Source organism: Colwellia sp. MB02u-6, assembly GCF_014077095.1.
Classification (GTDB): domain Bacteria; phylum Pseudomonadota; class Gammaproteobacteria; order Enterobacterales; family Alteromonadaceae; genus Cognaticolwellia.
In genome coordinates, this window is record NZ_JACGVG010000027.1 from 403,700 (window position 1) to 519,042 (window position 115,343).

The 115,343-nt window shown below is 38.6% G+C and carries 93 protein-coding genes, 4 tRNA genes, 1 other RNA gene and 3 pseudogenes (2 of these 101 running past the window's edge); 75 read left to right on the top strand and 26 right to left on the bottom strand.

What is annotated here, in order from left to right; all coding sequences use genetic code 11:
- A protein-coding gene (locus H4J46_RS04195; protein WP_220462920.1) for an efflux RND transporter permease subunit crosses the window boundary here: on the top strand, positions 1-2,727 show its 3' portion. It extends 348 nt beyond the left edge of the window; only the last 2,727 of its 3,075 coding nucleotides appear in the window; its start codon lies off the left edge, out of view; the stop codon is at positions 2,725-2,727.
- Positions 2,728-3,031: 304 nt separating this feature from the next.
- Complete coding sequence (locus H4J46_RS04200; RefSeq protein ID WP_182232284.1) at positions 3,032-3,412, top strand: VOC family protein; 381 nt, start codon at positions 3,032-3,034, stop codon at positions 3,410-3,412.
- 496 nt (positions 3,413-3,908) lie between these two features.
- Here the strand turns inward: H4J46_RS04200 and H4J46_RS04205 are convergent, their stop codons facing one another.
- Together H4J46_RS04205 and H4J46_RS04215 are read right to left on the bottom strand one after the other, a co-directional pair.
- Positions 3,909-4,607 carry a metal-dependent hydrolase gene (locus H4J46_RS04205; protein WP_182232285.1) on the bottom strand — a complete coding sequence of 233 codons (699 nt, stop codon included), beginning with the start codon at positions 4,605-4,607 and terminating at the stop codon, positions 3,909-3,911.
- 1,291 nt (positions 4,608-5,898) lie between these two features.
- Positions 5,899-6,192, bottom strand: a complete 294-nt coding sequence (locus H4J46_RS04215) for a helix-turn-helix transcriptional regulator (protein WP_182232286.1) — start codon at positions 6,190-6,192, stop codon at positions 5,899-5,901.
- A 685-nt stretch (positions 6,193-6,877) separates the two neighbouring features.
- Between H4J46_RS04215 and H4J46_RS04220 the strand changes: the two genes are divergently transcribed.
- The 3 genes from H4J46_RS04220 to H4J46_RS04230 all read left to right on the top strand — a co-directional run bounded on the left by H4J46_RS04220 (position 6,878) and on the right by H4J46_RS04230 (position 9,007).
- Complete coding sequence (locus H4J46_RS04220; RefSeq protein ID WP_182232287.1) at positions 6,878-7,426, top strand: elongation factor P hydroxylase; 549 nt, start codon at positions 6,878-6,880, stop codon at positions 7,424-7,426.
- An 81-nt stretch (positions 7,427-7,507) separates the two neighbouring features.
- A complete protein-coding gene (locus H4J46_RS04225) occupies positions 7,508-8,653 on the top strand; it encodes an ATP-NAD kinase family protein (RefSeq protein WP_182232288.1) in 1,146 nt (381 codons plus the stop codon).
- Positions 8,654-8,734: 81 nt separating this feature from the next.
- The gene (locus tag H4J46_RS04230) at positions 8,735-9,007 is read left to right on the top strand and encodes a YfcL family protein (RefSeq protein WP_182232289.1); all 273 of its coding nucleotides are present in this window, start codon (positions 8,735-8,737) and stop codon (positions 9,005-9,007) included.
- Positions 9,008-9,084: 77 nt separating this feature from the next.
- Here H4J46_RS04230 and mnmC read toward each other — a convergent pair whose 3' ends face one another.
- The gene (gene mnmC / locus H4J46_RS04235) at positions 9,085-11,100 is read right to left on the bottom strand and encodes a bifunctional tRNA (5-methylaminomethyl-2-thiouridine)(34)-methyltransferase MnmD/FAD-dependent 5-carboxymethylaminomethyl-2-thiouridine(34) oxidoreductase MnmC (RefSeq protein ID WP_310650204.1); all 2,016 of its coding nucleotides are present in this window, start codon (positions 11,098-11,100) and stop codon (positions 9,085-9,087) included.
- 170 nt (positions 11,101-11,270) lie between these two features.
- Between mnmC and fabB the strand changes: the two genes are divergently transcribed.
- From fabB to purF, 11 genes are all read left to right on the top strand, one after another.
- Positions 11,271-12,482 (top strand): beta-ketoacyl-ACP synthase I, encoded by a 1,212-nt coding sequence (gene fabB, locus H4J46_RS04240; RefSeq protein ID WP_182232290.1) that lies wholly within the window; start codon positions 11,271-11,273, stop codon positions 12,480-12,482.
- Between the two features lie 403 nt (positions 12,483-12,885).
- Positions 12,886-13,236 carry a 5-carboxymethyl-2-hydroxymuconate Delta-isomerase gene (locus tag H4J46_RS04245; protein WP_182232291.1) on the top strand — a complete coding sequence of 117 codons (351 nt, stop codon included), beginning with the start codon at positions 12,886-12,888 and terminating at the stop codon, positions 13,234-13,236.
- A 49-nt stretch (positions 13,237-13,285) separates the two neighbouring features.
- Positions 13,286-14,443, top strand: coding sequence for a 4-phosphoerythronate dehydrogenase (locus tag H4J46_RS04250; protein ID WP_182232292.1), 1,158 nt, complete (start codon positions 13,286-13,288; stop codon positions 14,441-14,443).
- Positions 14,427-15,452 carry an aspartate-semialdehyde dehydrogenase gene (locus tag H4J46_RS04255; RefSeq protein WP_182232293.1) on the top strand — a complete coding sequence of 342 codons (1,026 nt, stop codon included), beginning with the start codon at positions 14,427-14,429 and terminating at the stop codon, positions 15,450-15,452. The genes H4J46_RS04250 and H4J46_RS04255 overlap by 17 nt, the downstream gene beginning before the upstream one ends.
- A gap of 434 nt (positions 15,453-15,886) precedes the next feature.
- On the top strand, positions 15,887-19,612 hold the full coding sequence (locus H4J46_RS04260) for a FimV/HubP family polar landmark protein (protein ID WP_182232294.1): 3,726 nt from the start codon (positions 15,887-15,889) through the stop codon (positions 19,610-19,612).
- A 681-nt stretch (positions 19,613-20,293) separates the two neighbouring features.
- Positions 20,294-21,076: a tRNA pseudouridine(38-40) synthase TruA gene (gene truA, locus H4J46_RS04265; protein WP_182232295.1), complete on the top strand. Its 783-nt coding sequence runs from the start codon at positions 20,294-20,296 to the stop codon at positions 21,074-21,076.
- A 146-nt stretch (positions 21,077-21,222) separates the two neighbouring features.
- Positions 21,223-22,080, top strand: coding sequence for an acetyl-CoA carboxylase, carboxyltransferase subunit beta (accD, locus tag H4J46_RS04270; protein WP_182232296.1), 858 nt, complete (start codon positions 21,223-21,225; stop codon positions 22,078-22,080).
- A gap of 10 nt (positions 22,081-22,090) precedes the next feature.
- Positions 22,091-23,365, top strand: a complete 1,275-nt coding sequence (folC, locus tag H4J46_RS04275; protein WP_182232297.1) for a bifunctional tetrahydrofolate synthase/dihydrofolate synthase — start codon at positions 22,091-22,093, stop codon at positions 23,363-23,365.
- 18 nt (positions 23,366-23,383) lie between these two features.
- Entirely contained in the window at positions 23,384-24,016 is a 633-nt protein-coding gene (locus H4J46_RS04280; RefSeq protein WP_182232298.1) for an SPOR domain-containing protein, read from the top strand.
- A 71-nt stretch (positions 24,017-24,087) separates the two neighbouring features.
- A complete protein-coding gene (locus H4J46_RS04285; RefSeq protein WP_182137008.1) occupies positions 24,088-24,570 on the top strand; it encodes a CvpA family protein in 483 nt (160 codons plus the stop codon).
- 32 nt (positions 24,571-24,602) lie between these two features.
- Positions 24,603-26,120, top strand: a complete 1,518-nt coding sequence (gene purF, locus H4J46_RS04290; protein ID WP_182232299.1) for an amidophosphoribosyltransferase — start codon at positions 24,603-24,605, stop codon at positions 26,118-26,120.
- A gap of 130 nt (positions 26,121-26,250) precedes the next feature.
- Here the strand turns inward: purF and H4J46_RS04295 are convergent, their stop codons facing one another.
- Positions 26,251-26,850, bottom strand: a complete 600-nt coding sequence (locus tag H4J46_RS04295) for a Yip1 family protein (protein WP_182232300.1) — start codon at positions 26,848-26,850, stop codon at positions 26,251-26,253.
- A 209-nt stretch (positions 26,851-27,059) separates the two neighbouring features.
- Positions 27,060-27,338 carry a hypothetical protein gene (locus H4J46_RS04300; RefSeq protein ID WP_182184995.1) on the bottom strand — a complete coding sequence of 93 codons (279 nt, stop codon included), beginning with the start codon at positions 27,336-27,338 and terminating at the stop codon, positions 27,060-27,062.
- Positions 27,339-27,805: 467 nt separating this feature from the next.
- Here H4J46_RS04300 and H4J46_RS04305 point away from each other — a divergent pair, with 467 nt between their 5' ends.
- The 7 genes from H4J46_RS04305 to H4J46_RS04335 all read left to right on the top strand — a co-directional run bounded on the left by H4J46_RS04305 (position 27,806) and on the right by H4J46_RS04335 (position 34,615).
- Positions 27,806-28,066, top strand: a complete 261-nt coding sequence (locus H4J46_RS04305; RefSeq protein ID WP_182232301.1) for a DnaJ domain-containing protein — start codon at positions 27,806-27,808, stop codon at positions 28,064-28,066.
- A gap of 45 nt (positions 28,067-28,111) precedes the next feature.
- Entirely contained in the window at positions 28,112-28,573 is a 462-nt protein-coding gene (locus H4J46_RS04310; RefSeq protein ID WP_182232302.1) for a hypothetical protein, read from the top strand.
- A gap of 84 nt (positions 28,574-28,657) precedes the next feature.
- Complete coding sequence (locus H4J46_RS04315) at positions 28,658-29,311, top strand: hypothetical protein (RefSeq protein WP_259365674.1); 654 nt, start codon at positions 28,658-28,660, stop codon at positions 29,309-29,311.
- 302 nt (positions 29,312-29,613) lie between these two features.
- Positions 29,614-30,534: a DUF6178 family protein gene (locus H4J46_RS04320; protein ID WP_182232304.1), complete on the top strand. Its 921-nt coding sequence runs from the start codon at positions 29,614-29,616 to the stop codon at positions 30,532-30,534.
- A gap of 86 nt (positions 30,535-30,620) precedes the next feature.
- The gene (locus H4J46_RS04325) at positions 30,621-31,418 is read left to right on the top strand and encodes an alpha/beta fold hydrolase (RefSeq protein ID WP_182232305.1); all 798 of its coding nucleotides are present in this window, start codon (positions 30,621-30,623) and stop codon (positions 31,416-31,418) included.
- 272 nt (positions 31,419-31,690) lie between these two features.
- On the top strand, positions 31,691-32,464 hold the full coding sequence (locus H4J46_RS04330; RefSeq protein WP_182232306.1) for a tRNA isopentenyl-2-thiomethyl-A-37 hydroxylase MiaE: 774 nt from the start codon (positions 31,691-31,693) through the stop codon (positions 32,462-32,464).
- A 270-nt stretch (positions 32,465-32,734) separates the two neighbouring features.
- Positions 32,735-34,615 (top strand): DUF885 family protein, encoded by a 1,881-nt coding sequence (locus H4J46_RS04335; RefSeq protein ID WP_182232307.1) that lies wholly within the window; start codon positions 32,735-32,737, stop codon positions 34,613-34,615.
- A gap of 314 nt (positions 34,616-34,929) precedes the next feature.
- Here the strand turns inward: H4J46_RS04335 and H4J46_RS04340 are convergent, their stop codons facing one another.
- Both H4J46_RS04340 and H4J46_RS04345 read right to left on the bottom strand, forming a co-directional pair.
- Positions 34,930-35,700, bottom strand: coding sequence for a UDP-2,3-diacylglucosamine diphosphatase (locus tag H4J46_RS04340; RefSeq protein WP_182232308.1), 771 nt, complete (start codon positions 35,698-35,700; stop codon positions 34,930-34,932).
- Positions 35,701-35,902: 202 nt separating this feature from the next.
- Positions 35,903-36,394, bottom strand: a complete 492-nt coding sequence (locus tag H4J46_RS04345; RefSeq protein WP_182232309.1) for a peptidylprolyl isomerase — start codon at positions 36,392-36,394, stop codon at positions 35,903-35,905.
- Positions 36,395-36,617: 223 nt separating this feature from the next.
- Here H4J46_RS04345 and cysS point away from each other — a divergent pair, with 223 nt between their 5' ends.
- Positions 36,618-38,000 carry a cysteine--tRNA ligase gene (gene cysS, locus H4J46_RS04350; protein ID WP_182232310.1) on the top strand — a complete coding sequence of 461 codons (1,383 nt, stop codon included), beginning with the start codon at positions 36,618-36,620 and terminating at the stop codon, positions 37,998-38,000.
- 169 nt (positions 38,001-38,169) lie between these two features.
- On the opposite strand, the gene folD is transcribed toward cysS, so the two are convergent.
- Positions 38,170-39,027, bottom strand: coding sequence for a bifunctional methylenetetrahydrofolate dehydrogenase/methenyltetrahydrofolate cyclohydrolase FolD (gene folD / locus H4J46_RS04355; protein ID WP_182232311.1), 858 nt, complete (start codon positions 39,025-39,027; stop codon positions 38,170-38,172).
- A gap of 267 nt (positions 39,028-39,294) precedes the next feature.
- Here folD and H4J46_RS04360 point away from each other — a divergent pair.
- From H4J46_RS04360 to H4J46_RS04425, 14 genes are all read left to right on the top strand, one after another.
- Positions 39,295-39,371, top strand: a tRNA-Pro gene (locus H4J46_RS04360).
- 87 nt (positions 39,372-39,458) lie between these two features.
- Positions 39,459-39,535 (top strand) — tRNA-Arg (locus H4J46_RS04365).
- Between the two features lie 7 nt (positions 39,536-39,542).
- Positions 39,543-39,618, top strand: a tRNA-His gene (locus tag H4J46_RS04370).
- A gap of 30 nt (positions 39,619-39,648) precedes the next feature.
- A tRNA-Pro gene (locus H4J46_RS04375) sits at positions 39,649-39,725 on the top strand.
- A gap of 387 nt (positions 39,726-40,112) precedes the next feature.
- Entirely contained in the window at positions 40,113-41,420 is a 1,308-nt protein-coding gene (gene tig / locus H4J46_RS04380) for a trigger factor (RefSeq protein WP_182232312.1), read from the top strand.
- Between the two features lie 126 nt (positions 41,421-41,546).
- On the top strand, positions 41,547-42,146 hold the full coding sequence (gene clpP, locus H4J46_RS04385; RefSeq protein ID WP_182232511.1) for an ATP-dependent Clp endopeptidase proteolytic subunit ClpP: 600 nt from the start codon (positions 41,547-41,549) through the stop codon (positions 42,144-42,146).
- Between the two features lie 93 nt (positions 42,147-42,239).
- Complete coding sequence (gene clpX, locus H4J46_RS04390; RefSeq protein ID WP_182232313.1) at positions 42,240-43,517, top strand: ATP-dependent protease ATP-binding subunit ClpX; 1,278 nt, start codon at positions 42,240-42,242, stop codon at positions 43,515-43,517.
- Positions 43,518-43,669: 152 nt separating this feature from the next.
- Positions 43,670-46,033 carry an endopeptidase La gene (gene lon / locus H4J46_RS04395; protein WP_182232314.1) on the top strand — a complete coding sequence of 788 codons (2,364 nt, stop codon included), beginning with the start codon at positions 43,670-43,672 and terminating at the stop codon, positions 46,031-46,033.
- A 271-nt stretch (positions 46,034-46,304) separates the two neighbouring features.
- Entirely contained in the window at positions 46,305-46,580 is a 276-nt protein-coding gene (hupB, locus tag H4J46_RS04400; protein WP_146880417.1) for a nucleoid-associated protein HU-beta, read from the top strand.
- 646 nt (positions 46,581-47,226) lie between these two features.
- Complete coding sequence (gene ccmI, locus H4J46_RS04405; protein WP_182232315.1) at positions 47,227-48,489, top strand: c-type cytochrome biogenesis protein CcmI; 1,263 nt, start codon at positions 47,227-47,229, stop codon at positions 48,487-48,489.
- A gap of 165 nt (positions 48,490-48,654) precedes the next feature.
- Positions 48,655-50,640, top strand: a complete 1,986-nt coding sequence (locus H4J46_RS04410; protein WP_182232316.1) for a heme lyase CcmF/NrfE family subunit — start codon at positions 48,655-48,657, stop codon at positions 50,638-50,640.
- A 3-nt stretch (positions 50,641-50,643) separates the two neighbouring features.
- On the top strand, positions 50,644-51,195 hold the full coding sequence (locus tag H4J46_RS04415) for a DsbE family thiol:disulfide interchange protein (protein WP_182232317.1): 552 nt from the start codon (positions 50,644-50,646) through the stop codon (positions 51,193-51,195).
- Positions 51,195-51,704: a cytochrome c-type biogenesis protein gene (locus H4J46_RS04420; RefSeq protein WP_259365675.1), complete on the top strand. Its 510-nt coding sequence runs from the start codon at positions 51,195-51,197 to the stop codon at positions 51,702-51,704. Before H4J46_RS04415 ends, H4J46_RS04420 begins: the two co-directional genes overlap by 1 nt.
- A gap of 314 nt (positions 51,705-52,018) precedes the next feature.
- Positions 52,019-53,926, top strand: a complete 1,908-nt coding sequence (locus H4J46_RS04425; RefSeq protein ID WP_182232318.1) for a SurA N-terminal domain-containing protein — start codon at positions 52,019-52,021, stop codon at positions 53,924-53,926.
- A gap of 305 nt (positions 53,927-54,231) precedes the next feature.
- Here H4J46_RS04425 and H4J46_RS04430 read toward each other — a convergent pair whose 3' ends face one another.
- The 6 genes from H4J46_RS04430 to pspF are packed head-to-tail and all read right to left on the bottom strand — an operon-like array spanning position 54,232 to position 60,639.
- Entirely contained in the window at positions 54,232-55,017 is a 786-nt protein-coding gene (locus H4J46_RS04430; protein WP_182232319.1) for an ATP-binding cassette domain-containing protein, read from the bottom strand.
- Positions 55,014-56,006 carry an oligopeptide/dipeptide ABC transporter ATP-binding protein gene (locus H4J46_RS04435; RefSeq protein ID WP_182232320.1) on the bottom strand — a complete coding sequence of 331 codons (993 nt, stop codon included), beginning with the start codon at positions 56,004-56,006 and terminating at the stop codon, positions 55,014-55,016. The genes H4J46_RS04430 and H4J46_RS04435 overlap by 4 nt, the downstream gene beginning before the upstream one ends.
- A complete protein-coding gene (locus H4J46_RS04440; RefSeq protein ID WP_182232321.1) occupies positions 56,006-56,899 on the bottom strand; it encodes an ABC transporter permease subunit in 894 nt (297 codons plus the stop codon). The genes H4J46_RS04435 and H4J46_RS04440 overlap by 1 nt, the downstream gene beginning before the upstream one ends.
- Positions 56,889-57,917: an ABC transporter permease subunit gene (locus tag H4J46_RS04445; RefSeq protein WP_182232322.1), complete on the bottom strand. Its 1,029-nt coding sequence runs from the start codon at positions 57,915-57,917 to the stop codon at positions 56,889-56,891. The genes H4J46_RS04440 and H4J46_RS04445 overlap by 11 nt, the downstream gene beginning before the upstream one ends.
- 1 nt (position 57,918) lies before the next feature.
- Entirely contained in the window at positions 57,919-59,535 is a 1,617-nt protein-coding gene (locus H4J46_RS04450) for an ABC transporter substrate-binding protein (RefSeq protein ID WP_182232323.1), read from the bottom strand.
- A gap of 9 nt (positions 59,536-59,544) precedes the next feature.
- Complete coding sequence (gene pspF, locus H4J46_RS04455) at positions 59,545-60,639, bottom strand: phage shock protein operon transcriptional activator (protein ID WP_182232324.1); 1,095 nt, start codon at positions 60,637-60,639, stop codon at positions 59,545-59,547.
- A 191-nt stretch (positions 60,640-60,830) separates the two neighbouring features.
- On the opposite strand from pspF, the gene pspA reads away from it, so the two are divergent.
- The 12 genes from pspA (at position 60,831) to H4J46_RS04515 (ending at position 71,846) form a co-directional block, all read left to right on the top strand.
- Positions 60,831-61,508 (top strand): phage shock protein PspA, encoded by a 678-nt coding sequence (gene pspA, locus H4J46_RS04460; RefSeq protein ID WP_182232325.1) that lies wholly within the window; start codon positions 60,831-60,833, stop codon positions 61,506-61,508.
- A gap of 46 nt (positions 61,509-61,554) precedes the next feature.
- Positions 61,555-61,782 carry an envelope stress response membrane protein PspB gene (pspB, locus tag H4J46_RS04465; RefSeq protein ID WP_404851668.1) on the top strand — a complete coding sequence of 76 codons (228 nt, stop codon included), beginning with the start codon at positions 61,555-61,557 and terminating at the stop codon, positions 61,780-61,782.
- Positions 61,779-62,267 (top strand): envelope stress response membrane protein PspC, encoded by a 489-nt coding sequence (gene pspC / locus H4J46_RS04470; protein ID WP_182232326.1) that lies wholly within the window; start codon positions 61,779-61,781, stop codon positions 62,265-62,267. Before pspB ends, pspC begins: the two co-directional genes overlap by 4 nt.
- Positions 62,268-62,431: 164 nt before the next feature.
- Positions 62,432-63,862 (top strand): YcjX family protein, encoded by a 1,431-nt coding sequence (locus H4J46_RS04475; protein ID WP_182232327.1) that lies wholly within the window; start codon positions 62,432-62,434, stop codon positions 63,860-63,862.
- Positions 63,859-64,869: a YcjF family protein gene (locus H4J46_RS04480; RefSeq protein ID WP_182232328.1), complete on the top strand. Its 1,011-nt coding sequence runs from the start codon at positions 63,859-63,861 to the stop codon at positions 64,867-64,869. The genes H4J46_RS04475 and H4J46_RS04480 overlap by 4 nt, the downstream gene beginning before the upstream one ends.
- 218 nt (positions 64,870-65,087) lie before the next feature.
- Complete coding sequence (gene phhA, locus H4J46_RS04485; RefSeq protein ID WP_182232329.1) at positions 65,088-65,900, top strand: phenylalanine 4-monooxygenase; 813 nt, start codon at positions 65,088-65,090, stop codon at positions 65,898-65,900.
- A 13-nt stretch (positions 65,901-65,913) separates the two neighbouring features.
- Complete coding sequence (locus H4J46_RS04490; RefSeq protein WP_146878694.1) at positions 65,914-66,249, top strand: 4a-hydroxytetrahydrobiopterin dehydratase; 336 nt, start codon at positions 65,914-65,916, stop codon at positions 66,247-66,249.
- Between the two features lie 111 nt (positions 66,250-66,360).
- Positions 66,361-67,911, top strand: a complete 1,551-nt coding sequence (tyrR, locus tag H4J46_RS04495) for a transcriptional regulator TyrR (RefSeq protein ID WP_182232330.1) — start codon at positions 66,361-66,363, stop codon at positions 67,909-67,911.
- A 50-nt stretch (positions 67,912-67,961) separates the two neighbouring features.
- Positions 67,962-68,600, top strand: coding sequence for a maleylacetoacetate isomerase (maiA, locus tag H4J46_RS04500; RefSeq protein WP_182232331.1), 639 nt, complete (start codon positions 67,962-67,964; stop codon positions 68,598-68,600).
- Positions 68,601-68,705: 105 nt separating this feature from the next.
- Complete coding sequence (locus H4J46_RS04505; RefSeq protein WP_182232332.1) at positions 68,706-69,566, top strand: DUF3014 domain-containing protein; 861 nt, start codon at positions 68,706-68,708, stop codon at positions 69,564-69,566.
- A gap of 626 nt (positions 69,567-70,192) precedes the next feature.
- Positions 70,193-70,289: signal recognition particle sRNA small type (gene ffs / locus H4J46_RS04510), an RNA gene on the top strand.
- Positions 70,290-71,288: 999 nt separating this feature from the next.
- Entirely contained in the window at positions 71,289-71,846 is a 558-nt protein-coding gene (locus H4J46_RS04515) for an NAD/FAD-utilizing enzyme (RefSeq protein ID WP_182232333.1), read from the top strand.
- 587 nt (positions 71,847-72,433) lie between these two features.
- On the opposite strand, the gene H4J46_RS04520 is transcribed toward H4J46_RS04515, so the two are convergent.
- From H4J46_RS04520 to H4J46_RS04535, 4 genes are all read right to left on the bottom strand, one after another.
- Positions 72,434-74,263 (bottom strand): SLC13 family permease, encoded by a 1,830-nt coding sequence (locus H4J46_RS04520; RefSeq protein WP_182232334.1) that lies wholly within the window; start codon positions 74,261-74,263, stop codon positions 72,434-72,436.
- 83 nt (positions 74,264-74,346) lie between these two features.
- Positions 74,347-74,607, bottom strand: a complete 261-nt coding sequence (locus H4J46_RS04525) for a late competence development ComFB family protein (RefSeq protein WP_182232335.1) — start codon at positions 74,605-74,607, stop codon at positions 74,347-74,349.
- Positions 74,608-74,729: 122 nt separating this feature from the next.
- Positions 74,730-75,332, bottom strand: coding sequence for a primosomal replication protein PriC (gene priC / locus H4J46_RS04530; protein WP_182232336.1), 603 nt, complete (start codon positions 75,330-75,332; stop codon positions 74,730-74,732).
- A gap of 12 nt (positions 75,333-75,344) precedes the next feature.
- Entirely contained in the window at positions 75,345-76,124 is a 780-nt protein-coding gene (locus tag H4J46_RS04535) for a TSUP family transporter (RefSeq protein WP_182232513.1), read from the bottom strand.
- Positions 76,125-76,896: 772 nt separating this feature from the next.
- Here H4J46_RS04535 and H4J46_RS04540 point away from each other — a divergent pair.
- Positions 76,897-79,698, top strand: a complete 2,802-nt coding sequence (locus H4J46_RS04540) for a TonB-dependent receptor domain-containing protein (RefSeq protein WP_182232337.1) — start codon at positions 76,897-76,899, stop codon at positions 79,696-79,698.
- Between the two features lie 203 nt (positions 79,699-79,901).
- Here the strand turns inward: H4J46_RS04540 and H4J46_RS04545 are convergent.
- A pseudogene (locus tag H4J46_RS04545) lies at positions 79,902-80,178 on the bottom strand (hypothetical protein); the annotation flags it as partial.
- A 590-nt stretch (positions 80,179-80,768) separates the two neighbouring features.
- On the opposite strand from H4J46_RS04545, the gene H4J46_RS04550 reads away from it, so the two are divergent.
- Positions 80,769-83,666, top strand: a complete 2,898-nt coding sequence (locus H4J46_RS04550) for a TonB-dependent receptor domain-containing protein (protein ID WP_182232338.1) — start codon at positions 80,769-80,771, stop codon at positions 83,664-83,666.
- Between the two features lie 71 nt (positions 83,667-83,737).
- Positions 83,738-84,101, top strand: a pseudogene (locus H4J46_RS04555) (integrase core domain-containing protein); the annotation flags it as partial.
- A gap of 164 nt (positions 84,102-84,265) precedes the next feature.
- On the opposite strand, the gene H4J46_RS04560 reads toward H4J46_RS04555, so the two are convergent.
- Positions 84,266-84,547 carry a hypothetical protein gene (locus tag H4J46_RS04560; RefSeq protein ID WP_182232339.1) on the bottom strand — a complete coding sequence of 94 codons (282 nt, stop codon included), beginning with the start codon at positions 84,545-84,547 and terminating at the stop codon, positions 84,266-84,268.
- Positions 84,548-85,237: 690 nt separating this feature from the next.
- Here H4J46_RS04560 and H4J46_RS04565 point away from each other — a divergent pair.
- Positions 85,238-85,588 carry a hypothetical protein gene (locus H4J46_RS04565; RefSeq protein WP_182232340.1) on the top strand — a complete coding sequence of 117 codons (351 nt, stop codon included), beginning with the start codon at positions 85,238-85,240 and terminating at the stop codon, positions 85,586-85,588.
- Between the two features lie 505 nt (positions 85,589-86,093).
- Here the strand turns inward: H4J46_RS04565 and H4J46_RS17640 are convergent.
- Together H4J46_RS17640 and H4J46_RS17645 are read right to left on the bottom strand one after the other, a co-directional pair.
- Positions 86,094-86,210: pseudogene (locus tag H4J46_RS17640) on the bottom strand (hypothetical protein); the annotation flags it as partial.
- 464 nt (positions 86,211-86,674) lie between these two features.
- The gene (locus tag H4J46_RS17645; protein WP_404851679.1) at positions 86,675-86,782 is read right to left on the bottom strand and encodes a hypothetical protein; all 108 of its coding nucleotides are present in this window, start codon (positions 86,780-86,782) and stop codon (positions 86,675-86,677) included.
- 1,188 nt (positions 86,783-87,970) lie between these two features.
- On the opposite strand from H4J46_RS17645, the gene H4J46_RS04575 reads away from it, so the two are divergent.
- From H4J46_RS04575 to ppsA, 17 genes are all read left to right on the top strand, one after another.
- Positions 87,971-88,750: a DUF3450 domain-containing protein gene (locus H4J46_RS04575; RefSeq protein WP_182232341.1), complete on the top strand. Its 780-nt coding sequence runs from the start codon at positions 87,971-87,973 to the stop codon at positions 88,748-88,750.
- A complete protein-coding gene (locus H4J46_RS04580; RefSeq protein WP_182232342.1) occupies positions 88,750-90,093 on the top strand; it encodes a MotA/TolQ/ExbB proton channel family protein in 1,344 nt (447 codons plus the stop codon). Before H4J46_RS04575 ends, H4J46_RS04580 begins: the two co-directional genes overlap by 1 nt.
- The gene (locus tag H4J46_RS04585) at positions 90,093-90,617 is read left to right on the top strand and encodes a MotA/TolQ/ExbB proton channel family protein (RefSeq protein ID WP_182136962.1); all 525 of its coding nucleotides are present in this window, start codon (positions 90,093-90,095) and stop codon (positions 90,615-90,617) included. Before H4J46_RS04580 ends, H4J46_RS04585 begins: the two co-directional genes overlap by 1 nt.
- 12 nt (positions 90,618-90,629) lie before the next feature.
- Positions 90,630-91,031 carry a biopolymer transporter ExbD gene (locus tag H4J46_RS04590; protein WP_081149207.1) on the top strand — a complete coding sequence of 134 codons (402 nt, stop codon included), beginning with the start codon at positions 90,630-90,632 and terminating at the stop codon, positions 91,029-91,031.
- Between the two features lie 3 nt (positions 91,032-91,034).
- Positions 91,035-91,652 (top strand): energy transducer TonB, encoded by a 618-nt coding sequence (locus H4J46_RS04595; protein ID WP_182232343.1) that lies wholly within the window; start codon positions 91,035-91,037, stop codon positions 91,650-91,652.
- 2 nt (positions 91,653-91,654) lie between these two features.
- Positions 91,655-92,914: a lipopolysaccharide assembly protein LapB gene (locus H4J46_RS04600; RefSeq protein WP_182232344.1), complete on the top strand. Its 1,260-nt coding sequence runs from the start codon at positions 91,655-91,657 to the stop codon at positions 92,912-92,914.
- Between the two features lie 235 nt (positions 92,915-93,149).
- Positions 93,150-93,272 (top strand): hypothetical protein, encoded by a 123-nt coding sequence (locus tag H4J46_RS17090; protein ID WP_259363252.1) that lies wholly within the window; start codon positions 93,150-93,152, stop codon positions 93,270-93,272.
- A 21-nt stretch (positions 93,273-93,293) separates the two neighbouring features.
- Positions 93,294-93,677: a response regulator gene (locus H4J46_RS04605; protein WP_182232345.1), complete on the top strand. Its 384-nt coding sequence runs from the start codon at positions 93,294-93,296 to the stop codon at positions 93,675-93,677.
- Between the two features lie 54 nt (positions 93,678-93,731).
- Positions 93,732-94,277 carry an adenine phosphoribosyltransferase gene (gene apt, locus H4J46_RS04610; protein ID WP_182232346.1) on the top strand — a complete coding sequence of 182 codons (546 nt, stop codon included), beginning with the start codon at positions 93,732-93,734 and terminating at the stop codon, positions 94,275-94,277.
- 9 nt (positions 94,278-94,286) lie between these two features.
- A complete protein-coding gene (gene dnaX, locus H4J46_RS04615; protein WP_182232347.1) occupies positions 94,287-96,503 on the top strand; it encodes a DNA polymerase III subunit gamma/tau in 2,217 nt (738 codons plus the stop codon).
- 67 nt (positions 96,504-96,570) lie between these two features.
- A complete protein-coding gene (locus H4J46_RS04620) occupies positions 96,571-96,897 on the top strand; it encodes a YbaB/EbfC family nucleoid-associated protein (RefSeq protein ID WP_220462923.1) in 327 nt (108 codons plus the stop codon).
- A gap of 301 nt (positions 96,898-97,198) precedes the next feature.
- On the top strand, positions 97,199-98,977 hold the full coding sequence (gene acsA, locus H4J46_RS04625) for an acetate--CoA ligase (RefSeq protein ID WP_182232348.1): 1,779 nt from the start codon (positions 97,199-97,201) through the stop codon (positions 98,975-98,977).
- A gap of 37 nt (positions 98,978-99,014) precedes the next feature.
- Positions 99,015-100,028 (top strand): pyruvate dehydrogenase (acetyl-transferring) E1 component subunit alpha, encoded by a 1,014-nt coding sequence (gene pdhA, locus H4J46_RS04630; RefSeq protein WP_182232349.1) that lies wholly within the window; start codon positions 99,015-99,017, stop codon positions 100,026-100,028.
- On the top strand, positions 100,025-101,026 hold the full coding sequence (locus tag H4J46_RS04635) for an alpha-ketoacid dehydrogenase subunit beta (RefSeq protein WP_182232350.1): 1,002 nt from the start codon (positions 100,025-100,027) through the stop codon (positions 101,024-101,026). Before pdhA ends, H4J46_RS04635 begins: the two co-directional genes overlap by 4 nt.
- Before the next feature lie 50 nt (positions 101,027-101,076).
- Complete coding sequence (locus H4J46_RS04640) at positions 101,077-102,393, top strand: dihydrolipoamide acetyltransferase family protein (RefSeq protein ID WP_220462924.1); 1,317 nt, start codon at positions 101,077-101,079, stop codon at positions 102,391-102,393.
- On the top strand, positions 102,390-102,635 hold the full coding sequence (locus H4J46_RS04645; RefSeq protein WP_182232351.1) for an acyl carrier protein: 246 nt from the start codon (positions 102,390-102,392) through the stop codon (positions 102,633-102,635). Before H4J46_RS04640 ends, H4J46_RS04645 begins: the two co-directional genes overlap by 4 nt.
- A gap of 54 nt (positions 102,636-102,689) precedes the next feature.
- Positions 102,690-105,203 (top strand): phosphoenolpyruvate synthase, encoded by a 2,514-nt coding sequence (gene ppsA / locus H4J46_RS04650; RefSeq protein WP_182232352.1) that lies wholly within the window; start codon positions 102,690-102,692, stop codon positions 105,201-105,203.
- A 3-nt stretch (positions 105,204-105,206) separates the two neighbouring features.
- Here ppsA and H4J46_RS04655 read toward each other — a convergent pair whose 3' ends face one another.
- The 3 genes from H4J46_RS04655 to fdhF are packed head-to-tail and all read right to left on the bottom strand — an operon-like array spanning position 105,207 to position 109,390.
- Positions 105,207-106,163, bottom strand: coding sequence for an FAD-binding oxidoreductase (locus tag H4J46_RS04655; RefSeq protein WP_182232353.1), 957 nt, complete (start codon positions 106,161-106,163; stop codon positions 105,207-105,209).
- Positions 106,156-107,196, bottom strand: coding sequence for a 4Fe-4S dicluster domain-containing protein (locus H4J46_RS04660; protein WP_182232354.1), 1,041 nt, complete (start codon positions 107,194-107,196; stop codon positions 106,156-106,158). The genes H4J46_RS04655 and H4J46_RS04660 overlap by 8 nt, the downstream gene beginning before the upstream one ends.
- Positions 107,177-109,390 carry a formate dehydrogenase subunit alpha gene (gene fdhF / locus H4J46_RS04665; RefSeq protein WP_220462925.1) on the bottom strand — a complete coding sequence of 738 codons (2,214 nt, stop codon included), beginning with the start codon at positions 109,388-109,390 and terminating at the stop codon, positions 107,177-107,179. The genes H4J46_RS04660 and fdhF overlap by 20 nt, the downstream gene beginning before the upstream one ends.
- 117 nt (positions 109,391-109,507) lie before the next feature.
- Between fdhF and H4J46_RS04670 the strand changes: the two genes are divergently transcribed.
- From H4J46_RS04670 to H4J46_RS04680, 3 genes are all read left to right on the top strand, one after another.
- A complete protein-coding gene (locus tag H4J46_RS04670; protein ID WP_182232355.1) occupies positions 109,508-110,326 on the top strand; it encodes a formate/nitrite transporter family protein in 819 nt (272 codons plus the stop codon).
- Between the two features lie 122 nt (positions 110,327-110,448).
- The gene (locus tag H4J46_RS04675; protein ID WP_182232356.1) at positions 110,449-110,766 is read left to right on the top strand and encodes an inorganic pyrophosphatase Ppa; all 318 of its coding nucleotides are present in this window, start codon (positions 110,449-110,451) and stop codon (positions 110,764-110,766) included.
- A gap of 66 nt (positions 110,767-110,832) precedes the next feature.
- Entirely contained in the window at positions 110,833-111,261 is a 429-nt protein-coding gene (locus tag H4J46_RS04680) for a TerB family tellurite resistance protein (protein WP_182232357.1), read from the top strand.
- Positions 111,262-111,481: 220 nt separating this feature from the next.
- Here the strand turns inward: H4J46_RS04680 and H4J46_RS04685 are convergent, their stop codons facing one another.
- A complete protein-coding gene (locus H4J46_RS04685; protein WP_259365677.1) occupies positions 111,482-114,274 on the bottom strand; it encodes a cation-transporting P-type ATPase in 2,793 nt (930 codons plus the stop codon).
- Positions 114,275-114,366: 92 nt separating this feature from the next.
- Here H4J46_RS04685 and H4J46_RS04690 point away from each other — a divergent pair, with 92 nt between their 5' ends.
- Positions 114,367-115,343, top strand: the 5' portion of a protein-coding gene (locus tag H4J46_RS04690) for an NAD(P)-dependent alcohol dehydrogenase (protein ID WP_182232518.1). Its footprint extends 94 nt past the window's final position; the window shows 977 of its 1,071 coding nt (coding positions 1-977); its start codon is at positions 114,367-114,369; the stop codon falls past the right edge of the window.

The following is a 115,343-nucleotide window of genomic DNA, read 5'->3' on the forward strand; positions in this document are numbered from 1 at the left end:
AACACTCGCCTTAATCAAATAAAATTTGAATTGCCAGCGGGGGCAGAAGACCCTTTTGTTACCGTAACCAGAACCGATAGACCTTTCGCCGTGTTTTACCTTAATGTGGCATCAGAAGGTTCAACACTTGCGCAGATTACCGACTACCTTACCCGTGAAATCAACCCGATTATTAACAATATTGACGGTGTACAAAAGGTGGGTATTGAAGGCGCCCGAACTCCAGCTATGCGGGTTTGGCTTGATGCTGACAAATTAAATGTTTTCAATCTTAGCGCTGATGAAGTGTATCAAGCCTTGGCTGATAACAACCGTATTTCAACGTTAGGTTATAGTGAAAACGAGCGGCAAAAAATCGATATTGTGGCCAATACACAAATGTCGTCGGTGAGTGAATTTGAACAGTTAATTGTTAAGCAAAGCGATAACGCGGTAGTGTATTTAAAAGACGTTGCGCGAGTTGAGTATAGTGCGGAACAAGCCACGGCTACCGCGCGTTTTAATGGTAAAGATACTGTTTATATTTCGGTTTGGCCTTTACCGGGTGCCAATGAAATTTCTATCGGCGATGAACTTTATAAAGTGCTTGATGAAATCAATGCCGCCGCACCGCATATTAAAATAGATATTGCCTACGACGGCACACTTTATATGCGAGACGCGTTACAAGAAATTATCACCACACTCATGGAAACCATAGTGTTAGTCGGTATTGTTGTTGTGGTTTTAATGGGGTCATTTAGAGCGGCATTAGTGCCTTTAGTGACGATTCCTATTTCTATTTTAGGCGCCATTGCTGCTATTTGGTTGATGGGCTTTAGTTTGAACTTACTCACCGTATTAGCGATTGTTTTATCGGTTGGCTTGGTGGTAGACGACGCTATTGTGGTGGTTGAAAACGTTGCCCGACATATGCGAGCTGGTGTGCCACGTATACAAGCGGCTCTGATGAGCTCTCGACAACTGCTGGTGCCAATTATTGCTATGACCTTAACCTTGGCCGTAGTTTATATACCGATTGGTTTTTTATCAGGCTTAACCGGGGTTTTATTTAAAGAGTTTGCTTTTACCTTGGCTATCGCCGTACTGATTTCTGGCGTGGTTGCCGTTACCTTATCACCGATAATGAGTGCTTATGTATCAAGTGAAGGTGGTAAAGAAAGTAAATTAACCGTTAAGGTTAACCATGCATTTGAGCATTTACAAAATTTTTATGGTCGACTATTAGCAAAGACTTTTCACTGGCAAGGACAGTTGTTCTTTTTTGCCCTGATTGTTTCGTTATTAATTGTGCCTTTTTACCTAATGTCAGCCAAAGAGCTAGCGCCGACTGAAGATCAAAGCAGTGTTTTCATTATTGTACAATCTCCACCCGATGCCTCATTAAAATACAGTGAAGATAATGTCGCCAGTGTCGCTAAAACCTTACTAGAAACTGAGGGCAGCAAAGAGATATGGCAGATAATATTTAGTAGCGGTGGTTTTAGCGGTCTTGAATTTGTCAGTAATGATAAACGAGATAAAAGCATTCAAGAAATGCTGCCTGAAGTTTATGGGCGTCTACAAAGCTCTGAAGGTTTAAACTTGCTACCTATTTTACCTTCGCCATTGCCTACCGCCGGGCAGTTTGATGTTGAGCTGGTGGTTAAGTCTTCATCGCCCTACAGTGAAATGAAATTGTACGCTGACAAACTGGTGGGTGCGGCATTTCAAAGTGGCGAATTTCTTTATGCCGATACAGATTTAAAAATCGATTTACCGCAAGTTGAACTAAAAATAGACCGAGATAAAATTGCTGACCTAGGTATGACGGTGGCTAACGTGAGTAGCCAGTTATCAACCTATCTTTCCAGCAATTATGTCAATCGCTTTGATGCTAATGGCAAGGCATATCGGGTTATTCCAATGGTCGCTGATAATATCAGCTCACAACCTGAAAAAATATTAAACCTAACCGTGAAAACACCCGCGGGTGTATTAATACCGGTATCGGCATTTACTGAAATAAAATATCGCACAGTCCCTAGAACCTTAGGCTCGTTTGGTCAACAAAATTCGTTTAGGGTCTATGGCGGAATATTACCTGGGGTAACAAAAGAGCAGGCATTACAAACGTTGGAGTCAGCAGCGGCTGATATGTTACCCAATAACTACAACTTAGATTATGCGGGAGAGTCGCGTCAAATTCGTGCTGAAGGTAATAGTTTAATCACCGTCATGGCAATATCTTTAGTCATTGTTTTCTTAGTATTAGCGATTCAATTTAATAGTTATCGTGACCCGTTAGTGATATTACTCGGCTGTGTGCCATTAGCCTTGTCGGGGGCATTATTACTACCATTTTTGGAGTTAACCACGATAAATATTTACTCGCAAATTGGCTTAGTTACTTTAGTGGGACTCATCGCGAAAAATGGTATTTTAATTGTCGAATTCGCCAATCATTTACAAGAATCAGGCAAAAGTAAATTTGACGCCGTTATTGAGTCAGCAACAACACGTTTACGACCCATATTAATGACCACAGCGGCAACCATATTGGGCCATTTCCCGTTAGTATTAGTTACTGGTGCTGGTGCAGAGGCAAGAAATAGCATAGGTATTATTTTAGTTGCCGGTATGGCTATTGGCACATTTTTTACTTTGTTCGTGTTACCAGTATTTTATTTGTGGATAGCAGAAAATCGCAGTGCTAACAGTGAAGATTTATTAACAAATGATGTATAGATAACTGAAAGTAAAGACCAGTTAAACCTTTTGCTTGGTTGTTGTATATCGGCGTTTATGTCGTCAATCGCCAAGCTAAGTATTGGCAAATTGTGGCTCATTAGGTCATTTAAAACTCAGAAGTTAAGGTTGTTGGCTAAAAAATAACTTATAAACTTTATAAGTTATGCAAAAATTTTTATTGTCTTATTAACTGCTTATCGTGCATGCTAACGGCAGTTTTAGGTACCAAAGCGCTAGCTTAATCATTCAAAATTTTAGCTAACGTTCTCAGTGTTTTTGTTCAATTAAAAAGGAAAATTAAATGTTTAGTCATATCATGATAGGTGCGAACGATGTAAAAGCATCAAAAGTATTTTACGATGCCATTTTAGGTGAACTAGGCCATAAACCGGGTGTAATGGATGAAAAAGGTCGGTGCTTTTATTTTACTGATAAAGGAATTTTAGCCCTAACTAAGCCAATAAATGGCGAAGAAGCCAGTCATGGTAATGGCACTACTATTGGTTTTGCTGCTACGTCTCCTGAGCAAGCCGATGCATGGCAAGCAGCGGGTGTTGCTAATGGTGGTGTTGCTTGTGAAGACGCACCAGGTGTTAGAAGTGCGCCGGTTGGTAATATTTACCTTGCTTATTTACGTGATCCATCAGGTAATAAAATTTGCGCCCTGCATCGTATGGCTTAAAAAATTAGCCTGGTAAAATAGGCTAGTTGAAAACTTTAGAGAGCAATAACAGATAAAGAAAGACGCTTTGTAGAGTCTTTTTTTTGTCTCAGGTGTGGTGATATTCGTGTACTGATGAGAAGCAAATATTGAGTAAAGCTTTAAGATGTTTGCTTCTCATTATGCTTTGCTGACATATTATTGATAACAGTTTTAAATTAGCTAGTTAGCGGTACTTATTTATCGGGAGCCTAAAGTGTGACTCAATCGGCTATGGGTACAAATAAAATTAGCGTTTAATTAACATTAACCGCTAATAGTTTATGGACCACTATAGTGGCTAGTTATTGATTTTTTGTGTAAACATGATCTTTAACAGATAGTACATACCCCTTCAAGATTGATGGACTAGTGTCATTAATCATCTATCAACAACTCTGGCCCCATTGATACATAAGCGTTTTTGTAGTGTAAAAAATTAACAGTGAATATCAGTATTAATATACTGGTGCTCTTTTTAGTAGAAATTAAAAGTTGACCAATCGGCTAATAAATGAATTGTTGTATCAGTTTCTGGGAGCATATAGCCTAATGCGATACTGGTAACTAACATCATAAATGTTGCCCTTTTACTTTTAAAATAGGCTATTTTCAGGGCTGTGCCGAAAGAGCGTTTAATGCGGATATTACTTAAATCAACACTGTATATTTCATCTAAAATTAAATGAATAAGCCCGCCAAAGAAAATAAATCCACCTGAAAGTAAGGCAACAACAGCCGATTTAGTTGCATATTCGTTATTGAATATCCAAGTTAGCTGCGTTGTTAGTAGACCACACAAAATGAGGAATAACAGAGAATGACAGCTGCCTCGGTGAACCGTCACTTTTTCAAATAATGGTCTTATTAGCCATTTTATTATGCTATAAACGGTGAAAGGTATCACCAGCAGCTCAATAAAACCGATTTCTCTAAAGTGCTCTCCGGTAATATAGTGCAAAACCATCAGCAGAATGACGGCGGTAAATATATTGAAAATAATATCAAGTGATGTCGAGTTGTCGGAATCAATATCAGGTAGCAATCCCCCGATAGTGCCTAAAAACCACAACCATAATGCTGTATTGATGTCAGTATGACCTGCTGATAGTAGCACTGCAGAGCTAATCCCCGTACAACCAGCCGCTATATTGAAGTGAGTCTTAAAATTTGCCATTATTTCTTTTAAGTAGAATGTTTTACCACTATTTTACCTTATATTTCATAGTATAAGCGACATAACTAAGTTTATTACTCTCTTTTAGCTTGTTCTTTAATTTATGTAATGAATGGGGTCTAATCAAAGGGGGTCAGAGTCATTGATATTTTGAGTGCATATTTTTTTGTATATTTTAGACATAAAAAATTGCAATTAAGTGTTTTTATCATGAACATTGACCTGTCTATGGCCAAATATAAAAGTTAGTCGTTATAACGACTGTAAAATAAATGTGGTCTGTTCACTATTTTTCTGATTAAAAGATTTGACACTTTTACCAGAACGGGTAACTCTCAACTTTTCAAGTCGAAGTATCAGATTAAGTGAGAACGAATATAATTTAAGATGTTAACACCAAGCGACTTTGACGAACCTTAATTACCAAGCGATTCTGATCTGGTTTAATGGCATTTAATGACGAAGCTGTGGCTTTAGTTATCGATTAAGGTTACACCGTTCCTAATGCCACAGAATCTTCAGGGATCTGAGGAAATTTACTTTATGGCTGGAAAGGTATGTGTTTAGGTGGTGATGAACGCAGTCTCAGTCGCTATTATGCTTGGCTCAACTGACCCGCTAAAATTATTAGCGAGTCGGAGTTGATGCTCTCCCGACGCACTAAGCCTTTATTTAAAGAAAACAGGTAAAGTTCAGGCTCAAAGCAGCTAATGAAAAGACTGCGTATTGCCTATAAAGTGACAACAATGAGCAAGTATAGTCATAGCGTTGCTGATAATATTGTTGACCAGCAATTTAACCGAAAGCAAGCGAATCAAATTTGGGCTGGTGATGTGACTTATTGAGGACAGGTCAAAGCGGGTATATTTATCTATTGTGATGAACTTATATTCACGTCATATCATGGCTTGGGCCATCCATAAAGGTATGACGGTTGATGTAGTTGAACGAAAAATGTAAATGGCATTGAACCTTAGGCAGCCTACTAAAGAATAAATATTCCATAGCGACTTAGGCCCTCAATATACTAGCCATGGTTTTCAACAACAATTGAAAAGTACTAATATCATCACTTCAATGAGTGGTCGTGATGATTGTTTGGATAATACCGTTGTTGAGCGCTTCTTTGGTAGTATGAAAAAAGAATGGCTGTTAAATATCTATCATTTACCACGCGGTAGTATGAAGGAAGATGTTGGAGGTTATATCCGATATCGCAAACAGATCAAGCTTCATACATACTGTAAACATATTGGATCACGGACAGTCTGTATTTTAAAAACTTAGGTTATTAATTAAGTGTAGCTATATAACTTTGTGTTCGACTAATAAGCTCAATACGATTTTGTGAGCTAGTTTTGCGAAAAATACTGTAGAGGTTTTTTTCCTTATTTGGACTAATGTGGAGCTGAACTGCTATTGCTTTATTTTTAGCGCCTCTAAAAACTAAGCTGGTGATTGCTCTTTCTCGCTTGGTTAACTTAGGGAAAATCATATCCGTGTTATTATCAAGAAGTTTAGTCTGCTGAATCTTGTTGTTTCTTAATAAGTTGTTTCTTAATAAGTTGTTAATGGCTTTGCTCATGGTTATGCGTTTAAACTAAGGCCCTGATTTCATAATAGAATCAAAATATTTTAATATGATGTCAGGTCGATTCTTGGTATGAAATACGCTTTTTACGTTTGACAGTAAGGCAGTTTTCTCACAAGTTATTCCGTTGGTAGCATTGAATAGTATGGTGGTATTATTGACGGCAAGCGCTGTAATGTTAGTAGCAAACACTTTTCTGCTTAATAATAAAATAAGTCGATCAGCAAAAATTGATATGAAAGTAATTGTGATTTATCAGGAATTTTATTCCCGATATCAATATTGATATCACAGGCTTTAATTAAGCCAGTAAAGCGGTTGAGCAGCGTTAAGTGTTATTCTCCTGTTATATCAACTGTGAAGTTAGTATAACCGTAGGTAGTTTTGTCATATTCGTTAATATAATTAACCCTTTGAATTACTACCTACCATTGTAAAATTTACTCGCTAAAATGTATACTAACATAGTGATGATATATACTGGCTGCTTAAAGGCCAGCTTTCATTTTAATTATATAATTACATTAATTTTACAATTAATAATGTATGCCGTTAGCTTATAGCTTTTTTTTAGTTTTTTTGGGTGATATGCAGGCATCACTTACCTGATTTATTAGGTTAAGTTATGCGATACTTGGCGTAATAGTAATTAATAACTAACTTAATATATTTGGCTTTCATGAAACATTGTTTTAATGATTTGATCTGCATTTTTGAAGACACTTTTAAAGAAAAATATAATACTCGATTAATAAAAGGCGATGGTGAACCGCTCTATTTACCCATTCATGATAAATGTTCATACCATCAGATTATTTTTGCTCATGGCTATTATGCTAGTGCGTTACATGAAGTTTCTCATTGGTGCTTAGCAGGGGCTTCGCGGCGATTATTAGAAGACTTTGGCTATTGGTATATTCCTGATGGTCGTGATCAAAGCCAACAACAAGCCTTTGAGCAAGTAGAGATTAAACCACAGGCCATTGAATGGGCGTTATGTGTTGCTGCAGGAAAAGCCTTTGATGTTTCTAGTGATAATCTGCTGGGTAAGGGCGAAACTGACCGAGTGGTGTTTAAAGCTAGGGTATACCAACAAGTGCTTGGCTATCTTGAATACGGTTTCCCTAACGATGCAGCAACATTTATTATTGCTTTAACAACGTATTATCAAACGCCTTGGCCTTTACTTTCTGAGTATTTTAAATCTTTGGATAATGAATGTTTTTGAAGCTAATGTCATTACAATTAAAATCCTCAGCAGAACAGGTGTCTTTGACATAAATCTATGGAAAATTTATGAGATTAATTAATGAAACAATTTAAATTAGGCTTAGTCATTAATCCTATTGCGGGTATTGGTGGTAGTGTGGCATTAAAAGGTAGCGACGGTATTGGTATTGCGGAGCAAGCGATTGCGCTTGGTGCTACGGCAAAGTCAAACACTAGAGCATTACTGGCGTTAGAAATATTGCTACCTTACAAAGAAAATATCATTATTTATACCGCTTCAGGCGATATGGGCGAGCATACCGCTAAAGCGTTAGGTTTTAACACCCAAGTGGTATATAAGCTTGAGCATAGGCTTGAACACAGGCCTACCACAGAGCTTGATACTGAGCAGGCAGTTAGCGCATGTATCACTAAAGATATTGATTTACTGTTATTTGCTGGCGGTGATGGCACTGCACGTAATGTTTGCCATATTGTTGAAGACAAGTTTCCGGTATTGGGCATTCCAGCGGGTTGCAAAATTCATTCAGGTGTTTATGCTATTACGCCTAAAGCCGCTGGGCGAGTGGTCGAATTGATGATAACCAATCAATTAGTGAGCTTAACCGACGCTGACGTTATGGATATTGATGAAAGTTTATTTCGCCAAGGTATAGTCAAAGCAAAGCGCTTTGGTGAAATGCAAGTACCATCAGAGTTACGTTATATTCAAGCGGTTAAATCGGGTGGTGTAGAGTCAGATGAGTTGGTGCTACAAGATATTGCCGCGGATGTTATTGCTAAAATGGATGATGAGCTATTTATTATTGGCTCAGGCTCTACCACGGCTTTTGTTATGGAAGAGCTAGCGCTTGAAAATACTTTACTGGGTGTCGATGCGATAAGCGAGCAGGCCTTAACTGCCAGTGATTTGACTGAGCCTCAACTTTGGCAGTTAATTCAGCCTTATGAACAAGGCAAAGTTAAACTGCTTATTACCTTAATTGGTGGTCAAGGTCATATATTTGGCCGCGGTAATCAACAGTTGAGCCCACGTGTTATTCGTGCGATAGGTAAAGAAAATATTATGATTATCGCAACAAAAGCAAAATTGAATGCGCTGCAAGCTAGGCCTTTAATTGCTGATACTGGCGACAGCGAACTCGATATGGTTTTGTCAGGCTATTTGGCGGTTATAACAGGTTATAATGATCAAGTATTATACCCGGTTGCTAGCCCGCAATAATAAATAGATCTCCTGAAAAACGTTAAATATATTAAAATAGGCGCAGTTAAAAAACGAGTCTACATGAATTTGGAATTAAGTATGCAATTTGAAAACCTTACCGCGCTATATCATTTTTTAGATGAACAAGTTACACAAGATGTTAGCGGCGATGAACTATTTGCCGGAAGTTATTTAAGAGGGTTTATTAGTTTAGCGAGCAGTGAATATGGCGATGAGTCACAAGTGTTAACGCAAACGTTAGCGATAAACATTAGCGAGAAGTTACAGGTTGCGCGTACTGAGCTTACGCCGCAAGATCATCAAATTGTACAAGATTATTGGCTAGGATTAAAAACGGCTTTTACAGCGTAAGTTTTATTGCTGTCAGTTTGAAAAAAAGCAGCTTTCATGTTGAATTAGCTGCTTTTTTTAGATTTTATCCGGTAAAGTCAATCGAACTTACGGCGAATAATGTCTCGAATAACAAAGCGATTTGGCGCAAGGTTAAATAACTTTTCATTATCTAGTGGATAGGGTGTACCACAAATATCAGCGGTTAAAATATCAGCCAATAAGGGCGCAGTACAAAGTCCTCGCGCACCTAATCCAGTCAACATATATAGATTGTCAATCACGGGTGCTTGTTGATTATAGCGCCAACGTTTATCTTTACTCAAGTGCGGGAATTGCTGCTTATGGCCAGCAATGTCAGGCATAGCACCTACCATCGGCAAGTGATCCGGTGTCATACAACGTAAACGCGCTTTGCTACTGAAAATATCTGTACTTTGCCATTGTGTTAAACCCGGTAAGCATTTATCTAGCATAGAAAGATTAAATTGGTCTTCTTCGGCTTTGTTGTCGATATCAAAACTGTGCTTTTGAAACGTTGCCCCGATGCAGTGCAGGTTTTTATTTGCTGGGGTTAAATAACCTTTATGGCAAATAACGGTGGCTAGTTTGGCAATTTTTTCATTACTGGTCATATTACTGACTTGACCACGTACAGACGTTAAGGGTAATTGTTCAATCAGATTCAAGGGTATGCCTTGGGCGCCGCCACAATAGACAATAACATTGGCTGGATAATTATCAGTATCGCTGTGTAGTAACCATTTCCCTTGAGCTTGTTGGCTAATTTTATTAATCTTACAGCCGGTTTCAATGCGCAGGCGATGACTTAATTCAGCCGCCTTAAATATTTGCCTTACCAGTTGAGCAGGGGCTATCCAGCCCGCTTTAGGGAAGAATAGCCCGCCATGATTAAGGGCTATGTCTGCTAATGCGCTAGCTTGATTTTTATCAACACTATGAATTAAGCTTTTTGGCCAAACACTAGAGTCTGCTATATGTTGCTGACGCAATTCTAACGCGGGTTTATAGGATATTTCTAACAGGCCGCACCAGTCGTGATCAAAACGAAATCCTTGCTCGCTGATACTTTTATAATAAGTGACCGCTTGCTCAAAAGCTTGTTGATAAAATAGGCTAATATCATCGGCTTTTTGATGAATAAGTGGGTATAGTGCGGCAATGTTATTACTCGATGCGCCTTGAGCAACACTGAAGTCTTGGCAATATACCGTTACCTTAACCCCGGCTTTTGTTAAGGCATAAGCAGCACATGCTGAGGCTATACCACCGCCGATGATACTGACATGTTGCGGTTTATTCACTATAGGGCGTTGTTGATAACCTTTGCCTGATAGAGGGTTTTGCTGAAACACCGCGCTAAGCATTTCATTTTTTTTACCTATAGCTGGGCGTTTTTCAACCCGAAAACCGGCAGAAACAAGTTGGCGTTTAACTTTTCCTGATACGGTAAAGGTGGCTAACGTTGCTTGCTCGTTTGATAAGCGTGTGATTTGCTTAAAAAGTGCTTCGTGCCACATTTCAGGGTTTTTGGCGGGTGAAAAACCATCAAGGAACCAAGCGTCAACCTGTGTGCAAGGATGAACTCTTTTCTCGTTTCCCAACTGAGTTAAACCTTGCGTGGCATCGTTAAATATTAACTGGAGTGTGACTGAACCCTCAAGAAAACTTAGTGTAATATCTTTATCAAAATTTTCAGGATATTGTGCAATAAGTTGTTGACTATATTCTTTAAGTTGCGGGAAAAAAGCTAACGCTTGTGCCAGTTGCTGTTTTGATAAGGGATATTTTTCGACACTAATAAAGTGCAAAGCACTCACTTTAGCTGGCGCTGAATTTTGCCGGTGAGCTGTTGATTTTATTTTGTCAAATACCGATAGAGTCAATAAAAAATTTAATCCCGTACCAAAACCTGTTTCAACAATCACAAATTTTTCTGGGTACTGGGCTAGTCTTACTTTAAGATTATTGCCATCAATAAAAATACATTCACTTTGGCTAGCGGCATGGTTTATATCAAAATAGATATCTTCAAACTGGCTTGAATAAGGTGAACCGTCACCCTCAAAGGTAATTTTTGTTTGAGCAATCACAATATTAACGTCTTCCGTTGGAGGTGAAAAAAGGTTATTTTATCTATTATTACAAAATATTGGTATAAAATGAAAACATTCAGTGTACAAGTGTACGCTGGACAGACCAGTATAGGGGGCAAAAGTATGTATGATACGCCCAGATTTTTTAATTGAATATGGTTATTAATATGAAACGTGTAGTTATCACCGGATTAGGTATTGTATCAAGTATTGGTAATGATACAGAAGAAGTATTAGCGTCTTTAAAAGCAGGGCGTTCAGGTATTACCCGTTCTGAAAGTTTTGCTGAAATGGGTTTGCGTAGTCAAGTTTGGGGCAAACCTGACATTGAAGTAAAAGACCACATTGACCGTAAAGCCTTACGCTTCATGGGTGAAGCTTCAGCTTTTGCTTACATAGCCATGGATCAAGCGATTAAAGATTCAAAATTAACACCAGATCAAGTTTCAAATTTCCGCACAGGCATTGTGGCGGGCTCTGGTGGTGCTTCTTCAGAAAATGTCGTCAAGTCAGCAGACACACTGCGTGAAAAAGGCGTTAAACGCGTTGGGCCTTACGCAGTACCAAAAACCATGTCGAGCACCATTTCTGCATGTTTGGCCACACCGTTTAAAATTTTAGGCGTTAACTATTCAATCAGTTCGGCTTGTGCTACCAGTGCGCATTGTATTGGTCACGCAGCTGAGCTTATTCAATTAGGTAAGCAAGATGTAGTATTTGCCGGTGGCGGTGAAGAAGTTCATTGGTCATTAGCGATGATGTTTGATGGCATGGGCGCGTTATCTTCTAAATACAATGACACACCAGAGCTAGCTTCACGCACCTATGATGCAGACCGTGACGGTTTCGTTATTTCAGGTGGCGGCGGTATGGTTGTTGTTGAAGAGCTTGAGCACGCTTTAGCGCGTGGCGCGCATATTTACGCTGAGATTGTTGGTTACGGTGCAACATCAGACGGCTTTGATATGGTTGCGCCAAGTGGTGAAGGCGCTATTCGTTGTATGCAACAAGCCATGCAGGGTGTTGACGCGAAAGTTGATTATTTAAATACCCATGGCACTTCTACACCAGTAGGTGATGTTAAAGAGCTTGGTGCGATTCAAACGGTATTTGGTGATAATTCTCCAGCCATTAGTGCAACTAAAGCCATGACAGGTCATGCACTGGGTGCTGCTGGTGTTCATGAAGCGATCTTTTCATTATTGATGATGGAACATAGCTTTGTTGCGCCATCTATTAATATCAATACGTTAGATGAAAAAGCTGAGGGCTTAGATATTGTTACCGAAAAGCGTGACATGGAGTTGAACTTAGTGATGTCAAACAGCTTTGGTTTTGGTGGCACTAACGCTACACTGGTTATGCAAAAGTATAAATAAAACCGCGTTAATTGGCTTTTAGCCCAAACTGTTTATCAAGCCGCTAATTTAGCGGCTTTTTTATATTCAGTACCATGATATGCCGCGATCACCTGATCGCTCTTAGATATCCTGTCTTTTTAGGTAGTAGTACATCTTTGTATGTCGAAGCATTGTCAGCTTTTATGATTGCTAAAAAAGCTAAGTAATGACATCTATGGCTCCACAGCATTAATAGTTCTTGGTCATTACTCCGACATTAGGCTAAAGAGCTAGACTTATGTCAGTATATATAGCGTGCTAAAATATACTTAAGCCTAAAGTATTATAAAATCCGCTAAATAACCCCGCTATCGATATTCTTTTTAGCCTAGATTTTCGTTACAATAGCTATCTTGTCTGTTATTAATTGTGTCTGCCTATTATGCCTCATTGTATTGTTGAGTATTCTGCAAAAATTATCGAAATTTTACCCGTAGAACAGTTAATGCATGCTGTTTATAAAGGTGTAAACCAAAGTGAATTATTTACAGCAGCTAATATTAAAGTTCGAGCATGTGCTTATAATGACTTTTATCTGCCGGGTGCTGAGCAAGTCTTTGTCCATGTTAATTTAAAAATATTATCAGGTCGTGATTTATCGCAGCGTAAAAAACTGACTGAAAGTGTTAGCAATCAACTTGAACGTTTGGGTATTGAAGAGGCAGTAATTACGGTTGAAGTAACCAAAATTGAAAAAGAAAGTTATATTAAGAAAGCCACATTAATGGCGTAATACCCTGTTGTCATGCTTTTATGACTTTCTGATGAATTGGAAACCCTAAATGAATATTTTTTATGATGAAAATATGCCGTTTGCGGCGGAATTTTTTGCTGATTTAGGCATACTAACACCATTTTCTGGCCGCGATTTGTCGGCAACGGATATCAGTGATGCTGACGTGTTATTAGTGCGTTCAATCACTAAAGTCAATGAAGCCTTGTTGCAAAATAATAAAACCTTAAGTTTTGTCGGTACAGCAACGATTGGCGTTGATCATATAGATCAAGACTATTTAGCCGATCGAGCGGTTAACTTTTATTCAGCTCCGGGTTGTAATGCCGTGTCTGTCGCTGAATATGTTCTCAGTGCCTTAGTCGTATTAGCGGAGCGATATTTAATAACCTTATCAGGGTTAACTGTTGGGATTGTTGGCGCAGGTAATACCGGCTCAAGGTTAAGTGAGAAGTTAACGGCTTTAAATATTAAGCATGTTTTATGTGACCCTTTACTCGCTGAAAATTCAGCGGATAAACGAAATTTTGTTACCTTTGAGCAAGCGTTAAATTGCGACGTGGTTTCGCTGCACGTGCCGTTAACTCAAACCGGCCCGCATGCCACATACCATTTATTGGATACCGCTCGACTCGCCCAATTCAAAGATAATCAAATACTGATTAATGCTTGTCGGGGTGAAGTTATCGACAATGTCGCATTATTGAAAATCAAGCAGCAAGGACATCCGTTAAAGCTTGTATTAGATGTGTGGGAAAATGAACCCAATATATTATCCGCTTTAATTGCGTATTGTGACATTACCACCGCGCATATTGCTGGTTATAGCTTAGAAGGAAAAGCTCGTGGCACAGAAATGCTCTATCGGGCATTATGCCGACAGCTAGATATTTTGCCAAATAAGCAGCTGGTTGACTTTTTACCGATATCGGCAATTGGCACTATTGAAATTAAACAAGAATTTGATGACATACTGTTAAACCAGCTAGTAAAAATGGTATACGATGTTAGACGTGACGATGCAATCTTTCGTCAACAAATTAATATTCAAGGATTTGACCATATTCGTAAAACTTACCCGACTCGCCGGGAGTTTTCGTCAATAACCGTTAACTTGAATGACGCGTTGAGCCTAGATGTTCCACATCAGCTTGGCTTTAATAAAAAACTGGATAAAAAGAGAGAGGATCATGGCACAGAAATTTGATGTTTGCGTACTAGGGGCAACAGGTTTAGTTGGTAAAACAATTATTGAAATACTAGAACAGCGCGACTTTCCCATTAATAAGCTCTACCCATTAGCAAGCGCTCGTTCGGCGGGTGAATTTATTGATTTTAAGGGTGAAAGTATTGAAGTTTTAGATGCTGACAATTTTGATTGGAGCCAAGCACAAATCGGTTTCTTTTCGGCAGGTGGCGAAATATCGGCAAAGTATGCGCCAATTGCTGCTGACGAAGGCTGTATTGTTATCGATAATACCTCTGAGTTTCGCTATGACGCTGATATTCCATTAGTTGTACCGGAAGTTAATCCACAAGCATTAGCTGAATACCGTAACCGCAATATTATTGCTAACCCGAATTGTTCAACCATTCAAATGATGGTGGCACTAAAGCCTATCTACGATGCCGTAGGTATTTCACGGGTTAATGTTTGTACTTACCAATCAGTTTCTGGTGGTGGTAAAGCGGCTATGGACGAGTTAGCGAAGCAAACCGCAGACTTATTGTGTGGCAAACCGGTCGAGCCGAAAAATTTCTCTCGTCAAATTGCTTTTAATGTTATCCCACAAATTGACGTATTTCTTGAAAATGGTTATACCAAAGAAGAAATGAAAATGGTTTGGGAAACCCAGAAAATATTGGGTGACGACAGTGTAATGGTTAACCCAACAGCTGTGCGCGTACCAGTATTTTTTGGTCATGGTGAATCATTACATATTGAAACTAACTCACCTATTTCTGCTGAAGAAGTGAAAGAGTTATTGAGCAAAGCACCAGGTATAGTGGTTTGTCACAATGATGAAGACTTTCCAACACAAATTACCGATGCTAGCGGTAAAGATGAAACTTTTGTTGGTCGCATTCGCGAAGATATTAGTCACAATAGTGGTATTAATATGTGGATTGTGGCGGATAACGTCCGCAAAGGTGCAGCAACGAACAGCGTTCAAATTGCTGAGTTATTAATTAAAGAGCACCTTAGCGAGTATTAAACGCTAAGTAATAGCTTTACCAAAGAAAATTGAAAACCCGTCGTTATCATAAACGTCGGGTTTTTTGTTTTTATAGTAACTATCCCCATTTAATTAAATAACTGATGACCTTTTCATTAGGAAAAATAGCTAAATACCAGGCATAAAATTTAGTCAGTAATTATTCACCTTATAAACTTTATAACGCCATAGTTTTTCATTTTAACCCTTAAAAATTAACCGGTAATTAATAAACTTAGTATTATTTAATTTTTATTAATTTAACGATAAGATAAGTATTGTCGCTTTAATTTGATGATATAGTGAAAATTAGCGAGCATTTATCCAATTACGTAGCAGCAATGATTAAGAACTGGAATAATTTTTGCTTTAAAACCTCATAGCTGGGTCCCGTCATTGAATTGGCGCATAATTATTATAAATAGGAAATTTTAATGCAAACATTGTTACGCCTGTGCCTATGGCAGGTACTTATTATTAGCATTAGCTGTTTTAGTCTACCTATTTCTGCTGACGACGGTATACGTATTCGTGGCCCACAATCGACAGATGCTTTTCCTTATGACCGTTATGGACCGATTGTAGGCAAAGATACTTTATGGAATATTGCGCTGCAAGTGCGACCAGACTCTCGTTTGTCTGTTTATCAAGTGATGCAAGCACTGTATGAAAATAATCCTGACTCTTTTAAAGATAAAAATTTAAACCACATGATCAGTGGTCAGTATTTAAAAATCCCCTCAATTGCAGCAATGAGAGCCATTAATCCTGAAGGCGCACAACAAAAATCACTTAGTGATGATAAAGCTTGGCAAAAGAAAGTGCTCAAAGTAGCCCCTAACAAAGTACGGCCGCCAGAAGAAAACTCGGTGAATAAAAAAGACTTAGATGATGCTAAATCAGAAATCAATGTGCAGTTACAAGCTATAGACAGTTCTCAACAGCAAAGATTCGCCATCATTCAGAATGATGTTTTAGATTCAATCGATGGCTTACAAAGTTTATTAAAAGAAAATGAAGCATTAGGTCAACGCCTTACCAGCTTTACTGACCAACTGGTTGTTATGCAGAACGAAGTAGCTAAAAGCAAAGAAATAAAAGTGCAGATGGACGATATGATCTCACTGCAACAAGCCTTACTAGCAAAAGCTGAAGCTAGAGAACAAGCTTTATTATTAGAAAAACAAAAAGCTGATCTTGAAGAAGGTAGCTTGATGTCAAGTACATGGTTTGTTGTGTTAATGGCAACTTTACCTGCCATATTAGTGTTATCATTTTTAGCTTTTTTATACCGACGTAAAGCCAAAGCCAGTGGCGAAAATGTTGTGCCTATAAAGAAAGACAAAATCGTTGAGTCGACAACTAAGCCGATAAATGAGCAAGAGTCTAAAAGTGTAGACGATGAATTAGCACTTGATGAACTTTCACTCGACGATGAATTATCAAGAGATTTATCAGAGAATGATGAAGGTAATGATGATTTGTTTTCTGACGATTTAGATGATTTAGACGATCTTGAAGATATTTCTTTAGACAATGACTTGGAAACTATTTCTTTAGATGATGTTGTTGAAAGTGAAGCCTTAGAAGGTGGTCAGTTAGACCAAGGCGACTTAGACTCCTTGTTTGCAGGATTAGAAGACGAACCAAGTACGGACGATGATACAAAGCTTGACTCAGACCAAATTGATCAAAGTGAATTAGATAGTCTATTGGCTGAAAGTACGAAAAATGAGTCAACAGCAAGTGACAACAATGAGACGCTGAAAGAGTCAGAAAATGGTGACGCTTTGTTGGATAGCGTCAGTGAAAATATAAGTGAAGTATCAGATCCTGAAAATACAGCAGCAGAAGTGACTAATGAAGTATCAGACCCCGATGACATTGATGCACTGCTAGACTCAATAAATGATCAGAGTGATACATTAGCAGCCAATAATCCAAAAGTGGAAGATACAGCAGCAGCAGAGACTAATAAAGTATCAGCCCCCGATGATATTGATGCACTGCTAGACTCGATAAATGATCCAAGTGATATATTAGCAGTCAATAACCCAAAAGTTGAAGATACTGCACCAGAAGAGAATAATGAAGTATCAAATCCTGATGATATTGATGCACTACTAGACTCGATAAATAATCAAAGTGATACGTTAGCAGCCAATAACCAAAAAGTTGAAGATACTGCATCAGAAGAGACTAATGAAGTATCAGACCCCAATGATATTGATGCCTTGTTAGATGCAATAAATGACACGGGCGAAGAAGCTAGCAGTGAAGTATCAGACCCTGATGCCCTGTTAGATGTAATAAATGACAAGGATGAAGACGTTAGTAGTGAAGTATCAGACCCTGATGATATAGATGCCTTGTTAGATGCAATAAATGACAAGGATGAAGATGGTAGCATTGAAATATCAGACCCTGATGATATAGATGCCTTGTTAGATGCAATAAATGATAAGGATGAAGATGGTAGCATTGAAATATCAGCCCCTGATGATATAGATGCCTTGTTAGATACAATAAATGATAAGGATGAAGATGGTAGCATTGAAATATCAGACCCTGATGATATAGATGCCTTGTTAGATGCAGTAAATGACAAGGATGAAGATGGTAGCATTGAAATATCAGACCCTGATGATATAGATGCCTTGTTAGATGCAGTAAATGACAAGGATGAAGATGGTAGCATTGAAATATCAGACCCTGACGATATAGATGCCTTGTTAGATGCAATAAATGACAAGGATGAAGATGGTAGCGTTGAAATATCAGACCCTGATGATATAGATGCCTTGTTAGATGCAATAAATGACAAGGATGAAGATGGTAGCATTGAAATATCAGACCCTGACGATATAGATGCCTTGTTAGATGCAATAAATGACAAGGATGAAGATGGTAGCATTGAAATATCAGACCCTGATGATATAGATTCCTTGTTAAACGCAATAAATGATACGGGCGAAGATGGTAGTAGTGAAGTGTCATACCCTGATGCAACAGCAAGTAATCCAGCTACGGCATTGGCAAATGAGGATATCAGTAATGAAGATATTGATACTCTAGCTCCATCAGATAATGAAAATATAGCATTGATTAATAATTTTACTGATGAATATGTACAATCATTTTTAGGTACTAACTTTAGTGTACAATCGAATGAGAGTGCTGATGAAGCAGAGGTTGTTGAGCCGAAAAAAAACACAACCACAGAGAGTCAAACTGAAAAATTAACGGCCAACAACGAAGAAATTTCAGATGATTTTGATTTCGATACTCTGATTGATGAAGTCAACCAAACTCCTGAAGTGAGTGACGCACCATTAGATATTGGTGATGATATTCTTGATACTACATTATTTGATAAAGAATTTGATAAAGAATTGGCTAGTGATTTACTCAGTGAAAAGACTGAAAATAAAGTGGCAGACCAAGCTAGCAGCGCTACTGATGAAGAAAATTCACCCGCATTATCTAGCGACTTTGACGAATCAACTTTAGCAAAACTGCTCAAGGATGAAAAAGATAGTAATGATATGGTGGAATTATCACCAGATTTTACTGATAGCAATGTCTTAGCTGATTTACTCTCTAGTAATGATGATACCGCACCGAGCGCGACTAAAAAAACTACAAAGAGCAACGCTGAAGAAGTTAATGGTATGAAAGAGCTTGATAACTTAGATTTTGATGATTTATTGGCAAATATTGAAGAAGAAAGTAGTCAACCTGCTCTTGATAATATTGAAGTCAATGATGATTTTGACATCGGTGATGACTTTGACCTAGAGACAGTTAAAGAAGATATAGCGCTAGCAAAAGATAAATCGGATAACAAAACTGCAGATAAAGATTTCATTTCTGTAGATTCTTTGTTATTTAACAGCCTATCAGATGGTGAGCCAAGTGAACCTTATGAAAAAATGAATATTGATGTCGGTTTGAGTGAATTCCCTGAGTTTTCAGGTGACGTCAGCGAAGACGATATTGATGACGACAATAGTATTACGGCAAAATTAGATCTAGCTAAGGTGTACCTTGAGATTGGTGATGATGATAACGCCGAAGTGATTTTACTCGATGTTATTAAACAGGGTGATGCACAACAACAATTTGATGCACAGCAATTATTAGACAAGCTAAAAGACTAACTAAGATACAGTATTCTAGGTTGGGCAAAAAGGCTGCAATTTGCAGCCTTTTTTGATCCTTTTATTGACAGAGCCATTGCATTAATTACTTTGCGAGAATCAAGCATTTGGTAAATGTAGTTTTATCTTTTCATACTAAGCTTAAATACCTGTAGGCAAGACTTTGTGTTGGTAATGGTTATTCTTAATAACAGTTGAACTTTTTCCTAATATCCTAACGCTATATCAATACCTTATTAGATCAATAACAGGCATGTAACCGTTTAAAATATTATCTTAAAGCTGATGAGAAAACTGATCATGGCGCCAATAGATAAACTATATGAATGTGCACAGTAGAGCAACTGCGAAGATAAAGCCCAGTAAAAATATACTTGAGCTATTTCGCACACTCAAAAGTCCTTAATATAGCGCTAAGTTGATTAATACCAAGTGGATTAATTTAATGTTCATACTTAACAGTTAAAATAAACAACTATGGCGTTATAAAATTTATAAGCAGAATCACTACCGATTAAATTTTATGGCCTTGTATTTCTCCGTTTATCTGCATGAAAAAGATGATCACTTAATTAATCAAATGGGTATAATTCATTATTTTATTGGTCATTACCCAATAGTCACTTGGTAATAATCAGTAAAATAATAGATAATGTCGTGATCTTAGCAGTGGAGGATAAAATGCGTTACGCTTTAGGCATAGAATACGATGGTAGTAACTACTACGGTTGGCAAAGACAAAAGAATGTTATTAGTGTGCAGGAGTCATTAGAAAAGGCTTTATCAAAAATAGCAAATGAACCCATTGAGGTAGTATGCGCAGGCCGAACCGATACTGGGGTCAGTGCAACTAATCAGGTCATTCACTTTGAAACCGATAAAGTCCGTAAAGATGTTGCTTGGACACTAGGCGTTAATACTAACCTACCAAAAGATATTGCGGTATCTTGGGTGAAAGAGGTTAATGATGACTTTCATGCGCGCTTTAGTGCAACGGCTAGACGGTATCGTTATATTATTAATAACAATCGGTTACGGTCTGCGATTTTAAGTTCTGGTATTAGCTTTTGTCATTTTCCACTTAATGAAAATTTAATGCATCAAGCCGCACAATATTTGGTGGGTCGACACGATTTTACCTCGTTTAGAACGGTGCATTGTCAATCACACTCTCCAACACGTACCTTGCACCATTGTAATGTTTCTCGCCAAGGTGAGTTTATTATTATTGATGTTAAAGGTAATGCGTTTTTACACCATATGGTGAGAAATATTGCGGGTAGTTTGATGAAAGTGGGTCAGGAACTAAAACCAGTTAGTTGGCTCAAAGAGGTATTAGAAGCAAAAAATCGTTGTGTTGCTGGTATTACAGCACCGTCGGCTGGATTATACTTTGTTGATGTTGATTACCCTGAGGAGTTTGGCATTCCAAAGCGCAACCCAGGACCATTGTTTTTACTATAATCAAGCATTAGAAGTAAACAGACCAGTTTTTCCTATAATTATATAGGTGTTCTATGGTTTAATTCATAGTATTAGCAAAAATTTTATATTTAGTGGTTGTATTTTAAACAATTATTAGATCTTTCGTGTATAGGCAAAAATATATTATGAGCTGGATTGAAAAGATTCTCCCAAAAGCAAAGTCGACACAAAAAAGAAATATTCCAGAAGGTGTTTGGAGTAAGTGTACTAGCTGTAACGCGGTTCTATATAAAGTTGAGTTAGACCGACAGATGTCGGTTTGTCCAAAGTGTGATCATCACATGCGAATCTCTGCGCGTAAACGCATTGACGGTTTTCTTGACCAAGGCGAGCGAGTCGAGCTAGGTGAAGAATTTGAAGCACAAGATATTCTCAAGTTTAAAGACTCAAAACGCTATAAAGATCGTCTTTCTGCTGCGAAAAAAAGTACCGGTGAAAAAGATGCCTTGGTGGTAATGAGCGGTGAATTACATGGGCAACCTATTGTTGTTGCTGCATTTGAATTCGGCTTCTTAGGTGGCTCAATGGCGTCTGTTGTTGGCGCTCGTTTTGTTAAAGGTGTTGAGTACTGTTTAGCAAATAATGTACCTTTTGTTTGTTTTTCTGCTAGTGGCGGTGCGCGTATGCAAGAAGCATTGTTTTCATTAATGCAGATGGCAAAAACCAGTGCAGCTTTAGCAAAAATGAGTGAGAAAGGTCTACCTTATATATCAGTATTAACCGATCCAACTATGGGTGGTGTTTCAGCAAGTTTGGCGATGCTAGGTGATATTAACGTGGCTGAACCCAAAGCATTGATTGGTTTTGCCGGCCCGCGCGTTATTGAACAAACGGTACGTGAAAAACTACCTGAAGGTTTTCAGCGCAGTGAGTTCTTAAAAGAGAAAGGCGCGATTGACATCATTGTCGACCGACGTGAAATGCGTAGTACTTTAGCAAGAATGCTTGCTAAGTTTATGGGACAAGATAGCCCAGCAGTCTAACGGTAAACTCATGTCAAAAATGACTCAAAGCCATTCAAAAAGAAAAAATCTTACTGAATGGCTTTCCTATTTAGAAAGTATTCACTCAGTCGAAATAGAGCTTGGCTTAAAGCGTATTACCGCTGTGGCGAAAAATCTTAACATTGCTTTTCCTAGGTCAACAGTGATTACTGTTGCTGGCACTAATGGCAAGGGCACTACCTGTGCTTTTTTAGAAAATGCGTTTTTAGCACAAAACTTAACTTGTGCGGTTTACTCCTCACCTCATATTGAGCGCTTTAATGAGCGTTTGCGCCTTAATCGCTGTGAAGTTAGTGACAATGCACTCGTTAGTGCTTTTGAAACTATAGAAAGCGCCCGTGGCGATATTAGCTTAACCTACTACGAATACACTACGTTAGCCGCTTTGTTGATTTTAATGGCAGAACAGCCCAAGGTTATTATTCTTGAAGTTGGCTTAGGTGGACGTTTAGATGCCACTAACATGATCGACGCTGATATTGCCGTCATCACTACTATTGACTTAGATCACCAAGCATTTTTGGGTAACACGCGAGAAGCTATTGGTTTTGAAAAAGCGGGCATAATGCGGGCAAATAAAGTGGTGGTAGTGGGTGATAATAATCCACCTAGCTCATTAATTACTCACGCTAACGATATTGGTGCTATAGCGTATTCTCGCGAGCAAAAATTTACTGTTGAACAAGGTGATGATAACACTTGGCATTGGCGCAGTAGTCACCATGTTTTTTCAGCACTTACTTCTTGCCAAATCCCCCAAGACAACGTTGCAACAGCTATTATGGTGTTAAGTGTTTTAGCGGAGAAACTCAGCTTATCGTTAGATAGTGCTTTTATCAATCAGGTTATTACTCAAACAAAAGTCGCTGGGAGAATGGAAAAATTTATTCTCGATTGCGATGTTATTTTAGATGTTGGGCATAATCCACAAGCGGCGCGATATTTAGCAGCACAATTGCAGCAGTTAAACTATCCTAAGGTTCATGCCGTATTAGGCATGTTGGCAGATAAAGATATCACCAACACCTTAGCCCCCCTATTACCAGAAGTTGCGCATTGGTATATGGGTACGCTTGATATTAACCGAGGCTGTAAAGCAAAAAAAATCCTTGAATCTATAGAAATAGACCAGGCTAAGGTGAATTGTTTTGACAATGTCTCTCAGGCATTTAAAATGGCTAAAAAGAATGCAAAAGCAACTGATCTCATTCTGGTTTTCGGATCTTTCTATACGGTTGCTGAAATAAGACGTTTGTTAGTTTAGCCATGCCTGGAGTCTAATTTGTCTACACCATTTCAAAATCGTTTAGTGGGTACCATTATTGTTGCAGCTATCGCCATCATATTTTTACCTGATGTACTTGATGGAGAGAAAAAAACTTACCAAGATAACTTTGAGGCAATTCCAAGCACGCCTCAGGTAGACTTTTTGCAAGCCAATAAAAGCTTTCCAAAAGAAAAACTGGCTAATTTGCCCGTAGAGTTTATTTCTGATGAGCTTGCACTGGACGAACAAAGTGTTATCGACTCAGCAAAAGCCCTTAAGGAAAAAGGTGTTACTGTCTCAACTTTATCCAAAGAGCCTGATTTTTCAGCTGTGCCGGCAGTCGCGTCAGCAAAAAAATTGGTGACTGAACCCATAAAAAAAGCACCTAGCAAAGCAATAGCTCAACAGGCGTGGGTCATTCAATTGGGCAGTTTTCGTCATCAAAATAATGTTGATGACTTACTCAGTAAATTACAAAAAGCAGGCTACACCACCTTTACTAAGCCTATTAAAACCAAAAATGGTAACTTGACCAAGGTGTGTATTGGACCTGAATTGATCAAGTCATCCTTAGAAGCACAGTTACCTGCATTGAAAAAGTTGACTAGTGTGCAAGGTAAAGTGGCTCGCTTTTATCCCGCTAAATAATAAAACTAATAGTAAATCCTAGTCGCCTTCTGATAGAATGCGCGCCTCTAATCAATGAGAATATTCGATTTATGGTTTGGATAGATTATACCATTTTGGCTGTCATTGGCATTTCAGCTTTAATTAGCTTAGTGCGTGGCTTTGTCAAAGAAGCGGTTTCATTAATTGTCTGGATCAGCGCCTTTTTTGTCGCTAGCAGCTTCTATGTTAACTTGTCGACCCAACTCACCAATATTTCTGATCAACTGCTGCGTAACGCCGCCTCGATTACTATTTTATTTATCTCCACCTTAATTTTAGGTGCGCTTATTAATTACATCATTGGTCAACTTGTTAGCAAAACCGGTTTGTCTGGTACTGATAGGGTACTGGGTATCGTATTCGGTGCGTTAAGAGGTGTATTAATTATAGCTGCAGTATTATTTTTTATGGATGCGTTTACGCCCGCCTCATCTAGAGCATGGTGGCAAAACTCACAATTAGTTCCAGAATTTACATTAATAGTTGAATGGTTTTTTGAGTACCTCAAACAATCATCAAGTTTTTTAGCTTAGTATTTAAACTTAGTCCGTCGGAGAAAAGATTCATGTGTGGTATTGTTGGTATTGTTGGTAAAACACCGGTTGTTACAGCTTTATATGATGGCTTAACGGTATTACAGCATCGTGGCCAAGACGCAGCAGGTATCGTGACTATTCACGATGATACCTTTAGATTGCGAAAAGGTAACGGTTTGGTGAAAGATGTTTTTCATACCCGTCATATGTTACGTCTACAAGGTAATATGGGTATTGGTCATATTCGTTACCCAACGGCAGGAACATCAAGTTCATCAGAAGCGCAGCCATTTTATGCCAACTCACCTTTTGGTATTTCTCTAGCGCATAACGGCAATTTAACTAATGCCGAAGAGTTAAAGTTATGGCTTAACAGAGAAGCCCGTCGTCATGTGAATACGACATCTGACTCAGAATTATTATTGAATATTTTAGGTCACGAACTACAAAATTCAGAGCAACATACGTTAGACCCAAGTGATATTTTTAAAGCGGTAAGCAACGTTCACAAACGTGTACGAGGTGCCTATGCTACGGTTGCTTTGATTATTGGCTACGGTATGGTGGCATTTCGTGATCCTAATGGTATTCGTCCCTTGGTATTTGGTAAGCGCGAAACACCATCAGGAGTTGAATACATGGTGGCGTCTGAATCGGTAGCACTTGATGCTAACGAATTTGAGTTTGTGCGTGATGTTGCTCCTGGAGAAGCGATATTCTTCACTGAATCGGGTCAAATTCATAGCCAACAATGTGCTGAAAAACCATCCTTTCATCCCTGTATTTTTGAATACGTCTATTTTGCTCGTCCTGATTCATCTATCGACAAAATTTCAGTTTACGGTTCTCGCGTTGAAATGGGTAAAAAGCTGGGAGATAAAATTGCCAAAGAATGGGACGATATCGATATTGACGTTGTTATTCCCATTCCAGAAACCTCTTGTGATACCGCATTAGAAATTGCCCGTCACCTTAATATTCCGTATCGCCAAGGTTTTGTTAAAAATCGTTATATTGGCCGTACTTTTATTATGCCGGGACAAGAGCTGCGTAAAAAATCAGTACGTCGAAAGCTTAATGCCATTGGTACAGAATTTTTGGGCAAAAATGTTTTGTTAGTTGATGACTCTATCGTACGTGGCACAACGTCAGGACAAATTATTGAGATGGCTCGTGCCGCTGGAGCTAAGAAAGTTTATTTTGCTTCAGCTGCACCAGAGATTCGTTTCCCTAACGTTTACGGCATTGATATGCCAAGTGCTAATGAGTTGATTGCTCATGGTCGCGAACTGGACGACATCTGCGAGCTTATCGGTGCAGATAAATTGATTTTTCAAACACTAGAAGATTTGGTTGCGGCTGTTTCAACACAAAATCCAGATATTACTGAATTTGAAACCTCAGTTTTTAATGGCGAATATGTCACTAAGGACATAGATCAAAGCTATTTAGACCGACTAGACGCTTTGCGTAATAACGACACTAAAGAAACCTCTGATAAAAATGCTGACTCAATAATTGATATGCATAATGAAGGTTCAGAATAATTACCTAAATTTTAAAATTTAAATTTTTGATATAAAAAAACCGCTAATTAAGCGGTTTTTTTATATTCAGGAAGAAAGGTATGTCGTGATCACATAGATGTGAAAGCACAACGATGTTTATTTTATGCTGTTAGCTAATGTATTCAACACCTAAGCCAGAGCTAAAAACGATAGCACTTGCCGCCATGAGTGCCACAATGAGTACTAGGCCACAAGTTACAACAGAGCTCGAATAAATAAAGCCTTTTTCTTCAGGTATATTCATCATAATAGGTACACCTGAGTAAAGCAGATATACCGAGTAACACAGCGCGGCTAACCCGGCTAGAGTTACAAACCAAAGCACTGGAAATAGCGCAGCTAAACCAACCATCAATAAAGGTGTTGCTGCATATGCTGCTAGCTCTAATGACTGGGTGAAGTTTGGTGTTGAATCAAAGGTTTTTGCCATCCATTGAATTAAAACTGCTAGGGAAAGTACACCTACAATTAAACCAATATACATAGCGATCGACATAAAAATTGCGTCTGATTCAGTTAATCGAATCGGGTCGCCCGCGCCTATTGCCCAGCCAATATGCGCAGTAGCATAATAGCCACAAATAGCCGGAATTAAGGCTATGGTGAGAATATGCACCATAGAATAGGTTAAGCTTTCGTGACGTTTCTCAATAGTTTGCCATTCTTTTTTAGGTGCAGTATAAAGCCCCCAGATATGATTTAAGATCATGTTATGTACCTCTCTCTGTACCCCAAAATATTGCAGATATAAATAAAAATCTGCGACCTGACTTTAAATCAACGTTATTTTTTTTATTGTTGATATGCTATTTATGTAAGATGAAGAGGGATTCGTCAAGGCTTGTTTGATATTTAGACGTAAATATATTTTTTTAGCCATCTATCAGTCTGCTAATTTGGCTTTTAGACAGAAAATGATTAGCAGACTTTAATGCGCACAATCTTCATGACTTCAAGTTCAAAACCTGCAACCGTTTCTTTAGTTGCATAATAGGTAATATTGACTTGTTGGTTATGTAACGACTTATAAAGTTTTTTTCTACGATACTTAAAAGGTACATCAATACCCTTTAACATGATGGTATTTAGGTACCAATGGTCAACTTCACGCTGCACATGTGAGAGCACAGTTTTTTGCTCACTATGAGTAAGTGCTTGGTGTTTCTTTGTTAGTGACTCAGCGTCAGTTTTTTTCATTAGGGTATTCACTATATTTTTATTAAAAATAAGTTCGTCAAGTTAACTTGTTAAGGAAATATTATAACAAATAGTGCTGCTTTATTTTAGTTAATTGCTGACTTTTAACGCTATCTTTGCATACTTGTTAGTATAAATTAATTATTATTTAGTTATTGAAACGTCCATAATTTATTAATGACAAAGCAAAGTTACTCCTTATTGCCATAGCAGATAGGTAAGTTATTGCGAAAATCGCTTATCAAGATAGCTGGGTGTTGAAATATAATCTGTGCTGAGTAGCAGGTTAATAAAAACGATTAAACTGCAAAGAAATAATCAGTTAAAATAAATAGTGATTAATATCTGACTATCAAACAATAAATAAGCAAACATAATGGTGTTAATAATATAACTGTCAAGGTAAAATTAGCGCTATTGTGGTAACCGTTATTTTATGTGGTCTAGTAAAAGGTAATTGAAGGTTTATGGATTATTTTGAACAGTTAGGTGTTAGTAGAGTATCGACCACCTTAGAGATTAAAAAAGCTTATCGAAAACTCGCTAATAAATATCATCCAGACAGAAATGATAGTGTTGAAGCTAAAGATAAATTTCAATTAATTCAGCAGGCTTATGATGTTATTGCGGATCCAAAAAAACGCTCTTTATATTTAAAAAATAACTATACCGTTATCACTGACCCTAGAGAAATTGCTGACTCCTTTTGGCAAAGCGCTTTAAGTTAGGTAGTTATTAAGCTTTACATGAGTTTCTCCATTAGGAAATAAAGAATGCCATTAGAAACCAATATTCCTGATTATTTAACCGATGATTTTTCTCTGTATTTAGAGAATGTCACCTCGTTAGCTGATCCTGAAAATCCTGACTTATTATCAAACTATGTTGCGACGCTATTTGAACAATTAAAGCAAATGCCATTATTATTTACTGGCATGGTTGATCAATTAGCGATGGCGATATCCACTAAAATTAAAATTGACAGTAAAAGCCTAGAAAAAATATGTTTTACCCCTGAGCCTTCATGGGATGAAGTAAAACCATTTGTTGGGGTTCATACAGATGCTCGAACTTGTATTACTGAGATAATGACGCATGCCGAACAAGAGCTAAAAATTGCTGTTTTATTGATTCATTTTTATAACCGCTATGATGCGACACCTTTAAGAACGCAAGTAGATGAAGACGATCAAGTCACAGATGATGAATATAATGACTATGATGAGAACTACTAAGGCGATAAAAAATAGATTTTATAAAATTTGCATTGAAAAAAATAAAAGTTTTATTCAATACTCAATAAATATAAGTTTTAAGGAATGACCTTGACAAAAAATGCATTAATTCTTGCTAGCGACATTATTGAACAGGCACAACTGAGTGGTCGACGTGCCGGCACCTCATTAGAAGCGATTGCCTCCGAACAAGGAGATGAAAAAATGCTTGCGGTACTAACAGAGATGGATATTTTAACCGTAGCTAAAATTGTGCGAGAGCATGATGCCACCATACCTTCCATCGCCACCTGGTTAATGGATGCAGATTCAATTAAACAACTATTAAACGTGGAACCATCATACTGGCAAAATATCGATGAAGACCATGTGTTTTGTGCGCAAACAGAAGCACACAGCTTATTAACACAAATATTTCTCTCCTCTGATGATGAAGAAAAACAATTAGAAGTATTAAAAGCTATTGTGGAAGACGATTTTGGTCTTTTATATTTATCGTTACCTTTTATCGGTCACGATTTTTCTGAGTTAGAAGAAGATGAAGAACAAACATCAGGCAGCCTTGAAGAACTGTTAATGAAAATAAAAACATTAAGCGCAGAAGCTTATTGTGAAGTGATGACAGTTAGCAGCAATGGTACACTTGAGAATATTGAAAATTCACTAAAACAAAATGCCAATAAACATCGTGTTACAGCTATTGAAATGGACACCGACGATATGTTCGCGCCACTGTAATGTATAAATATTGTATTTAGAGCCTGTTGAATATCGCACTTTAGCTTTGGACAACAAAAACCCATCAATTAAAAATATTGTTGTGTTGCTCTAATAAACAATGAAAAATTTGAGCTTAAGCTTTTGAAGCTATCTGCAAACGGTCAAGGTTATTTACTTAGCTTACGCTGTTTGTCGTTTATTTAGCATAATGAAGAGATATTCTTTATTGCTTGGCATAAAACAAGCGCCAGCAGAGATAAAGATAAAAGCTTAAGCCAAGCTCACCAATATCAAACGCTTTAATTGATTGGGATCCATCAATGACCATTGCAAAGTTAAGAAATCATCCTTTTTTACTTTTAGTATTAAAAGATGGTGAAAATGACGGCTATTTCACCGCTGAATTTATGCGTAAAACCAAACAACAATTAATTGATATGTCGTTGAGGATAGCCTCTGATAATCTTTCAATAATTTATGCCGATCAAATAAAAAAAGGCTGTGAAATTGTATTAGGCATGAGTAACTTAGGTTTATTAGAACTTTGTGATAACGATACTGAGCAAGCAAAGGCGATACTAAAAACCCATGGTGTAGTTTACTGCTTTAGGGCCGGCTGGGCAAAGTATGCTCAGTTAAAAACCATATCAGCATCATACTTCGACAGTATTGCTATTTTTTCCTATGCCTTGGCGATTAATGATACCTCAGATATTCGCCTTATGCATGCCGCGTTAGTGAATGAAGGCTACCAAAGCGCTAAGCTTTTACAAGTCTATAAAACCATTGCTGCGAGCTATTGCGCTAGTACTATACTCATTGATAGTGATGAAGAGGTATTGAAATTTGAATTACAACGATTTCTTAACAGCGCTATTGCATTGTTACTGATTGATTCTGAGAAAAAGACCTTTACCCATAGCTTATATCAACAATTAACGACTTACCTTTTGAGTACAGAAAAAGAGCTAGTGTTGATTAAAATAGAGCGTTGTATTATTAGCTTTACTGAAAAATTATCACGATTAACCAAAGCTGATCTTCAAGCGATAGCCTTATTGGATTTTAATGAACTCAAAGGTATTATTCACCAGCAAGAAAATATCGCTATTTATATTCAAGAAATATTAGAGCTACCTATCACAGTTGCTAATGAGTTAAATGATGACTTTGATGGCGGTTACGACTTTCATGCTGATGATGAGGACGATATTGCTTACTTAAGACCAGATGCCTCATAACATCAGCAGGTATTTGAGCGATTTATCTTTAAATTAGTTATACTCGTCGATATTGAATTTGTATATATAACAGGTCACTTATAGTAATGATAAAACCAATTCTGTTTCATACTATTTACCCACATAAAACAAGTAAAGAATGGGTGGTTTTTGTCCATGGAGCTGGTGGTAGCTCTGCGGTATGGTTTCGTCAGATCAGAGCGTTCCAACAACAGCATAATGTGCTCTTGTTGGATCTTAGAGGCCATGGAAAATCAAATCAGTTAGTAAAAAGCTTTGTCGGCAGTCATTATTCTTTTAATAAAGTCTCCGAAGATATTATTGATGTCTTAGACCATAATAAGATTGCTTGTGCACATTTTGTTGGCATTTCGTTAGGCACTATTATCATTCGTAACATAGCTGAAATTGCACCTACGTATGTATCAAGTATGGTTTTAGGTGGTGCTATTACACGTTTTAATGTGCGCAGTAATATTTTAGTTTATTTAGGCAATACCTTTAAACATTGTTTACCCTATATGTGGTTGTACCGTTTATTTGCTTTTATTATGATGCCGAAAAAACGCCATAAAGAATCTCGTCATTTATTTGTTCGCGAAGCTAAACGTTTGTGCCAGAAAGAATTTATTCGTTGGTTTAAATTAGCTATGGATGTTAACCCTTTAATGCGCTACTTCAAAGAGAAGGAAATCGACATACCTATTCTTTATATTATGGGTAAGGAAGACCATATGTTTCTAGAGCCGGTCAAAGAAATGGTTAAGCGACACAAAAATAGTTTATTACATACCATTCATCAATGTGGTCATGTCTGTAATGTTGAGAGCCCAGATGTTTTTAATAAACACTCTTTAGCCTTTATAGCGCAGCAAAATAGCTAAACGGATTTATTGGTATGAAACTACTCTATCAAAGGTAACACTAATAACGCGTAAGCAGAGTTGTTGAAACAAGTTTAATCAGCATGTTTTAGTTACTTTAGACATCTATCTACGCTAGAAGTATGCACATAACATATCTTAATAGCGGCGAATTAGTCCTTGTTTGGTTTGTTACATAGAGAAAAATTGCCCCATGATTTACCAATATTCCCACTCATAAATTCATGATAAAATAGCCATGATTTCTAAGCCTATAGCGAGATACCTTACCTGTGACCACAGAAAACCTCTTAGCCCCAATCAAGTCATTCTTAACATGTGAAACACCACAAGCATGGCTTGATGAAGCAGCAAAAAAAGAAAACTTGTCGATTCTTTTAATTGATCACTTAATTTGCGAGCTTAAAGCCGCACAATCTGCGATGTTTTTCATTCGAAAATATGTGGTTGATAAAGCCAGTGGTGATGCACTATTAGCTTGGTTACAACCTTTTGAAACCCTGATATACAAGCGAGAAGGTGATTGGCGTTCATTAGCAACTAAAAATAAACTGACAAAGTCAGTGATCCCAAAAGCAAATTCTCCTTATGGGCAAAGTTTGATTGATAAAATGGTCTTGTTAATAAAAGAAGAGCTGCATCACTTTTATCAGGTCTTAGAAATTATGGATGAATATGGTGTTGAATATCGTAGTATTACCCCATGTCGCTATGCTAAAGGCATGTTAAAGCACGTTAAAACCTTCGAACCTGATGCACTTATCGACAAATTAATTGTTGGTGCTTATATTGAAGCAAGATCTTGTGAACGTTTTGCTATGTTGGCGCCATTGGTTGATAAACGCTTGGGTGACTTTTATATCTCTTTACTTCGTTCTGAAGCGCGACATTATCAAGACTACCTAACACTGGCAAAAGAAATTTCAGGTCCAGAACAAAGTGACAAAGTTGATAGTCGTATTGCTTACTTTGCTGAGGTAGAAAGCCAATTAATCATCAGCCCAGATAATGATTTTAAATTTCATAGCGGTGCACCATCATTTTAGCGGCGAAAACCACCTTAGCTGTTAACTTGCTCACTAATGACTAAAGGCAACCGTTACTACCCCCTCCCTCTCTATATTACATTGAATAATTAAAACCCTATTACCGACTTATATATTTTCGGTTCTAGGGTTTATACCTAGCCAATGGTGAATAATGTCGGATAAAATTTTTAATTTTTATCATAACTCGCTAGACTGCTAACAGGCGTTTTAATGCGCTGCCTATGAATATGATATTTATATAAAATACAATAATAAGGAAAATAATTGATGCGCACTATAATTGCATTAGTTGCAGCTGTGGCCTGTTTATCTGCCTGCCAACCTAATAGTTCAACACAAAATTCCATTCAAGCACTGACCGAAGTGTCGGTAATTCAACAGGTTGAAAAAAATAAACTTAGCGAGTCGCAACGATTAAATGAATGGTTTGCGGTTAAGTATGAAGAGCAGCTGCAAAGCAACCCCATAATGTTGACGTTTTTAGGGCGGAAAGAGCAGTACGATCAAATCAATGATATGACGGAAGCTTTTGAGCAAAAGCAATTGGCATGGCAAGCGGCAACGGTTGCTGAGTTAAGCGCGAATTTTGATTACAACAAACTAACCGCCGAGGCTAAAATCTCATACGATATTTGGCTTTATCAATATGAACAAGCTAAAGCCAGCCAAAAGTTTAACAATAATAATTATATCTTTACTCAATTCAATGGCATTCAAGCCTTTGCCGCGCAGTTTTTAATTAACTTTCATCGTGTTGATGAGTTAAGCGATATGCAGGCATATATCAAACGTATTGGCGGTATTAGTATAGCAATTAGTCAATTATTGCTGCGAGCAAAAGAAAATGCTGCGTTAGGTACACGGCCACCAAAATTTGCTTACGAAGGCGTTATTGAACAGGCCGGTAATTTGATTACGGGTCGTCCATTTTCAAATGAAAAAAGCGCAAGTGATTCGCCACTTTGGCTAGATGCTCAGCAAAAAATTAAAACGCTAGTTGACGCTAAAAAAATTACGGCAGTACAAGCAAAAACTTTAGAGTCAGACGCTAAAAAACAACTGCTTGAAGCTTTTTTACCAAGTTACCAAGCGTTAATTGCTTGGTTTGAAAGTGATATAGTCAACACAGTGAGTAACGCAACAGGCGTTTCATCACAAAAAAATGGTCAAGCATTTTATAATTATATGATCGGCGCTTCAACAACCACTGAATTATCTGCAGATGAAATTTATGATATTGGTGTTAAAGAAGTCGCGCGTATCACCGATGAGATGATCGCGATTAAAGACCGTGTTGGTTTTGAAGGCGACTTACCCGCGTTTTTTAATTTTATCAAAACGGATGAACAATTTTTTTATCCGAATACTGACGAAGGGCGGCAGGGTTATATTAGTGATACTGAAGCTTACTTAGGCTTTATTAATGAGCAACTACCACAATACTTTGGCTTGTTGCCAAAGGCTGATTTAGTGGTTAAGCGTGTAGAAGCCTTTAGAGAACAAGATGGTGCAGCTCAACATTACAACCCAGGTACGCCAGACGGTAGTCGTTCAGGGGTTTATTATGCACATTTATCTGATATGTCAGCCATGCCAAAAAATGAAATGGAAGGCGTGGCTTACCATGAAGGTAATCCGGGCCATCATATGCAAATTTCCATCGCACAAGAGCTAACATCAGTGCCACAGTTTCGTCGGCAAGCTAACTTTACTGCCTATAGCGAAGGTTGGGGTTTATATGCTGAATTGCTAGCGAAAGAGATGGGCGCTTATCAAGATGACTTTTCTGATTTTGGTCGACTAGTGAATGAAATGTGGCGCGCAGTCCGTTTGGTGGTTGATACGGGTTTACATGCAAAAGGCTGGACTGAAGCGCAAGCTATTGCTTACTTTAAAGAAAAAACACCTATTGCTGAAGAAGCTATTGTTTCTGAAGTGCGTCGATATTTAGTACTGCCAGGTCAAGCAACCGCCTATAAAATTGGCATGCTGGAGATATTAGCATTACGTGAAAATGCTCAGCTAACACTCGGCGATCGTTTTGACATGCGAAGTTTCCACGATACCGTGCTTGGTGGCGGTGCTATGCCATTAGCGATACTAGAGCGAAGAGTGAATGACTGGGTAAGTAGCCAACTGCCTAAGTAGTGAGCAATCCTAGGCAGTTATTAGCTCTATCAATGAAAGTGCTGAATGAAAGTTCAGGCACTTTTTTATATTCAAGATGAATGCTATGCCAGGATCACATGGCCGCGCTTAGCCATTTAAGTTATTGTGGCTGCATTACGCTAATAACTTACAACTATGTAAGATCATGATGCCACTACATTAATACGTCCATGAGCATCGATGATGAACAGTAGCGACATTTAGGGTAATTAATAGAGTTAGCCGGGAGGGTTTTACTTAAATCACATTTTATCACCACTAGTATGCTGATAAAATGTGCTCAGAAAAAACTGTTATGACTTGTTGACTTCAAATGGGCTGTCCATTAATTCCATGGTATCAGGCGTGACTTTCAGCCAAGCACCTTGCTCGTACCAATCGCCCAGTACAATTCGCTTTGCTGCTTTTTTGTTGGCTTTTACTTCATGTATCGCAGGTCTGTGCGTATGGCCATGGATCAAAATCTGACTTTGGTATTGCTCTAAACACTGAACAACTTCGCTGGGCGTAACATCCATAATTTCTTGTGATTTCATCGCTGTGGCTGTCGCACTTTGGTCACGATAATTATTAGCAATTTTTCGTCGAACAAATAAAGGTAAGCTTTTTATCATCGCTTGCCACCACCAACTACGTGACTTTTTACGAAAAGCCTGGTAGCTAACATCGCGAGTACAAAGGGTATCACCATGCATAATAATCACCGGCTTACCATATAAGTCTATTAAGGTGACCTCGGGTAATAGTTGCATACCTGATTGCTTAGCAAAGCGTTTACCTAATAAAAAATCACGATTACCATGAATAAAATAAATCTTACAACCAAGTGCTGACAGTGCTTTTATCGCTTGAGATATGTCTAGAATAAAGTGGCTATCGTCATCGTCGCCAATCCAGTATTCGAATAAATCACCTAAAATATATAATACTTGTGCATTAGGTGCTTCGTTTTTCAAAAAAGCTAAAAAACAGGCCGTTATATCGGGCCTGTTTTGTGCGAGATGTAAATCAGCAATAAAATAAGTTAAAGCTGATTTATTGTTCAAGTGAGAAATTTCGCTCATGGCGTTAACGTGCGTATTTATATCCGTTCCACTTCAAGGTGCAGTTTTAGAGTTTAGCTCCCTAAGGGCAAGCCGGTAAAGGGTCATCTTCGGCGTTATGGATTCGGACAATAGAATAATTATTCTCTTCAATCCATGCTTGGTAGCTAAACCATTCTCAATTTGCTGAAATCTGCATCTTAAAGTAAAGCGGGTATAAGTATTACGCTACGATAGTTTCTTCAATTAGTATTTCTTCTTTTGGCACATCGTCATGATAGCCAGAACGACCGGTATCAACTAGAGTCATTTTGTCAACAATGTCCATACCTTCAACCACTTTAGCAAATACACAGTAACCCCAGCCTTGGACATCTTCACTTTTGAAGTTAAGGAAGTCGTTATCAGCTAAGTTAATAAAAAATTGTGCTGATGCTGAATGTGGGTCTTGGGTACGCGCCATAGCTAAAGTACCACGGGTATTGCTTAAACCATTATTTGCTTCGTTTTGAATTGATTCACGGCTGTCTTTCTCGTCCATACCTGATGCAAAACCACCGCCTTGCGCCATAAAACCTTTAATAACACGGTGAAAAACTGTGCCATTATAAAAACCGTCTTCAGCGTATTGTTGAAAGTTTTTAGCGGTAACAGGTGCGTTATCAAAATCTAATTCAATTTTAATTTCGCCTAAGCTTGTTTTAAATGTGATCATTTTTTTACTCATAAATCTAAAGGAAATTTAACTGGCTAAATTGTAACTCAATAAAAGAAACATTTCTTGGCAAAATTTCATAGTAAATTTATCAGAAAATTTCTCTGCAAATGAGCCAAGTTAATGATTCATAGCAATACTTGGGGTACAATTGCGATAATTCCCGTTGTGGGAATAAGTGAATTTAATCAAGTATTGATATTACATAGGAAAAAGCGCCATTATGTTGCAGATTTATAATACCTTAAGCAGGAAAAAAGAAGTTTTTAAGCCGATCACTTCCAACAAGGTAGGTTTATATGTTTGCGGTATTACTATTTATGATCGATGTCATATCGGTCACGCCAGAACCTACGTCGCCTTTGATATTATTGCCCGTTACTTAAAATATTTAGACTATGACTTAACACATGTGCGTAATATTACTGACGTTGACGATAAAATTATCAAACGTGCTAATGAAAATGGTGAAAGCTGTGAAGCCTTAACCTTACGTATGACCGATAAAATGTACCAAGACTTTGATGATCTTAATATTATGCGCCCAGATATTGCCCCAACGGTTACGGGTCATATGGTTGAGATTATTGCTTTGGTTGAACGTCTTATCGAGCGAAAAAATGCTTATGTTGCCAGTAATGGTGATGTTATGTTTGAGGTCAGTACCTATAAAAATTATGGCAAATTGAGTTTGCAAAATTTAGATATGCTGCAAGCGGGTTCTCGTGTCGACATTGACGAAGCAAAGCGTAGTCCATTAGATTTTGTGCTGTGGAAAATGGCTAAACCCGATGAGCCAAGCTGGGAGTCACCTTGGGGTCAAGGTCGCCCAGGTTGGCATATTGAATGTTCCGCTATGAATCTCAAGCATTTAGGTGAACATTTTGATATTCATGGCGGAGGCTCAGATTTACAATTTCCACACCATGAAAACGAAATAGCTCAATCTTGTTGTGCTCATGATACACCGTATGTTAATTACTGGATGCATGGCGGTATGGTGCAAATAAACAAAGAAAAGATGTCTAAATCTTTAAATAACTTTTTTACTTTGCGCAGCGTTCTTGATGCCTATGATGCAGAAAGTGTACGTTTCTTTTTAACCTCGAGTCATTACCGTAGCCAGTTAAATTATTCACAGGATAACTTAACGCAGGCGCGTGCAAGTTTAGAGCGTATTTATACGGCGTTGCGTGACGTCACGCCCATTAAGGTCGAGTTAAAAGGCAACGCATATGTTCAGCGTTTTGAAAAAGCGATGAATGATGACTTCAATTGTCCTGAAGCAATGCCAGTTTTATTTGAATTAGCGAAAGAAATCAATCGCATCAAAGCAAAAGATATTGAAACCGCCTCTAAGCTGGCCTTTATTTTAGTTTCATTAGGTGCTGTATTAGGAGTTGCGCAAAATTCACCAGAAGATTTTTTACAAGGTGGGAATGGCGATAGCGATGAAGTGGCAGAAATTGAAGCTTTGATTAAACAACGCAATGACGCGCGTGCCAATAAAAATTGGGCAATGGCCGATGACGCACGCGATAAGCTAGCGGCATTGAATATTATTCTAGAAGATAGTGCGGGCGGTACAACGTGGCGTAAAGGCTAGAGTTACCTTATATACAAGCGTGTTATAAAGATAAAAGCCTGCAATAGCAGGCTTTTATGTACATGATGTACCGAGTTTTTTGTTCTAGACAAAACTCAATACCTGCGTTTATGCCGGCAGTGTCATCATCGCATTAATGCACAAGCGCTTACATTGACAAATAATCAGACTATTTACTATGAAACTCTTCGCAAGCAATAAGGGTGTTTTCTATTAAGCTAGCAACCGTCATTGGGCCAACACCGCCTGGTACCGGTGTAATATAACCCGCATTTTCTTTTGCTTTAGCAAAGCCAACATCACCCACTAGCTTGCCGCTCTCTAAACGGTTAATACCTACATCAATAACAATAGCGCCTGCTTTTATCCATTCACCAGGAATAAATTCAGCTTTACCAACAGCTACCACCAATAAATCAGCATTTCTTACTTTTGTTTCTAGGTCTTTGGTAAATCTATGGGTAGTGGTAACCGTACAACCGGCGAGTAATAACTCCAGTGTCATAGGGCGTCCAACAATGTTTGATGCACCTACCACAACAGCCTCTAAGCCATGAGGTTCTACGCCGGTTGAGGCGATTAATTTTATAATACCTTTTGGCGTACAGGGACGAAGTCCAGGCTGGCGTAAAGCTAATTTACCCACATTGTTTGGATGAAAGCCATCAACATCTTTTAATGGGTTAATATGCTCAATAATTAAATTGGCATCTAAGCCTGCAGGTAAGGGCAGTTGAACAAGAATACCGTCTATTGCATTATCGTTATTTAACTCATCAATTAAATTGAACAGCTGCTCTTGAGATGTTGTTAAAGGTAAGTCATAAGAACGTGATACAAAGCCAACTTCTTCACAGGCTTTTCTTTTACTACCAACATAAACTTGAGAGGCGGGATCTGAACCGACCAAAATCACGGCTAATCCGGGAACACGCAGACCATTTTTTATGCGTTGTTGTACTTTATCTTTAACAGAAAGGCGTAGTTGTTGGGCGATCAACTTACCGTTAATAAGAGCTGCAGTCATAATTCTTCACAAAAGGCTAAAAAACGTGGTTATTTTCGCATAATAGAAAAGCTATTTGTAGAAAATAAATGCATAGTGTGTCGAAATAATTATTTATTGATAAATAATAGTGATATTTTTATTTTATCAGCCAATATCAGCGGTATTTTAATCAAGATGCTGTAAAATTGAGCGAACAAACATTTATTTAAAAAAAGTGTTTGACGGACAACGGGCAACTAGGTAATATCCGCATCCGTTGAGAGAGCAAGCTTTTTTAACGTACGTCGGTGATTAGCGCAGCTTGGTAGCGCACTTGGTTTGGGTCCAAGGGGTCGCAAGTTCGAATCTTGCATCACCGACCATTTTTTTATTTTCAATGTTTCAATTTTAAAATAAAAAAAGACAAGCTTCATACCTAGTGAAACTTGTTTAGCATCTGTAGGCAATGTGCGCCCTTAGCTCAGCTGGATAGAGCAACGCCCTTCTAAGGCGTGGGTCGTAGGTTCAAATCCTACAGGGCGCGCCATACAGTGGTGGCTATAGCTCAGTTGGTAGAGCCCCGGATTGTGATTCCGGTTGTCGAGGGTTCAAGTCCCTTTAGCCACCCCATTTTTATGCATGGTTTAGTAAAAAGTATATCGGTGATTAGCGCAGCTTGGTAGCGCACTTGGTTTGGGTCCAAGGGGTCGCAAGTTCGAATCTTGCATCACCGACCACTTCTTATATTTAAGTATTTAACTACTTACGTGGTTTAAAAATAAGTACTGTTTTAGGTTCCACTAAATTCAGTTGAAAATTCAAATCTTGCATTAAAAAATCCCTTGAAATTCTTCAGTTAAATCTCCCCAAATAGCAATTTTACTTTCTATTATTACTAAATAGCATTAAATTTTTAATTTATTTGCGTTCTATGCTCGACTCTTGTTTAAAGCACCGCTATAATTTCGCGTCATTATTTTAATCTGAACATCTTTATTCGGATTTTCCGGGTTCTGCTAGTAATACTGGCAGGCTGCATACATTACTTTATTATAAAGTTTTGTTGACTATATTTAGATGCGTTATAGAAAGCGTACAAACGCTAAGTTTTTTGAGGTAATTAAATGCAAGTTTCAGTTGAGACTACACAAGGTTTGGAACGTCGTTTAACGATTTCTGTTCCTGCCGAAACAGTAGATGTTGAAGTTAAAAATCGTCTTCGCCACATCGGTAAGACCCAACGTATCAATGGTTTTCGTCCAGGCAAAGTGCCACCATCGGTTATTCAAAAACGCTATGGTCAATCTGTTCGTCAAGAAGTTGCTGGTGAATTTATGCAACGCAACTTTGTTGATGCGATTGTTGCTGAAAAATTAAACCCAGCAGGTCGTCCAGCATTCGTTGCCAAAAGCAACGAAGATGGTCAACCATTAGAATTTGAAGCAACATTTGAGATCTACCCTGATGTTGTTTTAAAAGATTTAGATAAGATAGCGGTAGAGCGTCCTGCAGTCGACGTTACCGAAGCTGACCTTGATGAAATGTTTGAAACATTACAAAATCAGCATAAAACGTGGAAAGAAAACAAGCGTAAAACGAAGACAGGCGATAAGTTAACTATCGACTTCAATGGCCGCGTTGACGGCGAAGAATTTGAAGGTGGTAAAGCTGAAGGTTTTGAACTTGAATTAGGTTCAGGTCGTATGATCCCTGGTTTCGAAACAGATATCATAGGTATGAAAGCTGGCGATGAAAAAACTATCACAGTATCTTTTCCAGACGATTACCATGCTGAGAAGCTTAAAGGTAAAACTGCTGAGTTTGATATTGTTGTGCATAAAACTGAATCAGCCGTTTTACCAGAAATAGATGATGAGTTTGCAAAACTATTCGGCGTAGAAGCTGGTGGTGTTGCTGCACTTCGTGAAGAAGTTGGCAAAAACATGGCGCGCGAACTTAACCAAGCTGTTAAAGCTAAAGTTAAAGAGCAAGTCATTGAAGGCCTACTTGAAGTTAGCGAATTAGATATTCCAGCGGCACTTATTGCGCAAGAAGTTGATGTATTGCGCAAGCAAGCTATGAAACGTTTTGCGGATCAAATGGACCCTAATAACTTACCAGAGCTTCCAGCTGAAATGTTTGAAGAACAAGCGAAACGCCGTGTTAAAACGGGTTTGCTTTTAGGTGAAGTGATTAAAGTTAACGAATTAAAAGTTGACGAAGCTAAAGTGACTGAATTAATTGCTTCAGCAGCTTCAGCTTATGAAGATCCATCTGAAGTTATTGAGTACTACAAAACTAACAAAGAACTTGCTCAACAAATGCAAAATGTTGCATTAGAAGAGCAAGCCGTAGAGTTGTTACTTGCCAGTGCAAATGTAACAGACAAAAAAGCCAGCTTTAAAGATATCATGAATCCTGAAGGTAAATAGACCTTTTAGATTGACATTCTGCTGAGCAATCGCTTAAATGGCTTGTATGGGGACATATGAGCCATTTTTTTATAAAAGGAAAGTTAGTTGTTTACTTCTCAAAATAATTCTCACGATTTAACGAGTATGACCGAAAGTGCCTTAGTACCTATGGTTGTTGAGCAAACTGCCAAAGGTGAGCGCTCTTACGATATTTACTCAAGACTGTTAAAAGAGCGCGTTATCTTCCTTTGTGGTCAAGTTGAAGACCATATGGCTAATTTGATCGTTGCCCAATTGCTATTTTTAGAGTCAGAAAGTCCAGATAAAGATATTTATTTATATATAAATTCTCCAGGGGGCTCTGTGACTGCCGGCATGGCTATTTACGATACCATGAAGTTTATTAAGCCAAATATTAGCACAGTTTGTATTGGTCAAGCGGCTAGCATGGGCGCGTTTTTGCTGTCTGGTGGAGAAAAAGGTAAACGTTATTGTTTACCTAATGCTCGTGTCATGATCCATCAACCTCTTGGTGGTTTTCAAGGTCAAGCTTCTGATATTCAAATTCATGCAAAAGAAATTTTGTATATCAAAGATAAGCTTAATCGTTTAATGTCAGAGCACACAGGCCAAACCTTAGAGAAAATATCTGACGATACAGACCGTGATAATTTCTTAAGCGCTGAAAGCGCGGTTGAATATGGTTTAGTTGATGCCATACTAGAACAAAGAATGGATAAATAACGTTCTACTTTGTAAGACGCGTTGTTGTCTTCGCGATTTATGAAATACTGAATAGTATTTGTTTGTAAAATTTTAAAATATTAGAGGTACCGTATGACCGATATGAAAACAGGTGACGGTGATGACGGTAAGTTACTGTATTGCTCATTTTGTGGTAAAAGTCAGCATGAAGTGCGTAAGTTAATTGCAGGCCCTTCAGTCTTCGTTTGTGATGAATGTGTTGAGTTATGCAATGACATTATTCGCGAAGAAATTAAAGAAATTGCGCCTAAGCAAGATAAAGAAAGCTTACCAACGCCAATTGAAATTCGTGAAAGCTTAGATGACTATGTTATCGGGCAAGAACACGCTAAAAAAGTGCTTGCTGTTGCGGTTTATAACCATTACAAGCGCTTACGCAATGGTGACTCACATAATGGTGTAGAGCTAAGCAAAAGTAATATTTTGTTAATTGGCCCTACGGGTAGTGGCAAAACATTACTAGCACAAACGTTAGCGCGCTTATTAGATGTGCCATTTACTATGGCTGATGCCACCACACTAACCGAAGCGGGTTATGTGGGCGAAGATGTTGAAAACATCATTCAGAAGCTACTGCAAAAATGTGATTATGACGTTGAAAAAGCACAACGTGGTATTGTTTATATCGATGAAATAGATAAGATTTCACGTAAATCAGACAATCCATCAATCACCCGTGACGTTTCTGGCGAAGGTGTGCAGCAAGCGTTACTTAAACTCATTGAAGGCACTATTGCCTCTGTACCGCCGCAAGGTGGTCGTAAGCATCCACAGCAAGAGTTTTTACAGGTTGACACCTCTAAGATTCTATTTATCTGTGGTGGTGCATTTGCAGGCCTTGATAAGGTTGTTGAACAACGTTGTCAAACCGGTACAGGTATTGGTTTTGGCGCGACAGTTCGTGGCAAAGACGACGAGAAAACCTTAACGCAGCTTTTTCAAGATGTTGAGCCTCAGGATCTGGTTAAATATGGCCTGATCCCTGAATTTATTGGCCGCCTACCTGTCGTTGCAACCTTGACAGAGCTTGACGAAGAGGCACTTATTCAAATCTTACAAGAGCCTAAAAATGCCTTAACTAAGCAATTTTCTGCGCTTTTTGATATGGAGAATGTTGAACTTGAATTTAGAGCCGATGCTTTAACCGCTATTGCCCATAAAGCTATGGTTCGTAAAACCGGCGCTCGTGGCTTACGCTCCATTGTCGAAGGGGTTCTACTCGAAACTATGTATGAATTACCATCGATGGAAAACGCTGTTAAAGTTGTTGTTGATGAAACGGTGATTAGAGGCGAGTCTAAACCTATTATTATTTATGAAACGCAACAAGATAAAGCGTCATCAGAATAATTATTTCGCTAATTTAAGTCTAAAAAGTGATGTTAGCCAGTTTGGTTAACGTCACTTTTTTTTATTCATCTGTTGAAAGTATTTACAAACACCCCATATACAAATACATATCCTTAAAAATCACATCATACTATTCACCGAGAGAGTAACCAATGACTAAAGAGTTATCTGGCGTAGTTGAAATTCCCGTATTAGCCTTACGTGATGTCGTTGTCTATCCACAAATGGTTATCCCATTATTTGTTGGTCGCGAGAAATCTATCCGTTGTCTTGATATTGCCAACGAAAATGATAAGCAAATATTCCTTGTCGCACAAAAAGATGCTGCAGTAGACGACCCGGCACAGAGCGATTTGTACCAAACCGGTACTATAGCCACTATTTTGCAAATGCTTAAATTACCTGATGGTACCGTTAAAGTACTGGTTGAAGGTGTGCGTCGAGCTCAAATTACTGAGTTTGTTGAAACTGATGAATACTTTACCGCCAATGCTACATTTTTAAGTGTTGAAGGTGTTCCTGACGATAGTACTGAAGTGTTAATTCGCTCAGCTATTTCTCAGTTTGAAGGTTATGTTAAATTAAATAAAAAAATACCACCGGAAGTGTTAACTTCGGTTTCAGGTATTGATGATGCCGAGCAGTTAGCCGACACTATGGCAGCTCATATGCCACTTAAATTAGTCGACAAACAAAAGGTACTAGAAATTACCCATGTTTCAGAACGTCTTGAGTTTTTAATGGCGTTAATGGAAGGTGAAATCGACTTATTGCAAGTTGAGAAAAAAATTCGCACGCGCGTTAAAAAACAAATGGAAAAAAGCCAGCGCGAATATTATTTGAATGAGCAGATGAAAGCAATTCAAAAAGAATTAGGTGATGACGAAGAGGGTACGAACGAAGCTGATCAAATAGAAAAGCAGATCGAAGCCGCGCAAATGCCTAAAGAAGCAAAAGAAAAAACCTTAACAGAATTAAAAAAGTTAAAAATGATGTCACCCATGTCAGCTGAAGCCACTGTTGTGCGCAGCTATATCGATTGGATGATTAGTGTGCCATGGAAAAAGCGCAGTAAATTGAAACGTGATCTTAAATTAGCACAAGAAGTGTTAGATAAAGACCATTACGGACTCGATAAAGTTAAAGAACGCATAGTAGAGTACTTGGCCGTTCAACAACGTGTTAGTCATTTAAAAGGGCCTATTTTGTGTCTAGTTGGGCCTCCAGGTGTAGGTAAAACATCGTTAGGACAATCTATTGCTAAATCCACTGGTCGTAAATATGTTCGTATGGCGCTAGGCGGTGTGAGAGATGAAGCTGAAATACGTGGACATAGACGAACCTATATTGGCTCATTACCAGGCAAGCTGATTCAAAAAATAGCTAAAGTTGGCGTGAAAAATCCGTTATTTTTGTTAGATGAAATAGATAAAATGGCTTCTGATATGCGAGGCGATCCTGCCTCGGCATTATTAGAAGTGCTAGATCCAGAGCAAAACAGCAGCTTTAATGATCACTATTTGGAAGTTGATTATGACTTATCTGATGTGATGTTTGTTGCTACGTCCAATAGTATGAATATTCCTGGCCCCTTGCTAGACCGTATGGAAGTTATCCATCTATCGGGTTATACCGAAGATGAAAAGCTCAACATTGCGAAAAATCACTTGCTTGATAAGCAAATAGAACGCAACGGTTTAAAGAGTAAAGAAATTGAAATAGAAGATAGCGCTATCGTCGGTATTATTCGTTATTACACTCGTGAGGCTGGTGTTCGTGGCTTAGAACGTGATATTTCTAAGTTATGTCGTAAAGCGGTTAAATCGATTTTATTGGATAAAAACGTCAAAAAAGTAACGATAAATCAAGCTAATTTATCAGAGTTTCTTGGTGTGCAACGCTTTGATTATGGTAAAGCTGACGATGAAAATCGTGTTGGTTTAGTCACTGGCCTGGCTTGGACCCAAGTCGGTGGCGAGCTACTGACCATTGAAACTGCTTCTGTGCCAGGCAAAGGCAAGTTGAGCTATACTGGTTCGCTTGGTGACGTAATGCAGGAGTCGATACAAGCGGCAATGATGGTAGTACGCAGTCGTACAGAAAAGTTACGGATTAATAATGACTTTCATGAAAAACGCGATATTCATGTGCATGTACCTGAGGGTGCAACCCCAAAAGATGGCCCAAGTGCTGGTGTCGGTATGTGTACGGCATTAGTATCAAGTTTGACCGGTAATCCAGTCAGAGCTGACGTGGCGATGACTGGCGAAATTACTCTACGTGGTGAAGTACTGGCAATTGGTGGCTTAAAAGAGAAATTACTTGCCGCGCATCGTGGTGGTATCAAAACGGTTATTATACCTAAAGATAATGAGCGTGATTTGATAGAAATACCTGATAATGTAAAAGCTGATCTAGCCATTTACCCAGTGAAATGGATAGATGAGGTGTTAAAAATTGCTTTAGTACATCCTGTTGATAAGTGGCAGTTAGACAAGGAAGTGGTTATAAAATAGCTGTTTTTGTTAAAAAACTTAAAAAAACAGCAAAAAAATTGATAAAAACGTAATTAACGCTTTTCAAACGCTGAAACTATGTTAAGTTAATGACGCTAACAAGGCTAGAGCCCCTATTTATAAGGGGTCTAGTAGAGATAAAAATTATTATTAATATTTTTAGTTTTCTTTAACTCAGCGCTTTATGTTCAAAAAAAAGCTTAGGATAAAGTTTTTGCAGGACGTAAACAGAAGATAGCGCTGAATAATAACAATTGAAGGGGAATACACTGTGAACAAATCTCAACTTATCGAGAAAATTGCTGCGGGTGCTGACATTTCTAAAGCTGCGGCTGGTCGTGCATTAGATTCATTTATCGAAGCAGTTACAGAAGAATTAAAGGGTGGCGAGCAAGTGGCACTAGTTGGTTTTGGTACTTTCTCAGTACGTGACCGTGCTGCACGTACAGGTCGTAACCCACAAACTGGTGCGACTATCGAAATCGCAGCAGCTAAAATTCCATCTTTTAAAGCTGGTAAAGCACTTAAAGATGCTTGCAACGCTTAATTAATAGCTTTGCTAAAGATTGAACATTAAGCCGCTTTTATCAGCGGCTTAATTGTTTCTAGAGCATTAGTCATGATGGAAAAGACTAATCGTTATAACACCACTTCCTTTGCTAAACTATAAAGCTTAATATCAACTTCATTAAGTTATTGTTACTTGTGTTAGCTAAAGTACACCAAGGCTAAGGCTACGGTGCGCTTAATTAATATCACCGCTCAACAGAACCTAAACATAATAAAACTAGTCTAACTCCCCCCCTTTAACTTCTGTTTGCAATTTTGTGTGCTTTTTATGGTCTAATCCATTTACGCTATTTTTAACTGTAATTAAACATTAAATTGGTACTATGCATTTAGGGTTACGGGCAATGTTACTTAGCATTTTAGAAAAATAAAGTTGAGCCATTTGGCAATTATAGCAACGACAAGTTTACAGCGAATAATTGAGCACTATTATTACGATGAATATGTGGGTTTTTCCAACGGTATCGCTAGAAAAAACCGTATAAAATTGTTACGCTATGGCACTTATAAACAAGGGTATTAAAGATTAATTATTGCTTTAAATAGCTTTGATTAAATCCTTTTATAGGGCTAATACTCAGCAGTTTAAATAATTGGATCAACATAGGTATAAATTAAATAATATGACTACATTCGGGTTGGCAGTTTTATCATTAATAGTGATTGCATTAATTATTGTCTGGCGTATTTTTTCTTCATCTAAAAATACTATCGGTGCGGAAAATCTAAACATTCGTCAAGAAACCAATGTTACGCTTTACCATGAGCACTTGTCACTTCTCGAAAACGATTTGGCTGAGGGCAGTATTGGACAAGATAGTTACCTACAATTAAAAGCAGAGTTAGATAAAACACTTTTACAAGATGCTAAATTAAGTAAATCGTCAGCGTTTGAAAAACAACAGACATCATGGTTATGGCCACTAGGTATAGCATTAGCTGTTGTTAGTTTTAGTTTATATACCTACATGAACCTTGGTTCGTATGCACAATTGAGTTCACCTGTCCTTAGTAATGAAAATAACGCGCAAGGTGAATTAACCCCAGAGCAAATGTTGGTTTTTCGCTTACAGCAACTTCAACGCGAGGTAAAAGACGACCCTAGTAATTCACAAGCTTTATTCAGTTTAGGTCAAGCCTATATTTCTGCTGGTGAGTTTGACAATGCGATTGAGGCGTTTGACGGCGTAATGAAGCAAGTAGGCGAGCATGCCGAGTTATTAGGGCCAAAAGCTCAAGCGATGTATTATAAAAATAATCAGCTATTGAATTCAGATATTCAAGCTGTGATTGACAAGGCATTAGTGTTGAACCCATTAGACGCATCTACCAATATCCTTTTAGGTATGGACAGTTTCACCAAGCGAAAGTTTGCTAAAGCAGTGCAGTACTGGGAAGTGGTTTTAAATAGTGACCGGCCAGGGATAAGTACACAAGCGCTAGCGGGCGCTGTAGAAGAAGCTAAAAACCAATTGCGCTTGAGCAATCAAAATACATCTTCCGGAGCCGTTAGTACTGAACTTGAGGCAAACTTGCCCCGTCTTACTATTGAAGTATCTTTAGCGACTAATGTTCAAGAACAATTGATCAACAGTGAAGATAAGACCGTATATATATATGCCATTGCCACAGAGGGCCCTCGAATGCCATTAGCGGCTGTAAAAATTAAAGCTAGTGACTTGCCGCTCAGTATAGTTTTAGATGATTCACAAGCAATGACGCCACAAATGCGCTTAAGTAGTGTGGATAAAGTCCATATTTACGCAGTAGTGTCTATGCAAGGTAGTGTGGGCATTAAGTCGGGTGATTTTAAAGCAGAAGCACTGAACGTTGATGCGATGGAAAAAAGTTTGATAACAATGAAAATAGCAGTACAAGTACCATAAAGGTAATGGCTACAGTATCACTATAAAATTTACTTCTGGTAATATTTATGGTGATATTTAAGCAGAGAAGATCTGATTTGGCGCTAGTATCGACTAGTTAACATCAGCTAAAATCAGTTAAACTTAGTCCCAATAATGTTTTAACATTAATTTACAGGAATTATCATGATCCCAGAGCTCGGGCACTTCGCACTCATTATCGGGTTAGCGTTTGCATTATGTTTAAGCGTAGTGCCGCTAATTGGCGTAGCGCAGAACAATCATCAATTAATTAATAGTGCCAAACCATTAAGTTTTGGTCTTTTTTTCTTTATAGCAATCAGTATTTTTTTATTAGGCTATAGCTTTACGATTGATGACTTTTCAGTCAAATATATTGCTGACCACTCTAATAGTTTATTACCCTATTATTTCAAAATTAGTGCGATCTGGGGTGGGCACGAAGGCTCTATGCTACTTTGGGTTTTTGCCTTAACGTGTTGGACCTTTGCGGTTAGTGTTTTTAGTAAGCAACTAGAGACAGAGTTTGTTGCCCGTGTTTTAGCGGTAATGGGCATGATTGCGGTTGGTTTTATTTTATTTACGCTATTAACCTCTAACCCATTTGAGCGTTTATTACCAAACTTTCCGCTTGAAGGTCGTGATTTAAATCCATTACTACAAGATATTGGCTTAATTATTCATCCACCAATGTTATATATGGGTTATGTTGGCTTTTCAGTTGCTTTTGCTTTTGCTATTGCCGCTCTTATGGCTGGAAAAATGGATGCCGCATGGGCACGTTGGTCTCGCCCATGGACGGTTGCCGCTTGGTCATTTTTATCCGTAGGTATCGCGTTAGGTAGTTGGTGGGCATATTATGAACTTGGTTGGGGCGGTTGGTGGTTTTGGGATCCTGTTGAAAATGCTTCATTTTTGCCTTGGCTTGCCGGTACTGCGCTGATTCATGCGTTAGCAGTAACAGAACAACGTAACACTTTTAAGCATTGGACATTATTACTGGCTATTTTTACTTTTTCTTTAGTTTTATTAGGAGCCTTTTTAGTACGCTCAGGTGTTATTACTTCAGTACATTCATTTGCAGTAGATCCAGAACGCGGCATTTACTTACTGGTATTATTAGCGATAGCCGTTGGCGGCTCGTTAACACTTTATGCTTTTAGAGCGGCAAATGTTAGCAGCCCAAACCGCTTTACGTTTTATTCACGTGAAAACGCTATTTTAATCGCCATGTCGATATTGGTCACGGCGACAGTGACTATCTTATTAGGCACACTTTACCCGTTAATCATCGATGCTATGGGGTTGGGGAAAATATCAGTAGGTGCACCCTATTTTAATGCTGTGTTTGTTCCTATGATGATCGCTTTATTTCTATTTATGGGGGTTGGGCCACTTACTCGTTGGAAAAAAGCGCGTAAAGGTGAACTAGCTAAACATTTAAATAAGACTTCAATTTTTAGTGTCTTATTTGGTGCTGCTTGGCCGTTTATCTATGCGGGTGAATTTAGCCTGAGCGCATTCATTGGCATGACGTTGGGCTGTTGGATTGTCTTAGCTGTTTTAAAAGATGTATTTATCAATGCTAAGCAGGCCGACGGTAGCTTGAAATTTTCAGCCGTGCCACTTAATCATATTGGTATGGCGCTTGCTCATGCTGGCATTGCAATTACGGTTATCGGTGTGACCATGGTATCGACCTATGAAAAAGAAATGAACGTGAAAATGGCGCCAGGTGAAAGTGCTAATTTATCAGGTTACACGATAGAGTTTGCCGGCACTAAAGATGTTTTAGGGCCTAATTATAGCGCAATTCAAGGGCAACTTAAGGTCTCACTGGACGGTGACTTTGTTACCTTATTAAAGCCTGAACTACGTACTTATAAAGTACAACGTGCGGCGATGACCGAGGCCGCCATTCATACCACCTTATGGCGTGATATTTACGTTGCTTTAGGTGATCCGCTAGAGCAAAAATCTTGGTCAATGCGTTTATATTATAAACCTTTTATTGTCTGGATATGGTTAGGTGGCTTTTTTATGGCAATAGGTGGTTTCTTAGCCATATTGAGTAAACGCTATCGTAAGCGCGTATTGGTAACAGAACAAAAGCTTACCCAAGCTAAACCCGTTGTTCCACAAGAGGCATAATTAGTGAAAAGTATTATTCGTTTTATCCCATTAATTCTATTTTTTTTATTGGCGGTATTATTATACCGAGGTTTATTTCTTAATCCGCAGTCGATGCCATCAGCCATGATAGGCAAGCCATTGCCAAATTTTGAATTGCCGACATTAAAATCGATCGAACAACGGGTAGGTCGAGATGATCTACAAGGCGATATCGTTTTACTTAATGTTTGGGCGACTTGGTGTATACAATGCAAATATGAGCACCCATATCTGCTTAATATTGCTCGCGATCCGCGTATTAAGCTCTATGGCCTTAATTTTACTGACGATCACAAGGCCGCCTTAAGTTGGTTAAAACAATATCAAGACCCTTATGTATTCTCAATTTTTGATGAACAGGGCGCACTTGGACTAGATATTGGTGTATTTGGTGCACCTGAAACTTTTGTTATTGATCACACGGGTATCATTCGTAAGCGTTTCGCAGGTCCGATTAACGATCAGGTGTGGCAAAAAGAGTTCCTGCCGTTAATTGAAACACTCGAAGCAGAAATGGCAGACGGAGCGTCTTAATGGAAAAGTCGATAGACAGTAAAATCTCAATGTTACAGCATGCTATACGCTTTTTTATTAGTACTATGCTGCTGAGTTTTTTTTGGGTAACTAGTGTAAATGCTAGCCCAGTAGACACTTTTGAATTTAAAGATGAAGCAACCCAATTACGCTTTCAAGTACTATCCAAAGAGTTACGGTGCCCTAAGTGTCAAAATCAAAATTTAGCAGATTCCAACTCTAAAATTGCTGTAGATTTAAGGAATAACCTTTACAACCTGCTGCAAGAAGGCATGAGTGATCAAGAAGTTATTGACTTTATGGTCTACCGATATGGTGATTTTGTTTTATATCGACCGCCATTAAAAGAACAAACTTATATTCTATGGTTTGGTCCATTGGTTATTCTTTTCGGTTTTATCATCAGTGTGATATTTGTTTTACGAAAACGTAGTCAAGTTAAGGCAAATGAACATGATTTATCAACGCAAGAGCAAGCTAACTTGGATGATATTCTCAATAAGCAGTAAAGCCATAAAAATATCTAAAGCTAAACTTGATGATATTAGTGTTTTTTATACTTGAATGATGGTTATTTAACCGTTATTTCATCGCTAGAGTAAAAGGGTTTCATTTTTATTATTATTGGGCTAACATGCCCGTTCATATTGCGATTTTAAAGCGTGTAAGTTAGTGAAATAGACTGATTAGTTTTCTGTTGAAGTGAATTGACACTTTAATAAATTAACCAGCTACTCAATAATTACAATGTATAATAGCGGTAGCGTAATACCGCAGTTAAAATCGCCCGAAAAGTACAATACCCTCGTGTAAAGAGATAAAGATGTTAGAAAATATTCGAGAAAGCTCTCAAGGATTAACGGCTAAGATTATTCTTGGTTTTATTATTTTAACCTTCGCTGTTGCCGGCATTGGTAGTTACAGCAACTCAGTTGATACTTCAGTGGCTGATGTTAATGGTGATAAAATATCACAAGATGAGTTTAATAAAGCTTATCAAGCACAACGTAACCGTATGGCGCAGCAGTTTGGTGAAATGTTCGAAACATTATCAGCTGATCCTAGTTACATGAGTAATTTTCGCAAGGGTGTGGTTGATAATTTAATTAACCAAAAACTTATCGATCAAAACTCAGAGGCGCTTGCCATTCGTGTAGCAGATCAGCGAATTAAAAGTACCATTCAAAATATGGCAGAATTCCAAATTGATGGTGTTTTTGACAACAATCGTTACTTAGCGATGATTAACCAAGCGGGTTTTTATCAATCAGCTGATTTTCGTGATTATTTACGTACTGAAATGACCCGTCGTCAATTAACTCAAGCATTGGTAGCAAGCGAATTTAGCTTACCCTACCAAGAAAATATGTTTACTGCTTTACAAAATCAACAACGTGACATTCGTTTTGCTACGATTAATGCGGAACAATTTAAAGCGAATATCGAGTTAAGCGATGAAGAAGTTAACGACTATTATCTTGCCAACAAATCGCGCTTTGAGAACCAAGAGCAAGTAAAAGTCAACTACATCACACTTGATGTTGACACTATTGCCAACACAGTGACATTAACCGATGCCGACGTTGATGATTATTATAAGAACAATATTAGTCAATACCGCGATGAAGAACAACGTCGTGTTGCCCACATTTTAATTGAATTCGGTGATGACGAAGCACAAGCTAAAGTCGAAACAGAAGCGTTACTTGCTAAAATAAATGTTGGTGAAGACTTTGCTACATTAGCAAAAGAGCATTCAGCAGATACCTTTAGTGGTGAAAATGGCGGTGATCTAGATTGGATTGATGCTGGCGTAATGGACACCGCATTTGATGACGCAGTATTTGCTTTGTCTGGTATAGGTAGTGTTAGTGATGTGGTCAAAACTGACTTTGGTTTTCACATCATTAAATTAACCGATTATAAGGCTGAGATAGTGCAAAGCTTAGCTGAAGTACGTGACAATATTGTCTCAAAAGTTAAAAATGAAAAAGCGCAAGACAAGTTTTTTGAGCTTCAACAAGAAGTAGCTCGTCTAAGTTTCGAGTTTCCTGACAGTTTATACGACGCTGCAGGCGCAATTAATGCCACTATAAAAACATCTGACTGGTTAACGCGTAGTGTTAATAGCGCACCTTTTAATGTCAGTAATGTTGTTGAGGTGGCTTTTTCTGACATCGTGGTGAATGAACAATTAAACTCTGATATTGTTGAAGTTAGTGATAGCTTAGCTATTGTAATGCGCTTAAATGAATACCAAGCAGCGAGTGTTAAACCCCTTGCTGAAGTTAGCGCACAAATTGAAAATATTTTGCTTGCGAAAAAAGCTTCTGAAAAAGCGGAAACTGTTGTAGATGAGTTGCTGATTGCATTCAAATCTGGAAGCGATATCACTGAGAAATTAGCTGAAATTGGCGCTACTATGGAAGTTAAAACAGCAGTTGCACGTGTGGGTAGCGGCTTAGATGCAAGCTTGGCACGTGAAGCCTTCAAATTACCTCGTCCAAGTGAGAACGCGGTATCGGCAACGACAGTAAATCTTAGTAATGGTAATTTAGCATTACTTGAAGTGCAAGCAGTTAACGAAAGTACAGCAGTCAACTCACCGAACCTGTCGCAGCAGTTAACTCAGCAATTGGCACAAGCGGCTTATTTAAGTTATGTTGAATCGCTGAAAGTTGGCGCAGAGATTGTGCGTAAAGAAGTGCAAGCACCGACGAGACAATACTAACTCAAAATAGTATTTGAGCTGATAAAGCATTAAATAAAAAACCAGCCGATAGGCTGGTTTTTTGCTTCTTAGAGTTCAAGTTCTATTTGTTAACCCGTAAAAGTAGGTAATAATTGAATGACACGGGTATAGCATCAATACTGAAAAACCACCCAGCTAATTACTCTATAACTAAGTAATGTAATTGTGTAAAAAGAAGTGGTTTATTAGGTAAGTCATTTGAAAAGTAAAGTGTCAGTTAGCTATAACAGAAAAAAAATTTGTCACGCTTATAATCATCAATACTAAATAATAGCGTGTTAAAGTTATCTATGCAGCAGTTGAAAACGTTGGCTCATTATCAACCTCTTAGTGTACTTGTGTTTCGGTTTTTGCAAAATATCAGTAGTTTTACCAAACTCTAAAACTTCACCTTTGCTTAGTACCATCATCTCATCACTAAAGTGTCTGACAATGCCAAGGTTATGAGAGATTAATATAAATGCCAGCCCCATTTGTTGCTGTAAATCTAGCAGTAGGTTGATCATTTGTGAGCGTAAAGATGGGTCGAGTGATGCTAAAGCCTCGTCGAGAATGATCACTTGTGGTTTTAATATTATCGCCCGAGCTAATGAAATACGTTGTTTTTGACCCCCTGAAAACATGTGAGGATAAAAGCTCATATGTTCAGCTAATAAACCAACTTTTTGCAAGGTTTCTCGGATCAACTGATGGCGCTTAGTTTCATTTAGCTTGGTGTTCAGTTGCAGTGGTTCATCTAATAATTGTTCTATCGTAAGACTAGGGTTTAAGGTGGTGCCTGAGTCTTGAAAAATCATTCTCACATGTTGACAACGTTGCTTAAAGTTACCAGGCTCTAAGCTTTGGCCATTTAAACGAATGTGGCCAGTACTTGGCAATTCAGCGCCAACCAGTAGTTTTGCAATCGTTGACTTTCCAGAGCCTGTTTCGCCTACAATAGCGAGCGTTTTATGCGCCATAATATCAAAAGATAAAGGTTCAAGTGCCGTAATGCATTTACGATTAAACCAATAATTTTTATCTTTATAGGTTTTACTCAGGTTACTGACTTGTAATAAAACATCACTCACGAATAGTTATCCTTCAGTGGAAAATGGCAACTGACTTGATGGCTATGAAAATTTTTAATTTTTGGCGCGTGCACACACTTTTGTTGTGCTCGCGGGCACCTTGGGCCTAATCGGCAGCCTATTGGTAAATGTTGCAAAGTAGGAATACTACCAGGCAATGTCATTAATCGAGATTTATTTGGGATCATTCGGCTAGCTTTTGGGCTACTGTCGACTAAGGCGCGGGTGTAGGGATGATAAGGTTGGTTAAAAATTTGCTCTGTGGTGCCTGCCTCAACAAATTGGCCACTATACATCACGGTAATGGTGTTAGTCCAATGAGTAACATTTTCTAAATCATGACTTATTAATAATATTGACATATTTTTCAGCTGATTCAGGCTCGCTAACAAACGAAATATCTGGCCTTGATTGGTACTTTCCATTGCCGCAGTAGGTTCATCAGCAATAAGAAGCATAGGACGACGTGCTAAGGCCATTGCGATCATTACACGTTGGCATAATGCATCGGTTAGCTGATGAGGGAAACTCTTCACACAGACCTCATGCTGCTTGATACCAACTTTATGCAACAAATTAATAGCAGCCAGTTTACGCTGTTGTCTTTTTTGCCAGAAATAGCCAGTTAGTTGCTCAACATCTACCGCTTCTTCTAATTGTTCGCCAATGGTAGTGGTGGGATCTAAGCATGCCATAGGTTCTTGAAAAATCATGGCGACGTCTTTTGATATAATTGCTTTTCTTTCTTCAGCAGATAGCCGCATTAAGTCGTTGCCGCGCCAATGAAAACGGTCGGCATCGACTTGCCATTTTTCATCTAACACCCCGACAATCGCTTGTGCTAATAGCGACTTTCCAGAGCCTGATTCACCTACTAAACCACGAACCTCACCTTCTTTCATGGTCAGGTTTACTCGGTCAACAGCAAATATTGGCTTTGTTGAAGTCTGCAATTTTATTGAAAGGTTGCGAATATCAATTAAGTTCATTAGTTTTCCTTGCGCACTTTTAGGGCATGGCGCATACCTTCACCAACCAAGTTTGTCGCGATAACTGAAAATAAAATAGCTAAACCTGGTAGGTAAACGGTCCAAGGAGCAATGTAAAATAACTCAATACCATTAGCTAGCATTGCGCCCCATTCTGGCATAGGAATAGGTGCACCTAATCCAAGGAAACCTAATGCTGCAATGTCGAGAATAGCAGCTGATTGAGCAAGTGTTGCTTGGCTAATTAATTTTTCGATAATATTAGGAAAAATAGAATAACGTAAAATTCTAATCGAACTAGCGCCATCAAGACGCGATGCCAGTACGTAGTCTTTGGCAAACTCTTCCTTAACGGCATTGCGGGTGACATGCACAAATTGCGGTATTAACACCATAATGATGGCCCACAAGGTATTCTCTAAACCAGGACCTAGTATAGCAACAATGATAATCGCTAAAAGTAAGGAAGGAATAGATAAAATAACATCGAAAAAATGATTAAGAAAGCTAGATTTGATGCCCGTTGTTAAGGCGGATAGTGAACCGATAACAACCCCAACGGCTAAAGAGGCAATAACCACAATAATACTTAAGCCAAAAGTTAATGAGGTACCTTGAATTAACCGTGACAACATATCTCTACCTAGGTTGTCTGTACCAAGTAAAAAGCTGACATCGCCATCATCACTCCATGCAGGTGGTAACAATAAGTGGTCTAAATGGTTTTCCACCGAAGAATACGGTGTAATGATATTGGCTGATACTGCCAGCGCAATTAAAAATAAAAAACAGCAAAATCCAATCATAACAACAGGAGGTTGTTTGAAGTTATGCCACAACTGCACCAGTGGAGTTGGGAACTCTTCTTCTAAGTATATTTTATCACGTGCCATGACGAGGCTCCCGAGCTAAAGGATTAAGCGCTGCATAGACTAAATCTATAATAATGTGAACAATAAATATAAAGCTTGAGAGCACAATAAGCCCGCCTTGAATAGCGGTATAGTCACGCTGATATATACTTTCGATTAACCAGCTGCCGATGCCTGGCCAACTAAAAATAACCTCTGTCACCATGGCTATAGTAATCAGATTAGCAAATTGTAACCCAATATCTCTGATAACTTTGATAATAGCATTACGCATAGCATGACGATAAATAATTTGACTAAAGGTTAAGCCTTTTGCTTTTGCCGCTTTAATGTAATGAGTGTCTAAAACTTCGAGCATAGCTGAGCGGGCTAAGCGCATAAAGATGGTGGCAGGTGCTAATGCCACTACAATAACTGGTAATATAAGGTGTCGAGTGGCATCCTGAAAAGCTTGCCATTTATACGGACTGTCGCTAAGTATAATGTCAATTAACTGTAAACCGGTAATATGTTTAATTTCGAACAAAAGACTTATTTGTCCGGAAGAAGGTAACCAACCTAATTGGATAGAAAACACCAATATAGCCAGTATGCCTAACCAGAACACTGGGATTGAGTAGCCAATCATTGCGATGGTCAATATTAAATTGTCAGCCGCTTTTCGGTGGTAAATAGCAGCACAAAAGCCAACGGGAATACCAACAAACATTGCCACCAACAAAGCAACGCTGGCCAACTCGACCGTTGCAGGTAATCGATTAAGTACTTCGTTTGAAATGGGTAAGTGGCTAGTCATTGAATAACCCATGTCGCCCTGAAATAGGTGTTTCAAATAACTGATATATTGGCCTAGTAAACCCGAATGATGTTGATATTCATTAGCTAAAACTGCTAACTGCTCCGGTGAGGCACTTATTTGGCCAGTTAGGTTAATGAGTTGCTCACCAGGGAATAAAAAACTCAAACTAAATGACAACATTGTTAATAACAACAAAGTAAAAAAGAATAAACTAAAACGACGCAGAGTAAAAATTAGCATATTAGTTTTTTGTAACCCCGTTAAAGTCAACCCCACCGATTGCGCGCAACACAGTACCTTTTACACTATTGCCACGTGCTTGGTATCTTTTTGAATGAGCAATGGGAATTAAAGGTACTTCTTCATTGATCAATTTTAATGCCTTTGAATAATAGGCTTTTCGTTTATTAATGTTATTTGTTTTTAGCGCCTTTTGGATAAGCTGATCGAATTTTTTATTACACCAAAAGGTACGATTGCTGCCAGTATTTGCTGCAGAGCAGCTGAGAAGTGACGAAAAAAAGTTATCGGGATCAGGGTTGTCAGCTGACCAACCCAATAGCACACTTTGATGCTCACCTTCAGAAACCTTTCGTAAAAAAGTTGACCATTCATAACCTGACACTATATTAACCTCTACCCCTATTTTTTGTAAATCAGCTTGAATAAGTTTTGCCATCGTAATGGCATCTGGGTTATAGGATCTCTGCACAGGCATTGCCCATAAATCCATAGAAAAGCCATTGCTATAACCTGCCTGCGTTAATAATTTTTGTGCAGTAGCTATTGAATAGTCTTGGCTTGTTATCCTTGCATCATAAGCCCAAGAAGAGTTTGGAATAATGCCGTTAGCAACTTCTGCTTGGCCAGTATAAACCGCCTCTAGAATTGCTTGCTTATTAATAGCGTAGGATAAAGCTTTGCGTACTAAAGGATCGTTAAATGGTGGTTTACGGGTATTGAAGCCAAAATAACCCACATTGAAAGATATCACTGATTCTAAAATGAGATTGGGGTGTTGTTTAATTTTTTCATGTGCAATAGGGTAGGCAATTACGTCACATTCACCGGCTAATAACTTAGTTAAGCGAGCCGTATCTCTAGGAGTTATGTCAAAAACGAGTTGTTTAAGTTCTGACTTACCTCGCCAATAATTTGAATGAGGTTCATAACGAATAAAAGCCCCTGAACTATACTGTTTAAATTTAAAAGGTCCCGTGCCAATGGGGAGCATATCTATTTCTTGCATAGCGTTAAGTTCGACTAATTCGTCAGCGTATTCTTTTGATAAAATAACGGCTGAATCACCACCAATGTTGGCGAGAAATGAACTGTCAGCATGTGCAAGTCGAAATCGAATGGTGTGGTCATTAATTTTTTCTATCTTATCAATCAAACTGGCTAATTGAGCATTCTGAAAAAATGGATATTTACCACCTGATATCGGGTGATATTCGTGGTTGATATCCAACATGCGATTGAAACTAAACAGCACATCGTCAGCATTAAGCGCCCTTGTTGGCATAAAATAGCGAGTTTGATGAAATTGAATATCTTTGCGAAGATAAAAAGTGATCATTTTACCGTCACGAGTCACATGCCAAGATTTAGCAATAGCAGGTATAATCGCATTATCCACGGGGCTAAACTCAATCAAACGGTTATATAACTGATGTGACGTGGCATCTATTGTCGTCCCAGAGGACACTGTCTGGGGGTTGAAGCTTTCGGGAGGACCTTCACTACAATAGATAATGCTTTTTTTACTTAACGAAAGTGCTTCATTTGAATCACAGCCTGACAACACCAATATCAATAGTGCAAAACGGTAATAGTATTTAAGGGTAGAGTAAGCCATAGCTAATCTTTATTCTTCGTCTGCACTACTTGAATCGAGTAGATTATATTTTTTTAAGTAGCCTCTTAACTGATGATAGGTTAATTCTAAGGCGTCAGCGGTTTTCTTTTGACTATATTGGCAATGCGCCAATGCCGACTTGATTAAGTCAACTTCATAGTTTTGTGATAAATTTTTTAATGACAGTGGGAATTGTAACGCTTGCGTGCTTGGTTGAATTTTTTGTTCTACTTTAACTGCTGTTGCTGTCGTGTTTTCATTAGTTTGTATAACAGGTGCAGCTATGATGCGATCTTGAGTTTTAATCCGTTTAGAAGGGCGATAAGGTGACTCAAATGGATCTATGACTAATTCATGCACAGGTAAGTGTGGATTATTACAGCGATAAACACTGCGTTCTACTACATTTTTTAATTCTCGAATATTACCCGGCCAATGATATTCAAGCAAGGCACGTTTTGCTTTTGCGGTAAAACCACTAAAAAGCTCAAATTCAAGTTCCCGCGCCATGTTAATAGCAAAGTGCTCAGCTAATACCAGTATATCGTCTAAACGTTCGCGTAAAGGCGGCAGGGTGATCACGTCAAAGGCCAACCTATCAAGCAAGTCTGCACGAAACTCCCCTGCTGCGGCCATTGACGGTAAGTCTTCGTTAGTTGCTGCGATTAATCGCGCATTAGTTTTAATGGTTCTTGAGCCACCAACACGTTCAAATTCGCCATATTCCACAACACGTAATAATTTTTCTTGGATTAACCCAGTAGTATTAGCGATTTCATCTAAAAACAAAGTGCCGTTATCTGCACGTTCAAAACGACCTTCATGACGTTTACTGGCGCCAGTAAAGGCACCACTGTCATAGCCAAATAATTCACTTTCTAATAAATTTTCATTCAACGCCGCACAATTAAGTTTGAGATAATTTTGATCCCATCGTTTAGATAAATAATGTAAACGGGCCGCAACTAGTTCTTTACCTGTGCCGCGTTCACCGATGATCAGCACAGGCTTACTTAAAGGTGCTATCTGTGAAATTTGCTCAAGCACCTCTAAAAAATTGTTAGATTGGCCAATGAGATTATCTTGTTGTTTAAAACGTGTCATGAACTGACCTAATAATTGGTTTTTTTCACTAACAAATAGTGTATTTTATTAACCGCTTAGAGAGAAGTCTTTTTTTTAATAATAATAAAGCATTATTAATCAATATATTATAGTGTTATAAAAACTTGGCGCAGAACGTGAATAGTAAAACCTAAGACAATTAAAGTCATTTTTTGAACGAGGAAGTAAATATGGGTATTTTTTCAAGGTTTACAGATATCATTAATTCTAATATTAACAACTTATTAGACAAAGCAGAAGACCCTGCAAAAATGGTGCGCTTAATCATACAAGAAATGGAAGATACGTTAGTTGAAGTGCGCTCTTCATCAGCAAAAACCTTAGCAGATAAAAAAGAATTAGCACGCCAAGCTATTCGCTTTGAAGCGGATGCATCACAATGGCAAGAAAAAGCTGAGCTAGCGTTAAGTAAAGATCGTGAAGATTTAGCACGTGCAGCATTAATGGAAAAGAAAAAATGTGTTGAAAGGGCCGGTGCTTTGCGTGAAGAGTTAAGCCACGTAGATAGCCATATTGCTAAATTACAAAGTGAAATCTCACAGTTGCAAGACAAATTAGCTGATGCCAAGTCGCGTCAAAAAGCGATTATTATGCGCGAAAAAACAGCGAACTCACGCCTAAAAGTGAAACAGAATATTGACAGCGATAAGGTTAATGACGCGCTCAGTCGCTTTGACCGTTATGAGCGTAAAATTGATGGTATAGAAGCACAAGTTGAATCTTACGATATGGGCAGTAAGTCATTGGCTGATGAAATTTCAGAGTTGGCTTCAGATGAAAAAGTTGATGATGAATTAGCACAATTAAAAGCTAAAATGAAATCAGAGACTAAAATTAAATCATCATAGATTAAGAATATATGCCTTAATTAGGTGCAATTAAAGGAGAGAAATCGTGGAGGAGATCATCATCGCCCCAGTAATTATATTCATGGTCGTCGTAGCGCCTATTTGGTTGATATTACATTATCGTAGTAAACGCCAAATTAGCCAGGGTTTTAGTGAAGAAGAGTATATTCAACTGACTGAGTTGTCTGAACTCGCTGATAAAATGGCTGACAGAATAAAAACCTTAGAAGCTATTTTAGATGTTGAAACACCCGAGTGGAGAAACAAATTATGAACGGCAAATCCCGAGGTGAGTTGTATCGAAATACTAGCCAAGGAAAGTTAGCCGGTGTCTGTGCTGGTATTGCCGATTACTTTGGCTGGGAATCATGGTTGGTGCGTATACTCGTGGTTTCTGGTGTGTTGTTAGGCATGGGTTGGTTTATTGTTATTTATATTGCCGCTTGGTTTATATTAGATAAAAAACCCGCCAATGTAGGCCATGTTAACCGTAACGCCCAAAGAGGTCATTTTGGACATGGTCAAGCTGGTCAGCAGCAGTCTAAGCAGCAAGCGCCAGAACAACAAGGGTTTGATGAAGACATTACCAATGAGTCGATTAAAGTGAAATCGCGAATTTGGCAAGCAGGTGAGCCACCTAAACAAGCATTTCAGGATATTAGGCGTAAGTTCAAGACATTAGAGTTGGAACTACAAGTGATTGAACGCTATGTCACCTCACCAGAATTTACGGTGTCACAAGAAATTAATCAACTATAAAAAAAGCGGCTAGGCCGCTTTTTTTATAGTTGTAACTTGATGATAAAGCCGTTATATCACTGTTATCTGAATGTAAAATTCGCTAATATCTAAGGCAATGATAGTATTGTTAAGACAAGTATTCTCCCTTCAACATATTGAAAATAAAAAGATAGCATTCAAGTATGGCATTTATTAATAAAGCTCAGTTAAACAAGTTAAAACAAAAAGCTAGCGATATCGTTAATCGTTCTATCGATCAACACATCACACTGGCTGTAACCGGGCTTAGCCGCAGTGGTAAAACTGCTTTTATTACCTCTTTAGTGAATCAGTTACTCAACGAAGGTAATAATTCGCAGCTCAGTTTTTTTAATGTGGTCCATCAAGGTCGTTACATTGCCGCTAAACGTGTGCCACAAAAGCATCTTCATATTTCAAGATTTGAATATGACGGGGCGCTATCAGCCTTGTGTCAGTCGCCGCCAAAATGGCCAAAACCTACTAACGGTATTAGCGAGTTGCGCTTAGCGGTGCGTTATCAACCGAAAGACTCGTTATTAAAGTATGCTACGGAGTCGGCAACGCTCTATATTGACATTACCGACTATCCAGGCGAGTGGCTGCTTGACTTACCTATGTTGTCGTTAACATTTGAGCAATGGTCGAGACAAACCATAGAACTCCTTAAGCAGGCACCAAGGAGTGAACATGCACAGGGCTTTCTCAATAAACTGGCTGAGTTCGATGCCTTTGCCTGTGCTGACGAAGCCGTTTTAGCGCAACTATCACAAGAATATACTGACCTACTGTTACTCTTTCGCCATAAACTTGGTTTGTCTGTTATTCAACCAGGACGTTTTATTCTACCTGGTGAGTTGGAAGATGCGCCAATACTGCAGTTTTTTCCTTATAGCAGATTTGACGATATTGACAGTAATGACTATCAAAATGCTAAAGACGACTGTCATATCGGCATGTTGCGCGCACGATTCATTGAATATAAAGAGCGTGTAGTGCGGCGTTTTTATAAAGAGCATTTTATTAATTTTGATCGACAAATTGTGCTTGCTGACTGTTTAACGCCATTAAATAAAGGCCCAGAAAGTTTTGCAGATTTACAACATGCCATGGCAATGATCATGGAAAGCTTTCAATATGGGCAATCGAGTTTACTGTCGCGTTTATTTTCGCCAAAAATTGATCGATTACTTTTTGCTGCTACTAAGGCTGACCATGTCACACCGGAACAACACGGTAATTTAGTTTCCTTGCTCAACAAGCTAGTTTTTCAAACTAAGCAAGAGCTGAGTTTTGATGCCATTAAAATGAAAACAATTGCTATTGCCTCCGTCAAGGCAACCAAAGTGGGCAAAAGCCTGTACCAAGGCCAAAACATTCCAGTTATTAAAGGTCGTCAATTAAGTAATGGCCAAATGATCACCTTATTTCCTGGTGCGGTGCCGGCGAGTATTCCAACGCTTGATTATTGGCAAAAGCAAGCCTTTAACTATATCGCTTTTTCGCCGATTGAACCGGCGAGTAATGACGAATGTTTACCGCATCTTCGCATGGATCAAATGTTGCAGTTTTTGCTTGGAGATAAATTAAAATGAAAGAAAACAAAGAAAAACATCAACAACAAATATTATTTGATGTTGATGTTGCCGACAAGCAAACAACAGATAACACCCAGCAAATCATTGTTAATGAGCAAGATTGGGTTTGTGATGAGCAAGTAGAAACAGTTGACGATAATAGCGTTATTGCCAGCAAAAAACCAAGCTGGCTTTGGCGTACACTAGGGGTGGTTTTTGTTACTTTAGTGGGAGTTGAAACGGTACAGTTTTTTGTTAATGGCTTTAGTCAATCGCCGATAATTGCCAGTTTGTACGTTATCTTACTGGCCGGATTATCACTTATTGGCGGCCGCAGTGTTTGGCGCGAATTTGCTGGGCTTAGGCAGTTTAAATATCAGCAAAATCTTAAACAACAAGCACAAGATATTATCAATGAAGGAGGCCAAATTGATGCCACCAGCCTTTGTGATAAAATATCTCAGCGTTTACCAGTTGACTTAGCTGAATTTGATCACAGTTCATGGCGGCAGTTAAACCTTGAAGAGTACAACGATGTTGAAATAATGCAGTTATATGCTCGCAACGTTTTATCTCAAGTGGATCAAAAAGCATTGAAAGAAATTGCAAAATTCTCCTCAGAGTCAGTTGTTTTAGTCGCCCTAAGTCCGATCGCTATTATTGATATGTTACTGATGTTATGGCGTAATTTACGTTTGGTTAATAAAATAGCCGCTTTATATGGTTTACAACTAAGTTACTGGAGCCGAGTCAAACTCATTAAACAAGTGATTATTAACATGGCTTATGCCGGCGCAAGTGAATTAGTGGCTGATCTAGGTGCAGATCTGTTGGGCGCAGAGTTGTTAGGAAAATTATCAGCGCGTATGGCACAAGGCTTAGGCGCAGGTATGTTAACCGCACGATTGGGGCTCAAAGCCATGCACTTATGTCGCCCTATTCCCTTTACCGATGATGCGCCAAAGCTTAGGCATATTCGTCAACAGATTGTCAGCCAAGTGCAATCATTGGTGAAGAGAGCTTAGCCAAGTCATTGTAAATAAACATAAATTTTTTAACTGTATATTTAGATGTAACATAAGTTTTACAGCCTCATTGTTCTGGTGAAAAAATAGCCACTTTGAAAGTCGTGCTTTTTCTATTGGTGTTGCCTTATTATTATGACAACTAAAGTAGTTTTAAATATCAAGATAAAATTAACAACAAATAATAAAATTGATATTCACTCAATAAGGTTAAACGAATGGCGAAGACGAGTAAGTACGTTTCTAAGGTTGCAGATGAACATGGCAACATTGCATGGTCAGCAGAAGAAAACCAAATTTGGCAAGCGTTAATTACGCGACAACTTTCAACAGTACAAAATACTGCATGTGATGAATTTATCGCTGGCCTAAGTAAGTTAAATCTGCCACTTGATCGTATTCCTCAACTAGAAGAAGTTAGTCAGGTATTAAGGGCAGAAACGGGTTGGAGCTGTGAACCCGTGCCAGCACTGATAGGTTTTGGTGAGTTTTTTCGCCTACTTTCAGAACGAAAATTCCCTGTTGCAACCTTTATTCGTTCCAAAGAAGAGTTTGACTATTTAGAAGAGCCCGATATATTTCATGAAATATACGGTCACTGTGCCTTACTGACTAATCCGTCATTTGCTAATTATACCCAAGCTTATGGCATGATGGGTTTAAATGCTTCGAAGGAAGACCGTGTGTTTTTAGCTCGGCTTTATTGGTTTACCGTAGAGTTTGGCTTACTTGATACTCCTAAAGGTTTACGTGTATACGGTGGTGGTATTTTGTCTTCTCCAACCGAAACAGAATATGCATTACATGATAAAAATGTTGAAAGAAAACCACTCGATGTTTTAGATGTTTTACGGACACAATATCGCATTGATATTTTGCAACCGGTTTATTTTATGCTCACCAAGGTGAGTGATCTCGATGAGGTACGAAAATTAACCGTAGAAGATATTATGGTGTTGGTAGAACAAGCGAAAAAAATAGGCTTACATCCAGCTAAATTTGAATTAAAAACAACTTCAAAAGTAAGTTAAAGGAATTTTTATGATCGGCGAATTATCAAATCAACAATGTGAAGCATGTCAAGTAGATGCACCGAAGGTTAGCGATGACGAATTAGCAAGTTTATTGGCTCAAATACCTGATTGGGTACCTGAAGTGAATAACGGTATTATGATGCTAGAACGTGTTTATAAATTTAAAAACTATAAACTAGCATGGGCTTTTGCAAATAAAGTGTCTGAATTAGCAGAAAAAGAATTTCACCATCCAGCCATCTTATTAGAGTGGGGCAAAGTAAAAGTTACTTGGTGGAGCCATGCTATTAAAGGGCTGCATAAGAATGACTTTATCTGTGCGGCCAAAACTGATCAGCTTCTTTAACCTCATACGATACAATAATACTAAGCCTCCTATTAATGGGGGCTTTTTTTTGTTGTAAAAAATAGTTTACAATGGTGATATTGGATTTTGTTGTTTGCTTGAGGTTATTAAATGCGTTTAGAAATTGGTTGCAAGGACCGAGTTGGTATTGCGCAAAGTGTATTAGCAATATTTGTTGAACGTGGGATCGACCTACGTGGTATCGAGTTAAAACAACCAGGAAAAATTTTTATTAACATCCCTGATTTAGAATTTTCAGAGCTGCAAAGTTTCATGCCGCAATTGCGATTAATAGATGGCGTTATTGATGTTAAAACAACACCTTACATGCCGTCTGAACGTGAAAGAAATGAATTTGAAACTTTAGTGAAAACTTTTCCAGACCCTTTTATCTCGATTGATAATAATGGCCAAATTCGTGTGGTTAATAATATTGCTGCGCAAATAATGTGTAGCTCGCTTGAGCATATTATTGGTGAGTATGTTGGACAATGGCTAAAAGGTTTTAATTTTACCCGCTGGTTGGGCAGTGTAGAAGTGTTGGCCCAAACTCGCCGTGTTAAATTTCAAGATGGTGACTTTGTTGCAGATATTATCCCTATTCATATTGCTGAAGGTGATGGCAGGCAAGTACTTGCCGGCGCAGTACTGATATTAAAATCAGAAGCAAGATTAGGTCAACAAATTAGTGCCTTTAAAAAAGCCAATGAAAATGATTTTAACGGTATCCAGTCTAACAGCAGTTCAATGCGTAAATTAATACGCGAAGCAAAGCGTATGGCCTTGCTCGACTCTTCTATGTTGATTGTGGGTGAAACAGGATCAGGTAAGGAGTTATTAGCGCGCGCTTGTCACGCGGCAAGTGATCGTAAGGATAAGCCTTTTATGACCTTAAGTTGTGCAGCATTACCTGACGATGCAGCGGAAACAGAATTATTTGGCTCTGGTGCTGCTGGAGAAGCAAAAAGTAAAAAAGGTATATTCGAATCAGCAGACGGCGGCACTATATTTTTCGATGAAGTAGGCGAGATGTCAGCCAAATTACAAACTAAAGTGCTGCGGGTCATTCAAGATGGCACCTTTAGGCGCATTGATGACGAAAAAGAAATCAAAGTTAATGTCCGTATTATCGGTTCAACTAATCGCGACTTACTTAATATGGTTTCTCTTGGAGGGTTTAGAGAAGACTTATATTATCGTTTAAATGTTTTGGGGCTTAATATTCCATCGTTGCGTGAGCGACGTTCAGATATTGTGCCTTTAGCGGAACTTTTTGTCGCTAAATTTGGTCAACGTGTTGGCAAGACCCATGTTTTTTTCGATAAAGAATGTCTTGAGTTTATTGAACACTATCCTTGGCCTGGTAATGTTAGACAACTAGAAAATGTGTTGATTCGAGCTGTATCCTTAATTGACGGTAATATCATTACAACTTCGCACCTGAATTTACCTGCGTATACGCGCGAGCATGGTTATCTTGAGCAAGATTTTGAAGGTACTTTAGATGCGGCAGTGAAAAATTTTGAAGCAGATTTGCTGCGTAAACTTTATCCTGCTTATCCAAGTACGCGACAATTAGCCAAAAAATTAGGACTGAGTCACACCGCCATTGCCAACAAATTACGAGACTACGATATCAATAAAAAAACAGTTAAAATTTAACGTTAACTGACCAATATTGGTTTTACTGAAAAATTATTTGAGTATTAGATATGAAATTATATGGTTATTGGCGTTCATCTGCTGCGTATAGAGTAAGAATTGCTATGCACTTAAAGGGGCTGGCGTTTGAATCAATTCCCGTGCATTTAGTTAAAGATGGTGGCGAGCAGCATAAAAAAGCTTACACTGAATTAAACTTAACACGTTTAGTTCCCACCCTGATTGATGAAGAGGTTATTTTGCATCAGTCGATTGCAATTGTTGAGTACCTCGACGATAAATATCCATCGGTGGCTATTTATCCTGAAAATATTGTGGCTAAAGCAAAAGTAAAGGCGCTTGCGCTTGATGTTGCCTGTGAAATGCATCCGGTTAATAATTTACGCGTACAACAATACCTAGTTAGTCATTTTTCACTACCAGAAAGTGATAAACTTATTTGGAGTCATCATTGGATGAATGTAGGTTTTTTAGCTGTTGAGCAGCAGTTAAAAGTAAACTCAGGAAAATATTGTTTTGGCGATAACATTACTATGGCTGATATTTGCTTAGTGCCTCAAGTATACAACGCCTATCGATTTAATCTTGATATGACTGCATTTCCAAATATTTGTCGGGTGACTGAAAATTGTAATCAACATGCGGCCTTTATTGCCGCTTTACCTGAGAATCAGGCGGATGCGCAGTAACGTGCAATGTTACTGAAAATTTAAATATGAAAATTTATTATTTACTATGCCATTACTTAAACCAATTCATTAATACAATGGGTATAACATAAATTTAAGGTTATTATGTCAACTAAAAATACTGAACAAAAAAAAACGCCTTGGGCCATTATTGCAGTGATTATTGCTACTGTTATCGCCTTTGTTATCTACTTCTACGTGATTGCAGCAGATGAAAATAACAGTAGTGACACCGTCGCTACTACTGCTGTTGCACCCGCTCAAACACCAGTGTTTGAGCCTGAAATTACGCCTGAGTTAATTGAACCAGAAATTACAACAGAACAGGTCGAAGAAGAGATTGTTGCGCTTGAACCTGAAATTTTATTACCAACATTAGACGAAAGTGACACTTGGTTTAGTACTAAATTGCCGACGTTAACTTGGCGCAAAGAATTACTAAAACTGGTCGTTACAGAAGATATAATCCGCCGGTTTGTGGTATTTACTGATAATTTTAGCCAAGGTACCTTAGCTTATGAGCACACACCATTAATTACACCAAGTGAAAAATTTACTGCGCTAGAAGAACCGACAGACAACGGCATTAAATTGCAGTGGGATGAAAGTAGCACTCGCCGTTTTAGCAACTACGTTGATCTTTTACGCTCAATGGACAGTGAAACGCTAGTTAAATGGTACGTTGAATTAAAGCCGTTAATTGATCAAGCTTATGGTGAGTTAGGTTACCCTGAACAAGATTTTACCGACGTATTGCACAATGCTATAACCAAGGTTTTAGATATGGAAATCCCTAAAATCCAACCTGAGTTAGAGCGCCTTAGTGTTATGTATAAATATAAAGATCCGTCGCTAGAGTCTTTAGATGATGCAGAAAAACTATTGCTAAGACTAGGTAAAGAAAATTTACTGGTTATCAAGTCAGTGTTGTTAGAAATTAACGAAAAGCTTGCAAGAGAGCCTTAAGTATTGGTTAAGTATTAAATGAATCAGTTAATCAAACAAAGATTACTGCGTGTATAGCAAGTAGCGATTATACTCTTGTAAGATGATTCACCAGTCAAGCAATGGTACGCTGTGGTTGGAAAATTACTGGAGCTTTGCCACAACATGAAAAGTATATTATTACGGTGGCCCCTCAGACCTTAAATTGAGGAGTGTTGGCATCGCCGTTATGTTTTCATTAAATATTAAGGTGTCATTTCTCACTAAGAACAGTATTTTTTTTTGGCCAAACAGTTAAAAAATTTAAAGATAATAAGAAATTTATTTTAGCGATTGCACGAAAGGAACTCGCGGTAAAACACACTGAGTGGAGAACTGGATTTTTCATCTTGCCAAGCAAGCGAATGTGCTATTGGTACTCTTAAGTTTTGATTTTATTAAAAAGGAAGTGCAATTTTATCCTGCAGTCGTTATAACGGGCGATATAAATCAAGCGTTAATCGAATTTAAGTAATTTTTTACTGATGTTTGTGCAAAAAATCTGCAAGCAGTCTGAATTTAGTAACTAGCGCTTGCAACTAAGCCATTGATTAGCGATAATTCTCGGCGCGTTAGAAGAGATTCTTTTAACGCTTCTATGGTGACCCTTTTGGTCCCTCCGCAATGATACTCTGTGAACTCGGCCAGGTCCGGAAGGAAGCAACCGCAGCAGACGACTCATGTGCCGGAGTGTGGCTATTAGGGTTGCCACCAATATTTTTATCAATGACCTACATCAGAAAAGCGTAACTGCCACAATTGGTGCAACAATGAAGTCAGCCAAAACCCCTCATTTTTAATCTTGTAATAGTATTTATTTTTACCAAAATAACGCATTTTGCACATTATTAAGCATAGCTTAGAAAAAGTAGCTTCCATTAGTTATCAGCGATTATATATTTTTCTCTATCCGCACCATCCGCACCAACACAACATACTATCATCTCGTTAAGCACTGTATACCCATCAAAATTTATCTGTGATGACAGGCCAGATTGAAAAAAAATTACTTCGCGCCTTAGCCGAACTCTTGATCCAGAATTGCCCAAATAGCAAAATGGACGTTAATGGAAACGTTATTCCTTGTCAAAATGCCTTAAGGTTTTGATACCAACAGACTAGCCCTTCGGCTACTCCATCAGACTACTCCACCAGACAAGTCCTCAGTAATGGTAACTAATTAAATTTGATGACTTAAAAAATGAATACTGCAAAATGGTCTAGACCTAGACCTAGACCTAGACCTAGAGCAAGCCAATAGTAATTAGGGGATAGTGACGTTAGTTAAATTGAAGTAATACTAAGTTGATTAATTATCTGCTCATTTCTAATGGTTAAAATGAACAACATCATCGTTATAAAATTGATATGGTGAATAGCTACTGACTAAATTTAATGCTTTATATTTATCCATTCTCCCTCAGAAAAAAGCTAATCACTTAATTAAATTAGTATAAAAAAATTTACGAAAAGAAGATTAACATCCTAGTGTTAAAAACCTGTATTCTCAAACAAGACCTTAACAAATGTATTGCCAACACAAAGCTTAAATATTTTTATCTTCACTGTCAGAAGGTCTTTTAAAAATCGCTGCTATACTTCAACACGTAGTCGGCTTAGTTGTTGAGTTTAGCCTGTTTTTTTATTAGTTATACGCGAGCTGAAAATAGCAACTTTATACATCTTATTTAGGTGGAAAAAATTATGATCAGACATTTTTATGTTATAGCAGAAATTGATGAAGTTGAAAAAGTTGAAAAAGATCTCAAGTTACAAGGTTTTACTGATCCACAAATTCATGTGCTTAGTGAAAATGATACTGAGGTCGAAACCCATAATTTACATGCAGTAGAGTCCGTATTAAAACAAGATGTTGTCCATTCAACAATAATTGGTGCTATTTATGGCGTAATTGGCGCTATTATTACTCTCTTCATTTCATATACTATGGGCTGGACAGAATCTACCGTGGGTTGGATACCTTTTATTTTCTTATCTATTATTATACTTGGTTTTTGTACTTGGGAGGGCGGCCTTATCGGCATTCAAACACCTAATATCAATTTTGTACAGTTTAAGGAAATGTTGCATGAAGGTAAGTATATTTTGTTTGTTGATGTCGATCCTGAACAAGAAATAGCTATAGCTTCAGTGATGAAGATGCATCCAAATATTCAAGTGGCAGGGATAGGGGAAGGCGCTCCTCATTGGGTGGTAAGAGCCCAAGATAAATTTAAACGTTTTATGAAAGTTATGCCTTAATTTAGCGAATACTGTTATCACTAGGTGACGATAACAGTAGTTAAAGTTATAAAAGTTAATCTACCACTATATGAGTGAAAATATGAGTGAAAACAGAAAAAAGTATTTACATGATTATGTTTTAGCGAAAAAAATAGAGCAAACCGTTAGTTTATCGATGAGTCTATACCGGTAACAACATCAGCGTTATACGTTTTTGTAAAGAATAAAATAGCAAGGTTGACTTATATTTCAAATACAGCCAGTGATAATGTTTGTACATTACCACCGGGCCTATCACTCAATAATATCGATGCCAATCACTTTTAGCTAACATGCTAGTCACTAAAACCTCTTATCAATTACCTGTCTTCAGTTTCTCGATAGTTGTGATGAAAATCACTATTAATCTCTTTGGAACTCACTAGGCGTTCAGTGTAGAGGGAGATGACTTTAATATTTTTCCAGTTAACCAGAAGAAATTTTAGCTGCAAGTAATGGTATTCTGGGTAAAGGTAAATAAGGCTACAAAATTATCTTGTGAGGCAAAATATCAATCAAATGGCAACTTGGCGTAAACTTATGATTAACCCTCACCCTCACCAAGATTATAAATACAACCAATTTAATAACAGAGAGAGTGTTATCCACATCAATAGAATCAAGGGAATACCAATACGCATAAAGTCAGAAAATTTATAGCCACCGGCATTCATCACCAATAAGTTAGTTTTATAAGCCATAGGTGTGGCATAGCTCAAGTTAGCACCGAATAACACCGCTAAGATAAATGGCTCAGGTGAAAGGTTTAACTGGCTAGCTACTGAAATAGCAATAGGTGTACCAATAACGGCTGCAGCATTGTTAGAAACGATATTAGTTAATATGGCTAATAACAACATTAATGCGGCTAAAATTCCTCCTGGCGGTAAACCAAAAGATAAGGCGACAAAAACCTGGGCTATATATTCTGCGCCTCCGGTTATCATCATTGCAGATCCTAAAGCTAAAGAGGCGGCAACAATTAAAATAACTTGGGTACTAAGCGCAGAGGCAGCTTCTTGCCAATCTAAGCATTTAGTCACTAACAGTATCAACACCCCACATACTGAACTAATTTCAATGGGTAAAATACCTAGTGCCGACGAAATAACCACGGCGAGTAATGTGCCCAAAGCCAATGGCGCTTTTTTTGTTTGTGGCAATGATTCTGCCCCATCGATTATTAACAGACCGGGTTTGGATTTTAATAAACTTATTTGCTCGGTTTCTCCTTGCACAAGTAATACATCACCAATCTGCAAGCGACTGTTTCCTATGCCATTAGCACCAATTTCCATTGCTTTACCTGCTCTGTGCAATGCCACTACCGTTATGGCATGTTTACGAATGAAATTTGCCTGTTGTAAGGTGCGACCTTCAAGACCAGAGCCAGCGATGATGACAATTTCAGCCAAGGTTTTTTTTTCAGCTTTTAATGGATGCTCTTCGTCAACTTTATGCAAGCCAGAAAATAAAGTGGCTCCTAATACTGTTTCATATTCTTTTAGACGATCGGGGTAGTCATGAACCTTTAATCTGTCCCCAACAACAAGCAAAGTATCGGGTAAAGGGATAATATTTCGATTGTCGGGCCCTCGCTGGATACTCTCTATTTTTATTTGGCCATCAGTTAAGGCAATTATCTCGGTAATGGTTTTTTCGTTAACAAGACTGTTTTCGTTTATATTGAGGTAAGCACTAAATATACGTGGCGACGTATCAGGCATTGATGGTGATCTACGAGGTAAAAGTTTTGGCGCAATTAGCCATAAGTAAAGTATAGCAACGACTGAAGCCATAAGTGCTGGCTTAGCAAAGTCAAATAGCCCAAATTCAGCTGCGCCCATATTTCTTGCAATACTAACCACGAGTAAGTTTGTTGAGGTGCCTATCGTTGTGGCCATTCCGCCGACTAAAGTGGCTAATCCCATAGGTAACAACATGGGTGATGAATCTGTTTTAGTGCGTAACGACACGCTGATCAAAATAGGCAGTAATAAAACTACGACAGGGGTATTGTTAATAAAGGCACTTAACCCGCCCGCTAAAATAAGTGTGATCAATAAAGACAGTGTGGGGTTTATTTTCCACAACTTGGCCAGGTATCGGCCAATAGGCTCCAAGGCCCCGGTGCGCACAATGCCATGGCCAATAATCATCAAGGAACATACAGTAACCAAAGCTTCATGACCAAAACCAAAGAACAAGGAACTTGGTTCAAAGTGTTTGCCATCGCTATAAAATGGAAAAATAGCAAACGTAACACTTAAAATTGCTATCACAGCAAGTGAGGAGGTTTCTAAGGGGGTATCTTCTCGACGAAATAAATACAATGCCAATACTGTTATCAATAAAACTGCTAAGGCATGATTATTAGGAAGCTCTGGAATATTCAAAGGCTTTACCAAGTTGATTTAATTATCTAGTTTTTAGCGCTAGCCCTGATTTAGTCGAATTTCATCAGTTATTTATTAACAAACTAAGTATGTTCTTTCATAAACTCTAATGCTTTTGCGACCGCTACTTTGACATTGCTTTCCATTTCAAAACGCTCAGATGCGGGTAAATAAAAGGCCATATCAACTTCATGGCGGATGTAGCGGGTGGGTAATTGATTTAACACCACGCAAACTAAATCTGCTAAAAACTCAGCATCATAGCTTTCTTCTAATTTTAACGTAGCAAAGTGCTGATCCACTAATTTTTCATAGTAGTTGTGAATATCATCAGAAATTTTCATGTAGGCGCCGCTTTATTTAATGACTATATTTTCAAGCGTAATGCTAGCGCAATGAAAACACCAACTTTTTTATGCCTTTAGATTGATTTTTATCAAAAAAGTCAATGGCAGTAAGCTATTAGTTAAAATTTTTCAGCTTGGGCTATTTCACGTTCTAATTTAGATATGGCTTGACGACATCGACCAAGGCGCTGATGTAGCGCAAGAATTTCTTCAGTAAATTGCTTTGTTTGTGTCGCTGATGTGTTGTGGCCTTGTCGTTCACGCACTTGGATCATTTCTACTAATCGGCGTTCAAATTCAAAGGTTTCATTTAGCTTTTTATGTAAGTTGTGACTTGATTGCATTACCGCTTGAGCCGCTTTTTTATAACGACGGGCTTTTATGGCAACAAGCCTTTGAGTTGGCTCTTTATGGAGCGCACTATTTGAATTCAATGCGTTACGCAACGCTGATATTTGCTGTTCTATTATGAGTAAACGGCTGTGTGCAAGTGCATTCTTGTTAGCTGATAGTAATCGAGACAATTCATTAGTTTTATTTTTTACTTCAATAATATAAGGACGGAACTGATCGCTATGGGTGAGGAATAATGCTTCAGAAAAAATATCATTTTCTTGAATTATTTTATGTGATTTAGAATGTTTATTTTGTTGATCAACTTGCAGAGCTTGCTCGTTAAGTTGGTCGAGAATGGCGTGAATTTTATTAATTGCACTTTGCATAAGTAACCCTTCTTAGCTCAGCCAAGCTTGGTAGCCCAAGTTAACAGACATTAAAATAACCACAGTAATAAATACCGGGCGGATAAACTTACTACCAAATTTAATCGCCCAATGAGCGCCTACCCACGCACCTAGCATCATAAATATTCCCATAGAAATGCCTAAGACAAAGTTAACATGGCCAAGATAGATAAAGGTTAATAAGCTAAAAAAGTTACTGACAAAATTGGTGGAGCGGGCTAAGCCAGAACTTAAAAGAATATCGATCTTATATATTGCATTAGACGAGCTTACCCAAAATGCCCCTGTACCGGGGCCTGCAAAACCATCATAAAATCCTAGTATTAAGCCTTGTACAACTTGCTTGAATTTAATCGACATGGTTTTTAACGGCAAACCATGTATGTCACTAGTGACTGAGCTTGAAAGTAAGGTATATATTGCCGTCATCACTATTAGTACTGGGATGTACTTATCTAAAAATTCGACAGATAAAAAATTAACTATTATGGTGCCTAAAATAGCACCAATAGCGGTAGCAATAATAGCAAATCGCCAATATTTAGGGCTAAAAAGTCTTTTTCGATAGAAGGCAAATGATGCGGTGAATGAACCAAAAGACGCAGCAAGCTTGTTGGTGCCTAACGCGACATGTGGTGGCAAGCCTGACGTTAGTAATGTTGGAACCGTCAGCATTCCGCCGCCACCGGCGATGGCATCAATTAGCCCTGCAACAAAGCCGACACTACATAAGGTTATCCATAAACTCATGTCTAGGACGGGATCAATAATCATAGGGTTTATTGCGTATAAAATTTAGCGCTAACTATACCACAGAGAATGCTTGATTTGATTGCCCTTTATTTTTCAATTTTTCACGTGTGAAATCAGTTTTCAATTAATGTGTATTAATTAAACCGAACCAGGCTCTGTTATAACTTTAAATACCAATATCACCAGTTAATATAACTAGTAATTCAATAGTTCCTTAGCATTACTTGATCTCAGTTACAAAATAAATATTAACAAAAGCAGCTAAGCGTTTCATTTTATTTACAGTAATTGAATTTTTTATTAAGCGATTGTAATTATTAATTTATCTTAATTTACTGGTTATTATTTTATCTCATCCAAAAGTTTTTATTTTTTAAATAAAACTCTTTAATACATATTTTTATTGAACTTTATCCATTGTTTTATATGGTTTAATTTTAATATGGAAATAGGTGGTTGTGATGTACTAGTGTTTATTTATGTAATTTTCACTCGGAATGACATTTTATTTTTTTTAGTCAGTATTTTGCTGTTTTGACTTATTTACCTAACTCTAAAGTTAACAAACGTACCATTTTTATTGGCCTATTAACTAAATTGCAACAATAATAACAAGGTATGTTTACTTTTTTGTAGCAGTATTGAGTTCGATATCTTAGCCAATATATTAGGATTATGACCAAAAGAGCAAATTAAGTTTTACGACCAAAAGAGCAATAATAATTCAAAAATAGGCAAAATAGCGCTGAATTTAAACACTAATATCACGAAAGTGGTTCAGGGAGTATTTATGTATAACAATAGTAAAATAGCTACAACAGTACGCATCGCCATGATGTTTGGCGCAGGCGCAGCTGCCGCAATTTCAGCACCTGCATTTTCAGCAGAAGATGAATCAGCTGAAAGCGTAGAGCGTATTGAAGTAACAGGTTCTCGCATTAAGCGTGCAGATATAGAAGGTGCAAATCCTGTCCAAGTTATCACTCGCCAAGACCTTGTTGCTTCAGGTATCTCTAATATGGGTGATATCTTGCAAGAAATTCCATCGGTAGCTGGCGCGGGTACTAACACCGCGATCAATAACGGTGGTTCAGGTGCTATTCGCGTATCATTACGTGGTTTAGGTTCTGAACGTACTCTAGTTCTTCTAAACGGTCGCCGTATGGTAGCTTCAGGTACTGGTGCAGACAGTTCAGTTGATTTAAGTACTATTCCTACTGCTATTGTTAAGCGCGTAGAAGTTTTAAAAGATGGCGCATCAGCTATTTACGGCTCTGATGCGATTGGTGGTGTTGTAAACATTATTACGCGTGACGACTTTGAAGGTTTCGAATTTAATGCTGGTTACGATATCGGCACTGAAGAGTCGGATGGTGAAACCAAGAATATCGATTTAACTATTGGCTTTTCTGGTGATAAAGGTAATGCGGTTGTAAACGCATACTATGTTCAGCAGGGTGCACAATGGTCTGGAGACCGTGATTGGTCTAAATTCGATTATGGTATGGAAGAGGATGGTTCATTAATTCCAGGTGGCTCTTCAGCTACACCATGGGGTCGTTTCCGTGGTTTTGATGAAGACGCTGATGGCTGTACAGATTTCACTCATGGTGCAGCTAATGGACCAGGTCAATCTGATCCCTCAGATCACCGTACTGCCGGTTATGACTGTTTTGGTGGTACCGATTTATACAACTTCGCACCAGCAAATTATCATTTAACACCTGCAGAGCGCTACGGTGTTTTTGCATCGGGTTCATATGAACTTAATGATAGTGTTCGCGTATTTACGGAGTTAAGCTTTAACCGTCGTACATCAGATATTAAATTAGCACCATTACCTTTAGCTCCATTAGCATTCTTTGGTTACTCTGCTCCTTACACTGCCGATAACTACTACAACCAGACCGTAGGTCCAAAAAATGGTGCAGGCGAAAGTCAAGATATAGCTGATTGGCGTCGACGTATGGTTGAAACTGGCGGTCGTGATTCTACTTACCGTATTGAAACTGTACGTGCAATGTTTGGCATTGATGGCGAATTTGATAATGGCTGGGGCTGGGAAGCTAGCTACATCTTTGGTTCAAATGACTCTGCAACTTCCGCACAAGGAGGTGTAAACTTTGAGAAAGTAGCATTAGCCGTAGGCCCGTCATTTTTAGATGATACTGGAAGTATAATTTGTGGCACGGTAGATGCGCCAATTGCCGGTTGCGTATCGTTGAATGTTTTTGGTGTTCCAGGTACAGATAGTGAAGTTTCTCAAGAAATGTTAGATTACATTACTTTTGAAGCACATGATCTTGGCTCTAATGAACAGCAAATTATGTCAGCAAGTATTTTTGGTGATGCATTTGAATTACCAGCAGGTACTGTTGGTTTTGCCGCTGGTATTGAACATCGTGAAGAAAAAGGTGCAGATTATCCTGACGCGCTTATCGCTTTAGGTATCACGTCGGGTTCATCGCGTACATCAACAGAAGGTAGCTACGAAGTAGACGAAGTATTCTTTGAAACTAATGTTCCACTATTAAGTGGTGTTGTTGGCGCTGAAATATTAGAAGTTGATTTAGCGGTTCGTTACTCTGACTACAATACGTTTGGTGATACTACTAACCACAAAATTGGTGTTCGTTGGGTTCCATTCGATGGTCTAATGGTTCGTGGTACATCTTCAACAGCATTCCGTGCTCCTTCTACATCTGATTTGTTCGCTGGTTCTTCAGACAACAGTCCAGAAGTCGTAGATCCATGTTTTACTAACCCAACAGCATTCTGTATTGCTAACGGTGTTCCTGCCGCTGGTTTTGTGCCAATTGGTGACCAATTATCTTCAACGCGTGGTGGTAATCAAGAACTTCAACCTGAAGAAGCTGATATTTTTACCGCTGGTATTGTATATAGTCCTGATTTTGCTGAAAATTTTTCACTAACGTTAGATTACTGGGATATCGAAATTACTAGTGCAATTAGTACGTTAGGTGAACAGTTAATTCTTACAAGTTGTGCAGCAAGTGGCGAATATTGTGACAAAATCACTCGTTTTGGTGTTGATAGCCCGCTTTACGGTAACTCAATTGATATTGATGATCGTACAACAAATGTTGGTGGTGTTGAATCATCAGGTTACGACTTTAATATTCGTTACTCAACAGACCTTGAAGGTGGCACAATAACTTTCAACGTAGACACGACTTATTATGATACATATGATATTACACAAGCTAATGGCGCTGTAATCGAAAATGCTGGTTACTTCTACCGTAATAGCGGTGATGGTAACTTCCCTAAGTGGAAAACTAATGCTGATGTTCGCTATACAAGTGATGATTGGTCTGCAGCTTGGTCAGTTCGTTATATAGGTGATGTTAAAGAGACGTTTGGTGATGGATTCCGTACGATTGATAAGCAAATCATTAATGATGCTCGCTTTAGCTACTTAATGGATAATATGACTGCATCTATTGGTCTAAATAATGTATTTGATGAAGATCCACCTTATGCAGATACTGGTTTTAACGATAATACTGACCCTCGTACTTATAACACTCAAGGTCGTCATGTATACGTTACTTTAGGATTATCTTTCTAAGATGATTTTTAAATAAAGCAAATAAAAAAGCCATTGAGGTAGACTCAATGGCTTTCTAATATGCTTTACTAGGTATTTTAAACCGCAGTAATTGGGCAGTAATTTAATACTAATACTATTGGTATTTGGTATAATGTCTTGTCCATTTTGAGCACACTACAACCAAGGTATTTTTTTTTCTGTTTTTCTTTTATTTTTGATAATCAATCAATCAACCAATAGATAAACATGGCTATGCACTTGGCTAAGATCAATTTTATAGGCAAATAAATAATTGCTAGTTTTAACAATCGATTAGCTATCTTTTTTTGATAAATAGACGATTGAAGTTATAACAGAACTCATCTAAGTAGTCTTACATGTATTTCCTTGATACACCATGAAATGTACCTAACAAAAACGTTTTAAAGTACCGATGGCGATGTGCATCCAAGGTAGCCATTTATCAACCAATTGACTTGGTATGACTCTGGCTTCGTAGTCTTGTGTTTGGTCAATAATATTCAATACGGGCAATTCATCTGAATGAACTTTTTGACCCTGCTTTAAGTATTTTTTGACAAATTTTTCTCCACTAAAATGACAACTATTATCGACTACTGTTATAGCAATAAATCCTACTTCTGGCATATTTATGGTAATGGCTATCTATACAGTGCGCTTCCATCCCAAGTTATCTGCAGAGGTATGTTTTATTATTCTTCTATACCTTCCAAAACGTTATTATTTTTAATGTTGGCTCTCTTAATAAAATCATAAAAATTAAATATACTGTCGCATTTGGCTTAATTTTTATAGCGAATAAGGCTACTGCGATCTGTTATGTTTATTTTTGTAAGCTTTAATTTGAAATAATCTTTTTATTTTGTTGTTTTTAAAGTGTTTTTTTTTAAACTGTACTGCGACATCTTATTAAAGTTGTTCAAATGTAACTCTTTGTATTGACCTGTTAACAATATTAAGTTTAATATCTTAACCGTTAGGTCAGGTATCTGATCAAAATAATTCAACAAGACAATATAGTCTTGAATTTAAACATTAGTATCACGAAAGTGATCCAGGGAGTAATTATGTATATCAATAGCAAAGTCGCTAAAGCAGTGCGCATCGCCATGATGTTTGGTGCCGGTGCAGCTGCAGCAATTTCAGCACCTGCATTTTCAGCAGAAGAAGAATCAGCTGAAAGTGTAGAGCGCATTGAAGTAACAGGTTCTCGCATTAAGCGTGCTGACATGGAAGGTGCAAATCCTGTCCAAGTTATCACTCGTCAAGACCTTGTTGCATCAGGTATCACTAATATGGGTGATATCTTACGAGAAATTCCATCGGTAGCTGGTGCCGCAACTAACACCGCGATCAATAACGGTGGTTCAGGCGCCATTCGTGTTTCATTACGTGGTTTAGGTTCTCCTCGTACATTGGTACTTTTAAATGGCCGCCGTATGGTTGCCTCTGGTACTGGTGCGAACAGTTCAGTTGATTTAAGTAGTATCCCAACTGCCATTGTAAAACGTGTTGAAGTTTTAAAAGATGGCGCATCAGCTATTTACGGCTCTGATGCGATTGGTGGTGTTGTAAACATTATCACGCGTGATGATTTCGAAGGCTTCGAATTCAATGCTGGTTACGATATCGGCACTGAAGAGTGGGATGGCGAAACCAAGAATATCGATTTAACCATAGGTTTTTCAAACGATAAAGGTAATGCTGTTGTAAATGCATACTATGTTCAGCAAGGCGCACAATGGTCTGGCGATCGTGATTGGTCTAAATTCGAGTATGGTTTGAATACAGATGGTTCATTCTCTAAAGGTGGCTCTTCGGCTCCACCATGGGGACGTTACAACGGTGTAAACTCAGCTAACCCAGATAACTTTACTCAACTTCGTTTAGATGAAGATGGCAACCCTGATTTAGATACAGATGGTAACCAACAGTTTGACTTACCTACAGGTACTTGTAACTCATTTACGCACGGTGCAGGAAATGGTCCAGGTCAATCTGACCCTTCTAACCCAGCAAATGCTACGGGTTATGATTGTTGGGATTGGGATAAAGATACTTATAACTACGCACCAGCTAACTATCACTTAACGCCACAAGAGCGTTACGGTATTTATGCTTCAGGCTCTTATGAGATCACTGATACTGTTCGAGTATTTACGGAGTTAAGCTTTAACCGTCGTACTTCTAAAACAAAACTTGCGCCATTACCATTAGCGCCATTAGCATTCTTTGGCTGGGGTGATGCAACTTACTCTGCAGACAACTACTACAATCAACAATTCGGTCCAAAAGACAAAAATGGCGATACAGTAGATATTGCTGATTGGCGTCGTCGTATGGTTGAAACTGGCGGTCGTGATTCACAATTCCGCGTTGAAACGGTACGTGCTATGATTGGTATGGACGGTGAATTTGACAACGGTTGGGGTTGGGAAGCAAGTTACATTTTTGGTCGTAACGATTCAGCAACACAAGGTGCTGGCGGTGTAAACTTTGAAAAAGTTAGCGCAGCTGTTGGTCCATCTTTTATGGATGAGCTTGGTAATGTAGTTTGTGGCACTGAAGCTGATCCAATTGCGGGCTGTGTATCATTAAATACTTTCGGTACTCCTGGTACAGATGGCGAAATCAGCCAAGAAATGATGGATTACATGTTGTTTGAAGCACATGATGTTGGTTCTAACGAACAGCAAATCATGTCTGCAAGTATCTTTGGTGATGCTTTTGAATTACCCGCTGGTACTGTAGGTTTCGCAGCAGGTGTTGAGCATCGTGAAGAAAAAGGTGCTGATTTCCCTGACGCGCTAATTGCTTTAGGCATTACATCTGGCTCATCACGTACATCAACGGTAGGTAGCTACGAAGTCGATGAAGTATTCCTTGAAACTAATGTTCCACTATTGAGTGGTGTTGTTGGCGCTGAAGTATTAGAAGTTGATTTAGCAGTTCGTTACTCTGACTACAATACGTTTGGTGATACAACTAACCACAAAATTGGTGTTCGTTGGGTTCCATTTGATGGACTAATGGTACGTGGTACATCATCAACAGCATTCCGTGCTCCATCTACATCTGATTTGTTCGCTGGTTCTTCAGACAACAGCCCAACAGTCGTTGATCCTTGTAACAAAAACCCAACAGCATTCTGTATTGCTGATGGTGTTCCTGCTGCCGGTTTTGAACCCATTGGTGACCAATTATCTTCAACTAAGGGTGGTAATCAAAATTTACAACCAGAAGAAGCTGATATATTTACCGCTGGTATCGTATATAGCCCTGATTTCGTAGAAGGTTTGTCAGTAACTTTAGATTACTGGAATATCGAAATTACTAGTGCAATTAGTACGTTAGGTGAGCAGTTAATTCTAGATAGCTGTGCAGCAACTGGCGAGCATTGTGATAAAATTACACGTTTCGCTGCTGATAGCACACTTTACGGTAACTCAATTGACATTGATGACCGCACAACTAACGTTGGTGGTGTTGAATCATCAGGTTACGATTTTAACGTTCGTTACTCAACAGATCTTGCAGGTGGCACAATAACTTACAACGTTGACACGACTTTTTATGATACATATGATATTACACAAGCCAATGGTGATGTAATTGAGAATGCTGGTTATTTCTACCGCAATAGTGGTGATGGTAACTTCCCTGAATGGAAAACAAATGCTGACGTTCGCTACACAAGCGATGATTGGTCTGCAGCATGGTCAGTTCGTTACATTGGTGAAGTAGATGAACCATTTGACGGTGACTTCCGTGCTATTGATGCTCAAATTATTAATGATGCACGCTTTAGTTACTTCATGGATAACATGACTGCAACTATTGGTCTGAATAACATATTTGATGAAGATCCTCCGTATGCAGATACTGGCTTCAACGATAATACAGACCCTCGTACTTATAATACGTCAGGTCGTCACGTTTACGTAACTTTAGGATTAGCTTTTTAAGTTAGTTTTAGTTAAGTAAAATCATCAAAGCCATTGAGGTAAACTCAATGGCTTTTTCATTTGCTTTATTTGGCGTTATTACCTCGCGAAGTCGCCCAGGGTAAGTAACGATAATCCGCACTCAGAATTACTATTTAGAACGGTAAAGTATCACCCTCGTTTGCCTAGCGAAGGTTTTAAATCGTTAAATGGAGCTCAACAATGGGTAAAATAATTTGTTTATTGTTACAACAATGAGCATCGCCATAGCAGGATCAATTTTGTGACACGATGCTAGAGACATGGTGGTCTGGATGTTGAGGTACTAGTGAAGCGAAAAGAGTTATATCAGAAAAAAGAAATGAACATCCACAGCGATGGTCAAAAGAATAGAGAAACTGGCAGCGAATAGACGCTGTGAAGTTAAATCCTGAGCAAAAAAAAGAAGCGACTTAACAATTTAGGCGACAACTGTCTTGAAAAAGACCGTATCGATACATTTGAAGCATAACCCACCCTAACTTCTCAATCGGTAAGGATTAGCTTTCTGTAGAAGCTACTTAAGCTTTATTTAGCAATTACATTACTATATATATTATAATTTAGTATTTATTCAATCGCTAAATTCTTGAACCAGCGCTAGTTTGGGCTTTACTTTCTTGTGATCTAAGCGCTTCTTGGTTTCTTCTTCTTACTTCGTCAGCTAATTCTTTCGATATACAAGTGCGTTTTTTTCTATGGCTTCCTGTCGTAGCTCTATACTCACATACCATATTTTTATCCTTTGCCATCTTGGTATATTTATCACCATTTTCTTTAGATTTATCAGCATAGCCTGACTGACTTGAACTACAAGCGGCGAGTAGTATAGTGATGCTAATTAGTAATGTTTTTTTTAACATTTTGAGCTCCATTTTTATATTTTTGAGTAAAGGCTGCTTTGTAACCTACTAAATTACAAACTGATAACCAAACTGTCAGGTACCACAAACTATATCTTAGCAAATACTGCAAACAGCATTGTTAATAAGTTGTACGTTTTTCATTACATTTCTTTATTAGTACTTTGCAAAATAACCTAGATTATAATTTTCACTATAAATAGATATGTAATAATTTTGTAAAAATTGACATAAATCCAAAAGAATATAAAATTTTTTATTCAGATGATTAACAAAGATTATTTTTTATCCTTAAATAATAAGGTAGCTTAGCGTAATAGGCAATATTTAAAAAAGGTAGAGATCTATATAAAAGTTATACCTACGCTCATAGAGGTAGGTTTGATGAGATCTGTTGATTAGTTTGTAGGTATTGAACGCTTTGATTCGATCAATTTTTATTGCTTTGAAGACGGTTGTGATTTTAATCAATTAGAGTGTTGGTCGCTGGCAGTGGAACAGTAGGTTCCGTTATTTTTTAGTAAAGTAATTAAAAGGTAACACGGCAGGAATTTGACCAATATAAACTGGTTACATGGTTTACTATTTTTATTTGGTGGGATATAGGTAATTTGGGCTATATAAATTGCACAGGTGTATTACATCATTTAGACGAGTAATTGTTAGGTCTACACTCACAATAAAAATTTATTGAATGACTCAGGTGCGATGGGTTTGATGGTATACGGGAAATATAGACGAACTGGCGGTTATCAAATGCAGCAGTTAATGAGAATGATTAACGCGAATGAAGAATATTTGTCTAATGAGGTGACAAATATTAAAAGAATATTGGCGAATCGCCCAAAAACTAATTGGTTTTCCCATAATGTAAAATTTATAGTTGATTATATTAAAGGTAAAGATCTCGGCTTAGTCGATTTATTGTTGTATGAGCAATATTGTACTTATAGCATTTTAGAAGTGTATCCGTTGCTCGAACAGTCAGGGTTGCAGTTTGTAGCGTTTAATGATGTTAAAATGAAAATTCCCTACCGGTAGGGCAATATATTACCGATAATGACTTACTTGAGGAAATTAAGCTGCAATCGATAAAAAAGTAGTACAGTATTATTGAATTATTAGTGGCGCTTTTAAAAATCACGAGTGCTATGCCTCAGGAGGTCTTGATTCAATGGACTTCACTAGACAGTTTTTAACTCGTAAAAATATGCTTGCTCAAATTTAGTAGCTGAAATACCACCTGTATGATAGTGACGCTTTTAGGATTGTAGAATATTTATATAAAATTGAATATCTCTTCTTTCGCTTCTTTACGTATTGAATATATCTTTTGTTTTACGATAATCTTTTAATAGTCGCGAAAAAAATTTGGCCACAGCATTATCATAACAGTTTCCTAGTCGACTCATCGATAGCAAAAAATTATGTGCCTTCATGAACGCTAAGTAATATCCGCTGCCATATTGACTGCTTTAATCACTATGAACCATCACATCAGCCTTAAGTTGGTGTTGATAAACAGCCATGAGTAACCTATTAATGGTTAACTTCTTATCCATCGAGCATCTACTATCTTGAGGGAGCATAAATCCATAACTGTCGCTAAATACAAAAAGCCCTCATGTTTTTTTATGTAGGTGATGTCGCTGACCCAAACTTGGTTAGGTGCTGGAGGGCGAGTTGACGCTTAAGTATATTATCCGCAATAGGTGATGTGCTACCACCTTTGATATATCGATGTTTATACCCTAGTTTGCTTTAGCGTATGTTTGTTCATAATCTTAGCCACACGATTCACACTACATAATTTACCAACCCTACGTAAGTCATTATGTATCCAAGGGCTACCCTAGGTACCGTCACTCTCAACATAAAAGGTTTTAATAAGTTTGAGTAAACGATTATTTTCAATCTCGCTTGTGCTTAATGGTTTATTTAAACAGGCACAAAACCGCTTCGATGTAGCTTGAAAATATGGCATATCGCAACAACCTAAAATTCACCTGGATAATTATGAATGAATATGTATTTTACTCTGGGGTTGCTGGCAAAGTACCTTGCGGCTTTTTTAGGATGTCACGCTCCTCTTAACCCAACGTAATCCAGCTTCGATTTTATCGAACCTTAGCTGTTCATCTGGAGCTTTAAACGATTTAGGTTTATCCGATAATGACTTCGCCAGTGATATAACGTTTTAGTGCAAATATCTAACCGCTCCGATACTTCAGCGATCGAATAACCACGTTAATTGGTTTGTTGAACTGCTTAAATTTTTGGGTATACGGTTTGCCTTTACTCATAAACACCTCTAAATGAAGCTACAATGTAACTTATTGGGTGTCTAGTAAAGTTTAGGAAGTCCATTCTTCTTTTCTGAGAGTCTCTATAAAATCTAGGTAGTCAACTAGCAGAAGCTATATTGGCAAACGGCAATAGATCTATGTCGATTAAAAACATCAGCTTATTTGAGTTTGATCTAGCTATGTTTAAATTAAACTAGTTAATATTTAAAATATTGATGGTAAAAATACACTACAAGTTATTTGTGAGCAGATAACTAAAGGATTAATCCCGAGATAATAATCAGTTAATGGCTCACTTTTCTCAGTGTATAAAAAATTCAACAACTCGATTAGATACTTTTACGAGCAAGCTTGTTTCGATTGAAATAGTGCATAATGACTGTTGCAAAAATGACTACCTCACAGATATTCGTCATTGGCATTGAAACAATTAGTTCCTCGGTATTTTGGGTGATTACAAAAAGATTATTCAAATAGTTGGAAACTGAAAGTTGCTTAAGGAGACTATTAGTTTTTTATCCCTTAATTTGTGCATTTTTAGTGAGTTGTCATATACTGTTATATTGGAAGTTAATGCCTCAAATACGAATACCCCCTTATGATAATAACTTACTATCTAAGGAGGCTCGTTTTTGGTCGTGTCAATTTCTCTTGTGCTTAAATTATAAGCTGTTCATAGCTAGTATAATTTAAGGAAGGTGTTGATCAGCGTCATATAGCTTGCATATTTTTAATATTATATATTTGTTCATTTAAAAACCAAAATGGCACAATTAAACCGCATTTAGATAATAAAGTTTGACTTACTACGAAAGAGTTAGTAAAACATGAGCAGCACATATTTTTACAATAAAGGGGTCTTCTGTAACATCGATTAAATCAATAAAATTCTGTATTAAATGAATGTATTGTTAAATTATCGTTACAAAAAAATTTACTTCACTCTTTAAAAGTGAAATAAATAGTCTTTTTATGGTACTTAGTTGACAGTTAGGCTGTCGTCTGGGAATATTGTCGTAGTTTTATTTTAGAATAATAAAACTTTAAATGGCAGATTATTAAATTTGCGTTAACAATAAAGCTTGTTATCAAAATTCAATAGCAATGGTTGGGAACTATGTCCAAATTAAGCAAGAAAAGCCTTATCGCAACGACGATAATTGGCGCACTAGCATTTTCAGCAAGCAATTTCGCTGCTGCAGATGCATTAACAGAACTACAAAAAGCAGAAGCTCAAATTTTTAAAGCTTCAAGTCAATCACAAAGCAAAATAGATAACATTTACGGACAAACTCAAGAGCTACTAGCTGAGTACCGTAATACAGTCGATGAAGCTGACGTGTTAAACGGTTATAACGATCATGTTCAACTAATGGTTGATGATCAAGAAGCTAATATTAAATCATTACAAAAACAAATTGCTGGTATAGATAAAACCAAGCAAGGCGTTGTGCCATTGATGTACAAAATGATTGACACATTAGATAAGTTTGTTGACCTTGATGTTCCTATGAACATTGATGCACGTAAAGAGCGTATTGCTGGTTTACGTGATGTAATGGGTGATTCAGATGTATCAGTATCTGAACAGTTTCGTTTAGTGCTTGAAGCATATGAAATTGAAGCCAGTTACGGCACCATATTCGGTGTGTATCAAGGTGAGCTTGACTTAGGTGATCGTATGATCACTGCTGATTTTGTTCATATGGGTCGTATTTCATTTGTTGCTCAATCTCTTGACATGAAAAACTCTTGGGTTTGGAACAATGAAAAACGTGGTTGGGATGTTTTAGGTGACGAATACTTGAAACCAGTCACTGATGCCGTTCGTATGGCTCGTAAGCAATTACCCCTTGATCTAGCTAAACTACCCGTATTTGCAGCAGGAGCAAAATAATGAAAAAAGTTATTAATTTCGTATTATTTGCTGCTTCAATGACAGTAGCAGCTTCAGCATCAGCGAATCAGTTAGATGACTTATTAAAACAAGTTAAAAATGACCGTATTTCTGAAGCTAAAATTGATAAAAAACGTGAAGCAGAATTTATTTCTGCGCGTTCTGACAAGCAATCGTTATTGAACACAGCTAAAACAGAACTAGCAAATCAACAAGCACGAAACAAACGTTTGACAAAAGAGTATGCTGCTAATGAAATCACTTTAGCGCAAAAGTCTGTAGAGTTAGACAATGCCCAAGGTACTTTAGGTGAAATGTTCGGTGTAAGTCGTGCAGCTGCAGCTAATGCTTATGGCTCAATTGTAACGTCAATCGTTTCAGCTGAATACCCAGGTCGTGGTGATACGTTAGACATGATTGCTAATTCAAAAGCTATTCCTGAACTTGAGCAGCTTGAAGAATTATGGTTTGCTCTGCAAACAGAAATGACTCAGTCAGGTGAAGTATCTAAGTTTACTACAGAAGTAACTAACTTAGATGGTTCAAAGTCTACTGAATCAGTAACACGTATAGGTACTTTCAACTTAGTGTCTGAAAACGGTTACTTAAATTATAATGATGAAGTTGGTCAAGTACAGCCACTAGCTAAGCAACCTGCTGGTTATATCGCTGGTACTGCGGCTTCTTTCTTCGGTGAAACTTCTGGTTTTTCACCTCTTTATGTTGATCCATCTCGTGGTGCTATCTTAACGCTTGAAACGCGTAAGAAAACATTGATGGAATTCTACCATGAAGGTAAAGAAGTAGGCTATGCCATCACTGTATTACTATTCTTTGGTCTTCTTATTGCTTTAGAGCGTATGATTGTTCTTGGCAGCATGAGTTCTAAAATTCGCGCTCAAGAGAAGAATCTTGAACAACCAAACGACAATAACCCACTGGGTCGCTTGTTAAAAGTTTACTTTGATAACAAAGCGGTTGATGCGGAAACACTTGAACTTAAACTTGATGAAGCTATATTACGTGAAACACCTAAAGTTGACCGTGGTATTAACTTAATCAAAATGTTCGCTGCAATTGCACCACTAATGGGTCTATTAGGTACAGTAATCGGTATGATTATGACGTTCCAAACGATTACATTATACGGTACAGGTGACCCGAAAATTATGGCGGGTAACATCTCTCTAGCACTTGTAACAACTGCCCTAGGTTTGATTTGTGCATTGCCATTAATCTTAATCCACAGTGTTGTTGCTGGTAAAAGTAAATCTGTATTGCAAAAGCTAGACGAGCAAAGTGCTGGCTTGATCGCTGCTATTGCAGAGAAGGAGTCTAAATAATGTTATTCCTGATAGAGCTTTGGGAATCTGTCAGGAGTTTTATTGCGACTGGCGGTAACGTACTTTACGTTGTTGCCTTCGCACTCTTATTGATGTGGATAATGATGATAGAGCGTTATTGGTTCCTATCTAAAATCTATCCTAAAATGAAAGACGATATTGTCGGACGTTGGGATGCAAGAGAAGATACTACTTCTTGGTATGCACATCGAATTAGAGATACTTGGATCTCCGAAGCGACAGAACTACTAGAGCAACGTATGCTCACAATTAGAACCTTGGTGGCAATGTGTCCACTAATTGGTTTACTTGGTACCGTAACCGGCATGATCGGTGTGTTTGAAGTAATGGCACAACAAGGTACTGGTAATCCGCGTCTGATGGCGTCTGGTATATCAATGGCAACAATTCCGACAATGGCGGGTATGGTTGCAGCATTATCAGGGGTGTTTTTCAGTTCAAGGTTAGACGCTAAAGTTAAACTAGCAAAGGCTAAACTGGTTGACAGTTTACCTCATCACTAGAGAGATATTCGAATGGCACGTAAACGTATTCGTGAGGACGAAGAAGCAGTTATAGATATGACACCGATGCTTGACATCGTATTCATTATGCTGATTTTCTTTATCGTAACTACTTCTTTTGTTAAAGAAGCTGGTATTGAAGTTAATAAACCTAAAGCGGCAAATCAATCGAAACAAAAGTCAGCTAATATCTTTGTTGCAATTAAAGATAATGGTGAAATTTGGTTAGATAAGCGTCGTGTAGATGTTGAACGCGTAGCGGCCAATATTGAAAAATTATTGGCTGAGCAACCAACTGATGTTGTAATCATTCAAGCTGACAAAGACGCTAAACATGGTGTAGTTGTTAAAGTAATGGATGCAATTAAAGAAGCGGGCATAGACAGAATATCTATCGCTGCAGCTAAGGGGTAGTCTATGGTTCGCTTTTTAGTATCTATACTACTAGGCGCGGCAGTAACATTTGCTTTGTTTTCTTTTATGGCCTTCCTTGTTTCTAGCGGTGATAGAACCAAGGAAGTAGGATTAGAGAATATCATTGTAGAAGTTAATACGACGCCACCTAAGTCAGCTGCTGAACGCCGTCAACGTGTTCCGCCGCCGCCGCCGCCGCCGCCTAAAACGCCACCTAAGCCTCAAGCTCCAGAGCCTGAAGCGAATAACGACTCGGGTGGATTAACGTTTAATATGCCTGGTGTACAGTTAGCCGGAGCAAATGCAGGTATTTCTGCACCCGGTGCTGGTTTTGGTCGTGACGGAGATGCAACACCAATAGTTCGTATTGAGCCTAAATACCCAATACAAGCTGCTCGTGATGGTAAAGAAGGTTGGGTTACGCTTTCATTTACTATCAATGAAATTGGTGGTGTTGAAGATGTTGATGTCATTGAAGCAGAGCCAAGACGTGTTTTCGACAGAGAAGCTAAACGAGCTTTGCGAAAATGGAAGTACAAACCAAAAGTTGTTGATGGCAAAGCTATGAGACAACCAGGTTTGACCGTAAGACTTGACTTTAAAATGGATGGAGGGAATTAGTAATGAATAAGATTTTTTCATCTTTACTGTTAATTATTTCAGTTGTTCTAATTCAATTGCCAATAGCTGGAGAAGTATCTGCAGCTGGTGCTGAAAAGTCTGAAAAACCAAAGCGTAAAACACAGCTTGTTGGTCCTAGTGTCGGTAAAAAAGTAGCAAAAGCCTTCGAAGCTTATTCAGCGGATGATATTCCAGGTGCTTTAGTTATTCTTTTAGATATTGATGCTAGTAAAGACTACGACAAAGCTTATGTTTCTCGTTTTATAGCAGTCATGTATGCAACTATGGGTGATCAAGAAGCTAACGCTATTAAATACCTAAAAGTAGCTGTTGCACCTGATATCCTCAATGAGCGAGATCATGGCGATGCGATCAAACTGTTAGCTGATTTACAGATGCAGACCAAGGCTTATGAAGAAGCACTAGTTAATTATAAAGCTTGGATGGATTTTACGGGTGAATCTGACGGTAATACTTGGACGAAAATCGCTAATGCTCATTATGCGTTGAAACAATTAGATGAAATGATTGTGCCAGCTGATAATGCGATTGCGGCTTATGGTGACAAGCAAAACAAAAATCCTTATATATTGAAGATCACTTCATTTTATGAAAATAAAAAATATAAAGATGCTGTTAAAACGCTTGAAACTGTTATTCAAATATTCCCAGAAGATAAAACTTGGTGGACGCAGTTAGGTATGTTCTATCTGCTAGTTGAAGATTACCAGAAAGGTTTACAAACACTTGATCTGGCTTATAAACAAGGTTTCCTTGTTAAAGAATCTGAGATTAAAACACTAGCAAGTTTATATTCGCAAAATGTAGTGCCATATAAAGCAGCGATACTGTTAGAAAAGCATATCGATTCTGGCTTAGTACCACGTGATGATAAAAATTTATCTTCACTAGCTAACGCTTGGCACGCTGCTCAGAATATTGATAAAGCGGCTAAATATTATGGCGAATTAGCTAAAATGACAAACCTTGCTAAACATTACAGCAAAGAAGGTATGTTATTAAAGCAAGATGAGCAATTTGAGCCAGCGATCGTAGCGTTGACTAAAGCAATAGAGCTTGGTGTTAAAAATGAAGGTAGACTGCAAATGAGTATTGCAGAATCTCACTTTTATTTAGAACAATATAAACAAGCTTATAAAGCGATTAGTTTAGCAAGGAAAGATCCTAAAACCCGTAAGTCAGCTAAGGGTTGGGAAAGCTTTATTAAAGACACAGCACGACGTAAGAACGTTTCTATCTAATCTTTATACTTAATTAATAGATATGAAACAAAAAACCAGCCAATTAGGCTGGTTTTTTTATATCTTGAAGAGTTACTTACTCAATAATGACTTCGCAGCACATTAATTTCAAATTTCAAATTTCAAATAAAACATTAAATATAGTTAAGTTAGTTGTTCTAAATCAAATAAAGCTACTTTTAATAGCTTTTTTAGACTACAATCCGCGCCGTTTAGTCAATCAATTGGAATGCCAATGTCAGAAGAAAACTTCAAAGATAGTTCGTCTAAGCGTCATTTATTTGCCGCGTTATTTGTGATGTTCGCAGCACCTTTATTACCCATGTTGGCTGGTTGGTTTACATTATTGTCAAATTAACCAACAGCAGTTTTATTTAAAATGAAAATTCTTGTTGTAGACGATAATCCAGTAATACTTAATAGCCTGAGTGATCTATTATTCGCTCAAGGTTATTCTGTCAATACAGGGTGTCACGGTCTAGATGCCTCTGAAAAGTTACAAAACGAATACTTCGATTTAGTGATCGTCGACCACTTGATGCCTATCATGAATGGGATCCAGCTAACTAAACACATGCGCCAGCATAAAATGTATCTAGATACACCGGTTATTCTGATGACAACGCAAGGTCATCAATCGTTAAAACTGATTTGTAATACCAACTTATTTTCAGCGGTAATTGATAAACCGATTGATGTACAAAACCTACTTAAATTGATAAACGGCTTACTATCGGTAAATACTCACTCTCAGTTACTATAATCTTTCAATGAATTGCTTTATTCTGTAGCTAAAATATTTTTCGACGCTTAGAATATGACTGAAACACAAATCAATACACTTAAATCCGCAATTCACACCATTCCAGATTATCCAAAACCCGGTATTATGTTTAGAGACGTAACGGGTATATTGGATGATGCTGAAGCATTCAAACTCACCATAGACATTTTAGTAAATAAATTCAAAGCGGGTGGTTTTACCAAAGTAGTGGGTACTGAAGCGCGTGGTTTTCTTTTTGGAGCTCCGTTAGCATTAGCATTGGGCTTAGGCTTTGTTCCAGTGCGCAAGCCAGGTAAGTTGCCAAGAGCTACATACAGGCAAGACTACCAGCTGGAGTATGGTCACGACACCTTAGAAATTCATCAAGATGCGTTAACCCAAGATGATAATGTTTTAATTATTGATGATCTACTGGCAACAGGTGGCACTATTGAAGCAACCACCAAGCTGATAAGACGTACAGGTGCGAAGGTAACAGATGCTGCATTTGTTATATCATTACCAGACTTAGGTGGTGAAAAAAAACTCGAAGACATGGATTTATCTGTGTTCTCTTTACTGCAATACGCTGGTGATTAAGGCTGAAGAATGAGCTATCAGGTTTTAGCAAGAAAATGGCGACCAAAATCCTTTAGTGAGTTGATGGGCCAAGAACATGTTGTGACTGTTTTGGTTAATGCCCTGACGCAACAAAGGTTACACCATGCCTATCTGTTTACTGGAACTCGTGGTGTTGGCAAAACTACCATCGCAAGAATTTTTGCTAAAAGCCTAAATTGCGAAACAGGCATCACAGCAAGGCCTTGTGGCATTTGCGATGCTTGTGTGGATATCGATCAAGGTCGCTTTGTAGATTTACTTGAAATTGATGCTGCTTCACGCACTAAAGTTGACGATACTCGTGAAATTTTAGATAACGTACAATATGCACCAACAAGAGGTCGATATAAGGTCTATTTGATTGATGAAGTTCATATGCTATCGCGCAGTAGTTTCAATGCCTTATTAAAGACACTTGAAGAGCCCCCTGAGCATGTAAAGTTCATCCTTGCGACTACTGATCCACAAAAATTACCCGTTACGGTACTTTCCCGTTGTTTACAGTTTCATTTAAAAGCGCTGACGATTAAACAAATTAGCGATAAAATTATTGAAATACTAACAAAAGAAACCGTATCATTTGATGACGAATCAATTGCTATGCTGGCTAAAGCAGCCCGTGGCAGCATGCGCGACTGCTTAAGTTTGACCGACCAATGCATTGCGCAAGGTAATGGCCATATAACTAGAAATGACGTGCAGCAAATGTTGGGGGGTGTTGACCGAGACTGGGTCTTTAAAATTATCATCGCCTTATTAAAACAAGACTCTGCAGCTTTAATGCAGCTTTCACTGGTTATTGCCTCATATGCGCCAAGCTATAGCCGATTGTCAGCTGATCTAATCCAACTACTGCATCAAATCGCGATGACGCAAGTGGTTAAAGCTAATTTTAGCTTGCCGGTAGAGCACCAACAACTGCTAACGCGTTTCTGTCAGTTAATGTCGCCTGAAGATGTTCAGTTGTATTATCAAATAGTGTTAACTGCCAGAAAAGATTTACCTTATGCAGATGATGAACAAGCTGCATTTGATATGATGCTACTTCGCTTACTTGCTTTTAAACCGGTTGTTAATAGCCATAATTTACCCGAAGCAGGTAATGAAATATCTAATGATATCTCGCTTAGTGACTCAACGTCATTAGCTCATGCTAGCGCTAATATAGATGAAAACCTCATTCCAGAAAAAAAATCAGCCTTACCAGAGACTGTGGAAGATATTAAACAGCAACCAAGCGTTAATATAAATGAAGACAAATCGATTCCAGAGCCAGGTATAGCCCCTGATCAAGAACTTGAAGCGAATGATGTTTTAGCAGAAGAAATGCGAGCAATTGAACATCAAGCTCATACGCTTATTGAGCCAATACCCGCAGAGAATATATTACAATCTGAGCAGAGCAATAGTGATCAAAACATTATTGATCAAAGCCCTATGGAACAAGGCCCTGTTGATCAAAGTCTTATCGAGCAAAACCTTACTACTAATCATGGTGATGAAGATAAAACTGTTGTTAGCACCACTAACAATAGTTCAGATTTACAACAAGATAAAGATGACAAAAAAGTATTCGAATCACCCGTTGCGGCAGCAATCGCGACACGAAACATGCTCAGAAGTCGTAAGAAGTCAATGGAGGATAGCGGAAAAAAGCCTAATGGCGCTGCCTTGCGCCCATCATTAGCCACTAGAGAAAATGCCAGTGTCGACACGGTAAAAAATACCGCTGTAGAGCAGCCTAATGTTCCTGAACTAGCAAGATTACCTGAGCAACCTTATAATGAAGGTGTTATCAATCCAGCGACGATTAAATTAGCAAACCAAGTTGATAAATGGGCACATATGATTGACAGTATGTCTTTGCTCGCGCGGCTAAGGCAGCTAGCAATCCACGCTACTATTGATGATAGGTCTACTGACGATTTATTGATTTTACAACTAGATCAGTCAATTAAGCACTTAAATAGTGATACTGCACATAAGCAATTAGAAGCACAAATATCTGAGTATTTACAACGTAAAATTACCGTTGAATTAAATATTGTTGAAAAAACCGTTTCAGATCCTTATCAGATCCAAGCGGACATTAATGCCAAGCGTTATGAATATGCACAGCAAGTATTAGCTGAAGATGAAATTGTTATTGCACTGCAACAACAATTTCAAGCTAAGCTTGACCAAGAAACTGTTGTAGCGCGTTAATCGCTACTTGAACTTTTAGCCGTTAACTACTATCTTTGGCGGCATATTACATTTGGAGAGAAAAATTATGATGAAAGGTGGCATGGGTAACTTAATGAAGCAAGCCCAAGACATGCAAGCTAAAATGGCAAAAGCACAAGAAGAGCTAGCCAAAATGGAAGTGATCGGCGAAGCAGGTGCAGGTATGGTTAAAGTGACTATGACAGGTAACCACAACGTACGTCGCGTTATTATCGATGACAGCTTAATGGCAGACGATAAAGATATGCTTGAAGACTTAGTCGCCGCAGCAATGAATGATGCTGTACGTCGTGTTGAAGAGCAAAATAAAGATAAAATGGGTGCTTTAACGGGTGGTATGCAAATGCCTCCTGGGATGAAAATGCCGTTTTAATTCTAAGATCTTATAAATAGCGCCTTTTGGCGCTATTTTTTTGGGTGTCGTGAGGTTATTTAAAGCGAGGTGCTTATAAATCCCACCTAACTTGGTTGGAATTTCTATATTTTATTTGGCTTACTTTACGATACCTAAGGGGTAATCTCTCTCTGATATTTCACATCTCCCTGTTCATACTCTTCGATATAACGCCTGCTGTTTATTGTGTTTTCATCTGATGTAGATCAGTCAAAGCGAACGTAAAAAATCAGATGAACACTATACTTTTTATATCGTTTGCTTGATTGATTTTGCTCGCATGTCAGAAAATATAATTAATAAGATGTCATATAATAGCCGTGATACAAATTTGCATGATTATCAGCAGACTTGTGATGACTTTAATTGGCAAACAGACATCAAAAAAACACTTAATATTGCCTATCAAGCCGTTGATAAGCATTTAAATACCAGCATTGAAAACAAAGTAGCACTTCGCTGGCTTGGTAAAGATGAAAAATTAATTGATTATAGTTACCGTGATTTAGCAGAACAAACCAGCCTTTTTGCTAGTGTGTTAGCTAAGCTAGGTTTTGAACCAGGCGTACGGGTATTTAGCTTAGTGGGGCGATTACCGCTACTGTATATTTCAGCACTAGGTACGTTAAAGTTTGGCGGCGTTTTTACCCCCTTATTCTCTGCCTTTGGCCCTGAGCCTATACGTTCTCGCATGGCGATAGGCGAGGTTAATGTATTAGTTACCACTAAGCGTTTATATGATAAAAAAATTGCCACTTGGTGGCAAGAACTGCCTCATCTTAAAGTCATTCTATTCATCGATAGTCCTGAACATGAAAACATTTCAGCTGCCTCTTCTCATACCTTAGACAAAGGCTGTCATTGGTTAACCATACTGCTTACTGATGCTGACACAAGATATCCCTGTGCTAAAACTCATGGTGATGACATGGCTTTGCTGCACTTTACCAGCGGTACAACGGGTCAACCTAAAGGTGTTATTCATGTGCATCAAGCGGTGGTTGCCCATCAATCTTCGGCAAAGTACGCCTTAAACTTAAAACAAGACGATATTTATTGGTGCACTGCTGATCCTGGCTGGGTGACGGGTACCTCGTACGGCATTATTGCGCCACTTTGTTTGGGCGTGACAATGATTGTTGATGAAGCTGAATTTGAAGTTGAGCGTTGGTATAACATTTTACAGCAACAAAAAATAACCATTTGGTATACCGCGCCAACCGCGATTCGCATGTTGATGAAAGCAGGATCAGCTATTCGTGAACAATATGATTTATCCGCGTTAACCTTCATCGCGAGTGTTGGTGAACCTTTGAATGCTGAAGCCGTACGATGGAGTGAAAAAGTACTGGGTTTACCTTTTCATGACAACTGGTGGCAAACAGAAACTGGCGCCATCATGATTGCTAATTTTGCCAGTCAGTCAATAAAACCCGGTTCAATGGGCTTACCCTTACCAGGCATTACGGCCGCTATTGTTAAGCGTAATGAACAAGGGAACATTGAAACAATAGAGGAAGCTATGCAAATTGGTGAGCTGGCATTAAAACAAGGCTGGCCTTCAATGTTCCGCGGCTATTTGCATCGTGAAGAAAAATATCAACAGTGCTTTCAAGACGGTTGGTATTTAACTGGCGATCTCGCTAAGCGAGACGCACAAGGCTATTACTGGTTTGTAGGTCGGGCTGATGATTTGATCAAATCATCAGGTCATTTAATTGGACCATTTGAAATTGAAAGTGCCTTGATGGAGCATGAAGCTGTCGCTGAGGTGGGTGTTATTGGTATTCCTGACGAAATTACCGGGCAAAGGGTTAAAGCCTATGTGACGTTAAATCCTGATGTCGAATGCAGTGAGCACAACTTAGCCGCATTACAAAAAGAGCTAAAAGGTTTTGCTCGTAAAAAATTAGGCGCGGCAGTTGCACCTAAGGAAATAGTTTTTCGAAAAAATTTACCTAAAACTCGCAGTGGTAAAATAATGCGGCACTTATTAAAGGCACGTGAACTCAATTTACCCGAAGGTGATATTTCCACCTTAGAAAGTGATGAACAGTAATGTTCAATAAGAAGGTAATGAAAAAGAGTAATAAAAAATGAATGATAAATTACATCTTGATAAAGCGCACTTACTTGAACAATTAAAGCAAATGTTACGCATTCGTCTTTTTGAAGAAAAATGCGCTGAGCTTTATGCACAAGAGAAAATACGAGGTTTTCTTCATCTTTATATTGGCGAAGAAGCCGTAGGCGTGATGGCGGCGCTTTCCCCAGAAGATAACATTGTGGCCACTTATCGTGAACACGGTCACGCGCTTGCGCGTGGTTTATCAATGCAGTCTGTGATGGCTGAAATGTATGGTCGCACAAATGGTTGCAGTAAAGGGCGTGGCGGCTCTATGCACCTATTTGATAAAAAACAGCACTTTTATGGTGGCAATGCCATTGTTGGAGGTGGTTTGCCTTTGGCCACAGGTTTAGCTATGGCCAATAAGCAACTGAAAAAATCAGCGATAGCCGTGTGTTTTTTTGGTGAAGGAGCCGTGGCAGAAGGTGAGTTTCATGAAGTAATGAATCTTGCCGTGTTATGGCAATTACCTATACTATTTATTTGTGAAAACAATGGTTATGCCATGGGTACGGCATTGGCCTTATCTGAATCAGAAACCAATATTGCCAAAAAAGCACACAGTTATGGCATGCCAGCGTGGCAAGTCGACGGTATGAATGTGGTCAACGTGGAAGCGGCAACGACTAAAGCCGTTCAGTACGTTAGAAGTCATCAACAACCTTATTTTTTAGAGTGTCAGACTTATCGTTTTCGAGGGCATTCAAGCTTTGATGGCCAGTTATACCGTGATAAAGCAGAAATAGAACAGTGGAAAAAGCATGGCCCTGTAAAGCAATTAAAGCACTGGTTGATACAAAATCACCAGCTCAGTGATAATGACTTTAACCGCATTGAATCACAAATTAAACAAGAGATAATCGAAGCCATTAACTTTGCCGAGCAAGGACAATGGGAGCCGGTTGAAGATCTTTGTAAAGATGTTTATAGCCCAGCAACACCGAAAATAAATACCAAGGCAGAACAAGGAGGCTTGGCATGAAGGTTCAAACAAACAGTAGTGAAAAGATGACTTACCGTGAAGCCTTACGTGCGGGTATTGAACAATGCCTAAACGACGATGAACGTACATTTTTAATGGGTGAAGACGTTGGGCGTTATGGTGGCTGTTATGGCGTAAGTAAAGGCTTGTTTGAACATTATGGCGCAGAGCGAATTATTGATACGCCGCTATGCGAATCAGGTTTTGTCGGGGTAGGTATCGGCGCTGCGTTAGGGGGGATGAGGCCGATAGTAGAGGTGATGACCGTTAATTTTAGTTTGTTGGCAATGGATCAAATTGTTAATAGCGCCGCCACGTTACGCCATATGTCAGGTGGTCAACTTAATGTTCCCGTTGTTATTCGCATGGCTTGTGGTGCTGGCTTACAACTGGCCGCGCAACATTCTCATAGCTGGGAAAATTTATACGCCCATATTCCTGGTTTAAAAGTATTAAGCCCAGCAACACATAACGATGCCCGTTATATGCTATCACAAGCAATACAAGACCCTGATCCTGTGCTTATTTTTGAACATGTCATGCTATTAAATAATCAAGGTGAGGTCTTTAATGCACCAGACGCTGATATGGAAAAAGCCGTAGTGCGTAAGCAAGGTACAGATATTACCCTGATCACCTATGGGGGCAGCTTACCTAAAGTTTTAATGGCCGCCTGTGCGCTTGAGGCATTGAATATTAATGTCGAGGTTGTTGACTTACGTTGTTTGCGACCATTAGATAACCACACTATTTTAGCCAGTGTTAAGAAAACACACCGCGCTATTATTATTGATGAAGGCTGGAAAACCGGCAGTTTAGCAGGTGAAATCAGCGCTATTATTATGGAGCAAGCTTTTTGGTATTTAGATGCGCCAGTACAGCGAGTTTGTACTCAAGAAGTGCCTATTCCTTACCCAAGTCACCTCGAACAAGCGGCTTTACCTCAGGTAGAACAAATCATCCGTTGTGCAACAATTTTATTTGCAGGTGAACAATAACGCTGCGCTTTAACGTTCAGCAGGTAATGTAAAATAGAGGAAAGGCAAGCATGAAAAAATCCATAGACATTACTATGCCATCACTGGGGGCAGATATGAGCGAGGGCATGTTGGTCGAGTGGTTAGTCAAGGTAGGTAATAAGGTAAAACATGGCGATGTTATTGCCGTGCTTGAAACACAAAAGGGTGCTATTGACATGGAAGCCTACTACGACGGCATTATTACCGAGTTATTAGTTCAACCGGTAAACACTGTCCCTGTCGGTAGCGTATTGGCAAGGATGGACATCGAAGAAAAGTCACTAAATGAATCGAAAAATCAAAACACCAGCACTGAAAACATCATCAAAGAACCAATAACTACTGAAGAAATAATTGATGAAAAAATAACACCTGAAAAAATAAAACCCAAGCAAATAATTGATGAGCCGGTTTTATTATCGGCAGCAGCCTTGACAGAAAAAACGTTAATAAAACCGCAAAAAAAATCGACTGAAAAGCTAAACATCAATATCAAAACTAATAGTAATAACAAAACCAATAGGGTACTTGCTTCGCCCATTGTTCGTAAAATAGCAAAAGCACAGCAGCTAGATTTGTCGAGGATTAAAGGCAGTGGTCCTAATGGTGGCATCATACTAAAAGATATTACGCAGATAGCACCCAAAACACGGTTAACTGTGGGCGAGCCATTAACAAATATGCGCAGCGCAATCGGGGCTGCCATGACCAAATCTAAGCAAGAAATCCCCCATTTTTATCTGAGTGTAGACCTGCCTATAAACAAGGCGCAGCAATGGCTGCAACAAGCCAATAAAGACAAAACACCCCAAACACATATTTTACTTATTGCACTAGTACTTAAAGCGGTTGCTATAAGCTTACAAAAATATCCGCAATTAAATGGCTTTTACCAACAAGATCATTTTGAGCCAGCAAGTGAAATCAATATTGCCAATGTCATTAGTTTACGAGGTGGTGGGGTAGTTGTACCTGCATTGCGCCATGTAGAACAGTTATCGGTACTCGAAATTATGTCTGCTTTGCGTGATATCACGCGTCGAAGTCGAGCGATTGAACGTGGTGAGCGTTTACGTAGCTCAGAACTGATGGGCGCTACAATTACCATAACCAATATGGGCGAGCGTGGTGTTGATCAAGTTTTTGGCATTATTTATCCGCCACAAGTCGCTATTATCGGTGTTGGTAACGTAAAAGAAGTGCCACAAGTGTGCGATGAAAAAATTGATATTGGTGAGCAAATAACGCTTTGTTTAAGTGCCGATCACCGAGTAGTTGATGGCATGCTCGCGGCTAAGTTTTTAAATAGCTTAGCTAAAAATTTACAAAAACCGGAACAATTATGAATGCAACAGAAATCGAGCACTTGATTATTGAGGCTATACAGGAAGTTGCGCCTGAAGTTGATAAAAACACCATTGATTTTGATGAAGATATCCGTGAAGAGTGTGATTTAGACTCAATGGACTTTATTAATTATTTAGCGGCGTTGCAAAAATCAACGGGAATAAAAATTATTGAGGCTGATTACCCTAAATTTCATAGTATTAATAGTGCGTTAGCTTTTCTTAACGACAAGAAAAGCTGAGTTTATAGTCGGTAATCTCGAGTGGATAATGTCGAGCGGATAAAGGTGATAAATATGCAATCAAAACAACAAGCGCAAACTATTTTTTGGTTTGAGCAATTAACGCTCGCCAACCTCGAGCAAGTGGGTGGAAAAAATGCCAGTTTAGGCGAAATGATAGCCAATATGAGTGAAACAGCTGTGCAGGTACCTATTGGTTTTGCGACCAGCGCGCAATTATTTGTCGATTTTTTACAACAAAATAAGCTCAATGAAAAAATAAAACATCATATTGATGCCTATGGTTCAGCACAACAAAACTTGGCCACTACCGGCAGTGCGATCAGAAAGTTAATTGCTCATGGTGACTTTACCGAGCAGCAAAACAATGAAATTACCCAAGCCTATCAAGAATTATCAAAGAGAATACAAGAAAATCAACACGACAAACTTAATCAAAATGACTTAGTAAACCAAGCCCCCTATATGGCCAGTGTTGCGGTAAGAAGTTCGGCTACCGCTGAAGATTTACCCGAAGCAAGCTTTGCCGGACAACAAGAGAGTTACTTAAACGTTATCGGTATTGAACATTTACTGATCGCCTGTAAACAATGTTTTGCTTCGCTTTATACCGACAGAGCCATTGTTTATCGGGAAAAACAAGGCTTTGAACATGAGAAAGTCGCCTTGTCGATTGGTATTCAACAAATGATTAATGCTCAAGCAGCAGGGGTGATGTTCACGCTTGATACCGAAACAGGCTTTAGTGATGTTGTTGAAATCAATGGCGCATGGGGATTAGGCGAAACAATAGTAAAAGGCAGCGTTACGCCAGATAGATTTATGGTTTTTAAGCCATTGTTAGCACAAAATATAGAAGTTACCGCTAGTGAGCAACAGCACAAGTTTAGACCTATTATTGAAAAAAAATGTGGCAGCAAATTAGAGAAAATGTGCTTTGCCCATGCGGATAAATCAAAAAATATCCATATCAGTAAAGTAGCAGCAAGTACTGAAACGCTAGCAACCAGTATTGAAGAACGTACCAGCTTAGTTTTATCTGATGATGAAATACTGCAACTGGCAAGCTGGGCGGTAATAATCGAGAAACATTACGGCAAAGCCATGGATATGGAATGGGCAAAAGATAGTGGTTCAGGGCAGCTTTACATCGTTCAGGCCCGTCCTGAAACAGTAGAATCACAGAAAAATCATTCGGTATTAGTCAATTATAAACTGAAAGAAAAATCAAAAATACTTGTGCAAGGTGCCAGTGTTGGCAGTGCTATTGCTACGGGTAAGGTGTTTAAAGTCGTTAACCCTGAAGATGTTGAACATTTTCCTGAAGGCGCTATGTTAGTGACTCAAAAAACTGATCCTGACTGGTTACCTTTAATGCGTAAAGCGGCAGGTATTATTACCGATACGGGTGGACCAACAAGTCATGCAGCGATTGTTAGTCGTGAGCTAAAAATTGCCGCGATTGTTGGCTGTGAAAATGCCACCCAAGTGCTAAAAAATGATCAAGAAGTTACCTTAAGTTGCGCCCAAGGCACACTCGGTATTGTTTATGAAGGCAGATTAGCTTTTGAAACTGAAGAGGTAAATTTAGCTGACATACCTCACACAAACACAGATATTATGATCAATGCCGCGATGCCCGATGGTGTTTTTAAATGGAGCGCTTTGCCGGTTGCGGGGATAGGTTTAACCCGCATAGAGTTTATTATTTCCAGTCAAATAGGGGTGCATCCTATGGCGTTATTACACCCTGAAAAAGTGACCAATAGTAAAGTTAAACAAAAAATTAGCGAATTATGCCGTGGCTATGCACAAGGTGGAGATTATTTTGTTGATAATCTTGCGCTAGGGGTCGCTAAAATTGCCGCTTCACAGTACCCAAAGCCTGTCATTGTGCGCATGTCAGACTTTAAATCTAACGAATACCGTGGTTTATTGGGCGGGGAGTTTTTTGAACTGACCGAAGAAAATCCTATGCTAGGTTTACGTGGGGCCTCACGGTATTACCATAAACTTTATCGCGAAGCTTTTATGTTGGAATGTCAGGCGATTGTTAAAGTGCGAGAGCAAATGGGGTTTGATAATGTCATCGTGATGATCCCATTTTGTCGCACACCTGATGAAGCAGATAAAGTGCTTGCTGTGATGAGTGAAGTGGGGTTAACGCGTGGCAAAAAGGGCTTGCAGGTTTATGTTATGTGTGAAATACCGTCTAATATTATTCTAGCAGCAGAGTTTGCTCAGCGTTTTGATGGTTTCTCTATTGGCAGCAATGATTTAACTCAACTTGTTTTAGGTATAGACCGTGATTCAACTGAGTTAAAAAGCTTATTTGATGCGAGGAATGATGCGGTTAAAAGTATGATTGCACAAGTGATAAAAGTCGCTCATGAGTGTGGTTGCAAAGTAGGGATTTGCGGACAAGCCCCTTCGGACCATCCTGAATTTGCCGAGTTTTTAGTGGCATGCGGTATTGATTCTATTTCATTGAACCCTGACTCAGTTGCTAAGGCTAGCGTACATATTGCCTTAGCAGAAAACACGATAAATAAGCAAAAAAATCTTTAATGATTAATGTGCTTTGAGTTGCTGTAAAGCCTGCCAGCTAAAGGTTGGGCCACTTTTACAAACATATTGATGCTTGATGTAACAATGGCCACATAAACCAACGGCGCAATGCATGCGTCGTTCAACTGCAAGGAAAATGGCATTACTTGCCATGCCATGCTCAGTCAAATAAGTGGCGGCACTACTCATCATCAGCTCTGGGCCACAAAGCAGCGCCGTTGTGGGTGGGCGAGTAAAAGTGCTCAGCGCTGTGGGTAATATCATTAAAGGGCTACCTTGAAACGTAGTTGCACATAATTCATCACTAGTATTAGCATTGGTATTAGCATTGGTATTAGCACGGATATTGTCATTGATATTACTACTAGGATGTTCATCAATGGCATCAAGAGTATTAAATATCTTGATCTGCTTTTGCCAACGCGCACGTTCTGGGGTTAACATCTGCGCGGCTTTATTACGAGCACCATAGACTAAGGTGAGTTGCTGTTTATTTTTGGCTTTATCAGCTAGAGCATCAGTTGGTTTGTCAGGTGAGTTGTTAGTTAGTTTGTCAATTAAAGTCACTAAAGGCGCTAATCCGCAGCCACCAGCAATAATTATCGTATTATGATTAACAATTTTATCCAGCGGCCAGCCACGACCAAAAGGGCCTCGCGCACCAAGAATAGCGCCGGGTTGCATGGAGAATAAAGTTGAGGTGACTTGCCCCATTTGTCGAATAAAAGCTTTAAACTCACCTCGTTCATTGGGTGGTTCGGTAAAGGTGAAGGGGGCTTCGCCTATGCTAGGGACATTGAGCATAAAAAACTGTCCTGGTTGTACTTGTTGCCAATGATGTGGATGATTTTTATTTTTACTTTGTGCTAAATTTAACAGCCGAAACAAATAATGACGTGCCTGCTCACCATCATCAATGTAATCCACTAACTCAATACAATCAGGAATATGACTAAGCATGAGTCACCTCAGGCCCATTTTCTTGACCACCTTCTTTAGTTATGCGCTTCATCACTGAATGTACACCAATAACACCCGGACAGGTTTGTTCACAACGACCACAGCCTACACAGCCATGGCGAGAAAATTCGGTGAAAAATTCATCAGCAAACTTATGCTGCCAAAAACGCTCTACTCTCGTGCCTGCTTCTGCCGAGGGATTATTAAAGCTTGCCTCTCGTTGAAAACCTTCATAAAGACAAGAGTCCCAAAAACGCTGCTGACTAAACTCATTGTTGTCTTTTTTTATCGCTCGGGTGCCATAGCAAGAACACGTTGGGCAGAGCGTGGTGCAACCAGAACAACCCAGGCATTGTATGGCTAACGTTTGCCAAAAATCATCAGTTATTGTCCCTGAATTTAATTTTTTTATACCATCAGTGATGTATTTATCATCAGGAAACTTTTGTTCACATTGATGTAATGCTAAGTCTCTTTGGGTTAAATAATGCCAGTGTGTTTCTATCAGGGCTAATGCTTGTAATGCTTCTGCACCTTTACTTGTTTGTTCAAGGACTAGCCATTTATGACCTAGCGGGTGTAAAACAATATCTGCGTGCTCTTCTCTTACACCAGGCCCTGCATTCACCGTCGGACAAAAACCATGCTCACAAGGATTAATACAATCAAGCCCTACCAGTAAGCATTGCTGGCGTCTTGCCTGATAATAGCGATCGTCTTTAAAAAATTTATCTTGATAATGAATAGCCGTTAAATCACAGCTTTGTACGCCAAATAAAACAAAAGGCTTAGGTGTAGGCAAGGTTTCTTGAAAATATTCACCATTAAAAACGAGTAAACTTTCTTGTTCGGCAAAAAAGAAGCCTTTGGCTGAGCTTTGTGGTTTGTCATGCACTAAAGGTTGAGTTTCGTCACTGGCGAGTTGTTGCCAATGATATTGGCCATTGTTGTTTGTGACCACCTGATGAAATTGATAATCCTGAGCTAAATGTGCTTGCAAATGCTGCAAGTCATCAAGTAAATAAATTTTCATGTTTTGGCTCCTGCTGCAATTGCTCGATTGTTTTTGGTATTTGCCCTTGCGCTAATGCTGCAACCATGACCGCACAGGCTTTTAACTCAGGCATTTTTGTGATCGGATCTTGCGCGGTATTGGTCAGTTGGTTCGAAGGCGCTTCTTTAAAATGATAAGGCATGCTGACCAGTCCGACAGGCACGTCATTAGTGATCATCGCTCTGGTTTCTAAATAACCTCGCCGCGATTTAACGCTGACAGCGCCTTGATGGCTGATATGAAGGTTGTTGGCATCAATGGGATTAATAAATAAAATACCAGCGGGTATTTCTCTTTCTAACAAAGGCGAGTTTCGGGTCATTGAGCCACAACCATAATGAAAATGTAGCCGATTGGTGGTCAGTTGCAATGGAAAGTTTTTATCAGGCATTTCATCGATATCACTGTGGTTTACTGCAATTAATCTTGCTTTGCCAATAGGAAAAATTGTACTGTGTAAAATGGCGGTACCCTTGGGGCTGTCATTAGTGCAGGGCCATTGTAAGCCGTAATCATCCTCAATTTTTTGATAATTCATCGCTTGATATGGCGGAGTTAGGGCGGTCATTTCATTAAATACCTCTTGTGAATTTGACCAGTTTAGTTGCTCAGATCCCATTTGTTTTGCCAACGCTTGTAGCCATTGCCAATCACCTTTTGCTTGCCCAACAGGCGCGATAACTTGGTTTAATTTCTGTACTCGGCGTTCACAATTAGTAAAGGTACCTTCTTTTTCGGCAAAAGAAGCCGCGGGTAAAACAAAGTCGGCGAGCTTTGCTGTTTCGGTTAAGGTGAGTTCAGCAACAACCAATAAGTCTAAATTTTTGAGTGACGATTTAACATGGTTTTGATCTGGGTCGGTCACTACGGGGTCTTCTCCAAACAGTATAAGTGCGCGAAACTCTCCCGATAAAGCGCCCTTGGTCATGCCTAATGAGGTTAATCCTGGGGCCTTTGCTAGTTCTGTATGCCAAGCGTTACTAAACTTTTCATGCGCTTTTTCATCATCAACATTTTGATAGCCTGGATAAACATTAGGTAAGCAGCCCATGTCACAAGCACCTTGAACATTATTTTGTCCTCTAAGTGGATTGACCCCAGTCCCCGGTTTACCAATATGGCCACAGATTAACGCTAAATTAGCCAAAGAAATGACATTATTGGTGCCGCTCATGTATTGGGTGATGCCCATGCCATAAAAAATCATTGCCCGTTTCGCTTGACTATATTGCTTTGCGGCTTGGTAAATATCTGCGGCTTTAAGGCCTGTTATTGCTTCAACTGATATTGGCGTAATATTTTCAACGTGTTTAGCTAGGTGCTCAAAACCTTCGCAACGTTGATCAATAAAATCTTTGTCATACCATTTCTCTTTGATGATGACATGTAACATTGCATTTATCAGCGCAATATTACTGCCTAACTTGAGCTGTAAATGCAGTGGCGCTAGTTTCGCCAGGCGTATTTTTCTTGGATCTATGACGATTAATTTACAGCCATTGAGGTGTGCTTGCATAATATGGCCACCTAAAATACTGTGGTTCTCTGTCGGGTCGGCGCCAAAGACCATAATCAAATCAGTGTCGAAAATATCTTTGGCACTATTGGTCATTGCGCCAGAGCCTAAAGACTGCTTTAGTCCGGCAACAGTTGGGCTATGGCAAATACGGGCACAATGGTCGATATTGTTTGTTTTTAATACCGCCCGAGCGAATTTTTGTGCGGCGTAGTTATCTTCATTAGTCGCTCGAGCGCTACTAATAACACCGACACTGTTAGTACCACTATATTCAATAATCTGAGTTAATTCTTCAGCAATGCTGACAAGGGCTTCTTGCCAACTAATGGGAAAAAATTGATGATTAATACGTTTTAATGGTTGTGTTAAGCGGTTTTTATCCGTGATGGCATAGGCGGTACTCCAGCCCTTATCACAGAGTTTTCCTTGACTAATAGGATGTGAGGGTTGTGGCTCAACGCCGATCAGTTTACCTTTTTCGTCTACAGATAAAGCTATACCACAACCTACGCCACAAAAGGGACAAATAGTATTTATCAGTTTATTAGCCACGTCTAATCCCCCGTTACTTTGATTAAAATTTGATTGAAATTCACCGGTAAAGCCAAGATTCACATTGAGTATAGAGTCTAAAAAACGCCTGCTTATCGGCAAAACCTTGCTTTGTCTGATATAAATCAGTCAACACTTAGATAAGTATATTTTATGAACAGCTTAGGTTTATTCTTAGGTTTTAAATTATTAATATTTGCTCGCATAAGGTTTATTGATATGTCTGATATATTTGGTTCTGATGCCTTTTTACCCAAAGAAATCGCCCAGCGTGTTAATGATGTAGGTGTCGCTAAAGTAGGTTTGCCATTTTTATCGTTATTGATGTTGGGTATGCTTGCGGGGGCATTTATTGGCTTAGGCGCCCTTTATTTTGTCTTGATAAAGTCAGATGCCAGCTTGGGTTTTGCTATTAGCCAAGTGCTAGGAGGGGTAGCATTTTCTCTGGGTTTAATTTTAGTCATTGTTGCTGGCGCGGAGTTATTTACCGGTAATAACCTATTAGCGATGGCGTGGGCCGAAGGTAAGATATCGACAGCCCAGATCTTAAAAAACTGGCTTGTTGTTTTTTTTGCTAATTTTACCGGGGCAGCAGGCCTTGCGGTATTAGTCTTTCTGTCGGGTCATATTGACATGAACCAGGGTGCTATTGCTGAGCAATATATCAAAATAGCCCTTATTAAAAGTAACTTGCCCTTTTGGAGTGCTTTTTTTAAAGGCGTTTTATGTAATGTCTTGGTGTGTATGGCAGTTTGGATGGCCTTTGCGGGGCGAAGTGTTACAGATAAAGTGATGGCTATTGTTTTTCCTATTTCAGCTTTTGTTGCCGCAGGATTCGAACATTGCATTGCTAATATGTACATCATTCCTTTGGCGATGTTAGCGCAGACTTTTGGCAACACCGATTTGGCTGTTGCTGCGATAACTTGGTCTGGATTTTTTAGTAATTTAGTACCGGTAATGATGGGTAATCTTGTTGGGGGGAGTTTTTTTGTTGCTTTGGTTTATCACATTATTTATCGGCGTAATCATAGTTAATATTAGCTTAAAATAATTGCATCACTCACAGTTAAACTCAGGCCTAAGCTCAGGTCCTAAGTTCAGGTCCTAAGTTCAGGTCCTAAGTTCAGGTCTAAGCTCCCAGCTAAATAAGGTCGGTTATGTCATATTTTATTATTGCAGCCCAAGGTACTGAATTAGTTAAGTATCATCTCGCTTTTAATATTACAGCATTTAAAAATGAGCATGTGGCTTTTTCTGGTGCTTTGGGTAAACACCCCTATGATACCAATAAAGTGGTATTAATTGCAGAACCCTATGCCAAAAATACGCAGTATTATGAATTTAATAGTGCTGATATAGGCTTGATTGAAAAACTACCTAATCTTATTAATAGCCATGGCGAAGATGCTGTTATGGTTCTGCTTTGGATAAAAAAAGGCTGTGTTGCCATTAGCAGTTCAGTAATTTTTGTTTGAATCTCAGCCGATCTAATCTCAATATCAGCACCATGCTCTGCACAAGTATCAACATAGGAGGTAAGTATGTTTGAATCATTCAAACACTGGTTTGAAGCCACAAATCAAGAAAGCCAATTATTTGAGCGTCCAAACTCACTGAACCTTCACATCGCATTGGCTGCTTTGCTCTATCATGTGATTAGTGCTGACGGTTTGGAACATAATAATGAAAAGCAAGAATTTACACTTATTATGGCAAAGGAGTTTCAGCTGTCAGAACAACAAAGTATGGTGCTTTATCACTATGTGAAAAATCTTAAAAGTGATTTGAAATCTGATTTGTTCACGATTGATAAGTACCTAAAGAAGAATCCTAATTTACGTATGGCATTCATGGATAAATTAAATCAATTGATTGGCGTTGATGGTGTTGATAGCGAAGAGCTGAATATATATTATGAAACATGGAAAGTTGCATTTCCAGATCTTGTTCAACAGCTTAGGGATAAATAATGAATAGAGTTTTAAAAAAATTAACTGAGCAGTAAGCCAAATACTCATTAGCTGATTTTTGTTAAAATTTTCACCTAAAGCAACTAAAGCCAATGTGCTATTCATTTTTCCAACAATATAAAAAGCTTACCAAAAAATATTTGTTAAACCCTTGCCTACCGTTATCCTCCAACTAATATGACGATTAACCGTTTGTAAAATTAGACAGTGGCTATAGTATTTATGATGTGATTTTTTCTGTACGTCGCCTAAAATATTTTTCCCCCTCGACTAAAAACAATACCGAAGAAGAAACAAGAAAAATACGTAGCCATACAGTTAAGTTAATGTCTGTTGTGCCAAACAAAGACTGCATCGGTTTTAGGTAGGTAAAACCTAACTGTAAAAAAATCAGTATAACAATAGCGATTAATACATAACGATTGCCCGTTAGTCCGGCCCAATTAAATATACTATTTTTCAAATAGCGTGAGTTAAATAAATAAAACACCTCAAACATAACCAAGGTATTCACCGCTACTGTGCGTGCATGCTCAATGCTCATACCTAATTTCATTTCCCAAATATAAAGGCCGACTGTTCCACTCATCAAAATAACAGCAACAAAACTGATACGCCAAATTAAGTGGGGTGTTAGCATAGGTTCATTGGAATTACGTGGTGGGCGTTTCATCACATTTTTTTCAGACGGTTCAAATGATAATGACAATGCCAGAGTAACGGCGGTCACCATGTTGACCCAGAGAATTTGTACTGGCGTTAACGGTAACTGATGAAAACCAAATAAAATTGCCGCCAAAATGATCAGTGCTTCGCCACCACCGGTGGGCAGAATAAAAATAATCGACTTTTTGATATTGTCATAAACGGTGCGTCCTTCTTCTACAGCATGAATGATAGAGGCAAAATTATCGTCTAGCAATACCATTTCAGCAGCCTCTTTGGCCGCTTCTGTACCCTTATGCCCCATAGCTGTGCCGACATCAGCACGTTTCAGTGCAGGGGCGTCATTCACGCCATCTCCGGTCATAGCAACAATTAACCCCAGCTCTTGTAACAGCCTAACTAAAAGTAACTTATGCTCCGGATTGACACGTGCGTACACATCAATATCTTGGATGCGCTGGCGTAATTCATCTTCACTCATGAGGTCTAGTTCCTGTCCGGTCAGTACATCGTCAACATTAACTAGGTTGAGTTGTTGGGCGATAGCGCGCGCTGTAACACCATGGTCTCCGGTAATGATTTTTACCCTAATACCCGCGGTATGGCAGACTTTTATCGCCTCTATAGCTTCTTCACGAGGCGGGTCAATCAAGCCAAACATACCTAATAAAATGAGACCGTTCTCCACGTCACTAAACTTTAATTCCAGCTGTTTATCGTTGACTGGCTTAACAGCAATAGCCAATACGCGCTGGCCTTGATGAGCCATTTCATGAATATGGTTTAACCAGTAATCACTGTCTAATGTCTGAACACCTTGTACTGTTTTTTGATAGGTACACATCTTTAAAATACGCTCGGGGGCACCTTTTAGGAAAACAAAGGCATCACCTGTTTGTTTATGGTGGAGTGTCGCCATAAATCGATGTTCAGATTCAAAAGGAATCAGATCTGTGCGGGGATATAGCTTAGTCTCTGCCTCAAGGTCTAATCCAGCCTTGATACCTGATACTAATAAAGCGCCCTCCATGGGGTCACCATGAACTAGCCATTCTCCCTCTTTTAGTTCTAGTGAGGCATCATTGCATAGCACAGCAGCCCTGATAGCCTCCAAAAGAAGTGACTTCTCCTCAGGAAAAACATTCGTATCTGATAACATTATTGAGCCATGAGGATCGTAGCCGGTGCCAGTTAGTTCAAATAAACTGCTAGTCGTGGCAATCATTCGAACCGTCATTTCATTGCGCGTCAGCGTACCTGTTTTGTCAGTACAAATGACATTCACGGCCCCTAAAGTTTCCACGGCAGGTAATCTACGGATAATAGCATTTCGTTTTGACATACGCTGTACACCAATCGCTAGGGTGATTGTCATAATGGCAGGTAAACCTTCTGGAATTGCCGCTACAGCAAGGCTGACAGCGGTAAGAAACATTTCAGAGAGTGTATAATTTCTTACTAGTGAACCAAAAATAAATGTAAACATGGCAATCGCTAAAATGGCGAGTGTAAGCCAGCGTCCGAACTGGGCTATTTGACGTAATAATGGCGTTGTTAGTGAGTCTACTTGTGATACGAGCTTACTAATGTGCCCAATCTCAGTTTGTGCGCCTGTTGCAATAACCACGCCGCTGCCCTGGCCATGAGTCACAAGAGTGCCTGAGTAAGCTAAACATCGACGGTCAGCTATCATGGACTTTTGTGCAACAGAATCTGTGATTTTCTCTACTGCTATAGACTCTCCTGTTAGCGCTGCCTCCTGTATTTCAAGCCCTTTAACATTAAATAGTCGTAGATCTGCGGGGACCTTATCACCCGACTGCAACATCACGATATCACCGGGTACTAAGGCCTGTGCAGCGACACTTATTTTTTTGCCATCACGTAACGCCATGGCATTTGGAGAAAGCATTTGCCGAATAGCCTTCAAAGCATTCTCGGCCTTACCCTCCTGCACGAAGCCAATCATGGCATTAATCATAACAACAGCTAGGATCACACTTGTATCTACCCAATGACCCAAGATTGCGGTAACAGCACTCGCTGCTATTAAGACATAAATGAGAATATTATGCAGTTGGTATAAAAAACGCACTAATAAACCACGTCCCTTTGGTTCGGGTAATGTGTTGGGTCCATATTTTGTCAGTCTTTTATTTACCTCATCTTTTGATAGTCCACTCGGTGTTGCCTCGAGTAATTCAAAGACTGTTTGTACCTTTTCAGTATGATAACTGTTTGACATCCTTATCCCTCCAATAGCTATGCTAATATCTGAATGCACTAAACATTCATCACCTGAATCAATATCTGAATTACCAACTGAAGAGTACGCGTTTACACTCATTGTCGAACTGACAAATATCAGTTCTCCCCCACAGCAGCCATGATAGCCTTTATATTCAAGACTAATTTTTGGAGTGAATTTCTGTGGCTGAGATGATGAAAGCGGCTATTTTTGTTGAGCCTGGTCGAATCGTTCTTGATGACAAACCTATACCCAATATTGGGCCTAACGATGCGTTAATAAGGGTAACTACAACCACAATATGTGGCACAGATATTCATATATTGAAGGGAGAATATCCAGTCGCCAGAGGCCTGACAATAGGCCATGAGCCGGTCGGGATAATAGAGAAGTTAGGCGCTAATGTTGCTGGTTATCAAGAAGGTCAGCGTGTTATTGCGGGTGCAATTTGCCCTAGCGGCTATTCCCACGCTTGCCTTGATGGACTTCATTCGCAAGATGGTGGCAGCTGCAGACATGGCCTAAAAGCACTTGGAGGCTGGCGTTTTGGCAATACCATTGACGGTGCTCAAGCTGAATTTTTATTGGTTCCAGATGCGATGGCAAATCTCGCGCTGGTACCTGATAATCTTACCGACGAGCAAGTGCTTATGTGCCCAGACATTATGTCTACCGGTTTTGCTGGAGCTGAATCAGGAAACATAAAAATTGGTGATAGTGTAGCTATATTCGCCCAAGGGCCGATCGGTTTATGTGCTACCGCAGGGGCTAGGTTGCGCGGTGCAACCACCATCATTGCAATAGAAACGGTACCACGGCGAATGGAAATGGCCAGACAGTTAGGGGCAAACTTTGTCATTGATTATCGAAAAACTGAACCCGTTAAAGAAATTATGCGCATTACCCAAGGGCGCGGTGTCGACGTGGCCATTGAGGCATTAGGGCTGCAGTCAACCTTTGAAAACTGCCTAAGAGCACTCAAGCCTGGAGGCACATTATCTAGCCTTGGCGTATATTCTGAGAATTTAATTATTCCCCTCGATGCTTTTCATGCCGGACTAGGTGACAATAAAATAATAACCTCTTTATGTCCTGGTGGAAAAGAGCGAATGCGTAGATTGATGAATGTGATCGAATCTGAGCGAATTGATCTCAAACCCTTAATTAC

Excerpts from the sequence above, each read along its gene's own strand:
- acsA (WP_182232348.1), top strand. The coding sequence starts at position 97,199 with ATGTCAGAAAATATAATTAATAAGATGTCATATAATAGCCGTGATACA.
- H4J46_RS04605 (WP_182232345.1), top strand. The coding sequence starts at position 93,294 with ATGAAAATTCTTGTTGTAGACGATAATCCAGTAATACTTAATAGCCTG.
- H4J46_RS04560 (WP_182232339.1), bottom strand. The coding sequence starts at position 84,547 with ATGTTAAAAAAAACATTACTAATTAGCATCACTATACTACTCGCCGCT.
- H4J46_RS04315 (WP_259365674.1), top strand. The coding sequence starts at position 28,658 with ATGACCTTGACAAAAAATGCATTAATTCTTGCTAGCGACATTATTGAA.
- H4J46_RS04660 (WP_182232354.1), bottom strand. The coding sequence starts at position 107,196 with ATGAAAATTTATTTACTTGATGACTTGCAGCATTTGCAAGCACATTTA.
- H4J46_RS04480 (WP_182232328.1), top strand. The coding sequence starts at position 63,859 with ATGAAAGAAAACAAAGAAAAACATCAACAACAAATATTATTTGATGTT.
- folC (WP_182232297.1), top strand. The coding sequence starts at position 22,091 with ATGTCAAAAATGACTCAAAGCCATTCAAAAAGAAAAAATCTTACTGAA.
- priC (WP_182232336.1), bottom strand. The coding sequence starts at position 75,332 with ATGCAAAGTGCAATTAATAAAATTCACGCCATTCTCGACCAACTTAAC.
- H4J46_RS04580 (WP_182232342.1), top strand. The coding sequence starts at position 88,750 with ATGAAAAAAGTTATTAATTTCGTATTATTTGCTGCTTCAATGACAGTA.
- H4J46_RS04295 (WP_182232300.1), bottom strand. The coding sequence starts at position 26,850 with ATGATCTTAAATCATATCTGGGGGCTTTATACTGCACCTAAAAAAGAA.
- truA (WP_182232295.1), top strand. The coding sequence starts at position 20,294 with ATGCGTTACGCTTTAGGCATAGAATACGATGGTAGTAACTACTACGGT.
- H4J46_RS04450 (WP_182232323.1), bottom strand. The coding sequence starts at position 59,535 with ATGGCTTACTCTACCCTTAAATACTATTACCGTTTTGCACTATTGATA.
- H4J46_RS04320 (WP_182232304.1), top strand. The coding sequence starts at position 29,614 with ATGACCATTGCAAAGTTAAGAAATCATCCTTTTTTACTTTTAGTATTA.
- H4J46_RS04205 (WP_182232285.1), bottom strand. The coding sequence starts at position 4,607 with ATGGCAAATTTTAAGACTCACTTCAATATAGCGGCTGGTTGTACGGGG.
- H4J46_RS04675 (WP_182232356.1), top strand. The coding sequence starts at position 110,449 with ATGTCATATTTTATTATTGCAGCCCAAGGTACTGAATTAGTTAAGTAT.
- H4J46_RS04200 (WP_182232284.1), top strand. The coding sequence starts at position 3,032 with ATGTTTAGTCATATCATGATAGGTGCGAACGATGTAAAAGCATCAAAA.
- H4J46_RS04440 (WP_182232321.1), bottom strand. The coding sequence starts at position 56,899 with ATGGCACGTGATAAAATATACTTAGAAGAAGAGTTCCCAACTCCACTG.
- H4J46_RS04285 (WP_182137008.1), top strand. The coding sequence starts at position 24,088 with ATGGTTTGGATAGATTATACCATTTTGGCTGTCATTGGCATTTCAGCT.
- clpX (WP_182232313.1), top strand. The coding sequence starts at position 42,240 with ATGACCGATATGAAAACAGGTGACGGTGATGACGGTAAGTTACTGTAT.
- H4J46_RS04255 (WP_182232293.1), top strand. The coding sequence starts at position 14,427 with ATGGCACAGAAATTTGATGTTTGCGTACTAGGGGCAACAGGTTTAGTT.
- lon (WP_182232314.1), top strand. The coding sequence starts at position 43,670 with ATGACTAAAGAGTTATCTGGCGTAGTTGAAATTCCCGTATTAGCCTTA.
- H4J46_RS04325 (WP_182232305.1), top strand. The coding sequence starts at position 30,621 with ATGATAAAACCAATTCTGTTTCATACTATTTACCCACATAAAACAAGT.
- H4J46_RS04590 (WP_081149207.1), top strand. The coding sequence starts at position 90,630 with ATGGCACGTAAACGTATTCGTGAGGACGAAGAAGCAGTTATAGATATG.
- H4J46_RS04575 (WP_182232341.1), top strand. The coding sequence starts at position 87,971 with ATGTCCAAATTAAGCAAGAAAAGCCTTATCGCAACGACGATAATTGGC.
- apt (WP_182232346.1), top strand. The coding sequence starts at position 93,732 with ATGACTGAAACACAAATCAATACACTTAAATCCGCAATTCACACCATT.
- dnaX (WP_182232347.1), top strand. The coding sequence starts at position 94,287 with ATGAGCTATCAGGTTTTAGCAAGAAAATGGCGACCAAAATCCTTTAGT.
- H4J46_RS04635 (WP_182232350.1), top strand. The coding sequence starts at position 100,025 with ATGAAGGTTCAAACAAACAGTAGTGAAAAGATGACTTACCGTGAAGCC.
- H4J46_RS04230 (WP_182232289.1), top strand. The coding sequence starts at position 8,735 with ATGCAATTTGAAAACCTTACCGCGCTATATCATTTTTTAGATGAACAA.
- tig (WP_182232312.1), top strand. The coding sequence starts at position 40,113 with ATGCAAGTTTCAGTTGAGACTACACAAGGTTTGGAACGTCGTTTAACG.
- H4J46_RS04345 (WP_182232309.1), bottom strand. The coding sequence starts at position 36,394 with ATGATCACATTTAAAACAAGCTTAGGCGAAATTAAAATTGAATTAGAT.
- H4J46_RS04685 (WP_259365677.1), bottom strand. The coding sequence starts at position 114,274 with ATGAGTGTAAACGCGTACTCTTCAGTTGGTAATTCAGATATTGATTCA.
- H4J46_RS04550 (WP_182232338.1), top strand. The coding sequence starts at position 80,769 with ATGTATATCAATAGCAAAGTCGCTAAAGCAGTGCGCATCGCCATGATG.
- tyrR (WP_182232330.1), top strand. The coding sequence starts at position 66,361 with ATGCGTTTAGAAATTGGTTGCAAGGACCGAGTTGGTATTGCGCAAAGT.
- H4J46_RS04505 (WP_182232332.1), top strand. The coding sequence starts at position 68,706 with ATGTCAACTAAAAATACTGAACAAAAAAAAACGCCTTGGGCCATTATT.
- H4J46_RS04475 (WP_182232327.1), top strand. The coding sequence starts at position 62,432 with ATGGCATTTATTAATAAAGCTCAGTTAAACAAGTTAAAACAAAAAGCT.
- H4J46_RS04445 (WP_182232322.1), bottom strand. The coding sequence starts at position 57,917 with ATGCTAATTTTTACTCTGCGTCGTTTTAGTTTATTCTTTTTTACTTTG.
- H4J46_RS04305 (WP_182232301.1), top strand. The coding sequence starts at position 27,806 with ATGGATTATTTTGAACAGTTAGGTGTTAGTAGAGTATCGACCACCTTA.
- H4J46_RS04300 (WP_182184995.1), bottom strand. The coding sequence starts at position 27,338 with ATGAAAAAAACTGACGCTGAGTCACTAACAAAGAAACACCAAGCACTT.
- H4J46_RS04515 (WP_182232333.1), top strand. The coding sequence starts at position 71,289 with ATGATCAGACATTTTTATGTTATAGCAGAAATTGATGAAGTTGAAAAA.
- purF (WP_182232299.1), top strand. The coding sequence starts at position 24,603 with ATGTGTGGTATTGTTGGTATTGTTGGTAAAACACCGGTTGTTACAGCT.
- H4J46_RS04680 (WP_182232357.1), top strand. The coding sequence starts at position 110,833 with ATGTTTGAATCATTCAAACACTGGTTTGAAGCCACAAATCAAGAAAGC.
- ccmI (WP_182232315.1), top strand. The coding sequence starts at position 47,227 with ATGACTACATTCGGGTTGGCAGTTTTATCATTAATAGTGATTGCATTA.
- pspF (WP_182232324.1), bottom strand. The coding sequence starts at position 60,639 with ATGACACGTTTTAAACAACAAGATAATCTCATTGGCCAATCTAACAAT.
- ppsA (WP_182232352.1), top strand. The coding sequence starts at position 102,690 with ATGCAATCAAAACAACAAGCGCAAACTATTTTTTGGTTTGAGCAATTA.
- folD (WP_182232311.1), bottom strand. The coding sequence starts at position 39,027 with ATGACTGCAGCTCTTATTAACGGTAAGTTGATCGCCCAACAACTACGC.
- H4J46_RS04410 (WP_182232316.1), top strand. The coding sequence starts at position 48,655 with ATGATCCCAGAGCTCGGGCACTTCGCACTCATTATCGGGTTAGCGTTT.
- H4J46_RS04620 (WP_220462923.1), top strand. The coding sequence starts at position 96,571 with ATGATGAAAGGTGGCATGGGTAACTTAATGAAGCAAGCCCAAGACATG.
- H4J46_RS04420 (WP_259365675.1), top strand. The coding sequence starts at position 51,195 with ATGGAAAAGTCGATAGACAGTAAAATCTCAATGTTACAGCATGCTATA.
- H4J46_RS17090 (WP_259363252.1), top strand. The coding sequence starts at position 93,150 with ATGTCAGAAGAAAACTTCAAAGATAGTTCGTCTAAGCGTCATTTATTT.
- H4J46_RS04425 (WP_182232318.1), top strand. The coding sequence starts at position 52,019 with ATGTTAGAAAATATTCGAGAAAGCTCTCAAGGATTAACGGCTAAGATT.
- cysS (WP_182232310.1), top strand. The coding sequence starts at position 36,618 with ATGTTGCAGATTTATAATACCTTAAGCAGGAAAAAAGAAGTTTTTAAG.
- phhA (WP_182232329.1), top strand. The coding sequence starts at position 65,088 with ATGGCGAAGACGAGTAAGTACGTTTCTAAGGTTGCAGATGAACATGGC.
- H4J46_RS04260 (WP_182232294.1), top strand. The coding sequence starts at position 15,887 with ATGCAAACATTGTTACGCCTGTGCCTATGGCAGGTACTTATTATTAGC.
- H4J46_RS04220 (WP_182232287.1), top strand. The coding sequence starts at position 6,878 with ATGAAACATTGTTTTAATGATTTGATCTGCATTTTTGAAGACACTTTT.
- H4J46_RS04600 (WP_182232344.1), top strand. The coding sequence starts at position 91,655 with ATGAATAAGATTTTTTCATCTTTACTGTTAATTATTTCAGTTGTTCTA.
- pspC (WP_182232326.1), top strand. The coding sequence starts at position 61,779 with ATGAACGGCAAATCCCGAGGTGAGTTGTATCGAAATACTAGCCAAGGA.
- H4J46_RS04585 (WP_182136962.1), top strand. The coding sequence starts at position 90,093 with ATGTTATTCCTGATAGAGCTTTGGGAATCTGTCAGGAGTTTTATTGCG.
- maiA (WP_182232331.1), top strand. The coding sequence starts at position 67,962 with ATGAAATTATATGGTTATTGGCGTTCATCTGCTGCGTATAGAGTAAGA.
- clpP (WP_182232511.1), top strand. The coding sequence starts at position 41,547 with ATGACCGAAAGTGCCTTAGTACCTATGGTTGTTGAGCAAACTGCCAAA.
- H4J46_RS04670 (WP_182232355.1), top strand. The coding sequence starts at position 109,508 with ATGTCTGATATATTTGGTTCTGATGCCTTTTTACCCAAAGAAATCGCC.
- H4J46_RS04340 (WP_182232308.1), bottom strand. The coding sequence starts at position 35,700 with ATGAGCGAAATTTCTCACTTGAACAATAAATCAGCTTTAACTTATTTT.
- pspA (WP_182232325.1), top strand. The coding sequence starts at position 60,831 with ATGGGTATTTTTTCAAGGTTTACAGATATCATTAATTCTAATATTAAC.
- H4J46_RS04335 (WP_182232307.1), top strand. The coding sequence starts at position 32,735 with ATGCGCACTATAATTGCATTAGTTGCAGCTGTGGCCTGTTTATCTGCC.
- pdhA (WP_182232349.1), top strand. The coding sequence starts at position 99,015 with ATGAATGATAAATTACATCTTGATAAAGCGCACTTACTTGAACAATTA.
- H4J46_RS04540 (WP_182232337.1), top strand. The coding sequence starts at position 76,897 with ATGTATAACAATAGTAAAATAGCTACAACAGTACGCATCGCCATGATG.
- H4J46_RS04595 (WP_182232343.1), top strand. The coding sequence starts at position 91,035 with ATGGTTCGCTTTTTAGTATCTATACTACTAGGCGCGGCAGTAACATTT.
- accD (WP_182232296.1), top strand. The coding sequence starts at position 21,223 with ATGAGCTGGATTGAAAAGATTCTCCCAAAAGCAAAGTCGACACAAAAA.
- H4J46_RS04225 (WP_182232288.1), top strand. The coding sequence starts at position 7,508 with ATGAAACAATTTAAATTAGGCTTAGTCATTAATCCTATTGCGGGTATT.
- H4J46_RS04655 (WP_182232353.1), bottom strand. The coding sequence starts at position 106,163 with ATGCTTAGTCATATTCCTGATTGTATTGAGTTAGTGGATTACATTGAT.
- fabB (WP_182232290.1), top strand. The coding sequence starts at position 11,271 with ATGAAACGTGTAGTTATCACCGGATTAGGTATTGTATCAAGTATTGGT.
- H4J46_RS04215 (WP_182232286.1), bottom strand. The coding sequence starts at position 6,192 with ATGAGCAAAGCCATTAACAACTTATTAAGAAACAACTTATTAAGAAAC.
- H4J46_RS04640 (WP_220462924.1), top strand. The coding sequence starts at position 101,077 with ATGAAAAAATCCATAGACATTACTATGCCATCACTGGGGGCAGATATG.
- H4J46_RS04245 (WP_182232291.1), top strand. The coding sequence starts at position 12,886 with ATGCCTCATTGTATTGTTGAGTATTCTGCAAAAATTATCGAAATTTTA.
- H4J46_RS04250 (WP_182232292.1), top strand. The coding sequence starts at position 13,286 with ATGAATATTTTTTATGATGAAAATATGCCGTTTGCGGCGGAATTTTTT.
- H4J46_RS04310 (WP_182232302.1), top strand. The coding sequence starts at position 28,112 with ATGCCATTAGAAACCAATATTCCTGATTATTTAACCGATGATTTTTCT.
- H4J46_RS04525 (WP_182232335.1), bottom strand. The coding sequence starts at position 74,607 with ATGAAAATTTCTGATGATATTCACAACTACTATGAAAAATTAGTGGAT.
- H4J46_RS04645 (WP_182232351.1), top strand. The coding sequence starts at position 102,390 with ATGAATGCAACAGAAATCGAGCACTTGATTATTGAGGCTATACAGGAA.
- H4J46_RS04435 (WP_182232320.1), bottom strand. The coding sequence starts at position 56,006 with ATGAACTTAATTGATATTCGCAACCTTTCAATAAAATTGCAGACTTCA.